Annotated in this window: 106 protein-coding genes and 1 tRNA gene (2 of these 107 only partly in view); 49 read left to right on the forward strand and 58 right to left on the reverse strand. The window is 67.2% G+C overall.

Translation table 11 applies throughout. The features are described from left to right. Together ACWGRX_RS02075 and ACWGRX_RS02080 are read left to right on the forward strand one after the other, a co-directional pair. Positions 1 to 139: the 3' portion of a hypothetical protein gene (locus ACWGRX_RS02075; RefSeq protein WP_452116224.1), read on the forward strand. 977 nt of this gene lie to the left of the window's left edge; 139 of the gene's 1116 nt are visible here — the last part of the coding sequence; the start codon falls outside the window, past its left edge; it ends in the stop codon at positions 137 to 139. 114 nt (positions 140 to 253) lie between these two features. Further along, the gene (locus ACWGRX_RS02080) at positions 254 to 466 is read left to right on the forward strand and encodes a hypothetical protein (RefSeq protein WP_291641000.1); all 213 of its coding nucleotides are present in this window, start codon (positions 254 to 256) and stop codon (positions 464 to 466) included. A 25-nt stretch (positions 467 to 491) separates the two neighbouring features. On the opposite strand, the gene rimO is transcribed toward ACWGRX_RS02080, so the two are convergent. From rimO to ACWGRX_RS02185, 21 genes are all read right to left on the reverse strand, one after another. Continuing rightward, the gene (gene rimO, locus ACWGRX_RS02085) at positions 492 to 1811 is read right to left on the reverse strand and encodes a 30S ribosomal protein S12 methylthiotransferase RimO (protein WP_452116225.1); all 1320 of its coding nucleotides are present in this window, start codon (positions 1809 to 1811) and stop codon (positions 492 to 494) included. Positions 1812 to 1999: 188 nt separating this feature from the next. Continuing rightward, positions 2000 to 2863: a sulfurtransferase gene (locus ACWGRX_RS02090; protein ID WP_452116226.1), complete on the reverse strand. Its 864-nt coding sequence runs from the start codon at positions 2861 to 2863 to the stop codon at positions 2000 to 2002. Further along, the gene (locus ACWGRX_RS02095; RefSeq protein WP_291645422.1) at positions 2860 to 3297 is read right to left on the reverse strand and encodes an OsmC family protein; all 438 of its coding nucleotides are present in this window, start codon (positions 3295 to 3297) and stop codon (positions 2860 to 2862) included. Before ACWGRX_RS02095 ends, ACWGRX_RS02090 begins: the two co-directional genes overlap by 4 nt. Positions 3298 to 3360: 63 nt before the next feature. Then, positions 3361 to 4407: a sulfate/molybdate ABC transporter ATP-binding protein gene (locus tag ACWGRX_RS02100; protein WP_452116227.1), complete on the reverse strand. Its 1047-nt coding sequence runs from the start codon at positions 4405 to 4407 to the stop codon at positions 3361 to 3363. An 11-nt stretch (positions 4408 to 4418) separates the two neighbouring features. Further along, positions 4419 to 5312: a sulfate ABC transporter permease subunit CysW gene (gene cysW / locus ACWGRX_RS02105; RefSeq protein ID WP_291645420.1), complete on the reverse strand. Its 894-nt coding sequence runs from the start codon at positions 5310 to 5312 to the stop codon at positions 4419 to 4421. After that, positions 5305 to 6150 (reverse strand): sulfate ABC transporter permease subunit CysT, encoded by an 846-nt coding sequence (gene cysT / locus ACWGRX_RS02110; RefSeq protein ID WP_291641011.1) that lies wholly within the window; start codon positions 6148 to 6150, stop codon positions 5305 to 5307. Before cysT ends, cysW begins: the two co-directional genes overlap by 8 nt. Positions 6151 to 6153: 3 nt before the next feature. Beyond that, positions 6154 to 7194 carry a sulfate ABC transporter substrate-binding protein gene (locus ACWGRX_RS02115; protein WP_452116228.1) on the reverse strand — a complete coding sequence of 347 codons (1041 nt, stop codon included), beginning with the start codon at positions 7192 to 7194 and terminating at the stop codon, positions 6154 to 6156. A 161-nt stretch (positions 7195 to 7355) separates the two neighbouring features. After that, positions 7356 to 8810: a siroheme synthase CysG gene (gene cysG, locus ACWGRX_RS02120; protein ID WP_452116229.1), complete on the reverse strand. Its 1455-nt coding sequence runs from the start codon at positions 8808 to 8810 to the stop codon at positions 7356 to 7358. Beyond that, complete coding sequence (locus ACWGRX_RS02125) at positions 8807 to 9046, reverse strand: hypothetical protein (protein ID WP_452116230.1); 240 nt, start codon at positions 9044 to 9046, stop codon at positions 8807 to 8809. Before ACWGRX_RS02125 ends, cysG begins: the two co-directional genes overlap by 4 nt. Positions 9047 to 9051: 5 nt before the next feature. Then, on the reverse strand, positions 9052 to 9564 hold the full coding sequence (locus ACWGRX_RS02130; RefSeq protein WP_452116231.1) for a DUF934 domain-containing protein: 513 nt from the start codon (positions 9562 to 9564) through the stop codon (positions 9052 to 9054). Then, the gene (locus ACWGRX_RS02135; RefSeq protein ID WP_452116232.1) at positions 9554 to 11221 is read right to left on the reverse strand and encodes a nitrite/sulfite reductase; all 1668 of its coding nucleotides are present in this window, start codon (positions 11219 to 11221) and stop codon (positions 9554 to 9556) included. Before ACWGRX_RS02135 ends, ACWGRX_RS02130 begins: the two co-directional genes overlap by 11 nt. Positions 11222 to 11224: 3 nt before the next feature. Next, entirely contained in the window at positions 11225 to 11581 is a 357-nt protein-coding gene (locus ACWGRX_RS02140; protein WP_452116233.1) for a DUF2849 domain-containing protein, read from the reverse strand. A gap of 222 nt (positions 11582 to 11803) precedes the next feature. After that, a complete protein-coding gene (locus ACWGRX_RS02145; RefSeq protein WP_291645412.1) occupies positions 11804 to 12499 on the reverse strand; it encodes a winged helix-turn-helix domain-containing protein in 696 nt (231 codons plus the stop codon). Further along, positions 12496 to 15222, reverse strand: coding sequence for a DUF4118 domain-containing protein (locus ACWGRX_RS02150; protein ID WP_452116234.1), 2727 nt, complete (start codon positions 15220 to 15222; stop codon positions 12496 to 12498). Before ACWGRX_RS02150 ends, ACWGRX_RS02145 begins: the two co-directional genes overlap by 4 nt. A gap of 86 nt (positions 15223 to 15308) precedes the next feature. After that, a complete protein-coding gene (kdpC, locus tag ACWGRX_RS02155) occupies positions 15309 to 15890 on the reverse strand; it encodes a potassium-transporting ATPase subunit KdpC (protein ID WP_291645410.1) in 582 nt (193 codons plus the stop codon). Between the two features lie 21 nt (positions 15891 to 15911). After that, positions 15912 to 17948, reverse strand: a complete 2037-nt coding sequence (kdpB, locus tag ACWGRX_RS02160; RefSeq protein ID WP_452116235.1) for a potassium-transporting ATPase subunit KdpB — start codon at positions 17946 to 17948, stop codon at positions 15912 to 15914. A 20-nt stretch (positions 17949 to 17968) separates the two neighbouring features. Continuing rightward, entirely contained in the window at positions 17969 to 19678 is a 1710-nt protein-coding gene (gene kdpA, locus ACWGRX_RS02165; protein WP_452116236.1) for a potassium-transporting ATPase subunit KdpA, read from the reverse strand. Between the two features lie 25 nt (positions 19679 to 19703). Beyond that, the gene (gene kdpF / locus ACWGRX_RS02170) at positions 19704 to 19790 is read right to left on the reverse strand and encodes a K(+)-transporting ATPase subunit F (RefSeq protein ID WP_365879107.1); all 87 of its coding nucleotides are present in this window, start codon (positions 19788 to 19790) and stop codon (positions 19704 to 19706) included. Between the two features lie 304 nt (positions 19791 to 20094). After that, positions 20095 to 20256, reverse strand: coding sequence for a hypothetical protein (locus tag ACWGRX_RS02175; protein ID WP_291641876.1), 162 nt, complete (start codon positions 20254 to 20256; stop codon positions 20095 to 20097). Positions 20257 to 20397: 141 nt separating this feature from the next. Next, complete coding sequence (locus ACWGRX_RS02180) at positions 20398 to 20832, reverse strand: acyl-CoA thioesterase (RefSeq protein ID WP_452116237.1); 435 nt, start codon at positions 20830 to 20832, stop codon at positions 20398 to 20400. Between the two features lie 39 nt (positions 20833 to 20871). Beyond that, a tRNA-Ser gene (locus ACWGRX_RS02185) sits at positions 20872 to 20961 on the reverse strand. 408 nt (positions 20962 to 21369) lie between these two features. On the opposite strand from ACWGRX_RS02185, the gene ACWGRX_RS02190 reads away from it, so the two are divergent. The 7 genes from ACWGRX_RS02190 (at position 21370) to ACWGRX_RS02220 (ending at position 28744) form a co-directional block, all read left to right on the forward strand. Continuing rightward, complete coding sequence (locus tag ACWGRX_RS02190) at positions 21370 to 22524, forward strand: septal ring lytic transglycosylase RlpA family protein (RefSeq protein ID WP_452116238.1); 1155 nt, start codon at positions 21370 to 21372, stop codon at positions 22522 to 22524. 66 nt (positions 22525 to 22590) lie between these two features. Beyond that, complete coding sequence (locus ACWGRX_RS02195) at positions 22591 to 23784, forward strand: D-alanyl-D-alanine carboxypeptidase family protein (protein WP_452116239.1); 1194 nt, start codon at positions 22591 to 22593, stop codon at positions 23782 to 23784. A gap of 8 nt (positions 23785 to 23792) precedes the next feature. Beyond that, positions 23793 to 24479, forward strand: coding sequence for a dTMP kinase (gene tmk / locus ACWGRX_RS02200; protein ID WP_452116240.1), 687 nt, complete (start codon positions 23793 to 23795; stop codon positions 24477 to 24479). Then, the gene (locus ACWGRX_RS02205; protein WP_452116241.1) at positions 24476 to 25546 is read left to right on the forward strand and encodes a DNA polymerase III subunit delta'; all 1071 of its coding nucleotides are present in this window, start codon (positions 24476 to 24478) and stop codon (positions 25544 to 25546) included. Before tmk ends, ACWGRX_RS02205 begins: the two co-directional genes overlap by 4 nt. Before the next feature lie 23 nt (positions 25547 to 25569). After that, positions 25570 to 27129, forward strand: a complete 1560-nt coding sequence (metG, locus tag ACWGRX_RS02210) for a methionine--tRNA ligase (protein ID WP_452116242.1) — start codon at positions 25570 to 25572, stop codon at positions 27127 to 27129. After that, positions 27129 to 27929 (forward strand): TatD family hydrolase, encoded by an 801-nt coding sequence (locus ACWGRX_RS02215; protein ID WP_452116243.1) that lies wholly within the window; start codon positions 27129 to 27131, stop codon positions 27927 to 27929. The genes metG and ACWGRX_RS02215 overlap by 1 nt, the downstream gene beginning before the upstream one ends. A 17-nt stretch (positions 27930 to 27946) precedes the next feature. Continuing rightward, complete coding sequence (locus tag ACWGRX_RS02220; RefSeq protein ID WP_452116244.1) at positions 27947 to 28744, forward strand: MBL fold metallo-hydrolase; 798 nt, start codon at positions 27947 to 27949, stop codon at positions 28742 to 28744. Positions 28745 to 28957: 213 nt separating this feature from the next. Here ACWGRX_RS02220 and ACWGRX_RS02225 read toward each other — a convergent pair whose 3' ends face one another. Then, positions 28958 to 29269: a hypothetical protein gene (locus tag ACWGRX_RS02225; protein ID WP_452116245.1), complete on the reverse strand. Its 312-nt coding sequence runs from the start codon at positions 29267 to 29269 to the stop codon at positions 28958 to 28960. A 387-nt stretch (positions 29270 to 29656) separates the two neighbouring features. Here ACWGRX_RS02225 and ACWGRX_RS02230 point away from each other — a divergent pair, with 387 nt between their 5' ends. The 5 genes from ACWGRX_RS02230 (at position 29657) to ACWGRX_RS02250 (ending at position 34196) form a co-directional block, all read left to right on the forward strand. Further along, a complete protein-coding gene (locus ACWGRX_RS02230; RefSeq protein ID WP_452116246.1) occupies positions 29657 to 30661 on the forward strand; it encodes an ABC transporter substrate-binding protein in 1005 nt (334 codons plus the stop codon). A gap of 4 nt (positions 30662 to 30665) precedes the next feature. Beyond that, positions 30666 to 31490 carry an ABC transporter ATP-binding protein gene (locus ACWGRX_RS02235; protein ID WP_452116247.1) on the forward strand — a complete coding sequence of 275 codons (825 nt, stop codon included), beginning with the start codon at positions 30666 to 30668 and terminating at the stop codon, positions 31488 to 31490. A gap of 8 nt (positions 31491 to 31498) precedes the next feature. After that, positions 31499 to 32404 carry an ABC transporter permease gene (locus tag ACWGRX_RS02240; protein ID WP_291645399.1) on the forward strand — a complete coding sequence of 302 codons (906 nt, stop codon included), beginning with the start codon at positions 31499 to 31501 and terminating at the stop codon, positions 32402 to 32404. 56 nt (positions 32405 to 32460) lie between these two features. Further along, the gene (locus ACWGRX_RS02245) at positions 32461 to 33435 is read left to right on the forward strand and encodes a Bug family tripartite tricarboxylate transporter substrate binding protein (RefSeq protein ID WP_452116248.1); all 975 of its coding nucleotides are present in this window, start codon (positions 32461 to 32463) and stop codon (positions 33433 to 33435) included. Between the two features lie 77 nt (positions 33436 to 33512). Then, a complete protein-coding gene (locus tag ACWGRX_RS02250; protein WP_452116249.1) occupies positions 33513 to 34196 on the forward strand; it encodes an RraA family protein in 684 nt (227 codons plus the stop codon). A gap of 10 nt (positions 34197 to 34206) precedes the next feature. On the opposite strand, the gene ACWGRX_RS02255 is transcribed toward ACWGRX_RS02250, so the two are convergent. After that, on the reverse strand, positions 34207 to 35133 hold the full coding sequence (locus tag ACWGRX_RS02255) for a LysR family transcriptional regulator (protein WP_291642602.1): 927 nt from the start codon (positions 35131 to 35133) through the stop codon (positions 34207 to 34209). Positions 35134 to 35399: 266 nt separating this feature from the next. Between ACWGRX_RS02255 and ACWGRX_RS02260 the strand changes: the two genes are divergently transcribed. The 10 genes from ACWGRX_RS02260 to ACWGRX_RS02305 all read left to right on the forward strand — a co-directional run bounded on the left by ACWGRX_RS02260 (position 35400) and on the right by ACWGRX_RS02305 (position 46118). Beyond that, positions 35400 to 36179, forward strand: coding sequence for an RraA family protein (locus ACWGRX_RS02260; RefSeq protein WP_452116250.1), 780 nt, complete (start codon positions 35400 to 35402; stop codon positions 36177 to 36179). Further along, entirely contained in the window at positions 36176 to 37099 is a 924-nt protein-coding gene (locus ACWGRX_RS02265) for an NAD(P)-dependent oxidoreductase (protein WP_452116251.1), read from the forward strand. Before ACWGRX_RS02260 ends, ACWGRX_RS02265 begins: the two co-directional genes overlap by 4 nt. Positions 37100 to 37119: 20 nt before the next feature. Next, a complete protein-coding gene (locus ACWGRX_RS02270) occupies positions 37120 to 37791 on the forward strand; it encodes a 4-carboxy-4-hydroxy-2-oxoadipate aldolase/oxaloacetate decarboxylase (RefSeq protein WP_291645395.1) in 672 nt (223 codons plus the stop codon). 76 nt (positions 37792 to 37867) lie between these two features. Next, a complete protein-coding gene (locus tag ACWGRX_RS02275) occupies positions 37868 to 38842 on the forward strand; it encodes a quinone oxidoreductase family protein (RefSeq protein ID WP_452116252.1) in 975 nt (324 codons plus the stop codon). Between the two features lie 20 nt (positions 38843 to 38862). Continuing rightward, the gene (locus tag ACWGRX_RS02280) at positions 38863 to 40053 is read left to right on the forward strand and encodes a mandelate racemase/muconate lactonizing enzyme family protein (protein ID WP_291642613.1); all 1191 of its coding nucleotides are present in this window, start codon (positions 38863 to 38865) and stop codon (positions 40051 to 40053) included. 23 nt (positions 40054 to 40076) lie between these two features. After that, the gene (locus ACWGRX_RS02285; protein ID WP_452116253.1) at positions 40077 to 40724 is read left to right on the forward strand and encodes a 4-carboxy-4-hydroxy-2-oxoadipate aldolase/oxaloacetate decarboxylase; all 648 of its coding nucleotides are present in this window, start codon (positions 40077 to 40079) and stop codon (positions 40722 to 40724) included. 54 nt (positions 40725 to 40778) lie between these two features. Continuing rightward, positions 40779 to 41171, forward strand: a complete 393-nt coding sequence (locus ACWGRX_RS02290) for a carboxymuconolactone decarboxylase family protein (RefSeq protein WP_291642617.1) — start codon at positions 40779 to 40781, stop codon at positions 41169 to 41171. Between the two features lie 76 nt (positions 41172 to 41247). Then, positions 41248 to 42636 (forward strand): FAD-binding oxidoreductase, encoded by a 1389-nt coding sequence (locus tag ACWGRX_RS02295; protein ID WP_452116254.1) that lies wholly within the window; start codon positions 41248 to 41250, stop codon positions 42634 to 42636. A gap of 19 nt (positions 42637 to 42655) precedes the next feature. Continuing rightward, positions 42656 to 44968 (forward strand): molybdopterin guanine dinucleotide-containing S/N-oxide reductase, encoded by a 2313-nt coding sequence (locus ACWGRX_RS02300; RefSeq protein WP_452116255.1) that lies wholly within the window; start codon positions 42656 to 42658, stop codon positions 44966 to 44968. 169 nt (positions 44969 to 45137) lie between these two features. Beyond that, positions 45138 to 46118 (forward strand): Bug family tripartite tricarboxylate transporter substrate binding protein, encoded by a 981-nt coding sequence (locus tag ACWGRX_RS02305; protein WP_452116256.1) that lies wholly within the window; start codon positions 45138 to 45140, stop codon positions 46116 to 46118. A gap of 27 nt (positions 46119 to 46145) precedes the next feature. Here ACWGRX_RS02305 and ACWGRX_RS02310 read toward each other — a convergent pair whose 3' ends face one another. Further along, positions 46146 to 46607: a regulatory protein RecX gene (locus ACWGRX_RS02310; protein WP_452116257.1), complete on the reverse strand. Its 462-nt coding sequence runs from the start codon at positions 46605 to 46607 to the stop codon at positions 46146 to 46148. 88 nt (positions 46608 to 46695) lie between these two features. Continuing rightward, positions 46696 to 47115: an alternative ribosome rescue aminoacyl-tRNA hydrolase ArfB gene (arfB, locus tag ACWGRX_RS02315; RefSeq protein WP_452116258.1), complete on the reverse strand. Its 420-nt coding sequence runs from the start codon at positions 47113 to 47115 to the stop codon at positions 46696 to 46698. Positions 47116 to 47152: 37 nt separating this feature from the next. Here arfB and mazG point away from each other — a divergent pair, with 37 nt between their 5' ends. Further along, the gene (mazG, locus tag ACWGRX_RS02320; protein ID WP_452116259.1) at positions 47153 to 47992 is read left to right on the forward strand and encodes a nucleoside triphosphate pyrophosphohydrolase; all 840 of its coding nucleotides are present in this window, start codon (positions 47153 to 47155) and stop codon (positions 47990 to 47992) included. A 79-nt stretch (positions 47993 to 48071) separates the two neighbouring features. Here the strand turns inward: mazG and ACWGRX_RS02325 are convergent, their stop codons facing one another. Then, on the reverse strand, positions 48072 to 48893 hold the full coding sequence (locus tag ACWGRX_RS02325) for an invasion associated locus B family protein (protein ID WP_291641737.1): 822 nt from the start codon (positions 48891 to 48893) through the stop codon (positions 48072 to 48074). Positions 48894 to 49166: 273 nt separating this feature from the next. Here ACWGRX_RS02325 and ACWGRX_RS02330 point away from each other — a divergent pair, with 273 nt between their 5' ends. Together ACWGRX_RS02330 and ACWGRX_RS02335 are read left to right on the forward strand one after the other, a co-directional pair. Then, positions 49167 to 51020, forward strand: coding sequence for an extracellular solute-binding protein (locus tag ACWGRX_RS02330; protein ID WP_452116260.1), 1854 nt, complete (start codon positions 49167 to 49169; stop codon positions 51018 to 51020). 9 nt (positions 51021 to 51029) lie between these two features. After that, complete coding sequence (locus ACWGRX_RS02335; protein WP_452116261.1) at positions 51030 to 52061, forward strand: AMP-binding protein; 1032 nt, start codon at positions 51030 to 51032, stop codon at positions 52059 to 52061. A gap of 102 nt (positions 52062 to 52163) precedes the next feature. On the opposite strand, the gene mfd is transcribed toward ACWGRX_RS02335, so the two are convergent. Next, positions 52164 to 55712 (reverse strand): transcription-repair coupling factor, encoded by a 3549-nt coding sequence (gene mfd / locus ACWGRX_RS02340; protein ID WP_452116262.1) that lies wholly within the window; start codon positions 55710 to 55712, stop codon positions 52164 to 52166. Positions 55713 to 55892: 180 nt separating this feature from the next. Continuing rightward, positions 55893 to 56189, reverse strand: coding sequence for an FAD assembly factor SdhE (locus ACWGRX_RS02345; protein WP_452116263.1), 297 nt, complete (start codon positions 56187 to 56189; stop codon positions 55893 to 55895). 143 nt (positions 56190 to 56332) lie between these two features. Here ACWGRX_RS02345 and recG point away from each other — a divergent pair, with 143 nt between their 5' ends. Then, a complete protein-coding gene (gene recG / locus ACWGRX_RS02350) occupies positions 56333 to 58435 on the forward strand; it encodes an ATP-dependent DNA helicase RecG (RefSeq protein ID WP_452116264.1) in 2103 nt (700 codons plus the stop codon). A 14-nt stretch (positions 58436 to 58449) separates the two neighbouring features. On the opposite strand, the gene ACWGRX_RS02355 is transcribed toward recG, so the two are convergent. Together ACWGRX_RS02355 and ACWGRX_RS02360 are read right to left on the reverse strand one after the other, a co-directional pair. Beyond that, positions 58450 to 58869, reverse strand: coding sequence for a RidA family protein (locus ACWGRX_RS02355; protein ID WP_452116265.1), 420 nt, complete (start codon positions 58867 to 58869; stop codon positions 58450 to 58452). Positions 58870 to 58937: 68 nt separating this feature from the next. After that, the gene (locus ACWGRX_RS02360; RefSeq protein ID WP_452116266.1) at positions 58938 to 59786 is read right to left on the reverse strand and encodes an SDR family oxidoreductase; all 849 of its coding nucleotides are present in this window, start codon (positions 59784 to 59786) and stop codon (positions 58938 to 58940) included. A gap of 99 nt (positions 59787 to 59885) precedes the next feature. Between ACWGRX_RS02360 and ACWGRX_RS02365 the strand changes: the two genes are divergently transcribed. Both ACWGRX_RS02365 and ACWGRX_RS02370 read left to right on the forward strand, forming a co-directional pair. Continuing rightward, on the forward strand, positions 59886 to 60779 hold the full coding sequence (locus ACWGRX_RS02365) for a LysR family transcriptional regulator (protein ID WP_452116267.1): 894 nt from the start codon (positions 59886 to 59888) through the stop codon (positions 60777 to 60779). Positions 60780 to 60848: 69 nt separating this feature from the next. Continuing rightward, positions 60849 to 61682 (forward strand): AraC family transcriptional regulator, encoded by an 834-nt coding sequence (locus tag ACWGRX_RS02370; RefSeq protein WP_452116268.1) that lies wholly within the window; start codon positions 60849 to 60851, stop codon positions 61680 to 61682. On the opposite strand, the gene ACWGRX_RS02375 is transcribed toward ACWGRX_RS02370, so the two are convergent. Next, on the reverse strand, positions 61672 to 62394 hold the full coding sequence (locus ACWGRX_RS02375; protein ID WP_291641727.1) for a DUF502 domain-containing protein: 723 nt from the start codon (positions 62392 to 62394) through the stop codon (positions 61672 to 61674). The two genes, ACWGRX_RS02370 and ACWGRX_RS02375, sit on opposite strands and share 11 nt — an antisense overlap. Before the next feature lie 125 nt (positions 62395 to 62519). Between ACWGRX_RS02375 and ACWGRX_RS02380 the strand changes: the two genes are divergently transcribed. Continuing rightward, the gene (locus ACWGRX_RS02380; RefSeq protein WP_291641726.1) at positions 62520 to 62915 is read left to right on the forward strand and encodes a YbaN family protein; all 396 of its coding nucleotides are present in this window, start codon (positions 62520 to 62522) and stop codon (positions 62913 to 62915) included. Positions 62916 to 62933: 18 nt separating this feature from the next. Here ACWGRX_RS02380 and glmS read toward each other — a convergent pair whose 3' ends face one another. Together glmS and glmU are read right to left on the reverse strand one after the other, a co-directional pair. Further along, complete coding sequence (glmS, locus tag ACWGRX_RS02385) at positions 62934 to 64760, reverse strand: glutamine--fructose-6-phosphate transaminase (isomerizing) (RefSeq protein ID WP_452116269.1); 1827 nt, start codon at positions 64758 to 64760, stop codon at positions 62934 to 62936. A 107-nt stretch (positions 64761 to 64867) separates the two neighbouring features. Next, positions 64868 to 66223 carry a bifunctional UDP-N-acetylglucosamine diphosphorylase/glucosamine-1-phosphate N-acetyltransferase GlmU gene (gene glmU / locus ACWGRX_RS02390; protein WP_452116504.1) on the reverse strand — a complete coding sequence of 452 codons (1356 nt, stop codon included), beginning with the start codon at positions 66221 to 66223 and terminating at the stop codon, positions 64868 to 64870. 358 nt (positions 66224 to 66581) lie between these two features. On the opposite strand from glmU, the gene ACWGRX_RS02395 reads away from it, so the two are divergent. After that, positions 66582 to 68111 (forward strand): OpgD/OpgG family glucan biosynthesis protein, encoded by a 1530-nt coding sequence (locus tag ACWGRX_RS02395; RefSeq protein ID WP_452116270.1) that lies wholly within the window; start codon positions 66582 to 66584, stop codon positions 68109 to 68111. Continuing rightward, entirely contained in the window at positions 68099 to 70318 is a 2220-nt protein-coding gene (gene mdoH / locus ACWGRX_RS02400) for a glucans biosynthesis glucosyltransferase MdoH (RefSeq protein WP_452116271.1), read from the forward strand. The genes ACWGRX_RS02395 and mdoH overlap by 13 nt, the downstream gene beginning before the upstream one ends. A 13-nt stretch (positions 70319 to 70331) precedes the next feature. On the opposite strand, the gene ACWGRX_RS02405 is transcribed toward mdoH, so the two are convergent. The 7 genes from ACWGRX_RS02405 to tpiA form a co-directional block, all read right to left on the reverse strand. After that, the gene (locus ACWGRX_RS02405; RefSeq protein ID WP_452116272.1) at positions 70332 to 71210 is read right to left on the reverse strand and encodes a VOC family protein; all 879 of its coding nucleotides are present in this window, start codon (positions 71208 to 71210) and stop codon (positions 70332 to 70334) included. Between the two features lie 199 nt (positions 71211 to 71409). Further along, positions 71410 to 72576, reverse strand: coding sequence for a glutathionylspermidine synthase family protein (locus ACWGRX_RS02410; protein ID WP_452116273.1), 1167 nt, complete (start codon positions 72574 to 72576; stop codon positions 71410 to 71412). 2 nt (positions 72577 to 72578) lie between these two features. Next, positions 72579 to 73205, reverse strand: a complete 627-nt coding sequence (locus tag ACWGRX_RS02415; protein WP_452116274.1) for a DUF1190 domain-containing protein — start codon at positions 73203 to 73205, stop codon at positions 72579 to 72581. Positions 73206 to 73215: 10 nt separating this feature from the next. After that, on the reverse strand, positions 73216 to 73617 hold the full coding sequence (locus ACWGRX_RS02420) for a DUF350 domain-containing protein (RefSeq protein WP_291640482.1): 402 nt from the start codon (positions 73615 to 73617) through the stop codon (positions 73216 to 73218). Positions 73618 to 73798: 181 nt separating this feature from the next. Continuing rightward, positions 73799 to 75427, reverse strand: coding sequence for a CTP synthase (locus ACWGRX_RS02425; RefSeq protein WP_291640484.1), 1629 nt, complete (start codon positions 75425 to 75427; stop codon positions 73799 to 73801). A gap of 157 nt (positions 75428 to 75584) precedes the next feature. After that, positions 75585 to 75986 (reverse strand): preprotein translocase subunit SecG, encoded by a 402-nt coding sequence (gene secG, locus ACWGRX_RS02430; RefSeq protein ID WP_452116275.1) that lies wholly within the window; start codon positions 75984 to 75986, stop codon positions 75585 to 75587. A 126-nt stretch (positions 75987 to 76112) separates the two neighbouring features. Further along, on the reverse strand, positions 76113 to 76874 hold the full coding sequence (gene tpiA / locus ACWGRX_RS02435) for a triose-phosphate isomerase (protein WP_452116276.1): 762 nt from the start codon (positions 76872 to 76874) through the stop codon (positions 76113 to 76115). 149 nt (positions 76875 to 77023) lie between these two features. Here tpiA and ACWGRX_RS02440 point away from each other — a divergent pair, with 149 nt between their 5' ends. The 5 genes from ACWGRX_RS02440 to ACWGRX_RS02460 all read left to right on the forward strand — a co-directional run bounded on the left by ACWGRX_RS02440 (position 77024) and on the right by ACWGRX_RS02460 (position 83452). Then, entirely contained in the window at positions 77024 to 78937 is a 1914-nt protein-coding gene (locus tag ACWGRX_RS02440) for a peptidylprolyl isomerase (protein WP_452116277.1), read from the forward strand. Positions 78938 to 78948: 11 nt separating this feature from the next. Continuing rightward, entirely contained in the window at positions 78949 to 80463 is a 1515-nt protein-coding gene (trpE, locus tag ACWGRX_RS02445) for an anthranilate synthase component I (protein WP_452116278.1), read from the forward strand. A gap of 218 nt (positions 80464 to 80681) precedes the next feature. Then, complete coding sequence (locus tag ACWGRX_RS02450; RefSeq protein ID WP_452116279.1) at positions 80682 to 81659, forward strand: ABC transporter substrate-binding protein; 978 nt, start codon at positions 80682 to 80684, stop codon at positions 81657 to 81659. A gap of 78 nt (positions 81660 to 81737) precedes the next feature. Beyond that, entirely contained in the window at positions 81738 to 82661 is a 924-nt protein-coding gene (locus ACWGRX_RS02455) for an ABC transporter permease (protein ID WP_452116280.1), read from the forward strand. After that, positions 82658 to 83452: an ABC transporter ATP-binding protein gene (locus tag ACWGRX_RS02460; RefSeq protein ID WP_452116281.1), complete on the forward strand. Its 795-nt coding sequence runs from the start codon at positions 82658 to 82660 to the stop codon at positions 83450 to 83452. Before ACWGRX_RS02455 ends, ACWGRX_RS02460 begins: the two co-directional genes overlap by 4 nt. Positions 83453 to 83513: 61 nt before the next feature. Here ACWGRX_RS02460 and ACWGRX_RS02465 read toward each other — a convergent pair whose 3' ends face one another. Then, positions 83514 to 84038 carry a MarR family winged helix-turn-helix transcriptional regulator gene (locus ACWGRX_RS02465; protein WP_452116282.1) on the reverse strand — a complete coding sequence of 175 codons (525 nt, stop codon included), beginning with the start codon at positions 84036 to 84038 and terminating at the stop codon, positions 83514 to 83516. Between the two features lie 105 nt (positions 84039 to 84143). Here ACWGRX_RS02465 and ACWGRX_RS02470 point away from each other — a divergent pair, with 105 nt between their 5' ends. The 9 genes from ACWGRX_RS02470 (at position 84144) to ACWGRX_RS02510 (ending at position 90592) form a co-directional block, all read left to right on the forward strand. Then, positions 84144 to 84560 carry a VOC family protein gene (locus ACWGRX_RS02470; protein WP_452116283.1) on the forward strand — a complete coding sequence of 139 codons (417 nt, stop codon included), beginning with the start codon at positions 84144 to 84146 and terminating at the stop codon, positions 84558 to 84560. A 140-nt stretch (positions 84561 to 84700) separates the two neighbouring features. Then, positions 84701 to 85126, forward strand: a complete 426-nt coding sequence (locus tag ACWGRX_RS02475; RefSeq protein ID WP_452116284.1) for a VOC family protein — start codon at positions 84701 to 84703, stop codon at positions 85124 to 85126. A 110-nt stretch (positions 85127 to 85236) separates the two neighbouring features. Next, a complete protein-coding gene (locus ACWGRX_RS02480) occupies positions 85237 to 85656 on the forward strand; it encodes a DoxX family protein (RefSeq protein WP_452116285.1) in 420 nt (139 codons plus the stop codon). Between the two features lie 103 nt (positions 85657 to 85759). After that, positions 85760 to 86290 (forward strand): DUF1579 domain-containing protein, encoded by a 531-nt coding sequence (locus ACWGRX_RS02485; RefSeq protein WP_452116286.1) that lies wholly within the window; start codon positions 85760 to 85762, stop codon positions 86288 to 86290. A 143-nt stretch (positions 86291 to 86433) separates the two neighbouring features. Then, positions 86434 to 87051: an anthranilate synthase component II gene (locus ACWGRX_RS02490; RefSeq protein ID WP_291645365.1), complete on the forward strand. Its 618-nt coding sequence runs from the start codon at positions 86434 to 86436 to the stop codon at positions 87049 to 87051. 14 nt (positions 87052 to 87065) lie between these two features. Continuing rightward, positions 87066 to 88079, forward strand: coding sequence for an anthranilate phosphoribosyltransferase (gene trpD, locus ACWGRX_RS02495; protein WP_452116287.1), 1014 nt, complete (start codon positions 87066 to 87068; stop codon positions 88077 to 88079). Positions 88080 to 88086: 7 nt separating this feature from the next. After that, the gene (gene trpC / locus ACWGRX_RS02500) at positions 88087 to 88899 is read left to right on the forward strand and encodes an indole-3-glycerol phosphate synthase TrpC (protein ID WP_452116288.1); all 813 of its coding nucleotides are present in this window, start codon (positions 88087 to 88089) and stop codon (positions 88897 to 88899) included. Continuing rightward, complete coding sequence (gene moaC, locus ACWGRX_RS02505; protein WP_291645362.1) at positions 88896 to 89384, forward strand: cyclic pyranopterin monophosphate synthase MoaC; 489 nt, start codon at positions 88896 to 88898, stop codon at positions 89382 to 89384. Before trpC ends, moaC begins: the two co-directional genes overlap by 4 nt. Continuing rightward, positions 89381 to 90592, forward strand: coding sequence for a molybdopterin molybdotransferase MoeA (locus tag ACWGRX_RS02510; protein WP_452116289.1), 1212 nt, complete (start codon positions 89381 to 89383; stop codon positions 90590 to 90592). The genes moaC and ACWGRX_RS02510 overlap by 4 nt, the downstream gene beginning before the upstream one ends. Before the next feature lie 504 nt (positions 90593 to 91096). On the opposite strand, the gene gltA is transcribed toward ACWGRX_RS02510, so the two are convergent. Together gltA and gltX are read right to left on the reverse strand one after the other, a co-directional pair. Next, positions 91097 to 92386, reverse strand: coding sequence for a citrate synthase (gene gltA / locus ACWGRX_RS02515; RefSeq protein ID WP_291640521.1), 1290 nt, complete (start codon positions 92384 to 92386; stop codon positions 91097 to 91099). A 310-nt stretch (positions 92387 to 92696) separates the two neighbouring features. Then, positions 92697 to 94115, reverse strand: a complete 1419-nt coding sequence (gltX, locus tag ACWGRX_RS02520; protein WP_452116290.1) for a glutamate--tRNA ligase — start codon at positions 94113 to 94115, stop codon at positions 92697 to 92699. A 249-nt stretch (positions 94116 to 94364) separates the two neighbouring features. Here gltX and ACWGRX_RS02525 point away from each other — a divergent pair, with 249 nt between their 5' ends. Next, positions 94365 to 96551, forward strand: coding sequence for a ComEC/Rec2 family competence protein (locus tag ACWGRX_RS02525; RefSeq protein WP_452116291.1), 2187 nt, complete (start codon positions 94365 to 94367; stop codon positions 96549 to 96551). Here ACWGRX_RS02525 and lexA read toward each other — a convergent pair. The 12 genes from lexA to frr form a co-directional block, all read right to left on the reverse strand. After that, positions 96545 to 97276: a transcriptional repressor LexA gene (gene lexA / locus ACWGRX_RS02530; RefSeq protein ID WP_452116292.1), complete on the reverse strand. Its 732-nt coding sequence runs from the start codon at positions 97274 to 97276 to the stop codon at positions 96545 to 96547. The genes ACWGRX_RS02525 and lexA overlap by 7 nt on opposite strands. A gap of 276 nt (positions 97277 to 97552) precedes the next feature. Continuing rightward, positions 97553 to 98731, reverse strand: a complete 1179-nt coding sequence (lpxB, locus tag ACWGRX_RS02535) for a lipid-A-disaccharide synthase (RefSeq protein WP_452116293.1) — start codon at positions 98729 to 98731, stop codon at positions 97553 to 97555. Further along, positions 98728 to 99597 (reverse strand): LpxI family protein, encoded by an 870-nt coding sequence (locus tag ACWGRX_RS02540; protein WP_452116294.1) that lies wholly within the window; start codon positions 99595 to 99597, stop codon positions 98728 to 98730. The genes lpxB and ACWGRX_RS02540 overlap by 4 nt, the downstream gene beginning before the upstream one ends. Beyond that, positions 99594 to 100403 carry an acyl-ACP--UDP-N-acetylglucosamine O-acyltransferase gene (lpxA, locus tag ACWGRX_RS02545; protein WP_291640533.1) on the reverse strand — a complete coding sequence of 270 codons (810 nt, stop codon included), beginning with the start codon at positions 100401 to 100403 and terminating at the stop codon, positions 99594 to 99596. Before lpxA ends, ACWGRX_RS02540 begins: the two co-directional genes overlap by 4 nt. A gap of 64 nt (positions 100404 to 100467) precedes the next feature. After that, positions 100468 to 100926: a 3-hydroxyacyl-ACP dehydratase FabZ gene (gene fabZ, locus ACWGRX_RS02550; RefSeq protein WP_291640535.1), complete on the reverse strand. Its 459-nt coding sequence runs from the start codon at positions 100924 to 100926 to the stop codon at positions 100468 to 100470. An 89-nt stretch (positions 100927 to 101015) separates the two neighbouring features. Then, positions 101016 to 102080 (reverse strand): UDP-3-O-(3-hydroxymyristoyl)glucosamine N-acyltransferase, encoded by a 1065-nt coding sequence (gene lpxD / locus ACWGRX_RS02555; RefSeq protein ID WP_291645355.1) that lies wholly within the window; start codon positions 102078 to 102080, stop codon positions 101016 to 101018. Between the two features lie 46 nt (positions 102081 to 102126). Beyond that, complete coding sequence (gene bamA, locus ACWGRX_RS02560; RefSeq protein ID WP_452116505.1) at positions 102127 to 104622, reverse strand: outer membrane protein assembly factor BamA; 2496 nt, start codon at positions 104620 to 104622, stop codon at positions 102127 to 102129. Positions 104623 to 104956: 334 nt separating this feature from the next. After that, entirely contained in the window at positions 104957 to 106105 is a 1149-nt protein-coding gene (rseP, locus tag ACWGRX_RS02565) for an RIP metalloprotease RseP (RefSeq protein ID WP_452116295.1), read from the reverse strand. 23 nt (positions 106106 to 106128) lie between these two features. Beyond that, on the reverse strand, positions 106129 to 107310 hold the full coding sequence (gene dxr, locus ACWGRX_RS02570) for a 1-deoxy-D-xylulose-5-phosphate reductoisomerase (RefSeq protein WP_452116296.1): 1182 nt from the start codon (positions 107308 to 107310) through the stop codon (positions 106129 to 106131). Between the two features lie 5 nt (positions 107311 to 107315). Further along, positions 107316 to 108143, reverse strand: a complete 828-nt coding sequence (locus tag ACWGRX_RS02575; protein WP_452116297.1) for a phosphatidate cytidylyltransferase — start codon at positions 108141 to 108143, stop codon at positions 107316 to 107318. Further along, positions 108140 to 108907 carry an isoprenyl transferase gene (locus ACWGRX_RS02580; RefSeq protein WP_452116298.1) on the reverse strand — a complete coding sequence of 256 codons (768 nt, stop codon included), beginning with the start codon at positions 108905 to 108907 and terminating at the stop codon, positions 108140 to 108142. The genes ACWGRX_RS02575 and ACWGRX_RS02580 overlap by 4 nt, the downstream gene beginning before the upstream one ends. A 57-nt stretch (positions 108908 to 108964) precedes the next feature. Then, positions 108965 to 109528 (reverse strand): ribosome recycling factor, encoded by a 564-nt coding sequence (gene frr, locus ACWGRX_RS02585; RefSeq protein ID WP_291642002.1) that lies wholly within the window; start codon positions 109526 to 109528, stop codon positions 108965 to 108967. A 266-nt stretch (positions 109529 to 109794) separates the two neighbouring features. Here frr and ACWGRX_RS02590 point away from each other — a divergent pair, with 266 nt between their 5' ends. Beyond that, a complete protein-coding gene (locus ACWGRX_RS02590) occupies positions 109795 to 110208 on the forward strand; it encodes a VOC family protein (RefSeq protein WP_452116299.1) in 414 nt (137 codons plus the stop codon). 24 nt (positions 110209 to 110232) lie between these two features. Here ACWGRX_RS02590 and pyrH read toward each other — a convergent pair whose 3' ends face one another. The 3 genes from pyrH to ACWGRX_RS02605 all read right to left on the reverse strand — a co-directional run. Beyond that, a complete protein-coding gene (gene pyrH / locus ACWGRX_RS02595; RefSeq protein ID WP_291641997.1) occupies positions 110233 to 110940 on the reverse strand; it encodes a UMP kinase in 708 nt (235 codons plus the stop codon). A gap of 107 nt (positions 110941 to 111047) precedes the next feature. Beyond that, on the reverse strand, positions 111048 to 111971 hold the full coding sequence (gene tsf, locus ACWGRX_RS02600; RefSeq protein WP_452116300.1) for a translation elongation factor Ts: 924 nt from the start codon (positions 111969 to 111971) through the stop codon (positions 111048 to 111050). 169 nt (positions 111972 to 112140) lie between these two features. Then, positions 112141 to 112699: the 3' portion of a 30S ribosomal protein S2 gene (locus ACWGRX_RS02605; RefSeq protein ID WP_452116301.1), read on the reverse strand. Its footprint extends 446 nt past the window's final position; only the last 559 of its 1005 coding nucleotides appear in the window; its start codon lies off the right edge, out of view; it ends in the stop codon at positions 112141 to 112143.

A 112699-nucleotide genomic window follows, 5' to 3' on the forward strand; every position in this document is an offset into this window, starting at 1 on the left:
TGCGCTGGCGCTCGCAATGGCGGCACAGCGCTTCGGCTGGTGGCTCGGCCGCCTCGGCCGTCGCCGCAGGCGGGAGCGAGGGAGACGGCAAGGGGCCTCGGTCCTTCGCTGGCAGCCGGCCCTGCCTGCCGCAGCATGAGCCGGCGCGAAGCCGCCCTAAGAGAAAAAAGCGAAAGCAGGCGAAAGCGAGAATCGAAAGCGCTTCTGCCGACGGCAATGACCGGGAAGCAAATCACTTCCCGGACCTTACGTCATGTACCGCTTCCTGCGCCTTGCAGGCTTCAGCCTCTCCTTCCTGATCGTCGCGACCGTTCTCTTCGGCCAGCTGACCAGCCGGCCGACCATCAACGTCGCGCTGCAGCTCGAAGAGGGCCAGGCCCGGCTCGAGAAGCCCTCGCGGATGCGTGTCGGGCGTGTCGCCGAGATCCGCCGCATGCCGCGCATCGTCAGCGCGAGCTTCGCCTGATCAGAGGAAGCGAGGAGAGGTTCCCTCAGACCGCAACCCCGTGAAGGTCATAGGCGTCGGCGCGCTCGACCTTGACCGTGACGATGTCGCCCGGCCGCAGCGGCCGCCGGCTCGCGACATAGACATTGCCGTCGATCTCCGGCGCATCCCATTTCGAGCGGCCCTTGGCGACCGTCGGGCCGGCCTCGTCGATGATCACCGGAATGCGCTTGCCGACCCTGGTCTTGGCAAGGCGGGCGCTGACCAGCGCCTGTGTCTTCATGAAGCGGTGCCAGCGCGCTTCCTTCTCCTCCTCGGCGATGGCGGGCAGGCCGAGATCATTGGCCTTGGCGCCCTTCACCGGCTCGTATTTGAAGCAGCCGACGCGCTCGAGCTTCGCTTCCTTCAGCCAGTCGAGCAGGAAATCCACATCCTCCTCGGTCTCGCCGGGGAAGCCGACGATGAAGGTCGAGCGAATGGCGAGATCGGGGCAGATTTCCCGCCATTTGCCGATGCGCTCCAGCGTCTTCTCGTGATGGGCCGGCCGACGCATCGCCTTCAGCACGCTCGGCGAAGCGTGCTGGAAGGGGATGTCGAGATAGGGCAGAACGTGCCCTTCCGCCATCAGCGGGATGACCTCGTCGACATGCGGATAGGGGTAGACATAGTGCAGGCGCACCCAGATGCCCATCTGGCCGAGCTCGCGCGCCAGCTCGAAGAAACGGGTGCGGATCTCGCGGTCCTTCCACATCGAGGGTGCGTATTTGATGTCGAGCCCATAGGCGCTGGTGTCCTGCGAGATCACCAGCAGTTCCTTGACCCCGGCCTTGACCAGCTTCTCGGCCTCGCGGAGCACCTCGCCGATCGGCCGCGAGACGAGGTCGCCGCGCAGATTCGGGATGATGCAGAAGCTGCAGCGGTTATTGCAACCTTCTGAAATCTTTAAATACGCGTAGTGGCGCGGCGTCAGTTTGATGCCCTGTTCGGGGACCAGGTCGACGAAGGGGTCGTGCTTCGGCGGCACCGCCTGATGGACGGCCGAGACGACGCTCTCATAGGCTTGCGGGCCGGTGATCGCGAGCACGTTCGGGAAGGCGCCGCGGATCTGCTCGGGCTCGGCGCCCATGCAGCCGGTGACGATCACCTTGCCGTTCTCGGCCATGGCCGAGCCGATCGCCTCGAGCGATTCCTGCTTGGCGCTGTCGAGGAACCCGCAGGTGTTGACGATGACGAGGTCGGCGCCCGCATGGCTCTTGCTGAGCTCGTAGCCCTCGGAGCGCAGCGAGGTGATGATGCGCTCGGAGTCGACAAGGGCCTTCGGGCAGCCCAGCGAGACGAAGGAGATTTTCGGCGCGACGGCATTCATCGGCGGCTGGACTCGATGTCAGGAAAAGGGAAAGGCGCGGCAGGGCCGGCGCATTGGCGCTTCCTTTGATCCTTTTTCGACGAATTTGCAAATGCCGGATGAGCGCAGGCGGGTTTCGAAATGGCCTTCGGGATGATCATCATCATGCCGAAAGCCACGTGAATGATGTCGGCCTCGCCCCAAACGCCTTAGCCGGCCGCGGTTGCGACCGGCCGCTCGGGATCCTGGGTCCAGTCGGTCATCGAGCCGTCATAGAGCGAGACCTCGTCGCGACCGAGCACCTCGGAGAGCACAAACCAGTTCAGAGCCGCCGTGTGGCCGGTGTTGCAATAGGAGATCGCCGGACCGCCGGGCACGGATCCATAGAGCGCGCCGAGATCGTCCCGCGGCCTGAGCTTGCCGGTGACCGTATCGAAGGCCGCCGCATAGTCGCGCGAGACGGCGCCCGGGATATGGCCGGCGCGCGTCGCCTCGGCCGCCTTTTCGCGACCGTCGAAATAACTGGCGGCACGCGCATCGACCAAAGTCGCGAGCTTGCCGCGCGCGGCGACGAAGGTAGCATCCGCCGTGCTGCGCAGTTCCTGCTTCACGACCACGGGATAAGGCGCGGCCGGCCTGGGCTGCGACGGACCGGTCGCGGCGGGGCGCCCCGGGTCGGCCTGCCAGCCCTTGAAGCCGCCATCGAGAATCGCCTGCTGGCCATGGCCGATCAGCTTCAGCGTCCAGTAGACGCGTGCCGCCGCAGCGAGATCGGTGGCCGCGAGGCCGGCCGGCACGATCACAACCCGGCTTTCCGGCCGGATGCCGAGGCTGCCGGCGAGGGCGGCGAGATGGTCGAGCGGCGGCAGCATGCCGGGCGCATTGCCGATCCTGGCGCGCCAGCCATCGGCGGCATAGTCGCTGTGCACCGCTCCGGGGATGTGGCCGGCCTCGAACGCTGCCCGGCCGCCTTCGGCCGTGCTGCGGATGTCGAGGATGACGAGGTCGCTCCGGCCGAGAGAGGCGTGCAGGATCTCGGGCGAAACCAGTCCGGATACGGGGAAATCGCTCATTCGGCTGCCACCTGCTTCAACTCGTCGATAACCTCGAGCGAGGCGCTCATTTCCGCGGTCGCGCCGAGCATGATCGAAGCCGAGCAGTATTTTTCCTTCGACAATGCGACGGCACGCTCGGCCTTGGCCGGGGAGAGGCCGCGCCCGCTGATCCGATAGGAGATATGGATCCTGGTGAAGACCTTGGGATCTTCCGCCGCGCGCTGCGCCTCGACCTCGACCTCGCAGCCGGTGACGTTCTCGCGGCCCTTCTTGAGGATCTGCACCACGTCGAAACCGGTGCAGCCGGCGAGCCCGATCAGCAGCATCTCCATCGGCCGGATGCCGATATTGCGGCCGCCATATTCGGGGGCGCCGTCCATGACCACGGCGTGACCGCTGCCGGCCTCGCCCATGAAGGCCATGCCCTCGACCCATTTCGCGCGCGCTTTCATCGCCATCTCCTTCGGCCTGTTTCGCTATCGGAATAGCCCGGCGCGGCGCGCGAAGCGAGAGGGTCAGGCCGCAGCGAACAGGCTGCCATGCGAGATGCGCAGCCGCACGCGCTCGCCGATCGCCGGGGCGACCTGGCTGGCGAGATCGACGTCGAGGCGTTTCGGCAGGCCCTCGACGGCGACCTCGGCGCGGCGCAGCGGTCCGTTGCGGCGCAGATGCTCGACGATGCCGGGCAAGGCGAGCGGCGCATCGTCGACGATGCGCAGATGCTGCGGACGGACATAGAGCGAGGCCGGGCCGCTCTTGTTCTGGGAAAGACCGCCGAGCACCGGCCGATCGCGGAAGAAGGCCTGGCTGCCGACGACCTTGACCGGCAGATGGTTGGCGTCGCCGAGGAATTCGCAGACGAAAGGTGTCGCCGGATGGTCGTAGACATCGTCGGGCGAGCCGACCTGTTCGAGCCGGCCATTGCTCAGGATCGCGACACGGTCGGCGAGTTCGAGCGCCTCTTCCTGGTCGTGGGTGACGAAGACGGTGGTGTGGCCGGTGCGCTGATGCAATTGGCGCAGCCAGGCGCGCAATTCCTTGCGGACCTTGGCGTCGAGCGCGCCGAAAGGCTCGTCGAGCAGCAGCACGCGTGGTTCGATGGCGAGGGCGCGGGCAAGGGCGACGCGCTGACGCTGGCCACCCGAAAGCTGGCTCGGATAGCGTTTCTCCAGCCCGGGAAGCTGGATCAGTTCGAGCAGCTCGGAGACGCGGCGGCGGATCTCGGCCGGCTCGGGCCGTTCGCCGCGCGGGCGCGATTTCAATCCGAAGGCAACGTTCTCAGCCACGGTCATGGTCTTGAACAGCGCGTAGTGCTGGAAGACGAAGCCGATGCGCCGGTCGCGCAGGGAGAGATCGCGCGTGTCGGTGCCGCCGAAGAGCACACGCCCGCGCTCGGCCTGCTCCAGCCCGGCGATGACGCGCAGCAGCGTGGTCTTGCCCGAGCCGGAAGGGCCGAGCAGGGCGACGAGCTCGCCGGGCTGAATGTCGAGCGAGACGCCGCGCAGGGCAGGGAAGTTCTGGAAGCGCTTCTCGACGGTTTCGATGGTGACGGCGACGGACATGGGACGAGCTCTCAATGACGTCGGCTGGCGGCGATTGCGTCGGCGAAATGCCATTCCAGCAGGGTTTTCAGGGCGAGCGTGACGAGGGCCAGGCCCGCCAGCAGCGAAGCGACGGCGAAGGCGGCGGCGCCCATATATTCATTATAGAGGATCTCGACATGCAGCGGCATGGTGTTGGTCAGGCCGCGGATCTTGCCGGAAACCACGGCGACGGCGCCGAATTCGCCCATCGCACGGGCGTTGCAGAGCAGGACGCCGTAGAACAGGCTCCATTTCACATTTGGCAGCGTCACGGTCAGGAAGGTGCGCCAGGGCGACGCGCCGAGCGTCAGCGCCGTCTCCTCCTCGGCCGAGCCGAGCGACTGCATGTGCGGGATGAGCTCGCGGGCGACGAAGGGGAAGGTGACAAAGATCGTCGCCAGCACGATGCCGGGCAAGGCGAAGACGATCTGGATGTCGTTCGCCTTCAGCCAGGGGCCGAAATAGCCCTGGGCACCGAAGAGCAGCACGAAGACCAGCCCCGAGATTACCGGCGAGACCGAGAAGGGCAGATCGATGAAGCTGGTCAGCAGGCTCTTGCCGCGGAACTCGAACTTGGCGATCGCCCAGGCGGCGGCGATGCCGATGACGATGTTGAAGGGCACCGCGATGGCGGCGACGAGCAGCGTCAGGCGGATAGCCGCGAGCGCGTCGGGCTCGAGGATGGCTTCGCGATAAGCTTGCCAGCCCCGTGCACCGGCTTCGACGAAGACCGTGATCAGCGGCAGGAAGAGGAACAGGCAGAGGAAGGCCAGGGAAATCGCGACCAGCAGCCATTGCACCAGCCGGGACTCGCCGGAGATGCGCCTCGCAGCGCGGACGGGCTCGAGGTCTTCCGCCTGAAGGGGGAGGCTCGCATCAGACATTGCCGAACCTCCTTCGGGCGCGGGCCTGGACGAGATTGACCAGCAGGATCAGGGCGAAGGACAGCAGCAGCATCAGGGTGGCGACCACGGCCGCGCCGGCATAATCGAATTGCTCGAGCCGGATCACGATCAGCAGCGGCGCGATCTCCGAGACCATCGGCACATTGCCGGCGATGAAGATCACCGAACCGTATTCTCCGACCGCCCGGGCGAAGGCGAGCACGAAGCCGGTCATCAGCGCCGGCAGGACCGGCGGCAGCAGCACCTGGAAGACGGTGCGCCAGCGGCTGGCGCCGAGCAGAGCCGCGGCCTCCTCGATATCCGCCGGCAGCTCCTCCAGAACGGGCTGGACGGTGCGCACGACGAAGGGCAGGCCGATGAAGATCAGCGCCACCATCACGCCGAGCGGCGTGTAGGCGACCTTGATGTCGTAGGGCGCGAGCAGGCCGCCGACCCAGCCATTGGGCGCGTAGATCGCCGCCAGCGCGATGCCGGCGACGGCGGTCGGCAGAGCGAAGGGCAGGTCGACCGCGGCGTCGATCAGGCGCCGGCCCGGAAACTCGTAGCGCACCAGCACCCAGGCCAGGATCAGCCCGAACACGGCGTTGACCGTGGCGGCAAAGAGCGCGCCGAAGAAGGAGAGGCGCAGTGCCGCGAGCGTCCGCGGCGAGGTTGCGACGGCCCAGATGTCGGCCGGGCCGGCGCTCGCCGCCTTCAGGAACAGCGCGGCGAGCGGGATCAGGACGATCAGCGACAGCGCCGTCAGCGTGATGCCGAGCGCCAGGCCGAAGCCGGGCAGGACACTGGGCTCACGCCAGCGGGAGACCGTCGCGCTCATGGTTCAGCGCGTCGGCTTGTAGAGCTGGTCGAAGGTGCCGCCATCGCCGAAATGGGCGGGCTGCGCCTTGGACCAGCCACCGAACGCGGCGTCGATGGTGATCAGCTCGACCTTCGGGAAGCGCGCGATATCCTTGGCGTCGGCTGCTTCCGGATTGCGCGGCCGGTAATAATGCTTGGCGATGATCGCCTGCCCCTTCGGGGTGTAGAGGAAGTCGAGATAGGCCTGCGCTTCGGCCCGCGTGCCCTTGGCGTCGACATTGCCGTCGACCACCGTCACCGGCGGCTCGGCGAGGATCGAGAGCGAGGGTACGACGATGTCGAACTTGTCCGCGCCGAACTCCTTCAGCGCCAGGAAGGCCTCGTTCTCCCAGGACAGGAAGACGTCGCCGATACCGCGCTGGGTGAAGGTCGTGGTCGCGCCGCGCGCGCCGGTGTCGAGCACCGGAACGTTCGCCAGGAGCTTGGCGATGTAGTCGCGGATCTTGGCCTCGTCCTTGTTGAAGGCCTTCTCGGCATAGGCCCAGGCGGCGAGATAGTTCCAGCGTGCGCCGCCCGAGGTCTTCGGGTTCGGCGTGATGATCTGGACGCCCGGCTTCACCAGATCGCCCCAGTCCTTGATCGCCTTCGGATTGCCCTTGCGGACCAGGAAGACGATGGTCGAGGTATAAGGCGAGGAATTGTGCGGCAGGCGCGCCTGCCAGTTCTCCGGCAATTTCTTGGAGCGCTGCGCCACGGCGTCGATGTCGCCGGCGAGCGCCAGCGTCAGCACGTCGGCATTGAGGCCGTCGATGACCGTGCGGGCCTGCGCGCCGGAGCCGCCATGCGATTGCCGGATCGTCCGGATCGTCTTCTGCGGATTCCTGGCGTTCCAATCGGCGATGAACGCCGCGTTGATCTCGCGATAGAGTTCGCGGGTCGGGTCATAGGAGACATTGAGCAGCTCGGTCTGGGCGCGGACACCGGTCACGAGCCCGAAGCAGAGCGAGAAGGCGCCGAGCGTCAATCCGGCGTGAAGCAGATGGCGAAGTCTCTGTCGCGTCATATCAGTGCTCCGTATTGAACGGCCCCGGGGGAAAAGGCCGTTCGAAATAACAAACGAAACGTACTGAATTAGCGGCATACACTCAACGGCGTGCGGCAGTAGAGCCTTTCCAAACATCGATCGCCAGAGAGAAAACGCCTCTCCGGCTGATCGGTTCAATCTCAGGCGCGAGCCTGCCGGCGAATGGCGGCCGAGACGGCCGCGCCCATGGCGTGGCCGATGATCACGAGGACCGGCCCCTTGCTCGGCAGCTCGCCGAGGCGCTCGGGCAGATCGGCGACCGTGCCGGAGACTCGCGCCTCGTCTGGGCGCGTCGCCCCGAAGATCGCGATGGCCGGCGTCGCAGGATCGATTCCGGCGGCGAGCGCGCCGTCGCGGAAGGCGGCGAGCGTGGCCCGCGCCATGTAGACCACTGTCGTGGCGACCGGGTCGGCCATCGCGGCCCAGTCGATATCCCTGGGCAGTTGCCCGTCGCGGGCATGGCCGGTGACGAATTGTAGCCGTCTTGCGTGGTCGCGATGGGTCAGCGACAGGCCGAGCGACGCGGCCGCGCCCTGAGCGGCCGAGATGCCGGGCACGATCGCGACCGGAATGCCGGCCTGGGCACAGGCTTCGATCTCCTCGCCGGCACGACCGAAGATGCCGGGGTCGCCGCCCTTCAACCGGACGACATGCTTGCCCTGGCCGGCGAGCGCCACCAGCATGGCGTTGATGTCGTCCTGCTTCACGGACGGGCCGTAGCCCTGCTTGCCGACCAGCAGCCGCTTGGCCTCGCGCCGGGCGAGTTCCAGCACATCGGTGGAAACAAGGTCGTCGTAGAGAATGATGTCGGCGCTCTGCAAAGCGCGGATCGCCTTCAGCGTCAGCAATTCGGGATCGCCGGGGCCTGCACCGACCAGGGTTACGCGGCCGCCTGCCGAACCCGACGCTTCGATCTGGTCGAGCGTGCTGCGCAGGCTGGCATGATCACCGGCATCCGGCCGGCGCTGCGGCTCGCCGAAGGCAAGACTGGTGAAGCTCTCCCAGAAGGAGCGGCGCGCGGGAAAGTCGAGCTCGCGCGCCTGCACGGCCGGGCGCCAGTCCTTGGCGGCCTGGGCCCAGTGCTTCAGCCCGGCCGGCAGCAACGCCTCGATCTTGGCGCGAATCGCCTGGCCGAAGACGGGAGCGGCGCCGTCGGTCGAGATCGCCACGACCAGAGGCGAACGGTTGACCAGCGAGCCGAAGGCGAAATCGCAGAATTCCGGCTTGTCGACGAGATTGACGGGAACGCCGAGCTGGCGTGCGGCGGCGGCGAAGGCCTTCGCCTCTTCGACCGCGTCGATATCGGCGATGGCGAGCGTCGCCCCGTCGAGATCGGCAGCTTGCCAGTTGCGCGCGAGGACTTCGACCGTGCCGGATGGCGGATCGGCAGCGAGTTCTGCGAACATCTCGGCGCTGCCGCCTGCGAGGATCAGAAGGTTGCAGCCGGCGGAAGCCAGCAGCTCCGCCTTCCAGAGCGCACCCTCGCTTGAACCGGCCAGCACGACCTTGCGCCCGTCCAGCTTGTGGAACAGCGGCAGCGTCGCGAGCCGCTCGATGCGGCGCGGGGCGGTCGGGCGCGGGGCTCTGTCGGTCATCTTGGCGTCACTGCTGCTTTCACGTCCGGCGGCCCTTGCGTCTCGCTGCTCGGCGGCATGAACAGCCAAAGCCCGGCGAGCGCAAGGATGATAAGGCGGAAGCAAAGATCGAACCAGCGTTCGCGGGGGCTGGTTTCCATCTGGTCGAGGGCGCTCGTCAGCATGGCTTCCTCCCAATGATCGTCGCTATGGCGATCGGCCGGCCGCAGTTCACGCTGCTGCGCCGCGCTGCTCATCGCCGTCAGCCCGCCGCCTGCGCCAGGCGCTTCGCCCGGCGCTGGTCGAGGATGCTGCCGCCGTCGCCATAGCCGCGCTGATAGCGCGCGCCGACATGGCCTAGCGCCCGCTGCCATTGCTCCGCCGGCTGGCGCCCGGCGCTGGAGGCCGGCAGCGCGATCTCGTCGAAGCCGCAGAACAGCGCATAGGCGAACTGGTCGACGATCAGCGGACCGCTGGCGCGCAGCCTGCCGGTGAAGCCGGCACGCCGGAGCTGCCTCGCAAGGCTGAAGCCGCGGCCGTCGGAATAGGCGGGAAAGCCGATCGCGATCAACGCAAGCTCCGGCAGCAGCGCCTCGATCTCGGCGATGGCGAGGCTGTTGGGAATCACCACGCCGATCTGCTGGCCCGGCGCCCTGTTGGCGAGAGCTTCCGGCAGCGCCTCCGAAGGGACGAGGGCGAGCGGGATATTGCCGATGGCGGCGCCATCGCTCTGCGTCCAGGGATCGGATGCGGGTCCGTTGCGATCAAGCAGCACGGTCGAGCTCCAGGAAAGCGGCCTTGAAGGGAGCAAGGCCGAGGCGGCGGACATTCTCGATGAAGCTTTCGCCGGCTTGGCGCTGCTCCAGATAGACCGCGACGATGCGCTCGATCGCATCCGGCACCTCCTCGGCCGCGAGGCCGGGACCGAGAATCTCGCCGATCGCCGCATCCTGGGTGGCGTCGCCGCCGAGCGTGATCTGGTAGGATTCGATGCCTCGCTTCTCTAGGCCGAGAATGCCGATATGGCCGACATGGTGGTGGCCGCAGGCGTTGATGCAGCCGGAGATCTTGATGTTGAGCGCGCCGATCTCTTTCTGCCTTGCATCTTCGGCGAAGCGGCGAGCGATCGCCTGGGCGATCGGGATCGAGCGCGCCGTCGCGAGCGCGCAATAGTCGAGCCCGGGGCAGGCGATGATATCGGTGATCAGGCCGATATTGGCGCTCGCGAGCCCGGCTTCGCCGAGGCGCCGCCAGATCGAAAAGAGATCCGACAGCTTCACATGCGGCAGAACGAGGTTCTGCGCATGGGTGACGCGGATCTCCGAGAGCGAGAACTCGTCGGCGAGATCGGCGACCAGCCGCATCTGCGCGCTAGTCGCATCTCCCGGCGCCTCGCCGACCGTCTTGAGCGAGATCGTCACGGCGGTATAACCCGGCTGCTTGTGGGCGGTGGTGTTGACCTCGACCCAGCGATCGAAATCGGGATTGCCGGCCCGGTCTGTCTCCAGCGCCGAGCTCGTCTCCGGCAGCGGCCGGAAGGTCGGCGGCGCGAAATAGGCGGCGATGCGCGCGACCTCTTCGGGATCGGCATTGATCGAGGGGCCGTCGAGCTCGGCGAATTCCGCCTCGACGCGGCGGGTGAACTCCGCAAGGCCGGTCTCGTGGACGAGGATCTTGACCCTGGCCTTGTACTTGTTGTCGCGTCGGCCCTCGAGATTGTAGACCCGCATGATCGCCTCGAGATAGGCGAGCAGATCGGCCTTCGGCAGATAGTCGCGCACCACCTTGCCGATCATTGGCGTGCGCCCGAGGCCGCCGCCGACGCTGACCTCGTAGCAGGTCTCTTGCGTATCCGGATGGCGGCGGATGCGCAGGCCGATGTCATGGGCCTTGATCACCGCCCGGTCCTGCTCTGCGCCGGTCACCGCGATCTTGAACTTGCGCGGCAGGTAGCTGAATTCGGGATGCTGCGACGACCATTGCCGGATCAGCTCGGCGGTCGGGCGCGGATCCTCTATCTCGTCGCGGGCGATGCCGGCAAAATGGTCGGCCGTGACGTTGCGGATGCAGTTGCCGGAGGTCTGGATGCAATGCATCTCGACATCGGCAAGCAGCCGGAGGATCTCGGGCACGTCGCGCAGTTTCGGCCAGTTGAACTGCAGGTTGGTGCGCGTGGTGAAATGGCCGTAGCCGCGGTCGAAGCGCTCGCCGATCAGCGCGAGCTGGCGGAGCTGGCGCGAGGACAGCGTGCCATAGGGAATGGCGATCCGCAGCATGTAGGCATGGAGCTGGAGATAGACGCCGTTCTTCAACCGCAGGGGCTTGAATTCGTCCTCGGTCAGCGAACCGTCGAGGCGGCGGGCGACCTGATCGCTGAACTGCGCCACACGCTCGCGCACGAAGCGCTCGTCGAATTCGTCGTAGCGATACATCTGTCAGGCCCTCTGACCGGGAGGCGCTATGCCTTCACCGGCCTGCTTGCCGAGATCCCGGCGATTGCTCGGTCCGAGCGTCTTCATCCGCTCGCGATAGTGGCGCGGTATCGGACGGCCGGTCTCCGTCTCGACGTCGACGAGGTAGGCGTCGACGACGCGCTGAGCTCCGAACTCAGCCACGGCGAAGGCTTCCAGGCGCTCGGCGCCGAGATCATCATTGGCGACCAGCGCCAACGCCGGGTCGCGCGTCCAGGCCAGTGCTGCGCCCGCCGCGGAGGCGAAGACGACATCGCCGTCGCGCAGGTCGTTGGCGAGCAGGATCGCGGGCAAAGCGGGGCGCTTCGCTAAGGCCGCCATCACACGCTCCTGCTGCCCTGGTGGCGCGCGATGCTCTCGTTCTCGATCGATTTCGGACTGGACACTGGCGCTCGCTACGTTCGCTTTTACGAACGCTGAAAATAAACCGCCGAACGCCCCGCATCAATTCACGTTGGATAGCGTGATTTTTCTTATTTCCGTTCAAATGTGGGAAATCTGTCTTTCGAGCCCTGTGCCGAACGACAGATGGCTTGCCCTTTGTCAGGCGAGACCGCCGAGTCGGTAGCCAACGCCGGGTTCGGTCTCGATCAGCCGGGGGGTCGACGGGTCGTCCTCGAGCTTCTGGCGCAACTGGCCGACGAAAACGCGCAGATATTGCACGTCGTGCTCATGGGCCGGGCCCCAGACGGCGGTCAGGATCTGCTTGTGCGTGAGCACGCGGCCATGGCCGCCGGCAAGGCAGGCGAGCAGGTCGTATTCCTTGGGAGAGAGCTTGACCGGGGCGCCGGCGCGGCTGATCCGGCGGTTGACCAGATCGATCTCGACGCTGCCCGCGACCAGCACCGGCTCGGCGCCCTGACGCTCGATGCGGTGGCGCAGCGCGACGCGCAGGCGCGCCAGCAATTCGCCGACGCCGAACGGTTTCTCGACATAATCGTCGGCACCGGCGTCGAGCGCGTCGATCTTCTCGGTCTCGCGGTCGCGGGCCGAGAGGATGATCACCGGGCCATCATAGAAGGCGCGTGCCTTGGCCAGCGCCTCCTTGCCGTCCATGTCGGGCAGGCCGAGATCGAGCACGACGGCGTCGGGCGGCTTGCGGGCGATCTCGCGCAGGCCGGCCGTGGCATCGTCGGCGCGGATCGGCTCGTAGCCGGCGGCATCGAGGGCAGGGCCGAGAAAGCGATGGATCTGCGGCTCGTCGTCGATAACGAGGATGCGGGGGCGAAAAGCGGTCATGCTTCGGGTTCTCCGCCCGCGATGTCCTTGCGCAGGCTGATCAGGATACGGGTGCCGCCCTTCGAGCCGTCCGGCCGCTCGCGGATCGGGCTGGCGGCGGCGATGCGCCCGCCCATGGCCTCGACGAAACCCTTCGCGATGGCAAGACCGAGGCCAGCGCCCTTGCCGCGCTCGCCACCGCGATCGATCGCCTCCTCGAGCCGGCGGAACTTCTCAAAGACGCGCTCCAGCTCGGCGGTCGGAATGCCGCGGCCTTCGTCTTCAATCGAGATCACGACATTGCCCCGGTCTTCAAAGGCCGCCGTCTCGATCAGCGCGCCATCCTCGCTATAGGTGATGGCGTTTTCGAGGATGTTGACCAGCACCTGTTCGAGCAGGACGGGGTCGGCCCTGACCATGGAGAGCTCGGCCGGGAAATCGCGCAGCGCCCGGCGCTGGCCGAGCCGACGGGAGACGCGGGCCAGCGCTGCCGCAATGACGTCGCGGACATCGATCCAGTCCCGCCGAGCCACCAGAGCGCCGCCTTCCAGCTTCGTCATGTCGAGGAGGTCGCCGACATAGCGGTTGAGCCGTTCTGCCTCCTCGCGGATCGAAAGCAGGAGATCGTCGCGCACGGCCGGCTTCATGCTGCTGCCATAGTCGATCAGGGTGGTCGCCGAGCCGAGCACGGTGGCGAGTGGCGTGCGCAGATCATGGCTGACCGAATTGAGCAAAGCCGCGCGCAGGCGGTCGCTGCGGCGCAGCGCCTCGGCATCGACCGCCGCTGCGGCGAGCTCGGCGCGCTCGATCGCGATCGCGCCCTGGTCGAGCAGGGCGAGCGCGAAGCGTTCGTTCTCTGCGGTCGCCAGCGCGCTCGGCTCGAAGCCGACGACCCCGGAACGCAGGCGCACGCCCTGCAGCGCCCGGAAGGTCCAGCCGGCATTGGGCAGGGTGCCGGTGCCGGCGCCAGCCGGCTCGCCACGATTCCAGGTCCAGCGCGCCGCGGTCATGTCGGCGGTCGAGAGCGGCTCGATCTCTGGCGCTCCGGCAATGGCGGCGATCTCGCCGCCATCGGTCGGCAGCAGAACGACGACCTTGCCGGAGGTCGCGGCCGAGACCTGCTCGGCGAGGATCGCCGCGGCGTCCTCCTTGCGGGCGGCGCCGGAAAGGCGGCGGCTCGCGGCGAGCAAAGCGGTGATGGCCGAGGCGCGCCTTGCGGTCGCTGTCGCCTGGTCGCGGACACGGCCGGTCAGGCTGCCCGTCGTCATGGCGACGGCGAAGAAGACGAGGAAGGTCAGGAGATCGGCCGGGTGACCGATCCAGAAGGAGAGCCGCGGCTGCAGGAAGAAAAAGTTGTAGGCGAAGGCGGCGAGCCCCGCGGCGGTCACGGCCGGCCAGAGCCCGAAGGCGAGGCCTGCGCCGAGCGCTGAGACCATGAACAGCATGGCGAGGTTGGCGTTCTCGACATGCTGGTCGAGCAGGGCGGCGAGGCCGATCGCGGCACCGACCATGGTGACGGCGCCGACATGGCCGCGCCATTGGAACCGCGGCTTCGGGCCCGTGAAAGCGGGCGCCGCGGACGGACCCGAGCCCATCTCGGTGATGATGTGCAGTGCGGCGCCGTTCTGCGCCTTGAGCAGTTCCGGAGCGAGCGAGCGGTGGAACAGCGAACGCCAGCCGCGCCGATGCGACTTGCCGACGACGATCTGGGTGACGTTGTTGCGCCTGGCATAGTCGAGCACGGCGCCGACGAGATCGTCGCCATTGAGCACGACGCTCGCCCCGCCGAGCTGTTCGGCGAGCTTTAGGGCCTCGATGAGCGGTGCGCCGCGCCCGGGATCGTTATCGGCTCGGTTCGGCCGCTCGACATGGGCAACCGTCCAGGGCGCATCCATCATCATGTCGGAGAGCCGTCTGCCGGCGCGAACCAGCGGGCCCGCCATGGCGTCGGGACCGATCAGGACGAGGATGCGCTCGCCAGCCGCCCAGGGCCCCTCGACGCCTGCGCGCTTCATCGCCTGGCTGAGCTGGTCGTCGACGGTCTGCGCCGCCCTGCGCAAGGCGAGCTCGCGCAGGGCGGTGAGGTTCTCGGGCTTGAAGAAGTTGCTGGCGGCGAGCCGCGCCGTCTCCGGCAGGTAGACCTTGCCTTCGTCCATGCGCTGGCGCAGCTCGGTCGGCGTGATGTCGATCAGCTCGATCTCGTCGGCGCGGCTGAGCGCGCTGTCGGGGACCGTCTCGCGCTGGCGCACGCCGGTGATCTTCCAGATCACTTCGACCAGGCTTTCGAGATGCTGGACGTTCAGCGTCGTCCAGACATCGATGCCGGCCTGGAGCAGCTCCTCGACATCCTGCCAGCGCTTGGGATGGCGGCTGCCGGGCGCATTGGAATGGGCGTATTCGTCGACCAGCAGCAGGCGCGGCTTGCAGGCGAGCGCGGCGTCGAGATCGAACTCCATCAGGATGCGGCCGCGATGCTCGATCGGCCGGCGGGCCATCACTTCGAGCCCTTCGAGCAGGCTTTCCGTCTCGCGGCGGCCATGGGTCTCGACGACGCCGACCAGCACCTCGCCATGCTCGGCCTGGGCCCGCCGCCCCTGCGTCAGCATCTCGTAGGTTTTGCCGACCCCCGGCGCCATACCGAGGAATATCTTCAGCCGGCCGCGCTTGCCGCGACCGGCCGATGACAGCAGGGCGTCAGGGTCGGGCCGGCCCGCCTCACGGAACTGGGATTCGTCGCTGGACATTATCCGGACGTTCTCAACCATCTTTCAGGGTCGCCCCGGGCCGGCGCTCCGCCCGGGACGGCCCAACCTATAGTCTGTTTCTGCTGCTAACGCTGCGGCTGAGGCCAGCGCGCATCGAGCGCCAGATTGACGGCGAGCACGTTGACGCGCGGCTCGCCGAGCACCCCGAAGGTCGAGCCCTCGGTGTTGGCCGCGATCACCGCCAGAACCTCGGCCGGCTGGGCCTTGCGGGCCGCGGCGATGCGCGCCACCTGCCGGGCCGCATAGGCCGGCGAGATATGCGGATCGAGCCCCGAGGCGGAGGTGGTGACCGCGTCGACCGGGATCGGCCCCGCCGCCTCGGCCCGCAGCGCCTCGGCCTCGGCCTTGATGCGCGCCGCGAGATCCTCGTTCAGCGGGCCGAGATTCGAGCCCGAGGAAGAGGAGGCGTCGTAGCCCTCCTTGCCGGCGGCGGAGGGGCGGGGACGTAAGTAGGCCTCGCCCTTGAAGTTCTGGCCGATCCATTGCGAGCCGATGACCACGCCGTTGGCGTTGCGGATCAGCGAGCCGCCGGCCTGGGCCGGAAACAGCGTCTGGGCGAGGCCGGTCACGCCAAGCGGATAGGCGAGGCCGAGCAGGAGGGTGAAGAAGACCATCGCGACGATGGCGGGGCGCAGATGCGAGATCATGACTCTTGTCCTTTCCGCGGCTCAGGCCAGACCGAGGGCTGAAACGAGCATGTCGATCAGCTTGATGCCGACGAAGGGCGCGATCAGACCGCCGATGCCGTAGAGGGTGAGGTTGCGCGAGAGCAGCTTGGCCGCACCGATCGCGCGGTAGCGCACGCCGCGCAGGGCCAGCGGGATCAGCGCGACGATGACGAGCGCGTTGAAGATCACCGCCGAGAGGATGGCGCTCTGCGGACTCGACAGGCCCATGACATTGAGCGCCCCCAGAGCCGGCAGCGAGACCACGAACAGCGCCGGGATGATGGCGAAATACTTCGCGACGTCATTGGCGATCGAGAAGGTGGTGAGCGCGCCGCGCGTGATCAGCAACTGCTTGCCGACCTCGACGGTTTCCAGGACCTTGGTGGGGTCGCTGTCGAGATCGACCATGTTGCCGGCCTCGCGCGCTGCCTGGGCACCGGTCTGCATGGCGACGCCGACATCGGCCTGGGCGAGCGCCGGGGCGTCGTTGGCGCCGTCGCCGCACATGGCGACGAGGCGGCCCTTGGCCTGCTCGGCCCGGATAATGCGCAGCTTGTCCTCGGGTGTGGCCTCGGCGAGGAAGTCGTCGACGCCGGCCTCGGACGCGATCGCCGCGGCGGTGACCGGGTTGTCGCCGGTGATCATCACGGTGCGCACGCCCATGCGACGCAGATCGGCGAAGCGCTCCTTGACGCCCGGCTTCACAACGTCCTTGAGATGGATAACTCCGGCGAGCGCGCCGTTTTCGCTGACCGCGAGCGGCGTGCCGCCCGAGCGGGCGATGGCGTCGACCGCCTGGCGCAGCTCGGCCGGCACCTGCGCCTCGCTGAGATCGAGCGTCCGGATCACCGCGTCCACCGCGCCCTTGCGCCAGGATTTGCCATCGGAATCGAGGCCGGACTGACGCGTCGTCGCGCTGAACGGGATGGCGTTGGCACCGTGCGGAATCTCGGCGGTCACGCCGAGACTCCGGGCGAGGTCGACGATCGAGCGGCCTTCCGGCGTCTCGTCGGCTAGCGAGGCCATCAGGGCGGCGTGCAGGGCCGCTTCCGGACGCATGCCGGGAGCGGGAATGACTTCCACCGCCATGCGGTTGCCGAAGGTGATGGTGCCGGTCTTGTCGAGCAGCAGCGTATCGACATCGCCGGCGGCCTCGACGGCGCGGCCGGAGGTGGCGAGCACGTTGACCTTGAGCAGCCGGTCCATGCCGGCGATGCCGACGGCGCTGAGCAAGCCGCCTATGGTGGTCGGGATCAGGGTGACGAAGAGGGCACCGAGCACCATCGGGTCGAGCGAGACGCCGGAGAAGGCGCCGAGCCCGGTCAGCGTCACCACTGCGATCAGGAAGACCAGGGTCAGGCCGGCGAGCAGCACGGCGAGCGCCAGCTCGTTCGGAGTCTTGCGCCGGTCGGCGCCCTCGACCATCGCGATCATCCGGTCGAGGAAGGACGAGCCCGGCCGCGAGGTAACCCGGACCTTGATCCAGTCCGAAACCACGGTGGTGCCGCCGGTGACGGCCGAGCGGTCGCCGCCGCTCTCGCGGATTACCGGGGCGGATTCGCCGGTGATGGCGGCCTCGTTGACCGAGGCGACGCCCTCGACAATCTCGCCATCGGCCGGGATGACGTCGCCGGCCTCGACCAGGACGATATCATCCGGCGCGAGCTCATGCGCCGGCGTCGGGATGATCGCGTTGCGCGAGGCGTCGATGATCAGCTTGGCCTTGGTGGTGACGCGGGTGGCGCGCAGCGCATCAGCCGCCGCCTTGCCGCGCCCCTCGGCGATCGCTTCGGCGAAATTGGCGAAGACCACGGTCAGCCAGAGCCAGGCGGCGATCTGGACGGCGAAGCCAGCGGGCTGACCACCGGCGATGGCGACCACGGCCGAGACCGTGGCCAGCACGGCCACGACCTCGGTGGCGAGGATCACCGGATTGCCGGCGAGCGCGCGCGGGTCGAGCTTGGTGAAGGCGCTCTTCAGGGCTGCGAGGATCACGGCCTGGTCGAAGGCGCCGGATCTGACGAGAGAGAAAGACATGAGTGCGTTCTTTCGTTGGCTCAGCGAGCGGCCGCAAGCACCTGGAAGTGCTCGACGATCGGCCCGAGCGCGAGCGCGGGAAAAAATTGCAGGCCGCCCAGGATCAGGATGATTCCGATGAGCAGACCGACGAAGAGCGGGCTGTCGCTCGGCAGCGTCCCGGCTGTCGGCTTGAGCTTCGGCTTGGCGGCTATGGCGCCCGCCAGGGCGATCACCGGGACCATGTAGGCGAAGCGGCCGAGCAGCATGGCGATGCCGAGGGTGGTGTTCCACCAGGGCGCATTGGCGGTCAGCCCCGCATAGGCCGAGCCGTTGTTCCCGGTCGCCGAGGAATAGGCGTAGAGGATCTCCGTGAGCCCGCGCGGCCCCTTGTTCAGCAGCCCTTCCAGCGCGACCGGCAGTACGGCCGAGATCGCCGAGAAGCCGAGAATGGAGAGCGGCAGGATCAGCACCGCCAGCATGGCGAACTTGATCTCGCGCGCCTCGACCTTCTTGCCGAGATATTCCGGGGTGCGCCCGACCATGAGCCCGGCGACGAAGACCGAGAGCAGAGCCATCACCACCATGCCGTAGAGGCCCGAGCCGGCTCCGCCGGGCACGATTTCGCCGAGCTGCATCAGGAACATCGCGACGCCGCCGCCGAGCGGCATGTAGGAGGCGTGCATCGAATTCACCGAACCGTTCGCGGTGCCCGTGGTCTGGGCGGCCCACACGGCCGAGGCGGCGGCGCCGAAGCGCACTTCCTTGCCTTCCATATTGGCGGGCGCGTCGGAGATGCCCGCTGCGACCATGGCTGGCTGCGGCGTCAGCGTCTCCGCGGCATAGATCGCGGCAGCGCCGAGGCTGAGAAGGATCACCATCGCCGCGATCAGCGCGCGCGCCTCCTTGCGGGCGCCGGCGACACGCCCGAAGGCGACGACGGTGGCGAAGGCGATCGCATTCAGCGAGACGACCTCGATCAGATTGGTCAGCGGCGTCGGATTCTCGAACGGATGCGCCGAGTTGACGTTGAACAGACCGCCGCCATTGGTGCCCCATTGCTTGATCGCCTCCTGGCTGGCGACCGGGAAGAGCGCGATGATCTGGTCGGCGCCCTCCAGCGTCTTGGCCGTGACATTGGCGAGCAGGCTCTGCGGCACGCCCGCGGCAACGAGTGCGAGCGCGGTGACGATCGAGACCGGCAACAGCACGTAGAGCGTGCTGCGGGTCAGATCGACCCAGAAATTGCCGAGCGTTTCGCCGCGGTCGGCGGCAAAGGCGCGTGCCATGGCCGCCGCCACCGAGAGACCGACCGCGCCCGAGACGAAGTTCTGCACGGTGAGGCCCAGCATCTGGCTGAGGCTGCTGACCGTCGTCTCGCCGCCATAGGATTGCCAGTTCGTATTGGTGACGAAGCTGACGGCGGTGTTGAAGGCGAGATGCGGCGACAGCCCGTCGAAGCCCTGTGGGTTCAACGGCAGTTGCCCCTGCAAGCGCAGGAGAGCGTAGAGCAGCGCGAAACCTGCGGCGCTGAAGGCGAGCACCGCGCCGGCATAGCCGAGCCAACCATGCCCCTTGTTCCGGTCGACGCCGAGCGCCGCGTAGAACCCGGCCTCGACCGGCTTCAGCACCGGATCGAGAACGGTGCGCTCGCCTGTCCAGACGCGCGCCATATAGATACCGAGTGGCCAGCCCACGGCTACCGTCAACGCGATCGTAAAGACGATCTCGGCCCAGCCCCGCCAATCCATGCGAGGTCTCCTTTATTATTCGAGTTCAGAAGCGGTCGGGGCGCAGCAGCGCGGCGACCATGTAGACCGCGAGCCCGAGGGCCGCCGCGGCGTAGAGAAGGGTGAGCGCCATGGTCCTCAGACCTTGCGCAGCAGCGCCGCATAGAGGCCGAAGAGCGCGAAGGCCCCGGTCCCGAGCGCGAAGAAAAAGATGTCGGCCATATCGGTCTCCAGCCTTGGTTTCAGACCGGAGATGTGGGGGCGGGCAGGGTAAGCGTTCGAGCGGGAAGGCCGGGGAGGGGCATAAGGGCCGCGTAAAGACCTGCCGCGCGTAGAGTCTGCCGAGAGCCAAAGGAGCCCGGCTGCGCGGCGTGCAGGAGTCACGCCGAACAGGCAGGCGGTCAGATTCGGTCAAGAGGAGCGCTTTTGGAGGCGGCTCAGCTCGACGCTTCGAGACCGGCCGTGGTGATGAAGGCCGAAATCGCGAGGCCGGCCCAGAAGAGCTCGTTGAGAATACCCTGCAGGGGCACGGCCCCCATGGTCACGGTTGAAAGGCCGCCGGCCAGGAACAGCGCCGAGACCGCAACAAGGCTGCTCATGATGTCCTCCCGCATTTTGGCTTCGAACGCGGCGAGGGCGATTCGGTTCCTTCCACTCGATAAGGTGTCGAGCAATTTGTATTGATCAAGCTCCCGCCTGACAGCAGGATCTGTGATGTCTCGGACTGCGCGTGACTGATGTCAGGGCGCTGGGGCATTTGGCATCAGCCCGAGCAGCCGCTCGCGCACAGCGTCGGAGAAGGGGCGCGACTTTCGTGTCGTTTCGTCCACCAGGACGATCACCGTGACCGCGCTCGCCGCGCAGCGCCCGGCCTGAAAGATCGCCTGCTCGAGCCGAACCGAGCTGCGGCCGACCGAAGCGACACGCAGCCCACTCTCGACCTCGCCGGGCCAGAGCAGTTCCGCCCGGAAATCGACTTCCAGCCGGGCGATGACGAAGGCCGTTCCGGGCTCGGCCAAAGGATGTTCCGGATCGTAGATCAGCTCGACGCGGCCCGTTTCGAACAGGGTCGAGAATACCGCGTTGTTGACGTGCCCCTGCCGGTCCGTATCGCCGTAGCGAAGCTTGTCACGGGTTCGGAGCGGATACTCGGCGAGGGGGATTTCGACAGACAAGGCGGCCTCCGGTCGCGGCCGGAAGCTTGCCGCCGGCGCTGGCGGAAGGGGTGGGATTCGAACCCACGGTGGGCTTCCACCCACGGCGGTTTTCAAGACCGCTGCCTTAAACCACTCGGCCACCCTTCCGGTGTGACCGTCATTGCCGCCGGTTGCGACGTTTTGCAAGCGCCCTGCGGCCCTGCGCCGCTGAAAGGGCGCGCTCCGGAACGGCAGCCGGCTCGAAAAACCATGCCTGTCAGTAGCTTGCGCAATCTCACGACGCCGCGCGCTCGTTTGGGGGCCGCGTCGAGAGCGTCGTTGCATCGAGGCCACGCCGGCCCGAAAAATGGCGGAGAGATGGAGGCGGCTTGACAGCTGCCGCATTTCCGACACCTTTGTGCCCGCCCAAAGGGGGCAGCTGGGCTTTTGTTAACGGTGTCGCCTGCGCGCTTCGCCGCCTTAACGATCCCTTAATTGAATCGGCCGAAAGCTGGGGTATCGCTGCGATTTCGCGGCGAGCGCAGTGCTGTTTTGGCGAACCGCAGGAATTTGGGCATGATGGGACGCGCGAGCTCTTCGGCACCGGTGGCAGCCAGCGCCAATGAAGCCTGCGACGACTCCCGTTCCCGCACCCCCTTGATCAAGACAGCTGCCCGCCTCGGCTGCGTCATGGTGGCCGGCGTCTTCCTTGCCAATTGCGCCAATGACGGCGTCGCCCGCCGCGGCAAGTCGAAGGAGATCGGCGCCTTCCCGTCCTCGAAATACGGCCCCGCCAGCGCCCGCGTCGTCCAGGAAGGACAGCCGGTCCCGAAGGGCGGTGGGCGCCAGCTGATCGGCCGCAGCTATACCGTCGCCGGCAAGCGCTACACGCCTTACAACAAGCCGGTCGGCCATACGCTGGTCGGCACCGCCTCCTGGTATGGCGAGGCCTTCCACGGCCGCCGCACCGCCAATGGCGAAATCTATGACCGCCACGCCATCAGCGCCGCGCATCCGACCATGCCGCTGCCGGCCTATGCCCGCGTGACCAACGTGGCCAATAATCGCTCGATCATCGTACGCGTCAACGACCGCGGTCCGTTCCATGGCGGCCGCCTCATGGACGTGTCGCAACGCACGGCCGACGCGCTCGCCTTCCGCCATCTCGGCACGGCGCGCGTCAAGGTCGAGTATCTCGGCCAAGCCTCGCTCGGCGGCTCCGACGACAAGCTGCTGCTCGCATCGCTTCGTACCGATGGCCAGCCGGCCTCGATCCCCGGCCAGAGCTCGCGCAGCCTCATCGCCGGCAATATGCAGGTCGACCCCGGCTCCGATTCGGAAGATCAACGCCCGCAGCCGGCTCCGGTTCCCGTCCGGGCGGCGCCAGTCTCGCAGCCTGTGGTTCAGGCCTATGCCGAGCAACCGCAGCGCGCGCCGCTCCAGAGCCCGATCCAGGTCTCGACCGTCAGCACCGCCGGCGACGGCGTTCCGATGCGCGGTGTCAGGCTGCCGCCCGAGCGCCCGTTCGATCTCGACACCATCGCCAACGCCAGCAAGCCCGTCCCGGTTCTACGGCCGGCCGTCATGACCTCCGCCTCGGCGACACCGCGGACCAGCGTCGCCAGCCTCTTCGCCGCCCCGGAAAAGGCGCCGTCGGCGCGCTTCGCCGCCGGCCACCCGCTGGCCTCGGGTGTCAAGCCGCAGATTCTCCAGCCGCTTGCGCGGAATTGATCCACGCCGGGCTTGACCGCCCGTACGGCGCCATCATCTGATCGAGAGATGGCGCGAGGTCGTTCTATGCTGGTGTTCGGCCGTTTCCTGGCGCGTGGCGGGCGCTCGCTCGGTGCTTTGGTGTTTCTGCTCGCGGCCATTCCCGGCGCCGGCGCCCAGAGTTTCCAATCTGCCGCGCCCCATGCCGTGCTGCTCGATTCCGGCAGCGGCGCCATTCTCTACGAAAAAGCTGCCGACGAACTGATGGTGCCGGCGAGCCTCGCGAAGATCGCGACGGCGCTGGTCGCCTTCCAGGAGATCGAGCAGGGCAGGATGACCCTCGATACCGAGATCTCGATCTCGGAGAACGCCTGGCGCAAGGGCGGGGGCGTCTCGGGCGGCTCGACCATGTTCGCGCTCGTCAACAGCCGGGTGAAGCTCGGCGATATCCTGCAAGGCCTGATCGTCCAATCCGGCAACGACGCCGCCATCGCCCTGGCCGAAGCGGTTGCCGGCACCGAGGCGAACTTCGCGCGGTTGATGACGGAGCGGGTCCGGGCGCTCGGCTTGGGCAAGTCCGTGTTCCGCAATGCAACCGGCATGGCCGACCCCGAGCAGAAGGTCACGGCCCGCGAGCTGGCACGCCTCTCCGATCATCTGATCAAGACCTATCCCGATCTCTACAAGATCTTCGGCCAGCGCGAGTTCACCTGGAACAAGATCAAGCAGCAGAACCGCAATCCCTTGCTTGCGATGGATATCGGCGCGGATGGCCTCAAGACCGGCAATGTCGACGATTCCGGCTATGGGCTGGTCGGCTCGGCGGTACAGAAGGACCAGCGCCTGATCGTCGTGGTCGCCGGGCTGAAGAACGCCCGCGACCGGGCGAGCGAGGGGCGCAAGCTGCTCGAATGGGGCTTCCGCTCCTTCGAGCAGCGCCAGGTCTTCGCTGCGAACGAAACAGTCGGCGAAGCCAGCGTCTATGGCGGCGACAAGGGACGCGTCGCCCTCAAGGCCAGAGGGCCGATCAACCTTTTGGTGCCGCGGGGCAGCAATGAACGCCTCAACGCCCGTATCGTCTATCGCGGCCCCTTGCAGGCACCGGTGGAGGAGGGCGCCCAGGTGGCGCGGCTCCTGGTGACGCGCGGCGAGGTCAAGACGCTCGACATCCCGCTCTACACGGCCGAGGCCGTAAAGGTCGGCAGCCTGCAGCAGCGCGCGCTCGATGCCCTGTTCGAGGTCTCGACCGGCTGGATCCGCAAGGCGCTCGGGCGGAGCTGAGCGCGGCGATGACCAAGCAGAACACCAGCGCGGCGGCGCCGGAAGCCGGCCACTTCATCACGCTGGAGGGCGGGGAGGGTGCCGGAAAGTCAACGCTGGCGAAGGCGCTGGCCGCCCGGCTCGGCGCGCTCGGCCTCACCGTCGAGCTGACGCGCGAACCCGGCGGCTCGCCGAAAGCCGAGCGGATCCGGAACGCGCTGCTCGCCGGACAGATCAAGCCCTATGGCGCCTTCGCCGAGGCGCTGATGTTCTCCGCCGCCCGCATCGACCATGTCGACCGGCGCATCAAGCCGGCGCTGGCGCGCGGAGCCTGGGTGATATGCGACCGCTTCATCGACTCGACGCGGGTCTATCAGGGTGCATTGGGCGCGATCGGCCCCGAGAAGATCGCGGCACTGGAGACGGTCGCCATTGCCGGGTTGAAGCCGGAGCTGACCCTCATCCTCGACCTCGCGCCCGAGATCGGGCTGGCCCGTGCCGCGAGCCGCCGGCTGCCGGGCGAGGCGGTCGATCGCTTCGAGGGCGAGACGCTCGTCTTCCATCGCCGGCTGCGCCAGGCCTTCCTCGACATCGCAGCGGCCGAGCCCGGCCGCTGCGTCGTGCTCGACGCCAGCCGGTCTCCAGAGCAATTGGCTGAGCAGGCCTGGCAGGCGCTGGCCAGCCGGCTGCGACTACCGCAGATTGCGCCGGCATGATCGAATCGAGCAATGAACCCGACCGCCTGCCCAATGCGCCGCATCCGCGCGAAACGCTGGCGCTGATCGGCCATGAACGCCAGGAGCAGGCCTTTCACGCGGCCTTGCGCTCCGGCAGGCTGCACCATGCCTGGCTGCTGGGTGGGCCGGAGGGCATCGGCAAGGCGAGCTTCGCCTATCGCGTCGCGCGCTTTCTGCTGGCGGAGGGGGATCCGATGCGCCGCGCCAGCGCCGCAGGCGATCTTTCCATGCCCGCCGATGATGGTGCGACGCGCAAGATCATGGCGCTATCGCATCCAGACCTGCATCTGCTGCGCCGGATCCCGAAGCCCGACGGCAAGAGCTTCACCAGCAACATCCCGGTCGATCTGGTCCGCCGCGTGCTCGAGCGCTTCGGCTCCAGCGCCGGGGAGGGCGGCTGGCGCGTCTGCATCGTCGATTCCAGCGAGGAGCTCGACCGCTCGGCCGGCAATGCCCTGCTCAAGCTGCTCGAGGAGCCGCCGGCCCGCACACTCTTCCTGATCGTCGCGCATGCGCCGGGCCGGATCCTGCCGACAATCCGCTCGCGCTGCCGGCTGCTCGGCTTCGAGCCTCTGTCCGAGGGCGATGTCGCCGAGGCCGGCCGGATCGCGCTCGAGCGGATGGGCCTGCCTTATGACGGCTCCGCGCTCCAAAGGGCGGCGGCACTCTCCGAAGGCTCGGTGAAGCGGGCGCTCAGCTATGTCGACCCGGCGACGCTGGCTCTGGTCGAAGCGGTGAGGGCGCGGCTCGACGCGCTGCCGGGCGTTGATCTTCCGGCCCTGCTGGCTCTTGGAGAGGATGTGGCGGGCAAGGCCGGAGAGGCCGAGTTCGCGGTGATGATCGAGACCATCCAGGGCTGGCTCAGCGCCCATCTCCATGCGCATGCCGCGGCCGGGCCGGCACGGCTTGCACCCCTGGCGGAGGTGTGGGAGAGACTTGCGCGCTCGGCCCGGGAGGTGGAAACCTATAATCTCGACCGACGCCCCCTCGTCATGTCGCTGTTTCACGATCTGTCCGAGGCGGTAGCGCGATCGCGCGCGGCGTGAAACGAGACAGCAGCGGACAGACCATGGCCTCGGCCCCGAAGTTCTACCTGACGACCGCGATCCACTACACCAACGGCCCGCCGCATATCGGCCACGCCTATGAGATGGTGGCTGCGGATGCGATCGCCCGCTTCAAGCGCCTCGACGGCTACGACGTCTTCGCCATGACCGGCACTGACGAGCACGGCCAGAAGGTGCAGCGTACCGCCGCGCAGAACGGCCTTTCGCCGCAGGACTTCGTCGACGGCTTCGCCGCGCGCTTCAAGGAGATGGAGCAGCAGCTGGGCTGCTCCTTCGACCGCTTCATCCGCACCACCGATGCCGACCACCTGCCTTCGACGCAGGAGCTCTGGCGCCGGATGGAGGCCAATGGCGACATCTATCTCGCCAAATATTCCGGCTGGTATTCGGTCCGGGACGAGGCCTTCTATGGCGAGGAGGAGACGACCCTCCAGCCCGATGGCACGCGCCTGGGCGGGCAGGGCACGCCGGTCGAATGGGTCGAGGAGGAGAGCTATTTCTTCCGCCTCAAAGCCTATCAGGACAAGCTGCTCGCGCTCTATCGGGATGTGCCGGACTTCGTCTCACCCGAGACGCGACGCAACGAAGTGGTCTCCTTCGTCCAGAGCGGACTCGAGGATCTCTCGATCAGCCGCACCACCTTCGACTGGGGCTTGGCCGTCCCGGGCGACCCGAAGCATGTGATGTATGTCTGGGTCGACGCGCTCAACAACTACCTCACGGGCTGCGGCTTTCCCGACGAGAGCAACCCGCGCTGGCACTACTGGCCGGCCGATGTCCACATCATCGGCAAGGACATCGTGCGCTTCCACACGGTGTATTGGCCGGCCTTCCTGATGTCGGCGGGGTTGCCGCTGCCGAAGCGCGTCTTCGGCCACGGCTTCCTGCTGAACAAGGGCACCAAGATGTCGAAGTCGCTAGGCAACGTCGTCGACCCGTTCGGGTTGGCGAATGCCTATGGCGTCGACCAGCTGCGCTATTTCTTCCTGCGCGAGGTCTCCTTCGGCCAGGACGGCAACTACAGCCACGAGGCGATCGTCGGGCGGATCAATGCCGACCTCGCCAACGATCTCGGCAATCTGGCGCAGCGCTCGCTGTCGATGATCGCCAAGAACTGTGAGGGCAGAGTGCCACCGGCCGGCGCGCTGACCGAGGCCGACCTCGCCATGCTGGCGCAGGCCGACGGGCTGCTGGCGAAGACGCGCGCCGCCATGGAGGATTTCGCCCTGCATGTCGTGCTGGCCGACATCTGGGCCGTGGTCGCCGAGGCCAATCGCTATTTCGCCAATAATGAGCCGTGGAAGCTCTCCAAGAGCGACCCGGCCCGGCGCGATACCGTGCTCTACGTCACGATCGAGACGATCCGCCAGGTCGCGCTCCTCACCCAGCCGGTCATGCCACAAGCCATGGCGAAACTGCTCGACCTGCTGGCGATCCCGGACGAAACGCGCAGCTTCGCCACGCTCGGCGAGGCTGGGCGCCTGACCTCGGGCACGGTGCTGCCGGCACCGAGCGCGGTCTTCCCGCGCTATGTCGAGCCTGAGGAGGCTCCGGCCTCCTGATGCTGATCGACACGCATTGCCACCTCGATTTCCCCGATTTCGCCGGGGATATCGAGGCCTATGTCGGCCGGGCGGAGGCTGCCGGCGTCAGCCGGATGGTGACGATCTCGACGCGGGTCGCGCGCTTTGCGGCCTATGCCGCGCTGGCCGAACGTTTCCCTTCGGTCTGGTGCACCATCGGCACGCATCCGCATGGCGCTCATGAGGAACTCGACGTCACGGCCGCGCAACTGGTCGAGCTGTCGCGGCATCCGCGCTGCGTCGCCATCGGCGAGGCCGGACTCGACTACCATTACGACAAGAGCCCGCGCGAGGCGCAGAAGCAGGGCCTGCTGACCCATATCGCCGCGGCCCGGGAGACGCAGCTGCCGCTCGTCATCCATTCGCGCGAGGCGGACGAGGACATGGCGGCGATCCTGCGCGAGGAGATGGGGAAGGGCGCCTTCCCCGCCATCCTGCACTGCTTCACCGCCGGCGAGATGCTGGCGCGGACCGGCGTTGAGCTCGGCCTCTACGTCTCCTTCTCCGGCATCCTGACCTTCAAGACCTCCGAGGCGCTGCGGGCCATCGCCCGCGAGATCCCGCTGGAACGCCTGCTGGTCGAGACCGATGCGCCCTACCTCGCCCCGACACCCTATCGCGGCAAGCGCAACGAGCCATCCTATGTCGTTGAGACTGCAAAGGTTTTGGCTGATGTGAAAGGCGTCTCCTTCGACGAGATCGCGCGCATCACCACGGAAAATGCGCGCCGCTGCTACTGGAAGATGGACCACGCCACGCGCCCGGCGCAGGTCGGCTGATCCGGGTTGGTGTCCGCATGAGCCTGAAGGTCACGATCCTCGGCTGCGGTTCCTCCGGCGGCGTGCCCAGGCCGGGCTCCGGCTGGGGTGCCTGTGACCCCGCCAATCCGAAGAATCGCCGCCGGCGCTGCTCGGTGCTGGTCGAGCGCCAAGGCGCCGGAGGCACGACGAGCGTGCTGGTCGACACCACGCCGGATCTGCGCGAGCAGCTGATCGACGCCGGCGTAACCCGGCTCGATACCGTGCTGTTCAGCCATGACCATGCCGACCACACGCATGGCATCGACGATCTCAGGGCACTCGTCCTGCACATGCGCAAGCGCATTCCGGTCCATGCCGACGCGGTGACCGGCGCGACGCTGCGCTCACGGTTCGCCTATCTGTTCGAGACGCCGCCGGGCAGCCTCTATCCGCCGATCCTCGATCTGGCTCCGCTCACGGCCGGCGAGATCCAGGTCGTCGACGGGCCAGGCGGCGCGATCGAGGCCTTGCCGTTCCGGCTCGAGCACGGCCCGGGCTACGACGCGCTCGGCTTCCGCTTCGGCGGCATCGGCTACGCGCCGGATGTCAGCGCGATCCCGCCTGAGGCCATGGCGGCAATGGCCGGGCTGGACCTGCTGATCCTCGACTGCCTGCGCGATGCGCCGCATCCGAGCCATTTCAATCTGGAGCAGGCGCTCGGTGCTATCGAGACGCTGGCACCGCGGCGGACGGTGTTGACCAACCTGCATGTCGACTTCGATTATGTACGCCTTTCCAAGCGTTTGCCGGCGAATGTCGAACCTGCCTATGACGGCATGACCCTGACGGTTTGACGAGGCGGCTTCATGGAAGCACCGGCCGTCTGCAGCTCCATGGGTCAGATTTAAGTTCCATAATATGTCTTATGCGAATCGTGGCTATTGAGGTGCAGGCTGACAAACTGGGGAATGTCCGGCTGCTCCATCCAGCCGCAGCGCGCATCAGCCGGCAGCTTCGATGCGATCGAGCACCTGCTGCTTGCTCTCCTTGACGAGCACCACGCCGCGCTAGGGCTTCATCTTCACGACAGCGCCGGCCTTGCCTTGCGTGACGGTGTCGATCATCGCGACATTGAACCAGGCGGGACCTTTGGCCGAAGCCAGCCCGCCTTCGGGTAAGGTCAATTGGATCAGCTTGGCATGGCTGCCGACGGCCGCGACGATTTCGTCCGGCTTGGCGAGCAAGCTGCGAATTGCCCCATCGTAGACCGTATTGCCCTTGGCCTTCGGTGGGCTGAGAAACTTCGAATAGAAGATCAGTACGATCCTGCCGGGATCGAATTCGCGCTCGTTCCCCTCGGGGTCCTTGAGCTTGATCATCTGCCGCCCTTTCATTCCTTCCCTTTGGTCAGCTTAACGCACGTATCGAAACTGTCCAGATACAGCTCGATTCCATCTTGGGTTGTCTTTCGCTGACGCGCTGCTCGGCTGCCACTCCCGGCACGCTTCGGTCCCGGCCAGAGCCGAACACCGGCGACTCGGCGTTTTCGAGCGGCCGGCGGCGGCCGACGCAATGATCGCCCAAACGGCGCGAGAGCAATGCTCTCCAGTTGTCCCGCTGCGTAGATGATAATTCCAAAAAGCGATTGTCGTAGCTGAACATTGTTCTCTTTACTTCATGCTCTCCAGTTTTAGGCTGGTCCCAGGGGCAAAGCCCCATCTAAGTAGTCGGCACAGATCGACCTTCTCAATGGGGATTGAAACGTCATGAATCTTAATCGCCGCAAGCTGTTAGCGGGAACGGCGGCCACGCTGGCCCTGCCCGCGCCGGCCGTCTGGGCGCAAACCAAGCCGATCACTTTTGCGATCCAATATGGCCTGCCCTATCTGAATTTTATCGTTGCCGAGCGGCAGGGCCTGTTCACCAAGGCGGCCGAGAAGGCGGGCGTGCGCGATCCCAAGATCAACTTCGTGCGCCTGAGCGGTCCGACAGCGATCACCGAGGGGCTGATCAGCGGCAACATCCAGGTCGGCGCGCTCGGTACGCTCGGCCTGCTGATCGCCCATGAGAAGACCCGGCGCGCCTACGATCTCGGCGGGCTCAGCGCCTATTGGAAGGGCGTCTACACGATCTTCGCCAACGACCCGGCGATCAAGTCGCTGAAGGACATCCGCCCGACCGACAAGATCGCGACGCCGGGCCCGACGAGCTCGCAGGCGCTGATCCTGCGCCGTGCCGCCGAGAAGATCTTCGGCCCAGGCGAGGCGCTGCGCTTCGACAAGCAGATCGTCTCCCTGCCCCATCCGGATGCGGTCGCGGCGCTGACCACCGGCAATACGGTCCAGGTCTATTTCGCGCTGTCGCCCTTCGCCGAGTTCCTGGCGCAGCAGCCGAACGTCCACGTCATCGGCCGGACGACGGAGTACAATCCGCCGAACATGACCAATGGCGTGGTCGGCGTGCTCAGGAAGTTCGTCGAGGAGAACAAGGAGCTGTCTTCCGCAGTGGTCGCGGCGCTCGACGAGGCTGGGCGCTTCATCCAGAGCGAGGTCGCCGAAACAGCCAAGATCTACACCGCCGCCGAGCCGAGCAAGCTTTCGGCCGAGGAGATGCTCAAGGTCATCGAGAACAACAAGAACGAATACACGACCGTGCCGAACGGCATCATCGACACGGCCAATTTCATGGTGAAGCTCGGGCAATTGAAAGCCGCGCCGGCCAAGTGGCAGGACGTGTTCTTCCCGCCCGTCAACCAGGGCTCCGGCAGCTAGTGCGATGGCTCTTGCTATGATGCGCGAGCCGATGGAAGCGCCGGCTCAGCAGGCGGCGACGCCCCTGCTGAGCGTCCGTGACGTGACGCTCCAGTACCAGACGCGCCGCCAGATCGTCACGGCGACCTACCGCGTCTCCTTCGACGTGCAGCGGCAGGACCGCTTCATCCTGCTCGGCCCGTCCGGCTGCGGGAAATCGACGCTGCTCAAGGGCATTGGCGGCTTCCTGTCGCCGGTCGAGGGCGAGATCAGCCTCGCCGGCAAGCGCATCACCGGCCCGGCGGCCGACCGGATGATGGTCTTCCAGGAGTTCGACCAGCTCCTGCCCTGGCAGACCGTGCTCGGCAATGTGATGTTCCCGATGCGCAAGACCGGGCGCTTTCCGCGCTCGGAATGGCGAGACCGGGCCATGCGCGCGGTCGAGAAGGTCGGGCTCGCCAAATTCGCCGACAGCCACCCCCACACCCTATCGGGCGGCATGAAGCAGCGCGTCGCCATCGCCCGGGCACTCGCCATGGAGCCCGAGATCCTGCTGATGGACGAGCCGTTCGCGGCGCTCGACGCGCTGACGCGCCGGCGCATGCAGGATGAGCTGCTCGAGCTCTGGAACGAGATCCGCTTCACCCTGGTCTTCGTCACGCACTCGATCCAGGAGGCGATCGTGATCGGCAGCCGGATCGTGGTGATGACCCCTCACCCCGGCCAGATCCGCGCCGAACTCGATGCCACGCCCTTCAAGCAGGAGGACGCCGGCAGCGAGGAGTTCATGGCCTTCAATCGCAAGATCAACGGCATGCTCTTCGGCGAGGAGAAGATCGCACATGGATAGGCAGGTCGATGGCTGAGGCGATTCACGCAATGCGCGGCCGGACGCGCTTCAAGGAACTGCCGGCACGCCCGAGCATCGAGCACCAGACGCTCGACGCCGCGGCTATCGGCGAGATCGTCCGCGATGTCGGGCTCTGGCAGCGTGCCATGGCGCATACGCCGCTGCGTCGGGGTATGGTGCTGATCGCGCTCGGCATCCTCTGGGAGGTCTATGCGCGCTTCGCCGACAACCCGCTGATGTTTCCCTCGCTGAGCGACACGCTGGTTGCCTGGACGACCGACATGTCGAGCGGTGTCCTGCTTTCGGCGGTCGGCAATTCGGTGCGCGTGCTGCTGATCGGCTATGGCACGGCCGTGCTGCTCGCCGCCGTGCTCACGACCATCGCGATCTCGACGCGGATCGGCACCGACCTGTTGGCGACGCTGACGGCGATGTTCAACCCGCTGCCGGCGATCGCGATCCTGCCGCTGGCGCTGCTCTGGTTCGGCCTCGGCCTGGAGAGCCTGATCTTCGTGATCGTGCATTCGGTCTTGTGGGCGGTCTCGCTCAACGCCTTCACCGGCTTCCTTTCGGTGAGTCAGACGCAGCGCATGGTCGGCCGCAATTACGGGCTGGGTGGCCTGCGCATGGTGCTCTCCATCCTGATCCCGGCGGCGTTTCCCTCGATCCTGGCCGGGCTCAAGATCGGCTGGGCCTTCGCCTGGCGCACGCTGATCGCGGCCGAACTGGTCTTCGGCGTCTCGGGCAGCTCGGCCGGTCTCGGCTGGTACATTTTCCAGAACCGCAACGCGCTCGAAACCGCGCATGTCTTCGCCGGACTCTTCACGGTGATCGTCATCGGACTGATCGTCGAGGGGGTGGTCTTCCGGAGCATCGAGGCGGCCACGATCCGGCGCTGGGGCATGCAGAACTGATCCGGCGGCGGCACCTGATGCCGCCCCCCGTCCAACGCTCGAAAAGGACCGATATCGTGGACCGCAGAACCTTCCTCGGCGGCATGGCCGCTGCCGCCTGCGCGGCACTGGGGCATTCGCCGGCACTGGCGCAGGACTACCCTGCCCGCCCCGTCACCATTCTCGTGCCCTTCGCCGCCGGTGGTGGCCAGGACATCTTCATGCGCCTGATCTCGCCGGGCGTTTCGGAGGCGATCAAGCAATCGCTGGTGATCGACAACCGCGTCGGCGGCGCCGGCAATATCGCGGCGAGCGCCGTCGCGCGTGCGACCCCGGATGGCTATACGCTGCTGCTCGGCACGGCTGCGACCCACGGCATGAACCAGGCGCTCTACAAGTCGCTGGGCTTCGACGCGCAGACGAGCTTCGAGCCCGTCGCGATGCTGGCCGAGGTGCCGCTCGTGCTGGTGGTGAACCGCGATGTGCCGGCGAAGACCGTGGCCGAGCTGGTCGCTTATCTCAAGGCCAATCCCGGCAAGATCAATTATGGCTCCTCCGGCGTCGGCGGACCGCTCCACCTCGCCGGCGAGCTGTTCAAGACGGCAGCCGGGGTCGAGGCCGCCCATGTGCCCTTCCGCGGCTCGGCGCCAGCGATCACCGAATTGCTTGGCGGCCGGCTGACCTTCATGTTCGACACCTTCGCCGCGACCGAGCCCTATATCGCCGATGGCAGCTTGCGCCGCCTGGCGATCGCCGCCGGGACACGCGCCGCGAACGCGCCGGACCTGCCGACCATGGCGGAGGCCGGCACCCCGGTCGAAGCCTATTCCTGGAGCGGCGTCTTCGCGCCGGCCGGAACCCCGAAGCCGATCGTCGAGAAACTCGGCAAGGCCTTCAGCGACGCCGTGGCGAGCCCTGCCCTGCGTGCGCGCCTCTATGAGATCGGCTTCCTGCCCGCGCCCGACACGCCGGAGGCGCTGCGCAAGCGCGTCGGCTCCGAGCTGATCAAATGGAAGGCGGCCGCCGAAACCGCCGGCCTCAAGCCGCAATAGTCCGGCCGAGACGGCCCCACCCCTTCACCGAATGCCCGCCCCGGAGCCGGCCGGGCTCCGATGCCCAGGAGACGATCATGTCCTCAGCCACCCCCGCCAACGATCCCGAGCTCTCCCAGTTCGAGCACCTGCAGGTCTCGACCCTGTCCGACGCGATGTTCGCGCTCGGGCTCAAGGATACGGCGCTCGGCCCGTCCGTGCGCCTGCTCGTCGGCAAGCGCATTCTCGGACGCGCCCGGACGATCGGGCGCGTCCCCCTGCCCTCCAATGGCGGCCAGCAAGAGATCAAGCCCGAATTCTCGCTGGCGATCCAGGAGGTGATCGACAGCTGTGGTCCCGGCTCGATCATGGTGATCGCGACGCAGGGCATCGCCACCCATGCCAACTGGGGTGGCAACATGGCGACGCGGGCGGCCGCGGTCGGGGCGCTCGGCCTGATCACCGACGGCGCGATCCGCGATCTCGAAGAGATGGGTCCGCTCGGCATGACGATCTTCGCGCAAGGCACCTCGCCGCGCGCCGGTCACTTCCGCTTTGCGACCGCGATCCGCAACGAGCCGGTGATCTGCGCCGGCGTGCTGATCCGCCCCGGCGACATCATCGTCGGCGATGCCGATGGCGTCATCGTCATCGACCCGGCCCAGGCCGGCGCGATCGCCGCCAAGGCACATGAGCTCGTCGAGGTCGAGGAGGAGATGCAGGGCTTCATGCGCACCGGCGCGACGCTCCAGGATGCGGTGCGCAAATACAAGGTGCGCTGAGCATGCCCGCTCAGGACGCCTCGCGGGCCGCGCTGGCCTCCTCCGGCCGGCGCCAGCGCGGGATCCCGAAATCGCAGGTCTCGCGCGCCAGCTGCGCGATCCTGCGGCTGACGGCGTCGTTGCGATGAACGGCGAGGTATTCGAGCGGCGGCAGGACGAGATTGGTCCGCACTGGCCTGAGATAGCCCTCCTGGCGATAGGCGGAAAAGTAGCCGGTCGGCAGATAGGTGATGCCGAGCCCGGCGCTCGCCATTTCCGCCAGCGCGATCATGCTGTTGCAGGTGATGGTGTTCTGCGGCTTGATGTCGATCGCCGCCAGCGCCTGCAGCAGGTTGAGATGCAGCAGCGAGCCCTCGGCATAGGTCAGCAGCGGCAGCTCCATCAGGCGCTCGATCGGCACGACGCCCTTCGCTCCCACCAGCGAGGGGCTGCACATCCACTCCGATTCCAGGAAGTCGAGCGGCACCGTCGGGAAGCTGTTGTCGGTCTTTGGCGCCGGGCAGATGATCATGTCGAGCCGATGCGTGACCATCTGCTGGCGCAGATTGACGGTCAGATCGATCTTCGGTTCGAGGATGATGTCCGGATAGAGCTGCTTGATGCCGGCGATCAGGGCCGGGAGCCAGGTCAGGGCGACCATCTCGGTCACGCCGAAGCGGAAGCGCCCGGCATAGGAGACGTCACTGCCGACGCGGCGCACGACGTTCTGCTGCAGATCGAGCATCTGGACGAAATCGTCGATCAGCTCGCGCCCCTTGATGGTGAGCTGCGTCGTCTTGTTGCTGCGGTCGAAGATCTCGATCGAGAGGTATTTCTCGAGCTCGGCGATGCGCTTGGAGACGGTCGACTGGGTCGTGTTGAGCCGTTTCGCCGCGGCATGGAAGCTGCCGAGCTTGCTGATCCAGTAGGCGGCTTCGATCTGCTTGAAGGTCAACATGGCTGGCCCCTTTCGCCGGTCCATCGACCGAATAGAAAAAGCAATCACTCAAGTCAAATTTGGTCGCTTTTTCGATCTGGATCGATCCAGCTGAGAATTGCCGATCCTGGCGAGACAAATACGAGAAACACCGACTCTTGCCACTCAGGAAGGCCGAGCATGAATGATGCGATTTTGCGATCGATGAAACTGAATTTAATTCGCTTTATGGCATGCGAAGCGCATGCCATTGAATCGAGCAATCGGTACGAGGCGCGTTCAGCGGCATGACAACCAGCATCGAAAAACAGCTCGCCGCCTATGAGGGCCGGCTCCTCGGAACGATCCCGGTCGAGCGGATCCGCGCCGTCGCATTCGAGCGTCCGTCGGCGGATCTGGTGGCGCGCTTCCGGCAACTGCCCGACCTGACCTCCGCCATCGCCGACATCCTCGACGAGTACGGCGTCGACTCGGCGATCCCGACGACGGCCCTGCCGCCGATCGCGCCGGGCCAGCGCATGGTCGGCCCCGCCGTCACGGTCAAGCACGGCGCCGCCCGGCTGACCAGCGGCTACAACATCGCCAACAAGACCTCCCCTCGCCTCGGTGCGCTCGACGCGGTGACGCTGTCGCAGCGCGGCGACGTGATGGTGATCGACGGCAGCGCCTGCCCGGCGGCTTCCAATATCGGCGGCATCATGGCGACAGCCGTCGCCGCGCACGGCTTTGCCGGCGTCGTCGTCGACGGCTGCGTGCGCGATACCGACGCAATGCGCCGCATGGGCCTGCCGGTCTGGGCGCGTGGGGCGACGCCGCGCACCGGCAAGCACCGTTTCGAACTGCTGGAGTTCAACGGCATCGTCGAGATCGCCGGCGTCCAGATCCGGCCGGGCGACCTGATGCTCGGCGATTCCGACGGCGTCATCGTCGTGCCGCTTTCCATCGCCGCCGAGGTGCTAGCGCGGGCCGAGGAGGTCGCCGCCAAGGAGAAGACGCTGATCGACGCGATCAGCACCGGCGCGTCGGCCGCCGAGACGGCCGCGATCGTGGCGCCCGAGAAATGGTGAGCGCCTCAGCACCCAGGTTTCGGCTCGCCTTCGTCGGCTTCGGCGAGGCGGCCTTCTCGATCGCCAGCGGACTGCGCGAGGCGGGTTTCGACGGCATGGCCGCCTTCGATGTCGCCGCCGACCGGGAGCCGTTCCGGACACGGATCCGCGAGCGGGCCGAGCAGGCCGGGGTCACGCTTCTCGATGGCCCCGAGGGACTTTCCGGCGCCGAGACCGTGTTCGTGCTGGTCCAGCCCTCGGCCTCGATGGCGGTCGCCCAGAGCTGCGCGAGCCATGTCAGTCCCGATGCGCTCTATGTCGACCTGACCTCGCTCGGGCCGACCGACAAGGCGGCGGTCGGCGCCTATGTCGCCGCCGCCGGGCGCCGCTTCGTCGATGCCGCGATCCTCGGCTCCGCCCCGACCTCGCGAAATCGCGTGCCGATCGTCGCGGCCGGGCCCGAGGTCAACCAGTTCGTCGAGCGCTTTGCGCCCTATGGCATGGACATCTCACCGGTCGGCGAGCGCTTCGGCGCGGCTGCCGGCATCAAGATCGTCCGCAGCGTCCTCGCCAAGGGGCTGGAGGCGCTCTATGTCGAGGCCCTGATCGCGGCGCGGCGCATGGGCGTCGAGGCGGAGGTGCTGCAGAGCTTCTGCGCCTTCCTCGATGCCCGCCCTGCCCTCGACACCGCCGCGATGCTGGTGCGCTCGCATGTTCCGCATGCCGGCCGCCGCGCCGACGAGATGCGCATGTCACGCGCCGCCGTCGCCGAGACCGGCCTCGATCCGCTGATGACCGACGCCATCGTCCAATTGATGGAGCGCAGCGCTGCCAGCGGCGTCGTCGCGGCCGGTGGCGGCAGTCAGCCGCCCTCGCTCGACGCCGCGCTCACCATTCTCGACGCGGCCCTCGCTGCCGCGCCTCGCCCCGCCAAGTCCTGACGTTTTTGACGAGAGCCGCCATGTCCACAGCCCCCCTGCCCCCGCGCATTTCGCCCGAGACCTGCCAGGCCCTGCTCGCCTATGGCTCCGCCACCGTCTTCGAGGCGCAGGGCCGCCGCGGCGCCTTCGCCTCCGGCATCAAGCCGGTCGACGAGGCGATGACGGTCGCCGGCACCGCCTTCACCTGCGAATGCCCGCCCAATGACAATCTCACGCTGCATGCCGCCCTCAAGATGGCGAAGCCGGGCGACGTCCTGGTCTGCGACGCGCATGGCTGCACCGAGCAGGGCATGTTCGGCGACGTGATGTCGAGCTGCGCCGTCGGCGCCAAGCTCGCGGGCCTCGTCACCGATGGCGGCGTGCGCGACTCCGCGACGATCTGCGAGGTCGGCTTTCCGGTCTTCGCAGGCGGCATCTGCATCAAGGGCACGATCAAGGAGACGCTGGGCTCGCTGAACGAGCCGATCGTCCTCGGCGGCGTGCTGGTGCGCCCCGGCGACGTGATCATCGGCGACGCCGACGGGCTGGTCGTGGTGCCGTTCGAGACCGTCGATGCCGTGCTCGCGGCCTGCAAGCTGCGGGCTGAGAAGGAGGCCGCCGCAAAGCAGCGCTTCGCTTCCGGCGAGACGCCCTGGGACGTCTACAAGCTCGGCGAATTGCTGACCCGCAAGGGGCAGGCCTCGCCCGTCTGACGACACGCGATCTCCCGGATGCCGGCAGCCGGCAGCCGGCAGCCCGATTCAAGATGAATAAAATGAAGGACAAGACATGAGCGGGGCAATCATCCTGCGCCAGCATGGCGGGCCGGACGTGCTCGAATGGGTCGATCTCGACCCCGGCAAGCCCGGCCAAGGCGAGGTTCTGCTGCGCCACACGGCGGTCGGGCTGAACTTCATCGACATCTATGTTCGCACCGGCCTCTACAAGATGGGCACGATGCCCTGCTCGCCCGGCATGGAAGCCGCCGGCGTGGTCGAGGCTCTCGGCCCCGGCGTCACCGGCCTCAGCGCCGGCGACCGGGTGGCCTATGTCACCGGCGCTCCCGGCGCCTATGTCGAGCGCCGCGTCATGAACGCTGCGGCCCTGGTCAAGTTGCCGGGCGACATCTCCGACGATCAGGCCGCCGCGCTGATGCTCAAGGGCATGACGGCCGAGATGCTGCTCTTCCGGATGACGCAGGCAAAGGCCGGCGACGCCGTGCTGATCCATGCCGTCGCCGGCGGTGTCGGCCTGCTGCTCGCCGCCTGGGCAAAATCGCTCGGCTGCCTGGTGATCGGCGCCGCCTCCAGCGACGAAAAGGCGGCCAAGGCCCGCGCCGCCGGCGCCGACCATGTCATCGTCACCAGCCGCGAGGATGTCGCGGCCCGGGTGCAGGAGTTGACCGGCGGCCGCGGCTGCCACTGCGTCTATGACGGCGTCGGCAAGGATACCTTCGAGGCCTCGCTCGCCGCGGTCGCCGAGTTCGGCCACATCGTCAGCTACGGCAATGCCTCGGGGCCGGTTCCGCCCTTCGCCATCGCCGGCCTCGCACCGAAATGCGCGACGCTGTCGCGCCCCTCGATCTTCCCCTTCATCAAGGACCGGGCCCGGCTCGAGGCGATGTCGAGCAACCTGTTCGAGGCGATGCGCCGCGGCGTGATCAAGGCGGAGATCGACCAGGTCTTCGCCCTGAAGGAGGCAGCGGCTGCCCAGACAGCCCTCGAAAGCCGGGCCACCACCGGCCAGACCATCCTGCGGCCCTGAGCCCAATTCCGGAGCTGGCGATGAAGATCGCGCGTATCGAAACCTTCTTCTTCCACCCCGGCAGCGGCAAGAACCTGCTGTTCTGCCGCATCGAGACCGATGACGGCCTCTATGGCTGGGGCGAATCCTATGTCGGCGTGAAGAAGGAGAAGGTCGTCGACGACTATATCCGCGCCATGGCGCCCTATGTGATCGGGCGCAGCCCGCACAATATCCGCCACACCGCACAGGTGATGTTCGACGACTTCGCCATCAGGCGCTCCTCGGTCGACTTCTTCTGCGCCTGGAGCGCGATCGAGCTGGCGATGTGGGACATCGTCGGCAAGAAGGCCGGACAGCCACTCTACAACCTGCTCGGCGGCGCCTCGCGCGAGAAGGTCCGCGTCTACGCCAATGGCTGGTGGTACGGCGTCACCGATATCGAGTCGACGGTGGAGCGGGCGCTCCAGGTCAAAGAGATGGGCTATACGGCGCTGAAATGGGACCCGTTCCCCGGGCCGTGGCGAACCTTCATCACGCGCGAGGAGGAGGATTACGCCGTCGCCAACGTCAAGGCGATGCGCGAGGCGCTAGGCCCCGACATGGACCTGCTGATCGACGCGCACCGCCGCGTCGCGCCGCATCATTCCATCCGCGTCGCCAAGCGGCTCGAGGAATACGGCATCTTCTGCTATGAGGAGCCCTGCCTCTCCGACAATCTCGACCTCGTCGCGGAAGTCCGCCGCGCGATCTCGACGCCCGTCGTGACCGGCGAAACCCTCTATACCAAGGAGGATTTCGCCCGGGTCTTCGAGAAGCGCGCGGCCGATATCCTCAACCCCGACATCTGCGCCGTTGGCGGCCTTCAGCAGATGCTCGACATCGCAGCGATGGCCCAGCCGCACGCGATCGCGATCAGCCCGCACAACTACAACAGCACCATCGTCGGGCTCGCCGCGACGGTACATTTCTCGGCGGTGATCCCGAACTTCCTGATCGCCGAGTGCTTCATCAACCTCAACGAGGCCTGCGACGAGATCGGCTCGCCCGGGCTGAAGGTCGAGGATGGCTGGATCGACCTGCCGACCGCGCCGGGCCTCGGCGTCGACATCGATGTCGAGCGCATGCGCAAGCGGCCATACAAGGATTTCCCGCACAAGGACATGCGCCAGTACTGGGAAGAATTCCCCCGGAAGAACTACGTCTGGGGCGTAGCCAACGTCACCCGCTGACCCTCCTTCATCGGATAAAGATCATGACCGAATTCAACTATCGCGAAGCCTATGCTTCGGTCGCCTCGGCCACGGCCCATGAAGCCATGGAACGCCGCGGCGCGCTCGATTCCAGCATCAAGCCCGTCCGGCGCGGCATGAAGGTGCTGGGGCCGGCCTTCACCTGCGTCTGCCCGCCCGGCGACAACCTCACCTTGCACGCGGCGCTGAAGATGGCGAAGGCAGGCGACGTCATCGTCTGCGCCTCGGCCGGCTTCACCGAGCAGGGCCTGTTCGGCGACGTGATGGCCAGCTGCGCCATGGGCAAGGGCATTGCCGGCCTCGTCGTCGACGGCGGCGTGCGCGACGGCGCGACCATCGCCGAGATCGGCTTCCCGGTCTTCGCGCGCGCCTTGTCGATCAAGGGCTCGGTGAAGGAAACGCTCGGCGCACTGAACAAGCCGATCGTTGCCGGCGGCATGCTGGTCGAGCCCGGTGACCTCGTGATCGGCGACGATGACGGCGTCTGCATCGTGCCGAAGGCGGAGATCGCCGCCATCGCCGCGGCGTCCAAGACCCGCGAGGAGAAGGAAGCCCGTTTCCGCCGCGAGCTGCTCCAGGGCAAGACGACCTGGGACATGCTCAATCTGAGCGAGCTGCTCCGCAAGAAGGGTATCGAGCTCAACATCTGACGGCGTTCGCAGCGATTTTGCCGAACCTCGAACGACCATACCGGAGACATCAAGATGAGCCGATTGAAGCCGATCGAATATGCCGACGCGCCGCCTGCGGTCCGCGCCGTCTACGACGACATCAAGACCTCCCGGAACCTCAAGGACGTCAACAACTTCTGGAAGTACCTCGCACATGATCCCGTTGGTCTGCGGCGTACCTGGGAGAGCGTGAAGGAGGTGATGGCGCCAGGCGCGCTCGACCCGCTGGTCAAGGAGATGATCTATCTCGCGGTCAGCACCAGCAATGGCTGCGGCTACTGCATCGCCAGCCACACCGCCGCCGCCCGCAAGGCCGGAATGACCGACGCGATGTTCGGCGAGGTGATGGCGGTGGTCGGCATGGCCAACGAGACGAACCGCCTGGTCAACGGCTACCGCGTGCCGATCGACGCCTCGCTCGAGTGAGCGACTTTCCGACTGAACCCGCCCCCGATGCCACGCGCATGCCGGGGGCGGACCTGCAGACAGATGGATTGCGATCATGAGCTATGGCGATACGGCGGCCGTCGTCGAAACCCTGCGCGCGCATTTCGGCGAGCGGATCTCGACCGCCGAGGCGGTCCGCCGACACCATGGCGAGGATCTTTCCTATCTGCCGACCATGCTGCCGGATGCGGTGGTTTTCGTGCAGTCGACCGCCGAAGTGCAGCGCGTCGTCGCGGCCTGCGCGGCGGCGCGCGTACCGATCGTGCCCTATGGCGTCGGCAGCTCGATGGAGGGCCAGATTCTCGCCGTCGCCGGGGGCGTCAGCCTCGACATGTCGCGGATGAACCGCGTCCTCGCCGTGCATGAGAGCGATTTCGACGTGGTGGTCGAGCCCGGCGTGACGCGCAAGGCCCTCAATGAGCATCTGCGCGCGACGGGGCTGACCTTCCCGGTCGATCCGGGCGCCGACGCCTCGATCGGCGGCATGGCCTCGACCCGCGCAAGCGGCACCAATGCGGTGCGCTACGGCACCATGCGCGAGAACGTGCTGGCGCTCGAAGTGGTGCTGCCGAACGGCGAATTGCTGCGCACCGGCAGCCGGGCGCGCAAATCCTCGATGGGCTACGACCTGACCAAGCTCTTCGTCGGCGCCGAGGGAACGCTGGGCGTGCTGACCAAGATCACGCTTCGGCTGCATCCGGTGCCGGCCGCGATCTCGGCGGCGGTCTGCCCCTTCGACAGTCTGAAGGGCGCTGTCGACACCTGTATCGCCACGATCCAGAGCGGCGTGCCGATCGCCCGCATCGAGTTCCTCGACGATATCGCGATCGCGGCCTCGAACCATTACTCCAAGATGAGCCTTGCGGTCGCGCCGACCCTGTTCCTCGAATTCCACGGCACCGAGGCCGGCATCCGCGAGCAGGCCGAAATCGTCGAGGCGCTCGCGGCCGAGAATGGCGGACGCGGCTTCCAGTGGGCCACGCAACGCGAGGATCGCGAACGCCTGTGGAAGGCCCGCCATGATTCCAATCCGGCGACGCGCGCCATGCGTCCGGGTGCGGCGATGTTCGTGACCGACGCCTGCGTGCCGATCTCGGCACTGGCGGACAACATGACCGCGGCCCGGGCCGATGGCGACGCCTCCTTCCTGAAGTTCAAGATCAACGGCCATGTCGGCGACGGGAACTTCCACGTCTCCTATCTCGTCTTGCCCGATGCCGAGGAGGAAGTGGCCGAGGCCAAGCGCCTGGCCGAGAACGTCGTGATGCGCGCCCTGGAATCCGGCGGGACCGCCAGCGGCGAGCATGGCGTCGGGCTCGGCAAGCTGAAATATCTGCGGCGCGAGCACGGCAATGGCATCGAGGTCATGGGGGCGCTTAAGCTGGCGCTCGACCCGCACGGGATCATGAACCCCGGCAAGCTCGGCATGAGCGCCACCCTCTGACGGAGAACAAGGCAATGCCATGCTGATCACGCCCGAGCAGCCGACCGTCACCACCCATTGGGGCGTCTACCGGGCGCGGATGCAGGATGGGGCAGCCGTCGCGCTCGAGCCCTATGAGCACGATCCCGATCCCTCCCCGCTCGGCGCCTCGATGATCGGTGCGCTGGACGATGGCTGCCGGATCAGGCGGCCCTCGGTGCGCGCTTCCTTCCTCGAAAAGGGCGCTACCGCCGGCGGCGCCGGACGCGGGGCTGAGCCCTTCGTCGAGATCGACTGGCCGCAGGCACTCGATCTCGTGGCGCGCGAGATCGGGCGGGTGCGCGAAAGCCATGGCAATGGCGCGATCTTCGGCGGCTCCTATGGCTGGTCGAGCGCCGGCCGCTTCCATCACGCCCAGAGCCAGGTGCATCGCTTCCTGAACGCGGTCGGCGGCTATGTCCGCTCGATCTCGAACTACAGCTTCGCCGCGGCCGACGCGATCCTGCCGCATGTGCTCGGCGACAAGCGCGGCCTCGACGCCGGGCACACGAGCTGGGGCCAGCTTGCCGGCCATGCCGAACTGATCGTGATGTTCGGCGGCACCCCGCACAAGAACGCGCAGGTCGGCTCAGGCGGCATCAGCCGTCATCTGCTGCGCGAGGGCCTGACCGCCTGTCGCGATCAGGGGGCCTCCTTCGTCTGCATCAGCCCGATCCGCGACGACGCCATGGCGGAGCTCGATGCCAGATGGATCGCGCCGCGGCCCAACACCGATGTCGCGCTGATGCTCGCGCTCGCTCACACGCTGATCGAAGAAGGCCTGCACGACCAGACATTCCTGGCGCGCTGCACGACCGGTTTCGAACGATTTGCCGGCTATGTTACCGGCGCCGACGATGGCGTGCCCAAGACCCCCGAATGGGCGCAGGCGATTTCCGGCGTTCCGGCCGAAACGATGCGGGCGCTGGCGCGCGAGATGGTCCGGCGCCGCACCATGATCATGATGTCCTGGTCGCTGCAGCGGGCCGAGCATGGCGAGCAGCCCTATTGGATGGCGATCGCACTCGCCGCGATGATCGGCCAGATCGGCTTGCCCGGCGGCGGCTTCGGCTTCGGCTACGCCTCGGCGAACGGCGTCGGCAATCCGGTCTATCCGTTCTCCTGGCCGACCCTGCCGCAAGGCAGCAACGCCATCGCCGACTCGATTCCGGTCGCGCGGATCGCCGATGCGCTGCTGCATCCGGGGGCGCCCTATGACTTCAACGGCGAGAAGCGGCGCTATCCCGATATCCGGCTGATCTACTGGGCCGGCGGCAATCCGTTCCATCATCACCAGGACATCAACCGGCTGATCGCGGCCTGGCGCCGGCCTGAGACGGTGATCGTCCACGAATCCTGGTGGAATGCGACGGCCCGCCATGCCGACATCGTGCTGCCGGCCAGCACCGCCATGGAGCGCAACGACATTGCGAGCTCGGCCCGCGACCGAATGATCGCCGCCTGCCACCCGATCAGCGCACCGATCGGCGAAGCGCGCAGCGATTACGAGATCTTCGCCGATCTCGCCGGCCTGCTCGGCGCGCGCGAGACCTTCACCGAAGGCCGCGACGAGGAGGGCTGGATCCGGCATTTCTATACCGTGGCGCGCCAGCGCGTCGCCGAATACGGCATGGAACTGCCGGATTTCGAGAGCTTCTGGCAGGCCGGCATCGTCACCCTCCCCGAGCCGCAGGATCAAAAGCCGCTGCTGGCCGAATTCGTCGCCGATCCGCAAGCCCAGCCGCTGAAGACACCTTCCGGCCGTATCGAGCTGTTCTCGGAGAGGATCGCAGGCTTCGGCTATGACGATTGTCCGGGCCATCCGAGCTGGCTCGTGCCGCGCGAGTGGCTCGGCGCAGCGCTCGCCGAGCGCTTCCCGCTGCATCTCATCTCGAACCAGCCGGCGAGCAAGCTGCACAGCCAGTACGATAATGGCGCACTGTCCCGTTCGACCAAGATCGCCGGTCGCGAGCCGCTGCGCATCCATCCCGAGGATGCGCGCTTGCGTGGTCTGTCGGACGGCGACATCGTGCGTGTCTTCAACGACCGCGGGGCCTGTCTCGCCGGCATCGTCGTCTGCGATGCGGTGATGCAAGGCGTCGTGCAGATGGCGACGGGCGCCTGGTACGACCCACTCGAACCAGGCCTCGTCGGCTCGCTCGACAAGCACGGCAATCCGAACGTGCTGACCCAGGATCGCGGCTCGTCCAGGCTCGGACAGGCGACGATCGCCCATTCCTGCCTGGTCGAGATCGAGCGCCATGAGAGCGAGCTTCCGCCGATCACCTGCTACGAGCCGCCCACCCTGATCTGAAGCCCCGATTTGGGACGAACTGGCGGTCGCGGAACCGCGGCGGCGCTCTCTTGCCATTCGTCAGCAGTGATGTCCTAATCCTCGCGAACGCCCGGCCGCCATTGCCGGGCTTGCAGGCGGGCACGAGGCCGGAAAGAGCCTCTCCCGCGTTCCATTGGGGAGGATCAGAATGCTCAAATCCGGTTGGCTCGGCGCGATCGCGCTCGCCGCCCTCGTCCAGCTCGTGCCCTCGGCGCCGGTACAGGCTCAGGCCTGGCCGCAGAAGCCGGTCAGCTTCATCGTACCTTTCCCGGCCGGCGGCGGCACGGACGCCTTCGCCCGGCCGCTGGCCGCGCAGCTCGAGCAGCAGCTCGGACAGCGCATCCTGATCGACAATCGCGGCGGCGCCGGCGGCACGGTCGGCGCCTCGGCCGCATCCAAGGCGGCGGGCGACGGCTACACCTTCTTCATCGGCGCGGCCCACCACGCCATCGCGCCGGCGCTTTATCCCAAGCTCGACTACAACATCCAGACCGACTTCATCCCGATCGGTATCATCGCGCAGCCGCCACAGGTCGTGGTCGTCCACCCCGGCAAGGTCGAGGCCAAGACGCTGGCGGAGCTGATCGAGTTCGGCCGGAAGAACCCGGACAAGCTCAATTACGGCTCGGCCGGCAACGGCACGACGCATCACCTCGCCGGTGAACTGTTCAAGCTGATGTCGAAGGCCAATTTCACCCATGTGCCTTATCGCGGTGCCGGCCCGCTGATGCAGGACTTGGTCGCGGGCCAGGTCGATCTTGCCTTCGACGGGCTCGGCTCCTCGGCAGCGCAGATCGCCGGCGGCAAGCTCCGGGCGCTGGCCGTCGCCGCGCCCAAGCGCACCGCCGCCTTCCCCGACGTGCCGACCGCGGCTGAGGCCGGCCTGCCCGGCTACGAGGTTTCGACCTGGTATGCGATGTGGGCGCCGAAGAACACGCCGCCGGAGGTCGTCGAGAAGATGACGGCGGAGGTGAAGAAGGCGCTCGCGGCACCGATGGTCAGCGAAGCCTGGAAGAAGAACGGCTCGGAAACCCCGAATCTCTACGGCGCGGCCTTTGGTAGCTTCGTGAAGTCCGAGGTCGAGCGCTGGGGCAAGGTCGTCGCCGACGCCAACGTCAAGCCGGACTGAGCGCTTCAAGACAAGGCCGATACGGGCCTAGATGTCGCCCGCGCCGTCGATCACGGCGCGGGCGGTTTTCATGCTGAAGCCGGCGCGCGCCAGTGCGGCAAGCTGCTTCTGGCGATCCGGTTCCGAGCCTGGGCGGCTCCAGGGGCCGAGCCGCTTACGCCTTGCGGCGATGCGCGCTGCGGCAAGCTCGTCCTCCTCGCTGTCGGGCAGGGCGGCCGCGACGATCTCGCGCGCGATACCCTTGGCCGCGAGCCCGGCCGTGACGGCCCGGGCCGAGCGCCCCTTGCGCCGAAGGGTCTGCGCCCTCACCTCGGCGAAGCGCTGGTCGTCGACCAGACCACTCCTGACGCAGGCCGCAACCGCCTCCGCGACCATCTCGGAAAATTCACGCGGTTCGCCGCCATGATGGCGGCAGCTGCGCTCGACCTTGCGTTCGAGAACGCGCTGCAACTGGCTCGACGAGGCGGCATAGCGATGGAGGTAGTGCATCGCCGCTCTTTGAAGATAGGTCGGAGTGATCGGCCGCGGCGCCCGGCCCTGCCCCGCGTTTCCTGCCCGTCTCGCGCCGGCCTCAAGCTCAGTCATCGCCAGGCTTGCCCGAGCGCAGGCTCTTGTCGCGGCTGCGCTTCGCCTTGGATGCGAGCCTGCGCTGCTGCGAGCCATAGGTCGCCCTGGTCGGCCGGCGGGTCTTCTGACGCTCGGCTGCCTCGCGCAGGATCGCGAGCAGGCGTTCGAGCGCGTCCTGCCGATTGCGCTGCTGGTCGCGAAAGCGCTGCGCCACGACGATGATGGTGCCGTCCTGGGTCATGCGCTTCCCCGCGACGCGCGGCAGCTTCTCGCGCAGATAGTCCGGAAGATCGGCCGCCGCCGCATTGAAGCGCAACTGGACCGCCGAGGAGACCTTGTTGACGTTCTGCCCACCCGGCCCCGAGGCGCGCACGAAGCTCTCCTCGATCAGGCTCTCGTCGATCGCAATGGACGGTGTCACTTGAATCATGGGAGGACGGTAGCGCAGCCCAAGGAGAATTGCAGCGTTGAAGCCCGATCGCGATATCGCCCGCCTGATCGAGATCATGGCCGCCCTGCGCACGCCGGGAACCGGCTGCCCCTGGGATCTCGATCAGGACTTCGCCTCGATCGCTCCGTATACGATCGAGGAGGCCCATGAAGTCGCCGACGCCATTGCCCGTGGCGATCTCGTCGATCTCAAGGACGAGCTCGGCGACCTCCTGCTCCAGGTGGCCTTTCATGCCCGCATGGCGGAGGAAGCCGGCGCCTTCGCCTTTCCCGATGTCGTCGAGGCAATCACCGGCAAGCTGATCCGGCGTCACCCGCATGTCTTCGGCGATGCGCGCGACCTCTCTCCGGCAGAGGTCAAGCAGCTCTGGGGCCAGATCAAGGCGCAGGAGCGGGCCGACAAGGCGGCGGCGCGGCAAGCGGCCGGGCTGCCCGCCCCGGCGGAGGAGCAAAGCGTCCTGACCGGGATTCCGACCACCCTGCCGGCTCTCACCCGCGCCTGGAAGCTGCAGGCGAGAGCCTCGACGGTCGGCTTCGACTGGAAGGATGCCCGGCTCGTGCTCGACAAGATCCGGGAGGAGACCGACGAGATCGCCGAAGCTCTGGAAGGCGACGACAAGGCCGCCATCGCCGAGGAGATCGGCGACCTGCTCTTCGTCGTCGCCAATCTCGCCCGCCATGTCGATGTCGATCCGGAGGCCTGCCTCGCCGCGGCCAGCACCAAGTTCGAACGGCGCTTCGCCGGAATCGAAGCGCGCCTGGCCGAGGATGGGCGCAAGCCCGCGGAGGCCTCGCTCGACGAGCTGGAGGCGCTCTGGCAGCAGGTCAAGCTGGCCGAGCGCGCCGGCCGGGACTGAGCCCGCGTCGTCCATCCCCGGAACGAAAAAAACGCCGGACCTTTCGGTCCGGCGTCGGAATTGAGCGCGTGATGCGCGATCAGGGCTTCGGGGCCGGGGTCGCGCCGGGCGCGGGCATGGTCCCGGCGCCCGGGGCCGCCGGCGCACCGGGGGTGCCCGGAGCCGCGCTGGCGCCGCTGCCACCGAGGCGCTTGCGCAGCTCGTCCTGGCGCTTGGCCAGCTCGTCCTGCAGCTGCTTCTGCTGCTCCTCGAGCACCTTGGGATCGATCGGCGCGCCGTCGAAGCCCTTGGCGAAATCCGTCAGCGGGATCGAGAACGAAACCTCGCGAGCGCCCTGGTTCTGGACGCTGATGTTGAGATTCGAGCCCTTCTTCATCTGGTTGAGGAAATCGTCCTTGACCTGCGCCTCGGCGAAGCAGCCATTCGGGAAGCAGATCGCGAAGCGGCCCGGGCTCGGCTGGGCGGTGTCGACGCCGAAGCGGATGCCGGGCTGGATCAGCAGGCCGAGCGGCATCAGGAAGCGCACGATCTTGTTCGGGTCGCCCTTGACGTCATACACGGCGACGGCGAGCACCGGCTGGCCCTGATCCGAGACGAAGTCACGGGTGGTGTAGCAGATTTCCTTGTTGGCGGCCGGGTCCTTGCCGCAGACCTTGGTCCAGGTCGTCTGCGAGGGCTCGGGCTTGACCTGCACGACGGTCGGGCCGTTCTGGGCGGCCTGGCCCTGGGCCGGCTGCTGTTGCTGCTGAGCCGCCGGCGGCTTGGCGGCAGGACGCTGCGCCTGGGCAAGGGCGGAGAAGGGGGCGAGAGCGACGGCCGCGCCCAGCACGAGCGCGAGGCCGCGGATCGTGCTCTTCGCGGTGGCGCCCTGGTGCAGGGGCAGGCAAGACGAAGCGGACATCTGAAGTTCCTCGAACGTGCAAACTGGGGAAGCGCCACCAACTGGCCGCGCGCAACACCGAAAGCTCAACCGGCATGGTGCCGGAGCCGGGAGGGGCATGAGCACATCAAGCGCGATTAAGGCGTTAGAATGACGCCTCAGCTTGCGTCTAGCGAGTTCTGCCACCGGTTTCCAGCCCGAACAGCCGCCGCAGCGTAAGTTTCTCCCGATGATTTGCACCTCATCTTCGGCTTGGCCCGCATGCTATGGTCCGGCAGGGAATCAGGGCCGCTCATGTTCCGGAATATCGTCGCATCCGCGCGCCAGCGCAGCGTTTTCGGACTCGTCCTCGCGGGCGTGGTCTCGATCGCGCTGTTCTCGATGGCGCCGCGCGCCGCCGCGGCGGCAAGCGACCATGCCATCGCCATGCATGGCGAGCCCGCTTTACCTAAGGGCTTTGCGCATCTGCCCTATGCCGACCCAGCGGCCCCCAAGGGCGGCCGAATCATCTTCGGCCAGCAGGGCACCTTCGACAGCCTGAATCCGCTGGTGGTGCTCGGCGTCGCGCCGGATGCCGTGCCGCGCTATGTCCAGCAGAGCCTGCTCTTCCGCTCGGCCGATGAGCCCTTCACCGCCTATGGCCTGCTTGCCAGCCGAGTCGAGCTCAACCCCGAGCGCACGCGCCTGCTCTTCGAGATCGATCCCCGGGCACGTTTCTCGGACGGGCAGCCGGTGACGGCAGCGGATGTCCTGTTCACCTATGAGATGCTGAAGACCAAGGGCAAGCCGTTCCACCGCTCCAGCCTCGCCAAAGTGACGAAGGCCGAAGCGCCCTCGCCCAGCACGATCGTCTTCGAGCTCGGCGACGGATCCAACCGGGAATTGCCGCTCATCATCGGCACCATGCCGATCTTCGCCAAGCATGCGACCGATCCGGAGAAATTCGGCGAAACCAGCTTCAAGCCGGCACTCGGCTCCGGTCCCTACCGGGTCGAGGAGGTCAAGCCCGGCGAGATGCTGGTGCTGAAGCGCCGCAAGGATTTCTGGGCCGAAAAGCATCCCCTCACCCGAGGGCTCTTCAACGCCGATGAGATCCGATACGATTTCTATCGTGATTCAAACGCCTTGTTCGAGGCCTTTAAGGCAGGACTTTATGACGTTCGCCTGGAAGGCGACCCGACGCGCTGGATGACCGGCTATGATGTGCCGGCGGTGCGCGATGGCCGGATCGTTCGCGATACGCTGCGCTTCGAAACGCCGAAGGGCATGACCGGGCTGGTCTTCAATACCCGCCGGCCGGCCTTCGCCGATATCCGGGTCCGCGAGGCACTGGCGATCCTGTTCGATTTCGAATGGGCCAATCGCAACCTGTTCTACGGGGTCTATCGGCGGGCCGGCAGCTTCTTCGCCGATTCCGAGCTCTCGGCGCTCGGCGTCCCCGCGGACGAACGGGAGAAGGCGCTGCTCGCCGCCTTCCCGGGCGCCGTGCGCCAGGACATCCTGGCCGGAACCTGGGTCCCCTCGGCGACCGACGGCTCGGGCCGGGATCGCGATCAGGCACGGCGCGCGCTCGACCTGCTCGAGGCCGCCGGCTACGAATTGCGCGACGGCGAATTGCGCAAACGCGGCGACAATACCCCCTTCGGCTTCGAGATCACGGTGACCAACCGGCCGCAGGAGCGCCTCGCACTGAACTATGCCTCGTCGCTCTCCCGGCTCGGCATCGCCGTATCCGTCCGGCTGATCGACGACGTTCAGTACTGGCGCCGCCTCTCCGCCTTCGATTTCGACATGATCCAGTGGACCTGGCCGGCTTCCGCCTCGCCCGGCAATGAGCAGGTCGGGCGCTGGCATTCGGCCAATGCCGGACGCAAGGGCGCGCTGAACTATGCCGGCGTGCGCTCGCCAGCCGTCGACGCGACCCTGCAGCGGCTTCTTGCCGCGACCTCGCGCGAGGACTTCGTCGCCTCGGTGCGCACGCTCGACCGGCTGCTGCTGTCGGGTTTCTATGCGGTACCGCTGTACTACCTCCCGGAAACCTGGCTGGCGCGCTCGCGCGATATTCTGCTGCCGCAGAGGCGGCCGCGCTATTTCTTCTCCAACGAGACGCTCGCCCGGGTCCCCGCGGCGCCGGCGCCGGCGAATTGAGGCCGGCGCATGCGGCCTGAACAGGATGAGATTTCCATCGCTGCTTTGGTCGAGGGCCTCGATTTCGACGAGCTGCTGAAGGCCCTCGCCGCCAAGCGAGGCTATGAGCCGGCCTTTCGCGACCCGCCGGGCCGGCGTGACTGGAGCGGCGTCGCTCCCGGTGCCTTCGGCTTTGCCGAGCTCGATGCCCGGGTCGAGCGGCTGGCAGGGCTTCTGACCCTGGCACGGCCGCAGCCGGCGGCGCGTGTCGCGATTCTCGCGCCGCTCGGACCGGAGGCGCTGATCTCGATCCTCGCCTGCCTGCGCGCCGGTTTGTCGCCGATGCCGCTGCCGCCCCATGCCGACGAGGCCGAGCTTCTCGGCATGATCGAGCGATCCGGCGCGGTGATGGCGCTCGGCGTCGGCCGGATCGGCACCTTGCGGCCGCTGCTCCTGCTGCGCGACGTGGCCGCGAGGGCCTTCGGGATGCGGTTCATCGGCGGTTTCGGCACCGATGTGCCCGACGGCGTCGCGGCGCTCGACCAGCTTCTCGGCCATGGCGCGGCCCAGCCGGCCGTCGCCGCCACAGCACGCGCGGCGATCAGCGTCGTCGACGACGGCGACTTCAGTGGCCCCTTTGCGGTTCAGGAGAAGGACGTCCTCGCCAAGGCGCTGGAAATCTCGCGCGTGCTGAAGCCCCTCGCCTCGTCGCGCATCATCACAACCCTGGTCGGCGCCGACCTTGCGGCGCTGGCGACCGGTCCGGGCATAGCGCTCCTGACCGGCGTCGAATTGCTGCCGCTCGGCCTGTTCATGCTTGAGGACCTGCATGCCTGCCTCGAGGGGGGCCGGATGGTCCATCTCGTCGTTCCGGCGGCGATGGAGCCGGCCTTGGCCCGCTCGCGCCTGGGTGGGCACAAGGCGCTCTCCAGCCTCGTCTTCGTGCGTCGCGGCAACGAGCCCCCGGCCGCGCTCGCAATCGAGCGGCCGGACATTGCGATCGTCGATGTCATCGCGCAGGCGCCCGGAACGGTCCGGGTCTTGCGCCGCAAGACAGCCTGACCAGCCGGCCGGGGAACCGACGGGCTGGTCGCCGCTCGCGAGCATCGGCCTCTTAGCGCGGCTTCTTCACGCGAACCGGTGCCTACTGCTCGAAAACGCTCTCTATGCCGCCTTCTTGCGTTCGGCGATGCGCGCGAGATCGGTGAGCAGCCGGCGCGTGCCCTTCAGCCGCTGCTCCGCCGTCGCGAAATCGTCGATGAAGACGACGCGCATGTCCGGGCGTACCTTGGCGAGCGAACCCTGCTTCGCGACATAGGAGACGAGCCCTTCCGGATTGGCGAACTCATTGTCGCGGAAGGCGATGATGATGCCCTTCGGCCCGGCCTCGACCTTCTCGACATTGGCGCGCTTGCACAGCGCCTTGATCGCCACGATCTCGAGCAGTTGCTGTACCTCTTCCGGCAGCGGGCCGAAGCGGTCGACCAACTCGGCACCGAAGGGTTGCAATTCGGCGTCGTCGTCCATTGTCGAGAGGCGCTTGTAGAGCGTCAGCCGCAGCGTCAGATCGCTGATATAGTGCTCGGGGATCATCACCGGTGCGCCGATCTGGATCGATGGCGACCAGTGCGCATCGCTTTCGATCTCGACGCCGGCCTTGAGCGCCGCCACCGCCTCTTCCAGCATCTGCTGGTAGAGCTCGTAGCCGACCTCCTTGATATGGCCGGACTGCTCGTCGCCGAGCAGGTTGCCGGCCCCCCGGATGTCGAGGTCGTGGCTGGCGAGCTGGAAGCCGGCGCCCAGCGTATCGAGCGACTGCAGCACCTTCAGACGCTTGTCGGCCTGGTCGGTGAGCTTGCGGTTGGCCGGCACGGTGAACAGCGCATAGGCCCGGATCTTCGAGCGGCCGACGCGGCCACGCAGCTGGTAGAGCTGGGCAAGGCCGAACATGTCGGCGCGGTGCACGATCAGGGTGTTGGCGGTCGGGATGTCGAGCCCGGATTCGACGATCGTGGTCGAGAGCAGGATGTCGTACTGGCCCTCGTAGAAGGCGGTCATCACGTCTTCCAGCGTGCCCGCCGCCATCTGGCCATGGGCGATGCCAACCTTGCACTCCGGCACCTGCTTGTCGAGGAAGTCCTTGACCTCGGCGATGTCCTCGATCCGGGGCACGACATAGAATGAGCGCCCGCCGCGATAGCGTTCGCGCAGCAGCGCCTCGCGTACGATCAGCGGGTCGAAGGGCGTGACGAAGGTGCGCACGGCCAGCCGGTCGACCGGCGGCGTCGCGATGATCGAGAGCTCGCGCACCCCGGTCATGGCGAGCTGGAGCGTGCGCGGGATCGGCGTCGCCGACAAGGTCAGCATGTGCACCTCGGCGCGCAGCTCCTTCAGCTTCTCCTTGTGGGCGACGCCGAAATGCTGCTCCTCGTCGACGATGACGAGGCCGAGATCCTTGAAGTCGACGCCCTTGCCGAGCAGTGCATGGGTACCGACCGTGATGTCCATGGTGCCGTCGGTGATACCCTGCTTCACCGCCTTGAGTTCGGCCGCCGGCACGAAGCGCGAGGCCTGGCCGACCTTGACCGGGAGCCCGGCGAAGCGCTCGGCGAAGTTGCGATAATGCTGGCGCGCCAGCAGCGTCGTCGGCACCACCACCGCGACCTGCTTGCCGGCGAGCGCGGCCGTGAAGGCGGCGCGCAGCGCGACCTCCGTCTTGCCGAAGCCGACATCGCCGCAGACCAGCCGGTCCATCGGCCGGCCGGCGGCGAGATCGTCGAGCACGGCGTCGATGGTATTCTGCTGGTCCTCGGTCTCCTCATAGGGGAAACGGGCGCAGAACTCGTCATAGAGCCCGTCCTGCGGCACGAGACGCGGCGCCTCCTTGAGGGCCCGGGCCGCGGCGATCTGGATCAGCTTGCCCGCCATCTCGCGGATGCGCTGCTTCAGCTTGGCCTTGCGCGCCTGCCAACCGCCACCGCCGAGCCGGTCGAGCACGACCTCGGTGTCCTCCGAGCCGTAGCGCGAAAGCAGCTCGATATTCTCCGCCGGCAGAAACAGCTTGGCGTCGCCGGCATAGTGGATTTCGAGGCAGTCATGCGGCGCCCCGGCCGCCGTGATCGTCTGCAAGCCGACGAAACGGCCGATGCCGTGGTCGACATGGACGACGATGTCGCCGGGCGTCAGCGAGGAGAGCTCGTTGATGAAGTCCTGCGGACGGCGCGTCTTGCGGCGCGGGCGCACCAGCCGGTCGCCGAGAATGTCCTGCTCGCCGATGACCGCGAGCCGTCCGGCCTCGAAGCCGGTCTCGAAGCCCCAGACCGCCAGCGCCGTAGTGCCGGGCTTGAGGTCGAAGGCGGCGCGCAGCGAGCCGGTCATCTGCACGGACTTCAGGCCGTGATCGGCGAGGACATGGGCGAGGCGCTCGCGCGAGCCTTCCGACCAGCCGGCGAGGACGACGCGCCGCCCATCGGCTTCCAGCGCCTTCACATGCGCGACGGCCGCGTCGAAGACGCTGCCGGAATTGTCGGCGCGCTCGGCGGCGAAGCTGCGGCCCTGCTTGCCGCCGAGATCGACGACGAGCTTGCCCTCGCTCTCGGGCAGCTGGAACGGGGTCAGCGAGGCGACACCGGCCTCGCCGACGATGCCGCGCCAATCGGCCGGCGAGAGATAGAGCGCCTCCGGCAGCAGCGGCTTGTAGGGGATAGAGCCCGGCGAAGGCTGGTCGAGCGCGCTCTTGCGGGCGTCGTAATAGTCCTTGATCAGGCTGATGCGCTCGCCGACCGCATCATCGACATGATGATCGAGAACGATCGGTACGTCCGGCAGATAGGTGAAGAGCGTGTCGAGCTTCTCGGCCAGCAGCGGCAGCCAGTGCTCGAGGCCGGCCGGGCGCCTGCCCTCGCTCACCGCCTCGTACAGCGTGTCGTCGCGCCCCGGCGTGCCGAAGGTCGCGATATAGGACTGGCGGAAGCGACGGATCGAGTCGCTCGTCATCTGCGCCTCGGACATCGGCACGAGGTCCAGGCCCCGCAATTGCCCGGTGGTGCGCTGCGTCTCCGGATCGAAGGTGCGGATCGATTCCAGCGTGTCGCCGAAGAAATCGAGCCGGATGGGTGCCGGCATGCCCGGCGGGTAGAGATCGACGATGCCGCCGCGCACGGCGAACTCGCCGGTCTCGCGCACGGTCGAGGTCCGAAGATATCCGTTGACGTCGAGCCAGCGTGCCAGCTCCTCGGTGTCGACCATGTTGCCCGGCGCCGCCGAGAAGCTCTCGGAAGCAACCTTTGAGAAGGCCGGCACGCGCTGGAGCGCGGCGTTGACGGTGGTCAACAAGAGGCGCGGCCGCTCGCCCGACTTGGTCTTGGCGAGCCGCGACAGCGTCGTCATCCGGTGCGCGACGATGGAGGGCGCCGGCGAGACCCGGTCATAGGGCTGACAATCCCAGGCCGGGAAGCTCATCACCTCGAGATCGGGCGCGACGAATTGCAGCGCGTTCTCGATCACCTGCAGGCGCTGGCCGTCGCGGGCGACGAAGACGAGCATCACCGCCCCTTCCGCCTTCTTGGCGCGGGCGCGCGTCAGGTCGGCGAGCACGACGGAATCGAAACCGTCCGGCACGCCGGAGAGCATCGGCTTGTCGCCGCGGCGCAGCGCATCGAGGATGCGCTCGAGCTGCGGCTTGGCGATCTGGGCGGGAGGCGGAATGCTCATCGGGACGCTTCAATTCTGACTATGGCTTGTCATTCCGGGGCGCGCCGCAGGTGCGAACCTGGAACCCACGACTGAGTGGAACATCTGGTGCGTGGTTCCTGGCCGCTCACCCAGTCGTGGGTTCCGGGTTCTTCGTTGCGCGAAGCCCCGGAATGACAATGAAGGGAGCAGGCCAAGCCCTCACACATGGATCGGCTTGGTGTGGTTGTGGAACGCCTTCAGCCGGCGGAACAGCACGCTGTCGTAGTTCTCCGGCACCTCCGCCTCGCCGGTGATCCAGCTCAGCAGGTCGCGGTCGAGCACCTCGATCAGCCGCTCGAACTCGTCGAGATCGGCCTCGCTCAGCCCGCCGATCTCCGCATCTGCGAAGCGGCCCATGATCAAATCGGTCTCGCGCATGCCGCGATGCCAGGCGCGGAACAGGATCTTGCGCCGGCGCGGGTCGAGATCGGCGCTGCTGCGGGTCGAGCCACTCATCGTTGTCCTCACGCTGGCGAATGCGGAATGGACCGGCCCGTCGCCGAGCCAGCCTTCGCGGGCTATATAGCGAGGGAATCCGACGAAGTCAGCGGTGCGTGCGCCGCGATCCTCGTACTCCTGACATGCTGTGAGCGGCTCCTTTGCGTCCCTCGATCCTCGATCCGCTGTTTGCCCCCGCCACCGCGCTTTCCGGCGTCGGCCCGAAACTCGGCAAGCTGCTCGACAAGTTCCTCGGCGACGAGAGCCATGATGCCCGCGTCATCGACCTGCTTTTCCATCTGCCGAGCGGCGCCGTCGACCGCCGCCCCAGCGAGAGCATCGCCGAGGCGCCGATCGGCGAGATCGCGACCTTTGCGGCGCGGGTGAGCGAGCACCGCCCGCCGCCACCGAGCAAGGCGAAGGCGCCCTATCGCATCCTCGTCGAGGACGAGAGCGGCGACGTGACCCTGGTCTTCTTCCACGCCGATGTCCGCCATCTGCTCCAGACGCTGCCGGTCGGCGCCTACAGGCTGATCTCGGGCAAGCTCGAACTCTGGGACGGCATGCGCCAAATGGTGCATCCCGACCGGGTGCTCGATCCCAAGCTCGCCGCAACCCTGCCCTCGATCGAGCCGGTCTACCGCCTGACCGAGGGCGTCGGCGGGCGGATCATGGCGAGGATCGTCGCCGGCGCGGCCGAGCGCTGTCCGGAACTGCCGGAATGGCAGGATGAGGGCTTCCTGGCCAAGGCCGGCTTTCCCGCCTTCCGGCCGGCCATTCAGGCGCTGCATCATCCGCCGGATCTGCGAGCCGTCGAGGGCGATACGATCGCGCGCCGGCGCGTCGGCTATGACGAATTGCTGGCGAGCCAGATCGCGCTCGCCCTCGTCCGGCGCCAGCAGAAGAAGATGGCCGGCCGCATCACGGCGGGCGACGGCGCCCTGCGCCGGGCAATCGAAACCGCCCTGCCCTTCAGGCTCACCGACGGCCAGCGCAAGGCCGTCGCCGATATCCATGACGACATGGAAAAGCCCGAGCGCATGCTGCGCCTGCTGCAGGGCGATGTCGGCTCCGGCAAAACCGTGGTCGCGCTGATGGCGATGGCCGCGGCAGCCGAGGCAAAACGGCAATCGGTGTTGATGGCGCCGACCGAAATCCTCGCCCGCCAGCATGCCGAGCGCCTGGCGCCGCTCGCCGAAAAGGCCGGGCTGAAGCTCGCTCTGCTGACCGGCCGCGAAAAGGGCGCGGGACGCCGCCAGGTCCTGGCCGGGCTTGCCAGCGGCGAAATCGACATCGTCGTCGGCACCCATGCGCTGTTTCAGGAGGGCGTCGACTTCCACGACCTCGCGCTTGCGGTCGTCGACGAACAGCATCGTTTCGGCGTGCACCAGCGCCTGCTGCTCGGCGCCAAGGGCGAGGCGGTCGACGTGCTGGTGATGACGGCGACGCCGATCCCGCGCACGCTCGCCTTGACCTGGTTCGGCGACATGGACGTCTCGATCCTCTCGGAGAAGCCGGCGGGCCGCAAACCGATCGCCACCAAGGCGATCTCCTCCGAGCGCTATGACGAGGTGGTCGGCGCGGTCGGGCGCGCCATCGACGCCGGCGCGCAGGTCTACTGGGTCTGCCCGCTGGTGCAGGAATCCGACACGCTTGACGTCGCGGCGGCGCAGCAGCGCTTCGAGGCGTTGCAGGAGGCGTTCGGCGACAAGGTCGGCCTGCTGCACGGCCAGATGCCGGGGCGCGACAAGGATGCGGCGATGGCGGCCTTCGTCGCCGGGCAAACGCGCTTGCTGGTCTCGACCACGGTCATCGAGGTCGGCGTCGACGTTCCCAATGCCTCGGTCATGGTGATCGAGCATGCCGAGCGCTTCGGCCTCGCCCAGCTCCATCAGCTCCGCGGCCGGATCGGCCGCGGCTCGGCCGCCTCGACCTGCCTCCTGCTCTATAAAGGCCCGCTCGGGCCGGTCGCCGAGGCGAGGCTGACGATCATGCGCGAGACCGAGGACGGTTTTCGCATCGCCGAGGAGGATCTTCGCCTGCGCGGCGAAGGCGAGGTGCTCGGCACCAAGCAGTCGGGCTCGCCCGACTGGCGCATCGCCCGGCCCGAGGTCGATGGCGATCTGCTCGCGGCAGCCCGCGACGATGCCCGGCTGCTGATCGAGCGCGATCCCAATCTGGAGACGCCGCGCGGCCAGGCGATCAGGACCCTGCTCTACCTGTTCGAGCGCGACGTCGCGATCCGCCTGCTCCGCGCGGGCTGAGACCACGCTTGGCCCTATGCCGCCGGCGAGCTTCCGGCAGCTTTGGGCGGCAGGCGGGCGATCACCTTGAGCTCGAAATCGAAGCCGGCGAGCCAGGTGACGCCGACAGCCGTCCAGGCCGGATAAGGCGGCTCGCCGATCTCCTCGGCCCGGACGGCCAGAACCGTGTCGAACTGCGTCTGCGGATCGGTGTGAAAGGAGGTGACGTCGATCACGTCGTCGAAACTCGCATCCGTCGCCGCGAGCACGGCGCGCAGATTGGCGAAGGCCCGGCGGACCTGGTCCTCGAAGACCGGTTCGGGCGAGCCGTCCTCTCGGCTCCCGACCTGTCCGGAGACGAAGAGCAGGTCGCCATGCCGGATGGCAGCGGAATATTGATGGACGTCATAGAGGGCGTGGCGGCCGGCGGGGAAAATCGCGTCGCGTTTGGGCATGTCATTGCCTCATGATCTTCGAATGAGAAATTGAGGTCCCGCTGGGTTTCGCTCTGCGGGCCGTGCGTTCAGAGCCGGGCGAGCTCTGCCTCGGTGAAATCGGCCGCGACCGAGATCTCCTTCTGGCTGTCGAGCTCGTCGATCCGGCCGCCGAGCGCCTTCCGGATGCGGGCATAGGCGTCGGCGCCGAGCACGAGCCGCCTGGGAAGCGGTCCCTTCCGGTCTGCGAGCCCGATCATCGCCTCGGTCACCCGCTCGGGATCGCCCTTGACCACCCAGGAGCCACGAACCGCTGCTCGGGTCTGGCCGACGGGCGTTTCCTCATAGGCATCGAGGGCTTCAGCGTGGGCGAGATTGCCGCCGAATTCCGTGCGCGTCGGACCGGGCTCGACCAGGGTGAGCTCGATGCCGAAGGGCGCGACCTCCAGCGCCACGGTTTCGACGAAGCCCTCGATCCCCCATTTCGTCGCGTGATAGAGGCCGAGACCGGGATAGACGATCTGCCCGCCCTCGCTCGAGAGCTGCTGAATCCGGCCGCCGCCCTGCTTGCGCAGATACGGCAAAGCCGCCTGGATCAGCGTGATCGAGCCCATGAGATTGGTCGCGACGATGTCACGAACCTGCTGGTCGCTGACCTCCTCGGCTGCTCCGACGAGGCCATAGCCGGCATTGCTGACGACGATCTCGATACGGCCGCGCTCTTCGAAGGCGCGGTCGACCGCAGCACGCACGGAACTCTGATCCTTGAGGTCGAGCGCGACGATGCCAAGTCGCTGCGGATAGCGCTCGCGCAGATCGGGCAGCGCATCCGCCCTGCGGCTGGTTCCAACGACATGATCGCCGCGCGCCAGCACCTTCTGCGCCAAGAGCCGGCCGAGCCCGGACGAAACGCCGGTTATGAGCCAGGTTTTCTGCATGTTCCACATCTCCCGGTTTGACACCGGCATGAGATACAGGCGAAGAATTGTGCGGATTAGACGCTAAAATTCGTATGGGTTGATGCCGGATAGCCAGCAATGAACCGCCCTTCGCTCAACGACCTCACGGCCTTCGTGGCCGTCGCCACCCGGCGCAGCTTCCGTCATGCGGCCGATGAGCTCGGCATGGCGCCGTCCACCTTGAGTCATGCGATGCGTGCCCTCGAGGAGCGCATGGGCGTGCGCCTGCTCAACCGCACGACGCGTAGCGTCTCACCGACCGAGGCGGGCTTCGAACTGCTCGGCCGGCTTCAGCCGGCCCTCACCACCCTGGACGATGCCCTCGACAGCATCGCGACCTTCCGCGGCAGCGTGGCCGGGAAGGTCCGGATCAACGTGCCGCGGCTGGTGGCGACGCTGCTGGTACGCCGAGTGCTGCCCGTGATGGCCGAGCGCTTTCCGGGCGTCATCGTCGACATCGTCGTCGAAGGGCGGCTGGTCGACATCGTATCGGCGGGATTCGATGCCGGCGTGCGCCTTGCCGGATCGATCCACAAGGACATGGTCGCCGTGCCGCTCGGCGCCGCGATCAGCTTCATCTGCGTTGCCTCACCGGCCTACCTGGAACGCTTCGGCGAGCCGGGCAGTCCGGAGGAACTGGAGAGCCATCGCTGCATCGGCCACCGGATGCCGAGCGGCAAGCTCTATCGCTGGGAGTTCGAACGGGCCGGGCAGGAGCTGACGATCGAAGTCGGCGGACCGGTCATCCTCGACGACGAGGAGTTGATGGTGGAGGCCGCGATCAATGATCTCGGCATCGCCTATGTCGCCAGCTCGGCCGCCGAGACGGCCTTGGTCGAGGGACGCCTGCGCCAGATCCTCACCGCCTGGGCGCCGGCTCCGGAAGGGGTGGCGGTCTATTATCCGGGGCATCGCGCCGTGCCGCCGGCGCTGCGGGCCTTCCTCGACGTCGTCAAGATGCTGCAAAAATAGCCGGCAGCAATCCCGATCAAGCGCCGGCGCCATGCCGGCGCCATCGTGGCCGCGCTTCGTGAGACCCCAATGGATCCGATCAAGAAAGCGCTCTGGTGCATCGAAAGCCGCTTTGCCGCGCCGCTCTCGCTCGACGAAATCGCCGAGGTCAGCGGCGTCTCCCGCTTCCATCTCGTACGCGCCTTCGGCGTGGCGACCGGCCGTTCGGTGATGCGCTATGTGCGCGAGCGACGGCTGACGGAGGCGGCACGCCAGCTCGCCAACGGCGCGCCCGACATCCTCTCGGTCGCGCTGGATTGGGGCTACGGCTCGCACGAGGCCTTCACCCGCGCCTTCCGCGAGCAGTTCGGCCTGACGCCGGAAGAGCTGCGGGCCCGGCGCGATCTGTCCTCGCTCACCCTCGTGGAGCCGCTACCCATGAACGCCATCTCCTCCAGCCCGCTCGGCGAGCCGCGTCTCGTCACCGGCAAGCCGTTGCTGATCGCCGGTTTCGGCGGCCATTTCTCGGTCGAGAACACCGCCGGAATCCCCCTGCTCTGGCAGAAGATCGCCCCGCATTTCGGCCATATCCCCGGACAGGTAGGGCATGTCGCCTATGGCGCGAGCCATAATTGCGACGATCAGGGCGCCTTCGACTACATCGCCGGCGCCGAGGTCTCGAGCTTTTCCGAGCTGCCCGCGGAGTTCGAGCGGCTGCGTGTTCCGGAGCAGCTCTATGCGGTGTTCGAGCATCGCGGCCACATCACTGCGATCAAGCAGAGCTTCGAGGCAATCTGGCGCGACTGGCTGCCCAAGTCCGGCCGCGAGCCCGCAATGGGGCCGACCCTGGAACGCATGGACGAACGCTTCGACGCCGCGACCGGCAATGGCGTCGTCGAGATCTGGCTCGCCCTCAAGGACTGATCCGCCCCCCATTGCCATTGGCGCCGTTGCGTCCCAGGGCGTCGCCGGGCTGGATCATGCCGGCGGACATGATCAGCTTCGCGCCCTCCTCGACGGAGATCGCGACCTCGACCACTTCTCGTCGTGGCAGATAGAAGAAAAAACCGGTGGTCGGGTTCGGCGTGCAGGGCAGGAAGACACCGATCTGCTCGTCGCTATCGGGCAGCTTGCCGGCGATTTCGGGCGCTGCTTCCTGGGCGATGAAGACGATCGACCACATTCCCGGCTGCGGGAACTGCACCATGCCGACCTTGCGAAAGGAGGTTCCGGACTGGGAGAAGATCGTCTCAAAGACCTGCTTCACGCCTTTGTAGAGCCCGCGCACCACGGGCATCCGGTTGAGGAGCGCCTCACTGGCGCCGATCAGCGTGCGCCCCACGAGATTGGCGGCGAAGAAGCCCAGCAGCGTCAACCCGACAAGGGCGATGACGACGCCGAAACCGGGCACCGGAAAGCGCAAATAGGTGTCCGGCCAGAACTGCGCCGGAACCAGCGGCTTGACCCAGCCATCGACCAGATTCACGAACCACCAGGTCACCGAGGCGGTGATGGCGAGCGGTGCCGCCAGCACCAGCCCGGTCAGGAAATAGCGGCGGAGCCTGGTACCGAAGCTCGGCCGCAGCATGTCGGGATGAACGACGAGATGCGGATCGGGCGGGCGGGCTGCGGCCATCGACTGTCCTGGGCTTCGGTCGGTTCCAAGGCTTGCGGGGCTTCGAGCTTGCACCGCAATATGCGACGATAGCCTAGCAGCCGCTTCTGGCTAGCCCCTGATTCTCCGATGGCGACAAGGCGCGCGTGTCCGAGCCTTCCAGAAAGCACGGCCCCTGGCGCCGCTCCCTCTATTTCGTCGCCGGCTGGGTGCTGACCGCCGTCGGCGTGATCGGGCTCGTACTGCCTCTGATGCCGGGCACGATCTTCCTGATCGCAGCGGCCTGGTTCTTCTCGCGCTCTTCGCCACGCTTCGAGGCTTGGCTGCTCGGCCATCCGAAACTTGGACCACAGGTCGTGGCATGGCGGCGGACCGGCTCGATCGCGCGCAAGACCAAGTACATCGCCTGCGGCTCGATGGCCTTGAGCTTCGCCCTGGTGGCGGCGAGCGATGCGCCGCCGGTCGCGTTGTGGGTGACCGGTGCCTGCCTGATTGCGGCAGGCACCTATGTCGCCAGCCGGCCGGAGCCGGCCGGCGATTGAATCAGGCCCGGCCCGCGTTCACTCGACGGTGACGGACTTCGCCAGATTGCGCGGCTGGTCGACGTCCTTGCCCATGAAGACGGCCGTCTGATAGGCGATCATCTGGATCGGAACGGCGTAGACGATCGGCGCGAAGAGCGGGTCCATCTCCGGCATGATGATCGTCGTCTCGGGCTCGATGCCGCATTCGGCGGCGCCCTTGGCGTCAGTGATCAGGATGATCCGTCCGCCACGCGCCGCGACTTCCTGCATGTTGGACGCCGTCTTCTCGAACAACGCGTCATGCGGGGCGATGACGATGACCGGCATCTCCTCGTCGATCAGCGCGATCGGGCCGTGCTTGAGCTCGCCAGCCGGATAACCTTCGGCGTGGATGTAGCTGATTTCCTTGAGCTTCAGCGCGCCCTCGAGCGCCAGCGGGAAGGCCGTTCCGCGTCCGAGATAGAGCACGTCGCGTGCCCGCGACAGCTTGCGCGCGAGCTTCTCGATCTCCGGCTCCAGGGTCAGGGCCTGCGCCATCAGTCCGGGCAGCGCGATCAGCTCCTGGACGTAGCGTGCCTCCTGCTCGGCCGAGAGCGTGCCGCGCTCACGGGCGGCCGCCAGTGCGAGGCCGGCGAGCGCCGTCAGCTGGCAGGTGAAGGCCTTGGTCGAGGCGACGCCGATTTCCGGCCCGGCCAGGGTCGGCGCCACGACATCGCTCTCGCGGGCGATCGTCGAGGTCGGGACGTTGACCACCGACAGGACGTGCTGCCCCTCCTGCCTTGCATAGCGCAGGCATGCGAGCGTGTCGGCAGTCTCGCCGGACTGCGAGACGAAGAGCGAGAGCCCATTCGCCGGCAGCGGCGCCTCGCGATAACGGAACTCGGAGGCGACATCGATCTCGACCGGCAGCCGCGCCAGCTTTTCGAACCAGTACTTGGCGGTCAGGCCAGCATAATAAGCCGTTCCACAGGCCGAAACCGAAAGCCGCGACAGGGCCTTCCAGTCGAAAGGCGCGTCGAAAGGCAGCCGGGCCCGGCCATTCGCCATGTCGACGAAATGCGTCAGCGTGTGGCCGACCACTTCCGGCTGCTCGTAGATCTCCTTGGCCATGAAGTGATGGTGGTTGCCCTTCTCGACCAGGAAGGCCCCGGCGGCGACGCGCTGGGCGCGGCGCTCCACCTGCGCCCCAGAGGCGTCGTAGAAGGTCGCGCCACCACGATTCAGCACAACCCAGTCGCCCTCGTCGAGATAGGCGATCAGATTGGTGAAGGGCGCCAGCGCGAGCGCATCGGAGCCGAGATACATCTCGCCGTCGCCGATGCCCACGGCCAGCGGCGAGCCCTTGCGCGCGCCGATCAGCAGATCCTCCTGCCCCTCGAAGAGGAAGGCGAGCGCGAAGGCGCCGCGCAGGCGTGGCAGGCAGGCGCCGACCGCCGCGACGGGGTCCTTGCCACGGTCGAGCTCGCGGGTGACGAGATGGGCGACGACCTCGGTATCGGTCTCGGTCTCGAAGACGTGCCCGTCAGCCTGGAGCTCCGCCTTGAGCTCGCGGAAGTTCTCGATGATGCCGTTATGGACGACCGCCAGCTTGGCGGTGGCATGCGGATGGGCGTTGGTCTCGTTCGGCCGACCATGCGTCGCCCAGCGGGTATGGCCAATGCCGATCAGCCCGTCGAGCGGCTCGCTCGACAGCCGGACCTCGAGGTTCTTGAGCTTACCCTCGGCGCGCCGACGGCTGAGCCTGCCATGCTCGAGCGTAGCGACCCCGGCCGAGTCATAGCCGCGGTATTCGAGCCGCCGCAGCGCCTCGACCACCTGCCCGGCGACAGCTTCCTTGCCGAGAATGCCTACGATTCCGCACATGCCTATGCCTCACGGGAAGTTTTCGTTGCCGTCCGCAATAATGCGCCCGGCGCCGAATGCCCAATCACGATGAATGTCGAACTGTGAACGCGACGGCGCGGAGCCGGCTAGCGCGCCGCCTTGCGGGCCTTCGCCGCGGCCCGAAAGTCCGCCGCCCAGCCTTCGCGCTCAACCTGGCGGCCGCGCGCGACGGCCAGCGCGTCCGGCGCCACGTCGCGGGTGATCACCGACCCCGAGCCGACATAGGCCCCGGCACCGATCGTCACCGGCGCGACCAGCGCCGAATTCGAGCCGACAAAGGCGCCCTCGCCGATGATCGTCTTCGACTTGAAGAAGCCGTCATAATTGCAGGTGATGGTTCCCGCGCCGATATTGGCAGCCGCGCCGATCTCCGCATCGCCGATGTAGGTGAGATGGTTGACCTTGGCTCCGGCGCCGATCGTCGCCGCCTTGATCTCGACGAAGTTGCCGACCTTGGCCCCCTCGGCGAGGTCAGCGCCCGGCCGCAGCCGGGCATAGGGGCCGATCGTCGCGCCTGCTCCGACGCTCGCACCTTCCAGATGCGAGAAGGCGTGGATCACCGCCCCGTCGGCAACGCTGACGCCCGGTCCGAAGACGACATTCGGCTCGATCACGACATCGCGGCCGATTCGGGTGTCATGGCTGAAGAACACGGTGTCCGGAGCGATGAGGGTCGCTCCCGACGCCATGGCCTCGAGGCGCCGGCGCTTCTGGAAATCGGCTTCGGCCCCGGCGAGCTGGGCGCGGTCGTTGACGCCCTGCACCTCGGCTTCCGGCGCGATCAGCGCGATGGTCGTCAGCCCCTGCCGGCGAGCAACTTCGACCGCATCGGTCAGGTAGTATTCGTTCTGGGCATTGGCGTTGCCGATGGCCTCGAGGATGGCGAGAGCGCGCTTCCCATCGAGAGCCATCAGCCCGGCATTGCAAAGCCGGATGGCCCGCGTCGCCGCATCGGCATCCTTATGCTCGACGATGGCTTCGAGCTGCCCGTCCCGGGTGACGAAGCGGCCATAGCCGCTCGGGTCGCGGGCCTCGAAACCGAGCGCCGCAACACCGGCGCCCTGGCGCAGCGCCTGCCGCAGGCCGGCATAGGTTTCGGGCCGCACCAGAGGCGTGTCGGCGAAGGCGACGAGGACGTCGTCATGATCTTCGGCCAGGCTGGCGCGCGCCGCGAGAACCGCATGGGCCGTGCCCTTGCGCTCGGCCTGGACCGCGATCCTGGCATGCGGAGCGAGCCTGCTCACCTCCGCGGCGACATCTGGTCTGTCCGGGCCGATGACGACGACGAGCGAATCCGCTCCAGCGGCGGAAACGGCCGCAAGCGCATGGCCGAGCAGCGAGCGCCCTGCCATCTCATGCAGCACCTTCGGTCGGGACGACTTCATCCGCGTGCCCTCGCCGGCCGCAAGGATGATGGCGAGGCAGGTTCGGGCGGGCTGCATTTCCGTCATGATCTTCGAGTCTCATGCTGTCGGGAGAATAGCGGTCGACGCGGATACGTCCGAAGCCGGCCATCGGTCCGGCGCAGGCGGGTGTTGCGCGGGGAGTGGATAGCCGATCCAGGGAGGATTTGGCAAAGTCGACGGCCGAAGCGAAAGCGGAATTTCCGCAAAGCCTTGGCTGGAAGGGGCGAGCGATCCGGGGCATGGCCTTGCGAAAGCCGCGAGGCTCTTTTTTTCACCTTACAAAGTGGCGCGCGCTTTCCAGCTCGCCGCAAAATGCTCTAGAAGCGCAAAGCGGCCGGCCCGCCGACGGCGCATGTTGGAACTGATGTCGAAATCCTTGAATCGTCGTCGATTTTTGAGCGCTGCCGCGACCGGTCTCGTCGCCCAGCGCCTGGTGGCCGGCACGCCGGCACATGCCCAGTCGAGCTGGGCGGGCCTGGTGCAATCGGTCATCGCCGAAGGCCAGCGCTTCGAAGCCTCTCTCGTCGTCGAAGCGGCGCGGATGCTGTCGCGCCGCCCGATGGTGCCGCTGACTGCCACCGACCTGCCCGAGGGCTACGCCACCCTGCCCTATGATCAGTATGTCGGCATAAGGGCCCAGCCCGGCGGACTGATCTGGGCCGGCGAAAATCGCGGCTTCACGATCGAGCCGATGCATCGCGGCTATGTCTTTTCGGCGCCGGTCAGCCTGTTCGCCGTCGAGGATGACGTGGTGCGCCGCGTGGCTTTCGACCGCGGCAAGTTCGACTATGGCCGGGTCACCCCGCCCCCGGCCGGGCTCGACCTGCAATTCTCGGGATTTCGGGTCGCGACGGGACTGGAGCGCCCGTTCGAGGTCGCGACCTTCCAGGGCGCGACCTTCTTCCGCTCGCTGGCGCGCGGCCAGAATTTCGGCGCCTTGGCCCGGGCGCTGATTCTGCGCCCGGGCGAAACGCGCGGCGAGGAAATCCCTTTCTTCCGCGCCTTCTGGATCGAGCGGCCAAGCCCGGCCTCCGGCGTGCTGATCATCCACGGGCTGCTCGATTCCGAAAGCGTCGCCGGCGCCGTGCGCATGACCTTGCGGCCCGGCGACATGACCTTCATCGACGTCGAGATGACGCTGTTCGCCCGCGCCAATCTCGATCATGTCGGCTTCGGCTGCGCGATGGGCACCTTCTTCGCCGGCCCGCAGAGCCGGCGCACCTTCGACGACGTGCGACCGGCCGTGCACGAACTCTCCGGTGTCCAGATGCAGTCCGGCAGCGGCGAGTGGATCTACCGGCCGCTCAGCAACCCCGCCAATCTGCAGGTCTCCTCCTTCCAGGATTCGAACCCGCGGGGCTTCGGGCTGGTGCAGCGCGAGCGCGACCCCAATGCCTTCCTCGACGACGACCAGCGGCTCGAGCTGCGCCCGAGCGTCTGGATGGAGCCGCTCGGGGATTGGGGCCAGGGCTCGGTCCAGCTGATCGAGATCCCGACCGATTCCGAGCTCAACGACAACATCATCGCCTATTGGCGGCCGCGACAGCCGATCGCCGCCGGCAGCGAGACGACGGTGGCCTATCGACAGGCCTGGTGCTGGCAACCGCCGGATCGGCCGCCGCTGGCGCTCGCCACCCGGACCAGGCAGGGCCGCGGCACGCAGGGCCGCCGCCGGCGCTTCATCGTCGATTTCACCGGCGAGCGGCTGGCCGATGCCGGGCTGGTCGCCGCGACGAGGGCGATCGTGACCGCCACCCCCGGCGCAGTGCATAATCTACGCCTCTGGCCTTTCCCCGAGCGGCGGACCATGCGCGTCGGCTTCGAAGTCGACCCCGGCAACGAGAATCTCTCGGAGCTTCGCCTGGTTCTCGACGCCGGCGGCCAGGCGGTATCCGAGACCTGGTTGAATCGATGGACATGGTGAGCACGCAGCACGCGACGGTGGACGAGATCGTCCGCAAGCCGGAAGGCGAGATCGCGACATGGCCGGCGCCTTTCGAGGCGACACCGCCGGAGAACAGGCTCGACATGCCGGTGCAGTCCTTCCGTCGCTGGAAGGGGGCGGAGCGGCGCGCTCCTGCTGCGCCGTCGGCCTGGCGCACGCCCTGGCTCGCGCGCCTCTTCGTCTTCGGCGGCGCCTGGGCGCTGACGGCCTATGGCGCCTGGGAGATGTACAATGTCGTGTCGGTCAGCCGCACGACCTTCCTGCAGTATGTACTGCTTCTGCTGTTCACCATAAACTTCTCCTGGATCGCGCTCGCATTCACCAGCGCGATCCTCGGCTTCGTCACCCTGCTGTTCGGCCTGCTGAAAAGCCCGCGCGCCGAGACGCTGAGCCAGAAGACCGTGGTGGTGATGCCGATCTACAACGAGTCGACGGCGCGCACCTTCGCGGCATTGGCCGCGATCCGCGAATCGGTCGAGGCGACGGGACTCGGCGAGCATTTCGACTATTTCATCGTCTCCGACACGACCAACCCGGACATCTGGGTCGCGGAGGAGCGTGCCTTCCTGGCGCTGCGCCAGCGACTGGGACCGGAGGCGCGGATCTATTACCGCCATCGGCCGAAGAACCATCACCGCAAGGCCGGCAACATCGCCGATTTCGTCACCCGCTGGGGCGGACACTACGCCCATATGGTCGTGCTCGACGCCGACAGCCTGATGACCGGCACCTGCATCGTGCGCCTGGCGGCGGCGATGGAGGCCGATCCCGATGCCGGCATCATCCAGTCGCTGCCGCTGATCATCAACCGCAACACCTTCTTCGCGCGCCTCCAGCAGTTCGCGGCGCGCGTTTACGGGCCGGTGATCGCGACCGGGCTCGCGGTCTGGTCCGGACGCGACGGCAATTACTGGGGCCATAACGCGATCATCCGGACGAAGGCCTTCGCCGATCATTGCGGCCTGCCCGACCTGAAGGGCAAGCCGCCCTTCGGCGGCCATGTGCTCAGCCATGATTTCGTCGAAGCGGCGCTGATCCGGCGTGCCGGCTGGTCGGTCTACATGCTGCCGGATCTGACCGGTTCCTATGAGGAAAGCCCGCCCTCGCTGATCGACATCGCGACGCGCGACCGGCGCTGGTGCCAGGGCAATCTGCAGCATTCGCGCGTCATCGGCGCCAAGGGGCTGACGCTGGCAACGCGGCAGCATTTCGCCACCGGCATGATGGCCTATCTCGCCTCGCCCTTCTGGCTGATGCAGCTGGTGGTCGGCATCCTGATCGTGCTGCAGGTCAACTACGCGCGGCCCGAATACTTCACTCATGAGTTCACGCTGTTCCCGATCTGGCCGCGCTTCGACCCCGAGCGCGCGCTGAACCTGTTCGCGCTGACCATGGCGATCCTGCTGGCGCCAAAACTGTTCGGGCTGCTGCTGACACTGTTCGATGGCAAGCTGCGGCGCGCCTGCGGCGGCGGCGTCCGCCTGACCCTTTCGGCCCTGCTCGAAGTGCTGTTCTCGGCGATCTTCGCGCCGATCATGATGGTGATCCAGTCCGGCTCCGTCTTCCAGATCCTGCTCGGCCGCGACACAGGCTGGAATCCGCAGCGCCGCGACGACGGCTCGATCCCGTTCAAGGACATCGTGCGGCGGCATCGCACGCATACCATGCTTGGCCTGATCGCCGGTCTCTCGGCCTTCATGATCGCGACCTCGCTCTTCGCCTGGATGTCGCCGACCATCGTCGGCCTCGTGCTGGCGATCCCGCTGTCCTGGGCTTCGGGCCAGCTGGCGCTCGGCCTCTGGCTGAAGCGGCACAACCTGCTCGTCACGCCCGAGGAAGGCGCGCCGCCGGCGATCGCGACGCGCGCCAACGCGCTGCAGGCCGAATTCATGAAGGCCGGCTATGACGATGCCGACGGACTCGTGGCGCTGCACGCCGACCAGGTGCTGCGCTCGGCGCATGAGAGCATGCTGCCGCAGGTCCAGCCGCGCCGGCGCGGCGAGATCGAGCCCGAGCGGGCGGTGGCGCAAGCGAAGCTGGTCGATGCCGAGACCGTCTCGGACGCGGCGATCTGGCTGAAGCCGAAGGAGCGCATGGTCGTGCTGCACGACCGGGCCCTGCTCGGCCTGCTCGCCAGTCTGCCGGAAGGGCCGGCCCATGCCGGCGCCGAAGCGCCGGCCCGGTAGGCCAGACCCGCGTTCAGCCCTGCTCGAAGACGATGGCGCAGCCGAGCCCGGCGCCCGACGGCACGACGAGGCTGCGCTCGCCGCGGCGATATCCGACACCCTGGCGCCCGAGGCTGGCTTCGACCCGCGCCAGATCGGGAACCGTCACGGCAAAGCCGGCGAAACGGGGCTCAGCCCGATTCGCCGCGTCATCAGCGAGCCGCGCGTCGGCAGCCTTGGGCGTTAGTACCTCGATGCGGCCCCGCGCCAGCTCGAGACGCAGGCCGCTATCGGCGGTCTCGATCGCCGCCGCACCGGAAAAGGCAGAGAGGAAATCGCGCTGCGCCAGCGGCTCGGCGGCGACCATGAAGGTCGCGGCAAGCCCGCTCGCGCCATTCTCGTGCTGCTGGAAGGCCGGGTTCCAGAAATTCTGCGGCTCGTGCTGCTGGCAGACGAAGAAGCCGCATTCGCGCGCTGCGGGATTGGCGGCGAAGGCCAGGCTGAAGGCGACGCGAACCTGCGAGCCATCAGGCCGCTTGGCCTGCCGCTCGAAGAAGAACGGCTCGAAATCGCCGATTCCCGCCTGCCTGAAGCCCGCCGCATCGGCGTGAGAATCCTGGCTTTCGAGGACGAGCATCGACATGCCCTGGCCGCGCGCCAATGCGTCGCGGACGAAGGCGCCGAAGGAGAAGAGATGCTGGCCATGCGGCGGAATCGCCGTGCCATCGCCGACGGTGATCAGTTCCAGGAAAGCGCGGGGAAACTGGACGATCCGGTTTTCCGTACCCCAGGGATGGCGGTTGCGCGCGCCGACCCGGAAGCCGAGACTGGCATAGAAGTCGCCTGCCACATCGAGATCGGCGACGCCGATGACGAGATGGTCGAGGCCGCGCGAAGGCGAAGGCTGGTTCATGGCTGGCTGGGCTCGCAGAAACAGGGCGGTCGATTCGCACCATGTTAGCCCATCCTGCGCCGGGTGCGCGGGCACCGCTGGTTCGCGCGGCTTTCTATAGCATCGGACCGAAAAGTGGAATCCACTTTTCGGAAAAAATTCCGATGCGATAATAATAGGATAGATCACCGTGACCGTGTCCGAACGGACGCGCGGTGATCTAGGCCTCGATGAAATGCGGCACGAAGCGCGAGCTGTTCTTGGTGATCGGCGTCGCATCCTCGCGGATGCCGAGGCCGCAGGGCTGCGAGGCGACGAGCCAGGAACCGAGGACCGGATAGTTCCCGTCGAAATTCGGCAGCATCGCCACCGCCTGCAGCACGAAGCCCTCGGCGCCATAGGGACCGTCGTCGCTGTCGCGCACCGTACCGCCTTCGACCAGCGTCACATTGGCGCCCTCGCGCGAATAGAGCGGCTTGCGGACATGGCTGGCGCCGAGCTCGGCGCAGCGTGGATCGCCCTCGAAATAGGCCGGCAGCAGATTGGGATGACCCGGCGCCATCTCCCAGAGATAGGGCAGCAGCCCCTTGCTGGAGACCAGCGCCTTCCAGGGCGGCTCGACGAAGCGGCAGCGCGAGGTCGCGAGCGCACCGGCATAGTGCTCGCGAAACAGCCATTCCCAGGGATAGAGCTTGAACAGCATCTCGATCGGCAGGCTGGCGCCATCGCAGAAGCGCCCATCGGCGAGCAGGCCGATCTCCTCGATGAAACTGAAGCGGGCGTCGGTCCCGGCCTGCGTGGCGCAGTCCATCAGGTAGTCGACCGTGCCCTTGTCCTCGGCACTGCCCTCGACGCAGGTGAAATGCATGCGCTCCGGCGCCGGCTCGCGAAGCTGGCCGAAGGCTGCGACCAGCCGCTCGTGCAGCGAATTGAACTGGTCGCAACCGCGCGAGAGCAGGCCCCGGGCCATCGCCTGTTCGAGCCAGTCCCATTGCACGACGGCCGCCTCGAACAGCGAGGTCGGCGTGTCGGCATTGTACTCGAGCAGCTTGGCCGGCCCCTTGCCGTCATAGGCGAGGTCGAGCCGGCCGTAGAGGTTCCGGTCGCCGCGCTGCCAGCTGTCGCGAATCAGTTGCCATTGCGCTTCCGGCACGGCGAGCCGGCGCATGATCTCCTCATCGGCGATGGCGCGCTCGACGAAGGCGAAGCAGAGCTGCTCGATCGCCCCGGTCGGTGCCTCGATGTCATCCTCGATCTGCCGCAGCGAGAAGCCATAGGCCGCGCTCTCGTCCCAATAGGTCTCGCCCTCAATCGTGTGGAAGGCGAAGCCCAGGCGCTCGACCTGAGCCTGCCAGTCCGGGCGTGGCGACAGGGAAAGCCGGCGCATGGTCAGGACGAGGAGGACGAGGAATAGGAGCGTGAACTCGAGCCGAAACCGCCGCGCGAGGCGACGCTCGGCGTGCTCGCCATGCCGGTCGAGGAGATGTTGCGGGCGACCATGGCCTGGCCCGAGGTTGTCGTGTAGGCGCGCGAGCGGCTGCTGCTGCCGCCATAGTAGCCGCTGCTGGATGATGACGCGCTGCGCGCCGGCTGCTCGCATTCCGGGCGCCCTGAACCCGGCTGGCGCGTGCCCGGCGGGCAAGCGGAGCTGGTCGGCGGCAGAAGCGGCTGGGCGGCGCCACCGCCCGCCATGAACTGGCGCGCCAGCATGATGCCGGCCAACGCGGGAATGGCGACCTGGGCCCCATTCCAGACCGCGCTCTGGCAGCCGCCGCTGCCATATTCCTGCTCGCAGGCCGCCGTGCTGCCGAATTTCCTGGCCTCGCGCAAATGGTTCGCGGCGGCCTCGTTGAAGCGCTGCTCGCATTGGCTGGCGCTGAGCTGGTTGCCGGCTCGGCATTCCGCGACATTGCTGTAGATCAGCGAATCGTCGGTCTCGCCGCCGGAGAGGGACCAGTAGCTCGCAACGAGCACCACACCCACCGCGGCAAGGCCGATCTGGGTCGAGCGCTTCATCGAGACCTCCTCACTCGGTCATGCTGGCGGCGGCCAGCGTGCCGCTGATGACGGCGATCACGGCCAGCATCGCGGCAGAGGGAAGCCGATCCTCCTCGATCTTGCGCGAGAGGTCCGGGATCACGATGCGGGCAAAGCCATAGGCACCGAACTGGATCAGCATGGCGATGACCGCCCAGATCACCAGATCGGGAATGCTGCTGGCCTGCTCGATCGCCTTTTCGAGCGGCACCGAAAAGCCGACGATGTTGCCGCCGAAGGCGATTGCCGCTGAGAGATTGCCGTTGCGGATCAGCGCTATCTCGTCATGGGCGGTCAAGCGCAGATAGGCAGCGGCGAACCCGGAGATCAGCGCGAAGCCGACACAGAAATAGAGGAGGAACGCCGGCAAGCCGGCCATCGAGATCGTCATGCCGCCCCCAGCGAATACCTGCGCCCGGAGAGCTCACTATACGGCAGCCGCGCAGATGCGCCAGACTGCCGCAGGATGAATGGCAACGGCATTGCGCGCCTCGCCTTCGGAAGGAAGATGCGAAGCGCGCCTTGTGATTGTCAGGGCAGCAATTGCGCGGCCGGGATCCCCGAACGACCCGTCAGACCAGACGGCTTTGCACCACCGCCGCCTCGATGAAGCTGGCGAAGAGCGGATGCGGCTCGAAAGGCCGCGACTTCAGCTCGGGATGGTACTGCACGCCGATGAACCAGGGATGGTCGGCATATTCCACCGTCTCCGGCAGCAATCCGTCGGGCGAGACGCCGCTGAAGCGCAGGCCGCGCGCCTCAAGCTGCTGGCGATAGCCCATATTGACCTCGTAGCGATGGCGGTGCCGCTCCGAAATCTCGGTCGAGCCGTAGATCTTCGCAATCTTGGTGTCGGCCGACAAACGGGAGGCGTAGGCGCCGAGCCGCATCGAACCGCCGAGATCGCCGCCGGCTGTGCGCTGCTCGATCTCGTTGCCGCGCATCCATTCGGTCATCAGGCCGACGACGGGCTCGTCGGTCGGTCCGAACTCGGTCGAGTTCGCGCCCTCGATGCCGGCCAGCGAGCGGGCCGCCTCGATCACCGCCATCTGCATGCCGAAGCAGATGCCGAAATAGGGCACCTTGCGCTGCCTCGCGAAGGTCGCCGCCTTGATCTTGCCCTCGGCACCGCGATGGCCGAAGCCTCCGGGCACGAGGATGCCGTGGACATGTTCGAGGAAGGGGGTCGGGTCCTCCTTCTCGAAGACCTCGGACTCGATCCAGTCGAGATTGACCTTGACCCGATTGGCGATGCCGCCATGGGTCAGGGCCTCGATCAGCGACTTATAGGCGTCCTTCATCCCCGTATATTTGCCGACGATGGCGATGGTGACCTCGCCTTCGGGGCTCTTCACCCGCTCGGAGATGCGCCGCCAATTGCTGAGGTCGGGCTCCGCCCCGGCATCGATGCCGAACGCCGCCAGGACCTCGTTGTCGAGCCCCTCGGCGTGATAGGAGAGCGGCACGTCGTAGATCGACGCCACGTCGCGGGCCTCGATCACCGCCGTCTCGCGGACATTGCAGAACAAGGCGAGCTTGCGACGCTCCTCGCGCGGGATCTCGCGATCGGTCCGGCAGAGCAGGATGTCGGGCTGGATGCCGATCGAGCGAAGCTCGGCGACCGAATGCTGGGTCGGCTTGGTCTTCAGCTCGCCGGCGGTCGGAATATAGGGCAGCAGCGTCAGGTGCAGGAAGATGCACTGGCCGCGCGGCAATTGCTGGTTGGTCTGGCGGATGGCCTCGAGGAAGGGCAGGCTCTCGATGTCACCGACCGTGCCGCCGATCTCGACCAGCACGAAGTCGAAGCCTTCATTGCCGGAGAGCACGAACTCCTTGATGGCGTTGGTGACGTGCGGGATGACCTGGATGGTCGCGCCGAGATAGTCGCCCCGGCGCTCGCGCGTCAGGATGTCCATGTAGATGCGGCCGGTGGTGATGTTGTCGCCCTTGTTGCAGGGCCGGCCGGTGAAGCGCTCGTAATGCCCGAGATCGAGATCGGTCTCGGCTCCGTCATCGGTGACGAAGACTTCGCCATGCTGATACGGGCTCATCGTGCCCGGATCGACATTGAGATAGGGGTCGAGCTTGCGCAGGCGGACCGTATAGCCACGTGCCTGCAGAAGGGCTGCGAGAGCCGCCGACGCCAGGCCTTTGCCGAGCGAGGACACCACGCCGCCGGTGATGAAAACATACCGCGTCATGGGAGGTCACCTTTAACGCCAAGATTGCGATTCGCTAAGCGCGCCGATGAGGGTCGGATGTGCGCTGCGTGCTTATCCACAATAGAGCAGAGCTGGCTTCCGGTCGCCCTGCCCTCAAAAGAGAAGGGCCGGTTTCCCGGCCCCTGCCCCGCCCCGATCATTGACCCGGCGCTGCCGGGGTCGGCGGCTGCGAGCCGCCGGGATTCTGCATCTGCCGCAACTGGTCGAGGACGCCGCCGGCATTGGGAGCCGAAGGTGCGCTCGGCGCGGCCGGAGCCGTGGCCCCCGGAGCGGGCGCACCGTCGATGATCGAACGCTGGGTCCGGCCATGGGTCGCGAGCACGGCCAGCGTGATCGAGGTAATGAAGAACAGGCCCGCCAGGATCGCCGTCGCGCGCGTCAGCGCATTGGCCTGGCCGCGGCCGGTCATGAAGCCGCCGACGCCGCCGCCACCGCCCGAGCCCATGCCGAGGCCGCCGCCCTCCGAGCGCTGAAGCAGGACGACGCCGACGAGCGCGATCACGATGAGCAGGTGGATGACGATGATAACGTTCTGCATGGCTCACGAAATGGGTATGGCGCGCGCGATCGCCAAGAGGAGCATATCGGCGCCGGATCCGTGTTTCGGCGCTGCCCTTAGCATGGGCAGGCGCGCCGCACCACAAGCGATTTCAAACGATCGGCCTCAGCCGCAGGCACGGGCGATCGCCAGGAAATCCTCGGCCTTGAGGCTGGCGCCGCCGACGAGCGCACCGTCGACATCGGCAACCCCCATCAGTTCGGCGGCATTCGACGGCTTGACCGAGCCGCCATAGAGCAGCCGGACGCCTGCGGCCGCGGCCTTGCCCAAAATGCGGCCGAGCTCGGCCCGGATCGCCGCATGCATTTCGGTGACATCCGCCACGGTCGGGGTCAAACCCGTACCGATCGCCCAGACCGGCTCATAGGCGACGACCAGCGTCGCGCCGGTCGAGCCTTCAGGCACCGAGCCGCGCAGCTGCTTCTTGACCACGGCGAGCGCCTTGCCGGCCTCGCGCTCTTCCTTCGTCTCGCCGACGCAGACGATCGGAACCAGCAATGCCGCCTGCGCTGCCTCCGCCTTGGCTTTCACCGTGGCGTCGCGCTCGTCATGCAGGGTACGGCGCTCGGAATGGCCGACGATGGCGAATTGCGCGCCGGCATCGGCCAGCATCGCAGCCGAGACCTCACCGGTGAAGGCGCCGCTTTCGCGCAGGCTGCAATCCTGACCGCCGGTGGCGATCCGCGAGCCGATCAGCGCGGCCGTCATCGGATAAAGCAGCGTCGTCGGCGGGCAGATGGCGAGATCGACCTGGCGCCGCAGGGCGCCGTCATGGCCGCGCGCGATCTCGGCGGCGATGCCGAGATCGGCATTCAGGCCGTTCATCTTCCAGTTGCCCGCCACCAGCGGCTTGATGCTTGCCGTCACGTCCACCTCCGAATTTTCCTGCAAGGGCACTAGCAACGCCGGGATCGGTTCGCAATCACGAGCAAGAGCCGGCGATTGCCGAGGCGAGCCTCTCTACCTATAAGCGGCGCGCAAATGCGATGCCGCCGACAGGACAGGAAGATAGCAAAATGATGATGCAGGGCATCCGCAAGGCGGGGCAAAGCCTGGTCGGCAAGCTCCTCGTCGCCTTGATGTTCGGGTTCCTGATCCTGTCCTTCGCGATCTGGGGTGTCGGCGACATCTTCCAGGGCTATGGCCGCAACGCCGTCGCCACCGTCGGGAAGAGAGAGATCAGCATCGAGCAGATGCGGACGGCCTATCAGAACGAGACCCAGATGCTGACGCGTCAGCAGCGGCGCTCGATCACGCCGGAAATCGCCCGCGCGCTCGGTGTCGACCAGCGTGTCCTGTCGCGCCTGATCACCGAGGCGACGCTCGATCAGGTCGCCACCAGGATGGGGCTCGCCGTCTCCGACGACACGGTGCGCGACGTGATCTTCAACGATCCGAATCTGAAGGACGCCTCCGGCGCCTTCGATCGCAACCGCTTCAACGAATTGCTGCGGGCCATCGGCCTGACCGAGCAGGCTTTCGTGCGCGAGCAGCGCGCTGCGACGATGCGCCAGGAGCTCGCCGAGATGGTGATCGGCGGCATCTCCGCCCCCGTCGCGCTGCAGGAGCTCGGGCACCGGCTGCGCAACGAGAAGCGCGACATCGCCTATGTGGTGATCCCCGAGACCGCGGCCGGCGAGATCGCAGCGCCCGCCGAGGACGTGCTCAAGCGCTTCTTCGAAGAGCGCAAGGCCGCGTTCCGCGCGCCGGAATTCCGCAACGCCAATGTGCTGGCTCTGACCCCGGCCAATCTCGCCGACGCCGCCAAGGTCTCCGATGCCGACGCCAGGGCGCATTACGAGTCGGTCAAGACGCAACGCTATGGCTCGCCCGAGCGCCGCACCGTGCAGCAGATCAGCTTCCCGAGCATCGAGGAGGCTCAGGCCGCCAAGGCGAAGATCGATGGCGGCGAGACCTTCGAAGCGATCGCCACGGCCCGCAACGTCTCGGAGCAAGATCTGACGCTCGGCACCTTCACCCGCGAGGGCCTGTTCGATCCGGCCGTCCGCGACGCGGCTTTCGCCCTCGCTCAGGGGGCCGTAAGTGCGCCCGTCCAGGGCGGCTTCGGCGCGGTGCTCCTGCGGGTCAGCGAGATCGAGCCGGAGCGTCTGAAGAGCTTCGAGGAAGTCGCCGACGAGGTCCGCAACGAGGTCGCGACCAGCAAGGCTGCCGCGCAGATTTCCGATCTGCACGACAAGATCGAGGACCAGCGCGCCTCGGCTCGCCCGCTCGGCGAGATCGCCAAGGAATTCGGCCTGACCCTTCGGCCGGTCGGGCCGGTCGATGCCGGCCTGCGCAAGCCCGACGGCGCGCAGGAAGCCCCGCTGCCGGGCGGCGATGCGACGCTGACGGCGATCTTCGGCTCGGATATCGGCGTCGACAACGAGGCGCTGCGCCTGCCCAATAATGGCGGCTATGTCTGGTACGAGGTCACCAAGATCGAGCCGCCGCGCGACCGCAGCTTCGACGAAGTCAAGGCCGAGGTCGAGCGACAGTGGCGCGCCGACGAAGTCGCCGCGAAGCTCTCGGCCAAGGCGCGCGAGCTGATCCAGCGTCTCGATGCCGGCGAGGACTTCGCTACGGTCGTCACCGCCGCCGGGCTGAATCCCGAGGAGGCGAGCGACCTCGGCCGCCAGGACCAGAGCGATGCCCTGCCCCGCAATGTCGTCTCGCTGATCTTCGGCACCCCCGTCGGCAAGAGTGCGTCCGCTGCGGCCGACGGTCAGGGACGCATCCTGTTCCAGGTGAAGGCGGCGACGGTGCCGCCCTATATGCGCACGACCGAGGAAGCCGAGAACTTCGTACGTCTGTTCACCTCGAGCCTCAGCGACGATGTGCTGATGCAATACGTCGGCAAGCTGCAGAAGGATTTCGGCGTCTCGGTCAACCAGGCCGCCTTCCGCAACGCGACCGGCGGCACGCAGAACTGAGAGTTCCAAGCATGGCGTCGGCCTTCGACCTCGAACGTTTCACCGCCGCCTACGACGCCGGCCAGCCCCAGCTCGTGACGCTGAGCCTGGTCGGCGACTGCGAAACGCCCGTCGCGGCCTTCATGAAGCTGCGCCATGCCGGCAAGGGCCCGGCCTTCCTGCTCGAATCGGTCGAAGGCGGCGCCGTGCGCGGGCGCTATTCGATGATCGGGCTCGAGCCCGACCTGATCTGGCGCTGCCATCACGGCCAGGCCGCGATGTGCCGGCCGGCTCTGGGCGATGCCTTCCTGCCGGACGCCCGGCCCGCCTTCGAGAGCCTGCGCTCGCTGCTGGCGGAAAGCGCGATCCCCGACCAGGACGGGCTGCCGCCGATGGCGGCAGGTGTATTCGGCTATCTCGGCTACGACATGGTGCGCCTGATGGAGCGCCTGGCCGAGCCGAAGGAGACCGGCGTCGGCGTGCCCGACGCGATCCTGATGCGGCCGACGCTGATGGTGGTGTTCGACGCCGTGCGCGACGAGATCACCGTGGTCTCACCGGTGCGGCATCAGCCGGGGGTGTCCGCCGCCATCGCGCATGAACGAGCCCAGGAACGGCTCGAAGCCGTCGTGCATGCGCTTGAATCACCGCTCCCGGCCGAAGCCGCGATAGACATCGCCGGCCTGTCCCATCCCGAGCCGGTCTCGAATACCAGCGAAGCCGAATACGAAGCGATGGTGCTGAGCGCGCAGGAATACATCCGCGCCGGCGACATCTTCCAGGTCGTTCTGTCGCAGCGCTTCGAAGCTCCCTTCGAACTGCCGCCCTTCGCGCTCTATCGGGCGCTGCGCCGGATCAATCCAGCGCCTTTCCTCTGCTATCTCGACTTCGAGGACTTCCAGATCGTCTGCTCGAGCCCCGAGATCCTGGTCCGGATGCGCGAGGGCAATGTCACCATCCGCCCGATTGCCGGCACCCGTCCGCGCGGCGCGACGACCGAGGCCGACAACGCGCTCGCCGAGGATCTGCTCGCCGACCCCAAGGAGCGTGCCGAGCATCTGATGCTGCTCGATCTCGGCCGCAACGATGTCGGCCGGGTCGCCGAGATCGGCAGCGTGCGCGTCACCGATTCCTTCTTCATCGAGCGTTACAGCCAGGTGATGCACATCGTCTCGAACGTCGAAGGCCGCCTCGCCGCGGAGCATGATGCGCTTTCGGCGCTGATCGCCGGCTTCCCGGCCGGCACCGTTTCCGGCGCGCCCAAGGTGCGGGCGATGGAGATCATCGACGAGCTCGAGAAGGATCGCCGCGGCGCCTATGGCGGCTGCATCGGCTATTTCGGCGCCAACGGCGAGATGGATACCTGCATCGTGCTGCGCACCGCCGTGGTCCAGGATGGGCGCATGCAGGTCCAGGCCGGCGCCGGCATCGTCTATGATTCCAACCCGGCTTCCGAGCAGACCGAATGCGTCAACAAGGCCAAGGCGCTGTTCAAGGCTGCGGAGGAAGCCGTCCGCTTCGCCGCACGCAGCCGACGCGGGCAGTGAACCGCGGCGATCCCCACATGCGCCCGCACCGGCTTGCCATGCGGCCGCCTCACTTGCACGCCGCGATTTTGGCCGCGCATAGTGGCCCAAGTCGAGGCCACGGCCCCTGATATTGGGTTTTTTCTGACTGGCCCGCACGGCAATCACAACCGGCCCTGCCCCGCTGCCAAGGAATGAAGTCAGCACGGTGGGGGCCGGCAACCGATGGAGAGAAGACCATGCGTCTCGGCGCAAGCTTGATTGGCAGCGGCATCGCCCTGGCACTCCTGGCCGGAACGGCCGCCTTCGCGCAACAGGCCCAACAGAAGGTGACCGTCGCTGTCACCGCGATCGTCGAGCACCCGGCGCTCGATGCCGCCCGCGACGGCGTCAAGAAGGCGCTCGAGGAGGCCGGATACAAGGACGGCGCCAATCTCAGCTTCCGCTACGAATCCGCGCAGGGTCAGCCGGCGACGGCAGCCCAGATCGCGCAGAAATTCGCCGGCGAGAACCCGAACGTGATCGTCGCGATCGCGACCCCCTCAGCCCAGGCGATGGTCACGGCGACGCAGACGATTCCGGTGGTCTTCACCGCCGTGACCGACCCGGTCGCGGCCCAGATCGTCAAGGACCGCAAGGCGCCGGGCGGAAACGTCACCGGCATTTCCGACTTCTCGCCGCTCGAAGCCCAGTTCGACCTGATCAAGGAACTGGTACCCGCAGCCAAGAAGATCGGCGTCGTCTTCAATCCCGGCGAAGCCAACAGCGTCGCGCTGCTCAACGCCGTGAAGGCGCTGGCGCCCGCCCGCAACCTCCAGATCGTCGAGGCTTCGGCGGGCCGAACCGCCGATGTCTCCGCCGCCGCGCAGAGTCTCGTCGGCAAGGTCGACGCGCTCTATCTGCCGACCGACAACACCATCGTCTCGGCGCTCGGCACGGTGCTCGCCGTCGGCACCGACAACAAGCTGCCGGTATTCACCGGCGACACCGAGTCGGTCCAGAAGGGCTCGGTCGCCTCGATCGGCTTCGACTATTTCCAGGTCGGGCTCGAGACCGGCGCGGTCGTCGTGCGGATTCTGAAGGGCGAGAAGCCCGGCGCCATTCCGGTCAGCAATGCCAGCGGCAGCAATCTCGTGATCAACGCCAAGGCCGCCGCCGCGATGGGCGTCACGGTTCCGCCGGCGGTGCTGGCGCGCGCCAAGCAGGTTATTAACTGAGGTGAAGCGGCGGCGCACAACGCCGCCGCCAACGGCCGCCTAACTCGCCGTTTTCGACCAGAACAAGCAGGGCGACCGATGAGCCTCATCGCCACTCTGGGCGCCATAGAGATCGGACTGGTGTTCGCTCTCGTGGCGCTCGGCGTCTACATCACCTTCCGCGTGCTCGACTTTCCCGACCTGACGGTCGACGGAACCCTGCCGCTCGGCGCCGCGGTCGCAGCGGCGATGATCGCCGGCGGCGTCAATCCCGTGATCGCGACGCTGGCGGCGATCATCGCCGGTTGCCTCGCCGGCACCGTGACCGCCTGGCTCAACATCCGCTTTGCGATCCTGCATCTGCTCGCCGGCATCCTGACGATGACGGCGCTGTTCTCGATCAATCTGCGGGTGATGGGGGTGCCGAACATCCCGCTGATGAACCGGCCGACGGTGATCGAGTTCTTCACCTGGCTGAATCCGCTGATCGCCGCCACCGGCCTGCCCGGCCGCCCGACCCTGCGCGTTCTGGCGTTGCTGATCATCGTCACCATGATCGCCGCTTTGCTCGCCCGCTTCCTGAAGACCGAGTTCGGCCTCGCCATGCGCGCCACCGGCGCCAATCCGCGCATGGCGCGGGCGCAGGGCATCCGCACCGATATGCATGTCTATGTCGGCGTCGCCCTCTCCAACGGCCTCGTCGCCTTGGCCGGCGCCCTGTTCGCGCAGACAGCCGGCTTCGCCGATGTCAGCATCGGCACCGGCACGATCATCGCCGGCCTCGCCGCAGTGATCCTCGGCGAGACGATATTCCGTAGCCGGTCCATCGTCGTGGCGATCTTCTCCTGCCTGATCGGTGCCATCGCCTATCGCCTCGCCATAGCGCTCGCGCTGAACGCCGGCTGGCTCGGCCTGCGGGCTTCCGACCTCAATCTCGTCACCGCGGTGCTGGTCGGCATCGCGCTGATGCTGCCTGGTGTCGCCAACCCGCTGCGCGGCCTGTTCAAGCGGAGCGCGCCATGATCAGCGTGCGGGATGTCCACGTCACCTTCGGACGCGGTACGCCGCTGGAGAACCGGGCGCTCCGCGGTCTCGACCTGAAGGTGGCTGATGGCGAATTCGTCACCGTCATCGGCTCGAACGGCGCCGGCAAGTCGACCTTGCTCAATGTCCTCAGCGGCGATGCCCGGGCCGAGCGCGGCACGGTCGAGGTCGATGGCATCGACGTGACGCGCTGGCCGACGCCGAAGCGCGCCGGCCTGATCGCGCGCGTCTTCCAGGACCCGATGGCCGGTACCTGCGAGCGCCTGACCATCGAGGAGAACATGGCGCTGGCGCTGGCGCGCGGCCGGGCACGCGGCCTCGGCGCCGCACTCGACACATCGCGCCGGGCGCTGTTCCGCGACAGGCTGGCGATGCTCGGCCTCGGGCTGGAGAACCGCCTCGGCGATTCGATGGGACTGCTCTCGGGCGGTCAGCGCCAGGCGGTCAGCCTGCTGATGTCGACGCTGGCGGGTACGAAGACCCTGCTGCTCGACGAGCATACCGCAGCGCTCGACCCGCGCACCGCCGCCTTCGTGCTCGACCTGACCCGCCGCGTCGTCGACGAGCAGAAATTGACCGCGCTGATGGTGACCCATTCGATGCGCGACGCGCTCGACCATGGCAGCCGCACGGTGATGCTGCACGAGGGCAAGATCGTCTTCGACATCGAAGGCGAGCGCCGCAAGGCGATGGACGTGCCGGACCTGCTGCGCCTGTTCAAGCAGGTCCGCGGCGAGGAACTATCGGACGACAGCCTGCTGTTGAGCTGAGCGCTTCCGCTGATCGCCCGCGCCTGCGCTTCAAACCGGCACCTGCCTTTCCCGACATCGCTCAGTCCTGGGCGGGACCGGCCTCCAGGCTGAGAGCGAGCTTGCGCAGCAGCGCGGCAAGTTGCTCCTTCTCGGCCACGCTCAGCCCGTCGAGCAGGCGTCGTTCGAGCGCCATGTCCTCGCGGAAGGCAGCTTCGGCCTTGGCGCGGCCGGCCTTTGTGAGCTCGACGAGCAGGCTGCGCCGATCCTCCGGCGCCTCGCAGCGCCTGATCAGCCCGGCAGCTTCGAGCCGGTTGAGTCTGGCGGTCAGGCCGCCCGAGGAGATCATCAGCGTGCGGTAGAGCTCGGTCGGCGTCAGCCGCCAGGGCTCCCCCGCGCGCAATAGGGTCGAGATCACGTCGAACTCGCCGGCATCGACGCCGTGGCGCGTGAACACGGCCTCGATGGCGGGACGCAGTCGCAAGGTGATCCGCCGCGCCCGGCCGATCACCCCCATGGGCTCGGTATCGAGATCGGGCAGTTCGCGCGCCCATTGCGCGCGCAACCGATCGACATGGTCCCCTTCCCCGCCAGCCGCAGCATCCATCCCGGTCTCCCACTCCTGCCCGATCCTGTCAGCAGAACGACGGATATATCTTGACGTCAAGACATGAGGGAATTTATCTTTACATCAAGATAAATGGAGGACGCGATGTCGGAGCAGATCCCGTTCAGCCTCGCCGGACTCGACCATGTCGTGTTCCGGACTGCCGATACGCCGCGCATGCTGGCCTTCTATCGGGAGGTGCTCGGCTGCCCGCTCGAGCGCCGCCAGGACGAGCTCGGCCTGGTGCAGCTGCGCGCCGGCCGCTCGCTGATCGACCTCGTCGACGTCGCCGGCCCGCTCGGCCGCACCGGCGGGGCCGCGCCGGGCCCTGAGGGCCGCAATGTCGACCATATCTGTCTGGGGATCAGGCCGTTCGACGAGGCGAGCCTGCGCGCCCATCTGGAGCGCCACGGTGTTGCCATCGTCGCGGCCGGCTCGCGCTACGGCGCCGAGGGCGAAGGCCAGGCGATCTATGTCCGGGACCCCGACGGCAACGCGATCGAGCTCAAGGGAGCCGAATGAGGCCCTGATCCGCCCAGCCACGCCTCTCCCTGCCGGTTCGCCATCGTTCTGGCCTCGGAACGCGGCAGGATCGGCCGGGGAATTCGAACTCAACTTGCAATCCAAGTGAAGCTTGCAATCCAAGTGAAGGGAGTTTCGCCATGTCGCAGCCAGCAGAAGCCAAGCAGCCCCAAGCCCAACCCGAGACCCGCGGCGGCGTCGTCCCCTATCTCAGCATCGACGGCGCGGTGAAGGCCTCGGAATTCTACCAGAAGGCCTTCGGAGCCGAGGAGGTCGCCCGCCAGCCGCTCGACGAGAAGGGGCGGACCATGCACATCCACCTCTACGTCAATGGCGGCTCGCTGATGCTGAGCGACCCCTATCCGGAATATGGCTATCCCTGGGAGGCGCCGAAGGGTTGCACCCTCACCCTGCGCGTCGACGATATCGACTTCTGGTGGAAGCGCGGCGTCGATGCCGGCATGGAGGTCGTCACCCCGGTCGAGGTGATGTTCTGGGGCGACCGCTACGGCCAGTACCGCGACCCGTTCGGCTTCCTCTGGGCGCTGGTCTCGGCGGTCAAGTAAGCGCCCCGCCGGAACCCAAAGCCAGCTTTACGTAGCATTCGCCGGCCGCCTTTCGCGCGCCGGGCCGGCGAAGCCATGCCCCATCGCGCCATGCCGTTCCGGAGAGAACCATGCAGTCGGAAGCCAAAAACGCAGCCAACCCGCCCGCAGCGCTCTGGATCGGCCGTGCCATGAGCGGGCTCGTCGTCGCCTTCCTGATCTTCGACGGCGGCATCAAGCTCGCACCGCTTTCGGTGGTGACCGAGACCATGCAGCAGCTCGGCTACTCCGGCTCGCCCGAGCTAGCGCGCGGGCTTGGCGTGATGACGCTGGCGATCGCCCTGCTCTACGCGCTACCGCGAACCAGCATCCTCGGCGCCATCCTGCTGACCGGCCTGCTCGGCGGCGCCATGGCGACGCATCTGCGTGCCGGCAGCCCGCTCTTCAGCCATCTCTTCTTCGGCCTCTATCTTGGCCTGATCGCCTGGGGCGGGCTGTACCTCCGGAATATCCGGCTCCGCCGCCTGATCCCGCTGCGCCAAGACAGCTGACGATCTGCGGATTGTGTTCCCTCCTGTCGCAGGCTGACGAACGGCCGGGGCAATCTCGCTGGCAGAGCTTTCGAAAGGGCACCAGCAAAGGAGGAATGCCGCCATGTCCAGCACAACCGACGCCGACAAGCCGCAGGATGCCGCAGGCTGCACACCGGCCGTGCCGCAGAAGGAGCATGAATGGCTGCACAAGCTCGTCGGCGACTGGACCTATGAGGCCGATTGCCTGATGGGCCCGGACCAGCCGCCGATGAAATCGAGCGGGACGCACAGGACGACCTCGTTCGGCGGCCTCTGGATCGTCGGCGACGGCGAGGGCAAGATGCCGGACGGCTCGCCGGCGCAGACCCGGCTCACCCTCGGCTACGACGCACTGAAGAACGTGTTCGTCGGCAGCTTCATCGGCTCGATGATGTCCAACCAATGGGTCTATTCCGGCAAGCTCGACGCTTCCGGCAAGATCCTCACCCTCGACACCGAAGGGCCTGATTTCAGCGATCCGACCAAGACGGCGAGGTATCAGGACATCCTCGAGATCAAGAGCGACGACCATCATACGCTCTCCTCGCGCGCTCTTGGCCCGGACGGGCAGTGGCACGGCTTCATGACCGCGCATTACCGCCGCAAGAGATAGCGCGAAGGGAGCGCACGCAGCCGCGGCCGACATCTGCCGAGGGCGAGATCCGATCGGCTTCGCGCCCTCATGCTTGACCCGCACGCGCGTTCGGGGCCATGTGCAATCGCAATGACAACGGGTGGGGACGGCCCCGGACGGCGATGCGCATCCTGCTGATCGACAATTACGACAGCTTCACCTGGAACCTGGTCCACCTGATCGGTGGGCTCGGGGCCGAGGTCGAGGTTCGCCGCAACGACTCGCTGACGGTCGCTGAAGCGCTCTCCGGCGGGCATGGCGCGATCGTGCTCTCGCCCGGTCCGTGCACGCCGAACGAGGCCGGCATCTGCCTCGATCTCGTGCGCGAAGGCGCCGGCAAGGTGCCGCTCTTCGGCGTCTGCCTCGGCCTGCAGACGATCGGACAGGTCTTCGGTGGCGAAGTCGTGCGTGCGCCGTTGCCGATGCACGGCAAGGTCTCGACCGTGACGCATCGCGCGCGCGGCCTGTTCCACGGCATCAACGGTCCGATCGAGGCGACGCGCTATCATTCGCTGGTGGTGAAGCGTGAAACCTGCCCCGAGATTCTCTCGATCGAGGCGGAATCCGGCGACGGCATGATCATGGCGCTCTCGCATCGCGAGCTGCCGGTGCATGGCGTTCAGTTCCATCCGGAGAGCATCGCTTCGGAGCATGGCGCGACGATCCTGCGCAATTTCCTCGATCTCGCCGAACGATGGTCGGCCGCGTCCGACACCGCCGCCCTTTCCGCGACAGCCTGATCGATCGAGTTCCCATGGAAGACTTCAAGCCCTTCATCGCCAAGGTCGCGACCGGTGCCTCGCTTTCCCGCGAGGAGGCCCGCGACGCCTTCGAGACCATGCTTTCGGGCGGTGTCACCAATGCTCAGGCCGCCGCCTTCCTGATGGCGCTGCGTGTGCGCGGCGAGAGCACCGAGGAGATCGCCGGCGCGGTCAGTGCCATGCGCGCCCGCATGCTCACGGTCTCCGCACCCGCGGATGCGATCGACATCGTCGGCACCGGCGGCGATGCGTCGGGGTCCTACAATGTCTCGACCCTGGCCTCGATCATCACCGCGGCCTGCGGCGTGCCGGTCGCCAAGCACGGCAACCGCGCGGCGTCCTCGCGCTCCGGCGCGGCGGATGTGCTGACGGCGCTCGGCGTCAAGGTCGGGCTCGAGCCGGCGGGGATCGAGCGCAGCATCCGCGATGCCGGCGTCGGCTTCATGTTCGCGCCGGCCCATCACGCCTCGATGCGGCATGTCGCGCCGGTGCGTACCGAGCTCGGCACCCGCACCATCTTCAACCTGGTCGGGCCGCTCTCCAACCCGGCCGGGGTCAAGAAGCAGCTGGTCGGGGCCTTTTCCGAGACCTGGCTCCAGCCGATGGTCGAGGTGCTCGCCTCGCTCGGCTCGCAATCGATCTGGGCCGTGCACGGCTCGGACGGGCTCGACGAGATCACCACCACCGGCCCGACCCGCGTCGTTGCGCTGAAGGACGGCAAGATCGAGAGCTTTTCGATTTCCCCAGAGGATGTCGGCATCGCCCGGGCCAAGCCCGAGGATCTGCGCGGCGGCGAGCCGGAGCAGAACGCCAAGGCCCTGCAGGACGTGCTCGACGGCCAGAAGAGCGCCTTCCGCGACATCGCCGCCTTCAATGCCGCAGCGGCGCTGGTCGTCGCCGGCAAGGCCGCGACGCTTGGTGACGGGCTGGCCCAAGCCTATCAGGCGCTCGACAGCGGCAAGGCCAAGGGCGTACTCGCCACGCTCGTCGCCAGCTCGAACGCCTGAGGCGGCCATGTCGGACATTCTGAAGCGGATCGAGGCCTATAAGCGCGAAGAGATCGCCACAGCGCGCAGCGCCGTGCCGCAGGCCGAGATCGAAGGCCGCGCCGCCGCCATGCCACCGGCACGCGACTTCCTCGGCGCGCTCGAAGCCAAGCGTAAGGCCGGGCTGCCGGCGCTGATCGCCGAGATCAAGAAGGCGAGCCCGTCCAAGGGCCTGATCCGGCCGGATTTCGACCCGCCGGCGCTGGCGAAGGCCTATGCCGAAGGCGGCGCCGCCTGCCTTTCGGTGCTGACCGACACCCCCTCCTTCCAGGGCCAGCCGGAGTATCTCGCGCAGGCGCGCGAGGCTTCGGGCCTACCGGGCCTGCGCAAGGACTTCATGTTCGAGCCCTATCAGGTCTTTGAGGCGCGTAGCTGGGGCGCCGACTGCATCCTGGTGATCATGGCCTCTGTCGACGATGCCGCGGCCCGCGAGCTGACTGAAACCGCCAAGGCACTCGGCATGGCCGTGCTGGCGGAGGTCCATGACGAAGCCGAGCTCGAGCGGGCGCTGAAGCTCGACACCCGCCTCGTCGGCATCAACAACCGCGACCTGCGCAGCTTCAAGGTCAGCCTCAGCGTGACCGAACGCCTGGCACCTTTGGTCCCGGCCGATCGGCATCTTGTCGGCGAGAGCGGCATCTTCAGCCATGCCGACATCACCCGGCTGCAGGGCTGCGGCGTCAACACCTTCCTGGTCGGCGAGAGCCTGATGCGCCAGCAGGATGTCGCCGGCGCGACCCGCCAGCTGCTGACCGGAAAGGGCGCGGAGGCGGCGGCGTGAGCCGGCTTTCGCATCTCGACAGCCAGGGCCAGGCCCATATGGTCGATGTCGGCGACAAGGCGGAGACTGCCCGAACCGCGATCGCCGAGGGCAGCGTCGTGATGCAGGCGGAAACGCTCGCGATCGTGCGTGCCGGCGACGCCAAGAAGGGCGACGTGCTCGGCACCGCGCGCCTCGCCGGCATCATGGCGGCGAAGCGCGCCCACGAGCTGATCCCGCTCTGCCACCCGTTGCTGCTGACCAAGATCGCGGTCGATCTCTCCATCGACGAGGCCCTGCCTGGCGTGCGCGTACGGGCGGAGGTGCGCCTCACCGGCAAGACCGGCGTCGAGATGGAAGCGCTGACCGCCGTCAGCGTCGCCTGCCTGACGGTCTACGACATGGTCAAGGCGGTCGATCGCGGCATGCGTATCGAAGCGATCCAGCTCGTCCACAAATCCGGCGGCAAGTCCGGCGTCTATGAAGTTGCGGAAGGGCAGAGATGAGCCTGACACCGGTTGCCGTCGCGCTGCGCGCGCTGCTCGACAGCGTTCCCGGAACCACCGGCACGGAAATACTGCCGCTGGCGCGTTGCGCAGGCCGGGTTCTGGCGGCCGATATCGCGGCGCTACGCACCCAGCCGCCCTTCGCCAATTCGGCGATGGACGGCTATGCCGCCCGCGCTGATGATCTCCAACCCGGCAAGGAGCTACGGGTGGTTGGCGAATCCGCCGCCGGCCGCGGCTTTGCCGGCTCCGTGGCTCCCGGCGAGGCGGTCCGCATCTTCACCGGCGCGCCGCTGCCGGAAGGCACCGACGCCATCCTGATCCAGGAGAACGCAGAGGGTGTCGATGGCCCGGTGATCCGGGTCACCAAGGCGGCGAGCAAGGGCCAGTTCGTGCGCGCCGCCGGGCTCGATTTCGGCAGCGGCGAGGTTCTGCTCGTGGCCGGCCGCCGGCTCGACAGCGCTGCGCTCGGCCTCTCCGCCGCGATGGGGCATCCGGAGCTTCCGGTGCGTCGTAAGCCCGTGGTCGCGATTCTCGCCACCGGCGACGAGCTCGTCCTGCCGGGCGAGCCGGTCGGCCCCGACCAGATCGTCGCCTCCAACAGCTATGCGCTGGCCGCCCTGGTCGAGCAGGCCGGCGGCACGGCGCTCGATCTCGGCATCGCCCGCGACAACCATCCCGACCTCGCGGCCCGCATCGAGGCGGCCAAGGCGGCGAATGCCGATGTGCTGGTCACGCTCGGCGGCGCTTCCGTCGGCGCACATGACCTCGTCCAGGCCGCGCTCAAGGCGCAAGGCATGGATCTCGGCTTCTGGAAGATCGCGATGCGGCCGGGCAAGCCGATGATGATGGGAAGGCTCGGCCCAATGGTCGCCCTCGGCCTGCCGGGCAATCCGGTCTCCTCGATCGTCTGCGGCCACCTCTTCGTCACCCCGCTGATCGAGGCCCTGCTCGGCATGGCCGAGCCGGAGCGCGACCGCGGCGAGCCTGCGATCCTCGCCGTCGACCTGCCGGCGAATGACGAGCGCCAAGACTATCTGCGCTCGGCCTTCGTCACGGAAGGCGGCGAGCGCCGGGTGAAACCCTTCCCCAAGCAGGATTCCTCGATGCTGGCGAACCTCGCCCGGGCCGAGGCGCTGGTCATCCGGCCGGTCTTCGCCGAGCCGGCCAAGGCCGGCGATCCCTGCCGGATCATCCGGCTGCGCTGACTGGCGGGTCAGCGGCAGCGCAGATAGCGCATGCCGCCATAGACGACTTCGTCGTTCGAGACGACCTTGAGGGTCCAGTTGGCGCGACGTTTCGGCCGTCGATGCTGAGGCAACCGGTTCGCGCTTGTGGAAACGCTCTCGACCTGGCCGAAATGCTGGATCGCCGCGCGTCCGTCCGCACGCGGTTAGGACGATCTGGCCTTTTTGTTATCGCATCGGAGTTTTCCGAAAAGTGGATTCCACTTTTCGGTCCGTGGCTATAGCCCCCTCGCCGGTGCGGTCGCCGCGGTCGAAGCCGACATCGGCGCTTTCGGTTCCTTCCCTCAGCCATTAGCGCCCATGTCACTCGACCGGACGCTTCTCGTCGCCAGACATCTTCCCGCCGCGGGTTCACATCGGCCCGGTAGACTCGGCCATGTCACTGTCCTGCGGTCAGGCCACGCCTGAACGGAAAAGGCCGCGACGGTTGCCCGTCGCGGCCCTGGCAATTGCGATGCGTGTCGATCAGCGCCGGCCGATCGGGGCGTAGTCGCGCTTCGGCGCGCCGGTGTAGAGCTGGCGCGGACGGCCGATGCGCTGGGACGGATCCTCGATCATCTCCTTCCACTGCGCGATCCAGCCGACGGCACGCGCCAGCGCGAACAGCGCGGTGAACATCGAGGTCGGGAAGCCCATCGCCTTGAGCGTGATGCCCGAATAGAAGTCGATGTTCGGATAGAGCTTCTTCTCGATGAAGTAGCTGTCGGAGAGAGCGATCCGCTCCAGCTCCATCGCGACGTCGAGCAGCGGATCGTCCTTGATTCCGAGCTCGTTCAGCACCTCATGCGTGGTCTTCTGCATGATCTTGGCGCGCGGATCGTAGTTCTTGTAGACGCGGTGCCCGAAGCCCATCAGGCGGAACGGATCGTTCTTGTCCTTGGCCTTGGCGATGTATTTCGGGATGTTCTCGACCGTGCCGATCTCCTCGAGCATCTTGAGAGCGGCCTCGTTGGCGCCGCCATGGGCGGGCCCCCAGAGGCAGGCGATGCCGGCGGCGATGCAGGCGAAGGGATTGGCGCCCGAGGAGCCGGCGAGGCGCACGGTCGAGGTCGAGGCGTTCTGCTCGTGGTCGGCGTGCAGAATGAAGATCCGGTCGAGCGCGCGCGACAGCACCGGATTGACCTTGTAGTCCTCCGCCGGCACGGCGAAGCACATGCGCAGGAAGTTCGAGCTGTAGTCGAGCGAGTTCAGCGGATACACGAAGGGCTGGCCGATCGTGTACTTGTAGGCCATCGCTGCCAGCGTCGGCATCTTGGCGATCATCCGCATCGACGCGATCATGCGCTGCTGCGGGTCCGAGATGTCGGTGGAGTCGTGATAGAAGGCCGACATCGCGCCGACCGAGGCGACCAGAACCGCCATCGGATGCGCATCGCGGCGGAAGCCCTGGAAGAAGCGGGCCATCTGCTCATGCACCATGGTGTGGCGCGTGACGCGATAGTCGAAATCGGCCTTCTGCGCCGCAGTCGGCAGATCGCCATAGAGCAGCAGATAGCAGGTCTCGAGGAAGTCGCCATGCTCGGCGAGCTGCTCGATCGGGTAGCCGCGATAGAGCAGAACGCCCTCGTCGCCGTCGATATAGGTGATCTGCGACTCGCAGCTCGCGGTCGAGGTGAAGCCGGGATCGTAGGTGAACATCCCGGTCTGGGCGTAGAGCTTGCTGATGTCGATGACCGAAGGCCCGATCGATCCAGATTTGACCGGCATGTCGACGGTCTTGCCGTCGACATTCAACTGACTCGTGGTTCCGCTCATGGATGCCGATCCTTTCAGGCTCGATCTCAAATCATCTCGGCGGCCGAATGTCGTTCCGACCGATCACTGGTCATCAGGCGCCGCCCGAAGCTCCACTATGCCGGCTCCAGGGCGGGATATGAGGATGCCGCTGCGGCGAAAAAGCGTTCATCAGACTGATTTTAAAGCGTTTTTGGCCGCGGCTACTTCCATTGGGGAGCAGCCGCCCCGCCGCGTTGCTAGACCATTTCCGAGAGGCGTTCAACAGCGAGAAACATGGCGGTGACCGTACGATCCCGCACTGCGGCACTGCTGCCTCCGCCATACCCGCTCAGGCGATGTCGGAGAGCCGCGCCAGGGCTTCCTCGCGCCCCAGCACCGCCATGACGTCGAAGAGGCCGGGAGAGGTGGTGCGCCCGGTCAGCGCGGCCCGCAGCGGCTGCGCGACCTGGCCGAGCTTGACGGCACTCGCCTCGGCGAACTCCCGCACGGCCGCTTCGAGCGCCGCGGGAGCCCAGTCCGGCAGCGCCGCGAGCTTCTCTGCCAGTTTCGGCATCCGCTCCCGCGCGGCCTCATCGAGCAGCGCCGCAGCCTTGGGCTCAAGGGCCAACGGGCGCTGGGCATAGAGATAGAAGGCGCTGTCCAGCAGTTCGACCAAAGTCTTGGCCCGCTCCTTGAGTCCGGGCATCGCCGCCAGGAAGCGGCGTTCGAGCGCCGGGTCGAGCTCGGCGGGCAGTCCACGGGCCGGACCGATCTCGGGCAGGATCGCCTTCAGCGCTTCAAGCAGCTCGCGATCCTCCGACTGGCGCATATAGAGCCCGTTCAGGCTCTCCAGCTTGGCATAGTCGAACCGCGCCGGGGAGCGGCCGATCGAGGACAGGTTGAACAGCGAGATCATCTCCTCGGGGGAGAAGATCTCCTGGTCGCCATGGCTCCAGCCGAGACGCAGCAGATAGTTGCGCAGTGCGATCGGCAGATAGCCCATGGCGCGATAGGCGTCGACGCCGAGCGCACCGTGGCGCTTCGACAGTTTTGCGCCGTCCGGCCCATGGATCAGCGGGATGTGCGACATGCTCGGCACCTTCCAGCCCATCGCCTGATAGATCTGCGTCTGCCGCGCCGCATTGGTCAGGTGGTCGTCGCCGCGGATGATATGGGTGACGCCCATGTCGTGATCGTCGACGACCACGGCGAGCATATAGGTCGGGTTGCCGTCCGAGCGCAGCAGGACGAGATCGTCGAGGTTCTCGTTCTGCCAGACGACGCGGCCCTGGACCTCGTCCTCGACCACGGTCTCGCCGGTCTGCTCGGCCTTCAGGCGAATGACCGGCTTGACGCCGGCCGGTGCGGTCGCCGGATCGCGGTCGCGCCAGCGCCCGTCATAGCGCATCGGCCGGCCCTCGGCCTTGGCCTTCTCGCGCATCTCGTCGAGTTCCTGCGGGGTCGCATAGCAATAATAGGCCTTGCCGGCTGCGAGCATCTGCTCGGCGACCTCGCGATGCCGGGCGGCACGCTGAAACTGGTAGACGGTCTGCCCGTCCCAATCGAGGCCGAGCCAGGACAGGCCATCGAGAATCGCGGCGATGGCGGCGTCGGTCGAGCGTTCGCGATCGGTATCCTCGATGCGCAGCAGCATCTTGCCGCCATGGCGGCGGGCATAGAGCCAGTTGAACAGGGCGGTGCGGGCGCCACCGATATGGAGGAATCCGGTAGGCGACGGCGCAAAGCGCGTGACGACCTCATCGCTCATGAAGAAGGACTCCGACGGAACGGGCGGATGAAGGGCGAGAGCCGGCTCATGGGCGGTCTCGGCCGGGGCTGACAACCGGCGCGGTCGCTGTAACATGGCTTTGCGGCCGCCGTTAAGCGTCTTCCTGTTCCGGTGGCGAAAGGGAGGCCGATGCTTTCCGCACCGCCCGGGCGTCGCCGAAAGGCCTCCGCGCGCGCCCTCGCCTGGCGGGGCGGGGCAAGGTGGGCGTATCGGCTGTCGCTGAGCCCGGTGTGGAGCCCGTCGAACTGGTACACCCCGCTCCGCGCCATGCTCGAAACCGAGATCGAGCGGCGGCGTCTCTTCAACTGGTTTCCCGTGCCGCTCGGGCTCGGCGTCATCCTGTATTTCCTCGCCGATCGCGAGCCGAGCCCGGCGGCGCCGCTGGCCGGCCTTGCCCTGTCCGCGCTCGCCGCGCTGCTATTGCGCCACAGGCGCCGCGTCATGCTCGTCTGCATCGCGCTAGGCGCACTCTTTGCCGGCTTCGGCGCCGGAGCCTGGCGGGCGGCGAGCATCGCGGCACCGGCGCTCTCCCGGTTCCATGTCGGCAAGCTCACCGGTTTCGTCGAGACGCTGGAGCAGCGCGAGAAGGGCGTCCGTCTGGTCGTCCTGGTCACCGCCCTGCCGGGCGTCGAACCGCAGCAGCGCCCAAGGCGCGTCCGCGTCAGCACCACCGCGACGACCTTGAAGCCCGGCGATCACATCATGGCGACCGCGCGGCTCCTGCCGCCGCCTGGACCGGCGCGTCCCGGCGGCTATGACTTCGCCCGCGACGCCTTCTTCCGCGGCATCGGGGCGGTCGGCAGCATTGCCGGAAAGGTCACGCTGGCACCGGCGCCTTCTCGGCCGTCGCGGCAGCTCGCCTGGAGCATCACCATCGACCAGGCGCGCAATGCGCTGACCGAGCGCATCGCCACGATCGGCGGCGGGCAGGCGGGCGCGATGGCGGCCGCCCTGGTCACCGGCAAGCGCGGCCTGATCACTGAGCCGACCAATGACGATCTGCGCGCCGCCGGCATCTACCACATCGTCTCGATCTCCGGCCTGCACATGGTTCTGGCGGCCGGCACGATCTTCTGGCTGGCGCGGGCGCTACTGGCGCTGTCGCCCGGCCTCACGCTCTTCTGGCCGATCAAGAAGCTTGCTGCGCTCGCCGCCATGTTCGGCGCCACCGCCTATTGCGTTTTCTCGGGCGCCGAGGTCGCGACGGTCCGCTCCTTGATCATGACCCTGGTGATGCTCGGCGCCATCCTGGTCGACCGGCCGGCCCTCAGCATGCGCAATCTCGCTCTCGCCGCGATCATCGTGCTGCTGCGAGAGCCCGAAGCGCTGCTCGGGCCGAGCTTCCAGATGTCCTTCGGCGCGGTCGCCGCGCTGATCGCCTTCGCCGAGCGCTGGCAGGAGCGCTCACCCGACCCGGCCGCTGCGAGCTGGTCCTGGCCCTTGCGGCCGCTCTGGCTCTCCGCGGTCGGCATCGTCGTCACCACCTTGCTGGCGACGGCGGCGACGGCACCCTTCGGAGTTTATCATTTCCAGACCTTCAACCCGTTCGGCCTGCTCGGCAACGCGCTCGCTTTGCCTTTCGTCTCGTTGATCGTCATGCCGGCCGCGGTCTTCGGCGTGCTGGCCTATCCCTTCGGGCTCGACTGGCCCGCCTGGGCCCTGATGGGCTGGGCCTCCGGCCTCGTCCTGCGGCTCGCCCACTGGGTTGCCGGGATCGAGCGCTCGACAGTGGTGCTGCCGGCCTTCGACGCCCTGGCGCTCGCCCTGTTCGCCCTGGCGCTGCTCTGGCTGACCTTGTGGACGACGGCCTTGCGCTACCTGGCGGCATTGCCGCTCTGCGCCGGTCTGGCGCTCGCCTCGGACCCGACGCGGCCGGACATCCTGATCGAGCGCGACGGTTCCGGCATTCTGGTACGCGGCCCCGAAGGGCGGCTCGTCCTCGCAGGCAAGCCGAGCCGTTTCGTCCTGGCGCAATGGCTCCATGCCGACGGGGATTCCCGCTCCCCGGACGATCCGGCCTTGCGAGAAGGCGCCGCCTGCGATGCGCGCGGCTGCGTGATCCGCCTCAGGGACGGCCGCAAAGTCGCCTACACTCGCGACCGCATCGCCATCGTCGAGGATTGCCTGCGCGCCGATCTCGTCGTGACGCCGCTCCATGCCAATGGCAGCTGCACCGCCCGACTGATCGATCGGGCTGCGCTCACGCGTGACGGAGCGACGGCGCTGGGCTCCTCGCCTGGCGGCAACTGGCGCGCCTACACCGCCGAGGACGCGACGCGCCTGCGGCCCTGGACCCGGGCCCGGCCTGCTCCCGTCGTCGCGCCTTCGTCACCGGAGCCGGGACGCGCCCCTGCCACCTCGCTGCCAGCCGCTGCAACGGCGGAGCAGGCAGAGGACACCAGCTTGCTTCAGTAGCGCCGCATCAGATTGACGAGCCGACCCTGGATCTTGACGCGATCCGGGCCGAGCACGCGGGTCTCGTAGGCCGGGTTGGCGGCCTCCAGGGCAATCGAGGAGCCGCGCTTGCGCAGGCGCTTCAGCGTCGCCTCCTCGTCATCGATCAGGGCGACGATGATGTCGCCGGTGTTGGCGGTGTCCTGCTTGCGAATGACGACGGTGTCACCGTCGAGAATGCCGGCCTCGATCATCGAATCGCCGCGGACCTCCAGCGCGTAGTGCTCGCCGCCGCCGAGCATGTCGGCCGGCATGGAGACGCTGTAGCTGCGATCCTGGATCGCCGAGATCGGCGTGCCAGCGGCGATTCGGCCCATCACCGGGATTGAAACGGTCGTGCGTCCGTTCTCCTCGGCGGTGGCAGGGCGCGGCTTGGCGAGGTTGGCGGCTGGGGCAGGCGGAGTCTGGCCGAGCCCGCCCTGCACGATGGACGGGCTGAAACGGGCGCGCTGCCCCGGCGCACCGCCGATTCCGTCCGGCATCTTGATGACTTCGAGCGCCCGGGCGCGGTTCGGTAGCCGGCGAATGAAGCCGCGCTCCTCCAGCGCCATGATCAACCGGTGAATGCCGGATTTGGAGCGCAGGTCGAGCGCATCCTTCATCTCGTCGAAGGAGGGCGGGACGCCGGATTCGCGCAGGCGTTCATGGATGAAGCGAAGCAGTTCGAACTGTTTGCGTGTCAGCATGATCTCGCCGCCCGGCCTTTCGCATCGGAATCGAAACAAAGCACGAACAACATACCTGTTCGCCATGTGTTCCGCAAGAGAGGTTCAGCACGGTCTTGCAAGGCGCGAAAGCTGTCCTTCTCCTTGCACGCGAAGCTTTGCGGAGAACAGGGCAGCAAGAAGAGACGGAGCGGCGATAGAGCTCAGGCCGGCGATTCCGGGCACGATGATGGCCGTCGCGGTAGTGGGCTTGACCGCCGCGGACTGCCGATCCGCGGCGAATTCGGCGATCCCGCGCTACGATGCCGGCTGCTGCCGCAGCAGCGCCAGCGCCGCATCGACGGCATTGGCGGCCGGACTCGGGCCGGCGCTGCGCATCCTGTGCTCGAGCGTGGCGAAACCGTCAAGCTGGCGGTCGCGCGCCGCACCGTCGCCGATCACCGCGGCGAGAGCCAGGGCCAGCGCGTCCGGCGTCACATCGTCCTGGATGAACTCGGGAACGACGTTCTCGCCGAGAATGAGGTTCGGCAGGATGACCGTCGGCAGCTTGATCAGGCGGCGGGCCAGCGCCGCCTCCCAGCCGGCACCACGATAGGCGGCGACGGTCGGCACCTGCGCCAGGGCGAGCTCGAGCGTCACCGTTCCGGAGGCGGCGAGTGCCGCGCGCGCCTGACGGAAGGCCGCGAGCTTGGCCGCCTCCCCCGTCACGATCTCGGGTTTCACGGGCCAGCTTGCGACGATCCCGGTAATGGCTTCGACCAGACGCGGCACGGCCGGCAAGACGAAGCGTGCCCGCGGCAGAGCCTGGGCGATACGCGCAATCGTCTCGCCGAAGGCGGGCATGAGGTGGCGGATCTCGGAGCCACGGCTACCCGGCAGCACGAGGATAAGCGGCTCCTGCGCGTCGGCCCGAACCCTGGCTTCATCCGGCCCGGGACGCAGCTCCGTTAGCCGCTCGATCAGCGGATGCCCGACATAGACCGTGTCGGGTCCGCCGAGACGCGCAAGCGCCTCCGGCTCGAAGGGCAGCAGCGCCAGGATCCTGTCGACATGCGGGCGCATGCGCCGCGCCCGGCCCTGGCGCCAGGCCCAGACGCTCGGGCAGACCCAGTGCGCGATCGGCACAGCAGGATTGAGCCGGCGCAGCTTCTTGTCGACGCGCAGGCTGAAGTCAGGCGCGTCGATCGTCAGCATCAGATCGGGCGCGAAGGCGGCAGCAGCCTGCGCCGCGTCAGAGATGCGACGCAGCAGCAATGGCAGGCGGGCGACGACCGGGCCGAAGCCCATCACCGCGATGTCCTCCTGGGGGAAGATGCTCGCCAAGCCTTCCGCCGCCAGAACCTCGCCTCCGACGCCGCGCAGATCGAGCGGGCGCCCTGCAAGCCGGTGGCGAAGCTGCTGCACGAAACGCGCACCGAGCGCGTCGCCAGAGGCCTCGCCAGCGACGACGAAAAGCCGGAAGGGCGGCGTGCTCAAGGCACGCCCTCGATGAAGATGCCCACGGCATCGGCGCTCGCGGCCAGACGGGCACGATCGCCGACGAGCACACCTCCGGCCTTCACCGCAATTCCGGCCAGGCCGATTTCTGCGAGCCGCGCGACGGTCTCGGGCCCGATCGCGGGCATGTCGACGCGCAGGTCCTGGCCGAGCTTCGGCGCCTTGACGAGGACACCATCGCCCTTTGCCAGCTTGAGGCGCCCTGCCCTCACCAGTCCGGCGACACGCTCGAGCATGGCATCGGTTCCCTCGGCCGCCTCGACCGCGATCACGCGATGATCGGCGAGGACCGCGCCCTGGCCGATATCAAAGGGCGACAATGCCGCCAGCAGGTCGAAGCCGCGTAGCAAGGCACTGCGGGCAATTGGAGTCGGGACAATCCGCCCGAGAGCGCCGAGCGGCGCGACGATCTCCGGGGCCATCTCCGCCGGGCTCCCGACCCGGAACCCCTGCCCCTCGAAGAAGCTCACGACCCCCCGAAGCAGATGGTCATCGCCGCCCTGGAAGGCGCGCGCGAAATGCGGCAGGTATTTCAGGGTCGAGAGCTCTGGCGCCAGCGCACCGAAACTCGGTCGCGGCAACGCCCCGATCATCACGATATCAGTGACGTTGCGGCGCTTGAGCGCACCGAGCAGGCGGCCGAGCTGGCCGAGCCGGTATTCCTGCGCTTCGCAGCCGGGAAAATCGGCGATGTTCGCCGCGCCCGAAAGCGCCGCGACATAGACCTCCGCCCCGGCCGCGAGCGCGTTGCGGGCGACATGGGGCGGGTATTCGCCGCTACCGGCCAGGATGGCCAGGCGCAGCCCGGCCCGTCTACCCGCCGTTTCGGCCGAGCCCGGGGTCACCGGTCCGGTGCGTTGACGTCGTGCGGCACGCAGATCGCCCGCTCGCCGCCGCTGCGGATGAAATCGAGGATCTCGTGGATCAACGGATGCGAGGCGAACTCGCCGGCGACGTCCTCGACCCGCTCCGACAAGGTGCCCTCATCGGCAAACAGCAGGCGATAGGCGCGGCGCAGCTCATGGATCTGCTCGCGCGAGAAACCGCGACGCTTCAGGCCGACCAGGTTGAGACCGGCCAGATGGGCCGGGTTGTCGCGCACCATGCCGAAGGGGATGACGTCATGCATCACCCCGGCGCCGCCGCCGATGAAGGCATGGTCGCCGACCCGGATGAACTGATGCAGGCCGGTGCCGCCGCTGACGATGACGAAATCGCCGACCGTGACGTGCCCGGCGCACATCACATTGTTCGAGAAGATGACGTTGCTGCCGATGATCGAGTCATGGCCGACATGCGAATTGGCCAGGAAGAGGCCGCGATCGCCTATCACGGTCTTCATGCCACCGCCCTCGGTGCCGGGGTTCATCGTGACACCCTCGCGGATCACGCAATCGGCGCCTATAGTTAAGGTCGACGGCTCACCCTTGTACTTCAGATCCTGCGGCGGATGGCCGATCGAGGCGAAGGGATAGACCTTGGTGCGGGCGCCGATGCTGGTGACGCCCGCGACGGCGACATGGCTGATCAGCTCGACCCCGTCTTCGAGCGTGACCTGCGGGCCGACGGTGCAGAACGGGCCGACGATGACGCCCTCGCCCAGCCGTGCAGCGGGGTCGACGACCGACATCGGGTGGATCGTGGCACTCATGTAAAGGGACCTGTGAACTTGGGTTCGGTCGAAAGCGGCGGCGCGGATCAGACTGCGTCGCGTCTCACATCACCATGGCGGAGAGTTCGGCCTCGGCGACGAGCACACCGTCGACCTTGGCCTCACCGCGATAGAACCAGATATTGCGCTTCCGCGCGATCTTGGTGAGGTGGAAGCGCAGGCTGTCGCCGGGAACGACGGGCTTGCGGAACTTGACCTTGTCGATCGTGGTGAAAAGCACGGTCGAGACCGCAGCCTCGTCCTCGCCGCGCGAGCTGACCACCAACACACCAGCGGTCTGGGCCATGGCCTCGATCATCAGCACGCCGGGGAAGACGGGACGGCCGGGAAAATGGCCGGTGAACTGAGGCTCGTTGACGGTGACGTTCTTGATGCCGATGCCGGAAGCATCGCCATCCATCTCGATGACACGGTCGACCAGCAGAAAAGGATAGCGATGCGGAATGCAGGCCATGATCTTCTGGATATCGGCCACGCCGAGCGATTTCGCCGCTTCCGTCATCGTGATACTTCTCCCCAAGCGCCTACGGGCCGTGCCCCGGTCGCTCATTCTGTGCCATGAAAGCTGCACTGCCGGAAGCCGGCCGCAGATCAATCGCTTTCGCCGCTGCCCGTCGTCTTGCCACGTTTGGCTACGAGCTGCTTGAGCAGCGCCGATTCCCGCGCCCAGCTCAAAGCCGGCTGGGCCGGATAGCCGCCATAGCGCGCGCCGCGCGGAACATCGCCCGCGACGCCGCTCTGAGCCGCCACCTGCGCGCCCATGCCGACGGTCAGATGGCCGGCAAGGCCGACCTGCCCGCCCAGCACGACGAAATCCTCCAGCGTGCTCGAGCCGGCGATGCCGACCTGCGAGACGATGACGCAATGGCGGCCGATGACGCAGTTATGGCCGATCTGGACGAGGTTATCGATCTTGGTGCCTTCGCCGATCACGGTGTCGCGGCTGGCGCCACGGTCGATGCAGCTGTTGGCGCCGATTTCGACATCATCCTGGATGATGACCCGGCCGACCTGCGGCACCTTCATGTGCCCCTTCGGGCTCATGGCGAAGCCGAAACCGTCCTGGCCGATCCGTGCCCCGGGATGAATGATGACGCGGTTGCCGACGAGCGCGCATTGCAGGCTGCTACCGGCACCGATGCTGCAATCCCGGCCGATCCGGACCTGCGCCCCGATTACCGCATGGGGGCCGATGATACTGCCGGCACCGATCTCGGCACCAGGCCCGATCACGGCGCCGGGATCGACGGTGACATTGGCCTCCAACCGCGCCGTGGCATGCACGAATGCACCCGGCGCGACTCCGGCGGCGCCGAACATCGAGCCCGGCCGCAGCGCCTGCGGATGGAAGGTCGCGAGCAGCCTGGCGAAGGCGTGATAGGGCGCCGGCGTCACCAATGCGACGGTGCCGGCCGGCACGCGATCGGCGAAGCGCGGCGAGACGAAGCAGATCCCGGCCGAGGTGCTGGCGAGCGCCGCGACATATTTCGGGTTGTCCATATAGGCGGCATCGCTGGCGCCGGCGGTCTCGAGCGGGGCCGCCCCCTCGATACGTCGCGCCGGGTCGGCCCCTTCGGGCAGGTTGACGCCGCAAAGCGAAGCGACCTCGTTGAAGGACAACGAGGTCGCCACGGGAAAGAAACTGGGATCTGCCATGAGATGGTCCGTCGCAGGGCGCGCGAGGCGCCCTGCTGGGGGAATGTCAGAAGCGGGCGCCGCCGGAGAAGCGGAAGGCCTGCAGACGGTCGCCACCATATTTGCCGGAGATGCCGGTAATGGGGTTGGTGCCCCACTGGCCGTCATCCTTCGACAAGGCGTAGGCGTAGTCGAAGCGGATCGGGCCCAGCGGCGACTGCCAGAGCAAGCTGACGCCGACCGAGGAGCGGATCACGTTCTTGTCGCGCACGCAGGCCACGTTGTTCTGATAGGCCGAGTTGGTCACGACGTTGAACTGCCGCGCCTCGGATCCGTTCGGGCAACCGAGGAAGCCCGGGTTGGTGATCCCCTTCGAGCCGCCATCATAATCGAACAGCGTGCCCGCATCGGCGAAGACCGCGCCCTTCAGGCCAAGATCACGCGGCAGGCCGAAGATCGGGAACTGCACCTCGAGCGAGCCACCGAAATAGGTGGTGCCGCCGAGCGCGTTGGCCGTCGGGTCGTTGAGCACGTCGCGCGGACCGATGCCCGACGGCGCAAAGCCGCGCACCAGCGACGGACCGAGGAAGTAGTGGTCCATCATGCGCAGATTGTCGCCGGTCGCCTGGACGTGACCGCCCTGGACGCGCACGATACCGACGAAGTCCTCGAGGAACTCCTTGTAGTAGCGCGCATCGGCGCTGACGCGGAGGAACTTCGAGTCGCCGCCGACACCGGCAAATTCCGGCTTGATCTCGGCCACGAAGCCGTTGCGCGGGCTCTGATAGTTGTCGAGCGAGTTATAGTTGAAGTTGAGGCCGACCAGAGAGGTCAGGGTCGTGCCGGCGGCTTCCTTCACCGCGATCGACGCTTCGCCATTGGTCAAGCAGTTATAGATATTGTTGGCCGTCGGGCCGCTCGGCGTACCGGGCGTGATCCCGTCGATCGGATAGGTACAGTCGTTGTAGGGACGGCTGGCCGTGTTCGGAATCTTGATCTCGGTCGTATAGATCGAGTAGCGCGGCGTGATCGAGAACTCCTCCGTGATCGGGAAGGAGAAGCGCACCTGCCCGCCCGTCACACGGCTCTCGAAACGGCCGATATTGTAGTTGTCGTTGAACTTCGAGAACAGATCGAAGCCCGCCGCGATGCGGCGGCCGAGGAAATAGGGCTCGGTGAACGAGAAATCGATGCCCTGCGTCCGCTGGCCCATGGTGCCGGCGATACGGACATACTGGCCACGGCCGAGGAAGTTCGATTCCGACAGCGAGACCTCGCCGATCATGCCGTCCGAGGTCGAATAGCCGCCGGCAATCGAGAACGAGCCGGTCGCCTTGTCCTCGACGTCGATGTTGACGACCACGCGATCGGGCGCGCTGCCCGGCTCGTTGGTGATACGGACCTTGTTGAAGAAGCCGAGATTGTTGAGACGACGCTCGGCGCGGTCGATGAAGACCTTGTTGTAGGCGTCGCCTTCGCCGAGATCGAGCTCGCGGCGCACGACATAGTCGCGGGTCCGGGTGTTGCCGCGCACGTTGATCCGCTCGACATAGACGCGCGGACCTTCTTCGACGACATAGGTGATACCGATCAGCTGGCCGTTGGCATCCCGCTCACCACGCGGACGAACCTGGGCAAAGGCGTAACCGCGGCGCGAAACCTCGGTCGTCAGGTTGACCAGCGAACGCTCAACCGCCTCGGCATTGTAGGTGTCGCCGGACGAGGTGCTGACCAGCCGCTGCAGCGCAGCCGGATCGACGTCACGTAGATGGGAATCCACCGAGACGTTGCCGACGCGGTACTGCTGCCCCTCGTCGACGGTGATGTCGATCACCCAGCCGCCCTTAGCGTCGTCGAAGCGCGCATCGTTCGCCACGATCCTGAAATCGGCATAGCCGTTCTTCAGGTAGTAGCGGCGGATCAATTCGAGGTCGGCGGCGACCCGGTCCGGATCATAAACGTCCGAGGTCTTGATGAAGCTGAGGAAATTGGATTCCGTCGAGGTCATCAGATTGCGCAGGCGCGACGACGAATACACGCCGTTGCCGGAGAAATTGATCTCCTTGATGCCGGTCTTGCCGCTCTCGACGATGGTGAAAACGACGTCCGAACGGCCGTTCGGCAGCGGCTGGATGCGGCCGGAAATGGTCGCGGAGCCATAGCCGGCACGACGGTAGACTTCCTTGAGGCGCTCGACGTCGGCGTCGATCAGCGCCTGGCTCATCGGGCCATTGGCCTTGGACTGGACCTGGCCGAGCAGGACATCGCTCTTCAGGCGACGGTTACCCTCGAAGGCGACGCGGTTGATCGAGTCGTTCTCCTGGACGGAGACGACGGTCTGCGAGCCGCGGCGGCTGACCTGAACATTGGAGAAGAGTCCGGTGGAGAGGAGATTCTGACGAATCTCCGCCGGGTTCCCGGAACCCTGCGCGGTCACGTAGGAGCGGATCGTCTCCGCATCGACGCGCCTGTTTCCTTGGACAATCACGGCCTGCGCAAACACCACGCCACCGCTTACGGCCAGCATAAAGGCCGAAAGTCCGACTGATCGAGAGAGCCGCATTCTCAAGGACCGGCTCTGAAGCGTCGACGTCATCGGGTCGCCTATTCCATTCTTGGGTCACCCACCCCCGCAAGGGGACCCCCGCGAACAACGGGAGCGAGGCGACATTGAAGACCAAACGCTTCTACAAAGTTTCCCGCGGGACGCAAACCAGCATTGTCGTTAACAAAGTGTTTTTACGCCGTTCGTTGCCGTCAGGTCACGCGCAGCCCCCGGGAAAATCGGGCCCCGCGACCGGAAACGGCTAGAAAATGCCATAATCCGGCGCGGCAGCGTGGCAGGGATATCACAACCGGAAAGGTCGGATTCGGCGCGTTCCGTTAACGGCCGTCGCTCAGAGCAACGAGCGGACGTGGACGAGGTCGTTCCAGGTCACGAACAGCATCAGCATCAGCACCAAGCCGAGGCCGACCCGGAAGCCGATCTCCTGCGCCCTTTCGCTCAGAGGCCGGCCGCGCACGGCCTCGACCGCGTAGAACATCAGATGGCCGCCATCCAGCATCGGCACCGGGAACAGGTTCATCAATCCGATCGAGACCGAGAGAATCGCGGCCAGGTTGATCAGCGCGAGCAGGCCACCGCTCGATGCGACCATTCCGGAAACCTGGGCGATCCGGATCGGTCCGGAAAGCTGGTCGGTCGACTCCTTACCCTTGATGAGCTTGGCGATGTAGTCATAGGTCCGCTCGACCACGAACCAGGTTTCGCTCACCCCGAGCCTCAGCGATTCAAGCAGAGTGAAATGCTGCGTGGTCCAGTCGCTCGGCTTCGACGCAGCCTGCACGCCGATGATGCCGAGGCGCTGCTTGCCCAAGGCCGAGGCGGTCTCGACGAGATCAGGCGTCACGGTCAGGAGCATGGTCGCCCCGTCCCGCTCAAGGGTCAGCGGCAATGTCTCGCCCGGGCGGATGGAAATCAGACGCTGGAGGTCGCCGAAGCTTTTGACCTCGCGATCGTCCACCTTGCGGATGAGGTCACCGGCCTTGATTCCGGCACGCTCTGCCGCTCCGCCCGGCGTGACGACCTCAATGCGCGGCGCGAGCACGGGCTTGCCGAAGGCGTAGGCGGTGCCGGCGAAGATCGCGATCGCCAGCAGGAAATTCGCGATCGGCCCGGCGGCGACGATCGCCGTGCGCTCGCCGACCGACTGCGCCGGGAAGGAGCGCGCGCGCTCCTCGGGGCTCATGCTGGCCACCGCCTCGCCGTCCGGCGTGCTCGAGGCATCGGCATCGCCCGAGAACTTGACGTAGCCGCCCAGCGGGATCAGCGCGAAGCGCCAGCGCGTGCCATGGCGGTCATTGAAGCCGAAGAGCTCCCTCCCGAAGCCGATTGAGAAGGTCTTGACGTCGACGCCACACCAGCGACCGACCAGGAAATGGCCGAGCTCATGGACGAACACGACGATGGTCAGGACGAACAGGAAGGGCACGAGGTAGCCGAGCAGAAAGCCCCCCGCGTGCCAGACCGATCCCAGAATATCCATAAAACTCTCCCGACTTGCCGTCATTAGGTGACAGCGAAGCGGCCCTCCGACAAGAGCGCCCGCGCCCGGATTCTGGCTTCTTGGTCAATATCGAGCGCGGCGGCGACGCTCTCCGGAGCCGCGCCCCGCGCACCGCCGGCGTGCTCGCAGACGGCTTCGACCAGGGCCGGAATCGCCCAGAACGGAATCTGCCGCGCCAGAAACGCCGCCACCGCGACCTCGTTCGCAGCGTTCAGAACCGCCGGCGCGGCGCCGCCTTGCGCCAAGGCTGCCATGGCGAGAGCAAGCGCGGGAAAGCGGGCGAGATCAGGGCGTTCGAAGGCGAGCGGTGCACAGTTCGCGAGATCGAGAAAGCGATCTGCGGGCGCATCGAGCCGGTCGTCGACACCGAGACAATGGGCCGCGGCCACGCGCATGTCGGGAATAGCCATGCCGGCGCTCACCGAGCCATCGCGGAAATTCACCAGCCCGTGCACGATCTGCTGCGGGTGGACCAGGACATCGACCTGATCCGCGCCGAGCCCGAACAGGAAGCGGGCCTCGATCAGTTCGAGCCCCTTGTTCATCATGCTGGCGGAATCGATCGTGATCTTGGCGCCCATCGCATAATTCGGATGAGCGAGCGCCTGCTCAGGGGTCGCTGCGGCGATCCGCTCGGCCGACCAGGTCCGGAAAGGCCCGCCCGACGCGGTCAGGGTCATCGAGCGGACAGCCGATATCGGTTCATCGCCGAGCACCTGAAACAGGGCGTTGTGCTCGGAATCGAGCGGCAGGATCCGCGCTCCGAGCCTGGACGCCTGCGCCATCACCGCCGCACCTGCGCAGACCAGGCTCTCCTTGTTGGCCAGCGCCACCAGGCGTCCGGGCAGAAGCGAGGCGAAGGTCGCCTCGAGGCCGGCTGCTCCCGAGATCGCGCTGACGACGATATCGCTATCGAGCGCGACCGCATCGAGCACCGCCGAGCGCCCCGCGCCATGGCGGATGCCGCTGCCGGCGAGCGCATCGCGCAGTTCCCCGGCCCGGCCCTCATCGGCGATGGCGGCGAAGCTTGCGCCGCTTTCGCGCGCGACCCGGGCAAGACCGGCGACGTCGCGGCCGGAGACCACCCCGGCGACAGCAAGACGTTCCGGATTCTCGGCGATGACCTCGCGGGCCGAACGGCCGACGGAGCCGGTCGCTCCGAGAATGGTGACGTGACGGCGCATGGCGATCAGTGCCCCAGGCGGGCCAGATAAAGCAGCATGCCCGCGAAGACCAGCACCGCCCAATAGCCGTCGAGGCGATCGAGGAACCCGCCATGACCCGGGATCAGCCGGCTCGAATCCTTGGTACCGAAGCGCCGCTTGATCGCCGATTCGAACAGATCGCCGGCCTGGCTGACGACAGAAGCAGCCAGCGAACTCGCCAGAACGACGCCGAAGCCCAGACCGGCCGTCACGGGCATCAAAGCCCACACCGCCATGCCTCCGGCCGTGCCGGCCAGCGCGCCGCCTAGAGCGCCCGACCAGGTCTTCTTCGGGCTGACGCTGGGCATCAGTTTCGGGCCACCAAGGGCCCGGCCGGTGAAATAGGCGGCGATATCGGTGAACCAGACCACGGCGAAGGTCCAGCCGATCAGGAACAACCCGATTTCCGGCACCTGGCGCAGCGCCGGCGTCACCAGGGCAAAGCACAGCGCATAGGCGACGCCGCAGGCCTCCAGCGCACGCCGATCCTCGACACGCATGGTCGTGACCGCGCCGGCAAACGCCAGCACCGCCGAGACGCCCGCCAGGGCCGGATCGCTCAGCGGCGCGAAGCCGAGCGCGAAACCGGCGAGCACCACGCCGACGCCGCCGGCGATCGGATTGCGCGCACCGACGATGGCGAGCCATTCATAGGCGACCACGCCGGCGACCAGCACCCAGACGAGGCGAAAGACCGGCCCGCCCAGCAGCGTCACGGACAAGACGATGGCGGCCAGCACCAGCGCGGACAGTACGCGCAGGCGCAGCTCGGACGCGACGCCCTTCACGGTGTCGCCGGAGCGCTCACTCACGCGACCCCCACATTGCAGGCGGTCGGCTCGGTGACGCCACCGAAGCGACGTTCACGGCGATGGAACTCGGCCACGGCCTCATCGAGGGCCTTGCGGTCGAAATCCGGCCAGAGCACCGGGGTGAAGACGAACTCGGCATAGGCCGCCTGCCAGAGCAGAAAATTCGAGATGCGCGTCTCGCCGGACGTCCTGATCACCAGATCCGGCTCGGGCAAGCCGACGGTGTCGAGCCTGGCGGCCAGCATATCCTCGTCGATCGCCTGCGGATCCAGCCGGCCGGCGGCGGCATCGGCGGCGAGCGCGCGGGCGGCGCGGGCGAGCTCGTCGCGTGAGCCGTAATTGAAGGCGACCACCAGGGTCAGCCCCTGATTGCCGGCGGTCATGCTCTCGGCACGCTCGATCAGCAGGCGCAGATCCGGCGCGAGATCGGCCCGGCTGCCGATGATGCGGACACGTACGCCGGCCTCATGCAGCTCGGCGAGATCGTTCTCGACGAAGCGGCGCAGCAGGCCGAGCAGGAAGGACACCTCCGCCTTCGGCCTGCGCCAATTCTCGGTCGAGAACGAATAGAGGGTGAGGACCCGGATCCCGAGATCGCCGGCATTGCGGACGGTGCGCCGCAAGGCCTCGAGCCCGCGGCGGTGGCCTTCCTGCCGCGGCAGGCCACGCATCTGCGCCCAGCGCCCATTGCCGTCCATGATGATCGCGACATGGGCCGGGGCTGATTCGATGCCGGGCGATAGCGGGCGCGGGCCGTCTGACATTCCTATGCCTCTTCGGGCCGTGCCCGTCCGTCGATGATTGCCGCCCTGCGCCGAAACTCAGACCTGCAGGATTTCCTTTTCCTTCGACGCCAGCGCCTGATCGATCTCGCCGATATGCTTGTCGGTCGCCTTCTGCACCTGGTCGGACTGGCGCGTCACGTCGTCCTTGGGCAGGTGACCGTCCTTTTCGAGCTTCTTGAGCAGATCGATTCCGTCGCGGCGGACATGGCGGACGGCGATCTTGGCCTCTTCGGCATATTTATGCGCGACCTTGACCATCTCCTTGCGGCGCTGCTCGTTCAATTCGGGGATGCGGATGCGCAGCACCTGTCCTTCCGTCTGCGGGTTGAGCCCGAGATCGGATTCCCGGATCGCCTTCTCCACCGCCTGGACCATGCTGCGATCCCAGACCTGCACGGAAAGCAGGCGCGCCTCCGGCACGCTAACGGTGGCGAGCTGGCTCAGCGGCGTACGCGCGCCGTAAGCCTCGACCGTGATCGGATCGAGCACATTGGCCGAGGCGCGACCGGTGCGCAGCGAAGCGAGATCGCTCTTGAAGGACTGGACGGCGCCGTCCATGCGGCGGTTCAGATCGGCGAGATCGAAAGTGGTTTGGGCCATCGTCTTCAAAAACCTTGTCGAAACCCGGCAAAGGACCGAACCGGAAATGCGCGCGACCATGGCGAGCGGCTCGCACAGGGTCAAGGATTTCGTGCCTCGGCGGCATCTTGCCGGAGCAAACTGGACAGGAGCCTCGCCAAGGCCGGTACTACACCCGCCCGCGAAGCCTTGCGGCGGCAAGCAAGCCGCCCTTTGCTTCATAGCCGATCTGGACAGCAGCGCTAGTCCATCGGCCCTTTTGTCGCGAACCACCGAGGAGCGAGCCCGTGCCCCGCCTCAGCCGCATCATCGAAACCGCGCTCTATGTCGACGACCTCGGACGCGCCCGTGACTTCTATGAAGGCAAGCTCGGCCTGGCACCGATGCTCGAGACGGGCACCTTGTGCGCCTATGACGTCGGCGGCCAAAGCGTGCTGCTGCTGTTCCTGCGCGGCCAGTCGCTCAGAACGCAATCCTCCGCCGGGGGAAGCATCCCGCCGCATGACGGACACGGCCCCCTGCATATCTGCTTCGCTGTTGAGGCCGCCGAGCTCGCCCTTTGGGACGAGCGGCTGCAGCAGCAGGGGATCGCGATCGAAGGGCGGATGAGCTGGGAGCGCGGCGGCAAAAGCCTCTATTTCCGCGATCCCGACGGCCACATGCTCGAGCTGGCGACGCCCGGCCTGTGGCCGAACTACTGAAGCGTGCTCGCTATATCTGCGCGATCAGGGGGTGACGTAGGTCGCCCTGCCCTCACCGCGCAGCACCGCGGCCAGCATGCCGGGCTCAGCGATCGAGAAGACGACGATGGTCAGCCCGGCATCGCGGGCGAGCGCGAAGGCGGCGGTGTCCATCACCTTCAGATCGCGCGTGATCGCCTCGACATGGGTTAGCCGATCAAAGCGCACGGCATTCGGATCCGTCTTCGGATCGGCGGTGTAGACGCCGTCGACCTGCGTCGCCTTCAGCAGATGGCTGCAATCGAGCTCGGCCGCGCGCAGCGCCGCGCCGGTATCGGTGGTGAAATAGGGATTTCCGGTACCGCCGCCGAGAATCACGACCTTGCCATTGCTGAGATGGTCGAGCGCCCGCTTGCGCGCATAGCTCTCGCAAAGCGAGGGCATCGGCACCGCCGACATGGCGCGGGCCGGCGCGCCGGCCGTCTCGATCGCATGTTCGAGCGCGAGCGCGTTCATCACCGTACCGAGCATGCCGATCGAGTCGGCGCTAGTGCGGTCGAGGCCCTTGTTCAGCCCCTGGACGCCGCGGAAGAAATTGCCGCCGCCGACGACAATGCCGATCTCGACGCCTTCGCGCGCCGCAGCCGAGATATCCGCCGCCAGCGCGGTCAGCGTCGCGCCGTCGAGGCCATTTCCGGTCGCGCCGGCCAGGGCTTCGCCCGAGAGCTTCACAAGCACGCGTTTAGGTCTCATCGGGGCTCTCCGTTTCGTGCTGCCACTCTCGGATTCGGAGCGATCTCAGCTTCTTGCAAAAAAGGCCGCGCAAGGCGCGGCCTTTCTGTTCTCTATCAACCGGGTTTTCAGCCGGCGGTGCCGCCGGCGGCGGCGACCTCGGCCGCGAAATCCTGCTCTTCCTTCTCGATGCCCTCACCGAGCGCGAAACGCGCGAAGCCGGTGATCTTGATCGGGCCGCCGACCTTGCCCTCGGCCTCCTTGAGCGCCTGGGCGACCGACTTGGAGCCGTCATGGATATAGGCCTGCTCGAGCAGGCAGTATTCCTTGGCGTAGCTCTTCATGCCGCTCTCGACGATCTTGGCGAGGACGTGCTCGGGCTTGCCGGCGTTCTTCTCGGCCAGGATGCCCTTCTCGCGCTCCAGCACGGCGGGGTCGACCGAGGCGAGGTCGAGCGCGACCGGGTTGCTGGCGGCGATGTGCATGGCGACCTGGCGGCCGAGCGCGGCAAGATCGTCGCCCTGACCGGTCGTTTCCAGACCGACGATGACGCCGATCTTGCCGAGACCGTCGGTGACCGCGCCATGGACATAGGAACCGATGGTGCCGGCCGAAACCGAGACCTGAGCGACACGGCGCAGCGTCATGTTCTCGCCGATGGTGGCGATGGCGTTGGCGATCGCGTCGGCGACCGTGCCGCCGCCCGGATAGTGATGGCCGGCCAGTGCCTCGACATCGCCGCCGCGCTCGAGCGCGACATCGGCGATGGTGCGGGCCAGCGCCTGGAATTCGAGGTTGCGGGCGACGAAGTCGGTCTCCGAGTTGACCTCGACCACGACGCCGCTCGTGCCGCGCACGACGACGGCGACGAGACCCTCGGCGGCGACGCGGCCGGCCTTCTTGGCGGCCTTGGACAGGCCCTTGGCGCGCAGCCAGTCGATGGCGGCTTCCATGTTGCCGTCGGTGGCCGAGAGCGCGGCCTTGCAGTCCATCATGCCCGCGCCCGTCTTGTCGCGGAGTTCCTTCACCATGCCGGCGGTGATCGCAGCCATTTGCGTCGTCCTTGCTGTCTTGGCGGCGTCGCCCGATGGCGTGCCGCAATTCTGGTTCTGGTTCCGATCGGCAAACGCCGACGCTCCGTTTCCGGCCGCCGGCGCTGCTTCGGCTCTAGTCAGTGTGGAAGTGCGACGCGCCGATGACGTGCCGCCATCCCAAAAAAAATCAGGCGTCGGCGAGATCGCGCGCCTGGGCAACCCAGCCCTGGCTCTCGATGCGGCCGGCGAGCTTCAGATCGTGATCGACCTTGCTGACATCGGCCGGGCTCATGGCAGCGAGCTGCCAGAAGTGGAAGATGCCGCCATCATTGAGCTTCTGCACGATCTCCGGGCCCATGCCAGAGAGCTTCATGAAATCGTCCGGAGCGCCGCGCGGCGCGGTCAGCAGCTCGAAGGCCGGGGCGGCGTCGACGGCCGAATCGGTGAGAGCGGTCTCGACGATCGGGGCCTCGGCGGCGCCGAGGTCGATGCCGTGGTCGCCCGAGGCGCGCGAGATGCCGTCGATGGCCGAACGGGCGATCAGGTCGCAATAGAGCTGGATGGCGCGGCCGGCGTCGTCATTGGCCGGAACCGGGAAGGTGATGCCGTCCGGATCGGAGTTCGAGTCGACGATGGCGGCGACCGGGATGCCGAGGCGCTGAGCCTCCTTGATCGCCAGCTGCTCCTTGTTGGTGTCGATCACGAAGATCATGTCGGGCGTGCCGCCCATGTCCTTGATGCCGCCG

Source organism: Allobosea sp. NPDC055594 (assembly GCF_053618995.1).

Excerpts from the sequence above, each read along its gene's own strand:
- ACWGRX_RS02080 (WP_291641000.1), top strand. The coding sequence starts at position 254 with ATGTACCGCTTCCTGCGCCTTGCAGGCTTCAGCCTCTCCTTCCTGATC.
- rimO (WP_452116225.1), bottom strand. The coding sequence starts at position 1,811 with ATGAATGCCGTCGCGCCGAAAATCTCCTTCGTCTCGCTGGGCTGCCCG.
- ACWGRX_RS02090 (WP_452116226.1), bottom strand. The coding sequence starts at position 2,863 with ATGAGCGATTTCCCCGTATCCGGACTGGTTTCGCCCGAGATCCTGCAC.
- ACWGRX_RS02095 (WP_291645422.1), bottom strand. The coding sequence starts at position 3,297 with ATGAAAGCGCGCGCGAAATGGGTCGAGGGCATGGCCTTCATGGGCGAG.
- ACWGRX_RS02100 (WP_452116227.1), bottom strand. The coding sequence starts at position 4,407 with ATGTCCGTCGCCGTCACCATCGAAACCGTCGAGAAGCGCTTCCAGAAC.
- cysW (WP_291645420.1), bottom strand. The coding sequence starts at position 5,312 with ATGTCTGATGCGAGCCTCCCCCTTCAGGCGGAAGACCTCGAGCCCGTC.
- cysT (WP_291641011.1), bottom strand. The coding sequence starts at position 6,150 with ATGAGCGCGACGGTCTCCCGCTGGCGTGAGCCCAGTGTCCTGCCCGGC.
- ACWGRX_RS02115 (WP_452116228.1), bottom strand. The coding sequence starts at position 7,194 with ATGACGCGACAGAGACTTCGCCATCTGCTTCACGCCGGATTGACGCTC.
- cysG (WP_452116229.1), bottom strand. The coding sequence starts at position 8,810 with ATGACCGACAGAGCCCCGCGCCCGACCGCCCCGCGCCGCATCGAGCGG.
- ACWGRX_RS02125 (WP_452116230.1), bottom strand. The coding sequence starts at position 9,046 with ATGAGCAGCGCGGCGCAGCAGCGTGAACTGCGGCCGGCCGATCGCCAT.
- ACWGRX_RS02135 (WP_452116232.1), bottom strand. The coding sequence starts at position 11,221 with ATGTATCGCTACGACGAATTCGACGAGCGCTTCGTGCGCGAGCGTGTG.
- ACWGRX_RS02140 (WP_452116233.1), bottom strand. The coding sequence starts at position 11,581 with ATGGCGGCCTTAGCGAAGCGCCCCGCTTTGCCCGCGATCCTGCTCGCC.
- ACWGRX_RS02145 (WP_291645412.1), bottom strand. The coding sequence starts at position 12,499 with ATGACCGCTTTTCGCCCCCGCATCCTCGTTATCGACGACGAGCCGCAG.
- ACWGRX_RS02150 (WP_452116234.1), bottom strand. The coding sequence starts at position 15,222 with ATGTCCAGCGACGAATCCCAGTTCCGTGAGGCGGGCCGGCCCGACCCT.
- kdpC (WP_291645410.1), bottom strand. The coding sequence starts at position 15,890 with ATGATCTCGCATCTGCGCCCCGCCATCGTCGCGATGGTCTTCTTCACC.
- kdpB (WP_452116235.1), bottom strand. The coding sequence starts at position 17,948 with ATGTCTTTCTCTCTCGTCAGATCCGGCGCCTTCGACCAGGCCGTGATC.
- kdpA (WP_452116236.1), bottom strand. The coding sequence starts at position 19,678 with ATGGATTGGCGGGGCTGGGCCGAGATCGTCTTTACGATCGCGTTGACG.
- kdpF (WP_365879107.1), bottom strand. The coding sequence starts at position 19,790 with ATGGCGCTCACCCTTCTCTACGCCGCGGCGGCCCTCGGGCTCGCGGTC.
- ACWGRX_RS02175 (WP_291641876.1), bottom strand. The coding sequence starts at position 20,256 with ATGAGCAGCCTTGTTGCGGTCTCGGCGCTGTTCCTGGCCGGCGGCCTT.
- ACWGRX_RS02190 (WP_452116238.1), top strand. The coding sequence starts at position 21,370 with ATGATGGGACGCGCGAGCTCTTCGGCACCGGTGGCAGCCAGCGCCAAT.
- ACWGRX_RS02195 (WP_452116239.1), top strand. The coding sequence starts at position 22,591 with ATGCTGGTGTTCGGCCGTTTCCTGGCGCGTGGCGGGCGCTCGCTCGGT.
- tmk (WP_452116240.1), top strand. The coding sequence starts at position 23,793 with ATGACCAAGCAGAACACCAGCGCGGCGGCGCCGGAAGCCGGCCACTTC.
- ACWGRX_RS02205 (WP_452116241.1), top strand. The coding sequence starts at position 24,476 with ATGATCGAATCGAGCAATGAACCCGACCGCCTGCCCAATGCGCCGCAT.
- metG (WP_452116242.1), top strand. The coding sequence starts at position 25,570 with ATGGCCTCGGCCCCGAAGTTCTACCTGACGACCGCGATCCACTACACC.
- ACWGRX_RS02215 (WP_452116243.1), top strand. The coding sequence starts at position 27,129 with ATGCTGATCGACACGCATTGCCACCTCGATTTCCCCGATTTCGCCGGG.
- ACWGRX_RS02220 (WP_452116244.1), top strand. The coding sequence starts at position 27,947 with ATGAGCCTGAAGGTCACGATCCTCGGCTGCGGTTCCTCCGGCGGCGTG.
- ACWGRX_RS02225 (WP_452116245.1), bottom strand. The coding sequence starts at position 29,269 with ATGATCAAGCTCAAGGACCCCGAGGGGAACGAGCGCGAATTCGATCCC.
- ACWGRX_RS02230 (WP_452116246.1), top strand. The coding sequence starts at position 29,657 with ATGAATCTTAATCGCCGCAAGCTGTTAGCGGGAACGGCGGCCACGCTG.
- ACWGRX_RS02235 (WP_452116247.1), top strand. The coding sequence starts at position 30,666 with ATGGCTCTTGCTATGATGCGCGAGCCGATGGAAGCGCCGGCTCAGCAG.
- ACWGRX_RS02240 (WP_291645399.1), top strand. The coding sequence starts at position 31,499 with ATGGCTGAGGCGATTCACGCAATGCGCGGCCGGACGCGCTTCAAGGAA.
- ACWGRX_RS02250 (WP_452116249.1), top strand. The coding sequence starts at position 33,513 with ATGTCCTCAGCCACCCCCGCCAACGATCCCGAGCTCTCCCAGTTCGAG.
- ACWGRX_RS02255 (WP_291642602.1), bottom strand. The coding sequence starts at position 35,133 with ATGTTGACCTTCAAGCAGATCGAAGCCGCCTACTGGATCAGCAAGCTC.
- ACWGRX_RS02260 (WP_452116250.1), top strand. The coding sequence starts at position 35,400 with ATGACAACCAGCATCGAAAAACAGCTCGCCGCCTATGAGGGCCGGCTC.
- ACWGRX_RS02270 (WP_291645395.1), top strand. The coding sequence starts at position 37,120 with ATGTCCACAGCCCCCCTGCCCCCGCGCATTTCGCCCGAGACCTGCCAG.
- ACWGRX_RS02275 (WP_452116252.1), top strand. The coding sequence starts at position 37,868 with ATGAGCGGGGCAATCATCCTGCGCCAGCATGGCGGGCCGGACGTGCTC.
- ACWGRX_RS02280 (WP_291642613.1), top strand. The coding sequence starts at position 38,863 with ATGAAGATCGCGCGTATCGAAACCTTCTTCTTCCACCCCGGCAGCGGC.
- ACWGRX_RS02285 (WP_452116253.1), top strand. The coding sequence starts at position 40,077 with ATGACCGAATTCAACTATCGCGAAGCCTATGCTTCGGTCGCCTCGGCC.
- ACWGRX_RS02290 (WP_291642617.1), top strand. The coding sequence starts at position 40,779 with ATGAGCCGATTGAAGCCGATCGAATATGCCGACGCGCCGCCTGCGGTC.
- ACWGRX_RS02295 (WP_452116254.1), top strand. The coding sequence starts at position 41,248 with ATGAGCTATGGCGATACGGCGGCCGTCGTCGAAACCCTGCGCGCGCAT.
- ACWGRX_RS02300 (WP_452116255.1), top strand. The coding sequence starts at position 42,656 with ATGCTGATCACGCCCGAGCAGCCGACCGTCACCACCCATTGGGGCGTC.
- ACWGRX_RS02305 (WP_452116256.1), top strand. The coding sequence starts at position 45,138 with ATGCTCAAATCCGGTTGGCTCGGCGCGATCGCGCTCGCCGCCCTCGTC.
- ACWGRX_RS02310 (WP_452116257.1), bottom strand. The coding sequence starts at position 46,607 with ATGCACTACCTCCATCGCTATGCCGCCTCGTCGAGCCAGTTGCAGCGC.
- arfB (WP_452116258.1), bottom strand. The coding sequence starts at position 47,115 with ATGATTCAAGTGACACCGTCCATTGCGATCGACGAGAGCCTGATCGAG.
- ACWGRX_RS02325 (WP_291641737.1), bottom strand. The coding sequence starts at position 48,893 with ATGTCCGCTTCGTCTTGCCTGCCCCTGCACCAGGGCGCCACCGCGAAG.
- ACWGRX_RS02330 (WP_452116260.1), top strand. The coding sequence starts at position 49,167 with ATGTTCCGGAATATCGTCGCATCCGCGCGCCAGCGCAGCGTTTTCGGA.
- ACWGRX_RS02335 (WP_452116261.1), top strand. The coding sequence starts at position 51,030 with ATGCGGCCTGAACAGGATGAGATTTCCATCGCTGCTTTGGTCGAGGGC.
- mfd (WP_452116262.1), bottom strand. The coding sequence starts at position 55,712 with ATGAGCATTCCGCCTCCCGCCCAGATCGCCAAGCCGCAGCTCGAGCGC.
- ACWGRX_RS02345 (WP_452116263.1), bottom strand. The coding sequence starts at position 56,189 with ATGAGTGGCTCGACCCGCAGCAGCGCCGATCTCGACCCGCGCCGGCGC.
- ACWGRX_RS02355 (WP_452116265.1), bottom strand. The coding sequence starts at position 58,869 with ATGCCCAAACGCGACGCGATTTTCCCCGCCGGCCGCCACGCCCTCTAT.
- ACWGRX_RS02360 (WP_452116266.1), bottom strand. The coding sequence starts at position 59,786 with ATGCAGAAAACCTGGCTCATAACCGGCGTTTCGTCCGGGCTCGGCCGG.
- ACWGRX_RS02365 (WP_452116267.1), top strand. The coding sequence starts at position 59,886 with ATGAACCGCCCTTCGCTCAACGACCTCACGGCCTTCGTGGCCGTCGCC.
- ACWGRX_RS02370 (WP_452116268.1), top strand. The coding sequence starts at position 60,849 with ATGGATCCGATCAAGAAAGCGCTCTGGTGCATCGAAAGCCGCTTTGCC.
- ACWGRX_RS02375 (WP_291641727.1), bottom strand. The coding sequence starts at position 62,394 with ATGGCCGCAGCCCGCCCGCCCGATCCGCATCTCGTCGTTCATCCCGAC.
- glmS (WP_452116269.1), bottom strand. The coding sequence starts at position 64,760 with ATGTGCGGAATCGTAGGCATTCTCGGCAAGGAAGCTGTCGCCGGGCAG.
- glmU (WP_452116504.1), bottom strand. The coding sequence starts at position 66,223 with ATGCAGCCCGCCCGAACCTGCCTCGCCATCATCCTTGCGGCCGGCGAG.
- mdoH (WP_452116271.1), top strand. The coding sequence starts at position 68,099 with ATGGACATGGTGAGCACGCAGCACGCGACGGTGGACGAGATCGTCCGC.
- ACWGRX_RS02405 (WP_452116272.1), bottom strand. The coding sequence starts at position 71,210 with ATGAACCAGCCTTCGCCTTCGCGCGGCCTCGACCATCTCGTCATCGGC.
- ACWGRX_RS02410 (WP_452116273.1), bottom strand. The coding sequence starts at position 72,576 with ATGCGCCGGCTTTCCCTGTCGCCACGCCCGGACTGGCAGGCTCAGGTC.
- ACWGRX_RS02415 (WP_452116274.1), bottom strand. The coding sequence starts at position 73,205 with ATGAAGCGCTCGACCCAGATCGGCCTTGCCGCGGTGGGTGTGGTGCTC.
- ACWGRX_RS02420 (WP_291640482.1), bottom strand. The coding sequence starts at position 73,617 with ATGACGATCTCGATGGCCGGCTTGCCGGCGTTCCTCCTCTATTTCTGT.
- ACWGRX_RS02425 (WP_291640484.1), bottom strand. The coding sequence starts at position 75,427 with ATGACGCGGTATGTTTTCATCACCGGCGGCGTGGTGTCCTCGCTCGGC.
- secG (WP_452116275.1), bottom strand. The coding sequence starts at position 75,986 with ATGCAGAACGTTATCATCGTCATCCACCTGCTCATCGTGATCGCGCTC.
- ACWGRX_RS02440 (WP_452116277.1), top strand. The coding sequence starts at position 77,024 with ATGATGATGCAGGGCATCCGCAAGGCGGGGCAAAGCCTGGTCGGCAAG.
- trpE (WP_452116278.1), top strand. The coding sequence starts at position 78,949 with ATGGCGTCGGCCTTCGACCTCGAACGTTTCACCGCCGCCTACGACGCC.
- ACWGRX_RS02450 (WP_452116279.1), top strand. The coding sequence starts at position 80,682 with ATGCGTCTCGGCGCAAGCTTGATTGGCAGCGGCATCGCCCTGGCACTC.
- ACWGRX_RS02455 (WP_452116280.1), top strand. The coding sequence starts at position 81,738 with ATGAGCCTCATCGCCACTCTGGGCGCCATAGAGATCGGACTGGTGTTC.
- ACWGRX_RS02460 (WP_452116281.1), top strand. The coding sequence starts at position 82,658 with ATGATCAGCGTGCGGGATGTCCACGTCACCTTCGGACGCGGTACGCCG.
- ACWGRX_RS02465 (WP_452116282.1), bottom strand. The coding sequence starts at position 84,038 with ATGGATGCTGCGGCTGGCGGGGAAGGGGACCATGTCGATCGGTTGCGC.
- ACWGRX_RS02470 (WP_452116283.1), top strand. The coding sequence starts at position 84,144 with ATGTCGGAGCAGATCCCGTTCAGCCTCGCCGGACTCGACCATGTCGTG.
- ACWGRX_RS02475 (WP_452116284.1), top strand. The coding sequence starts at position 84,701 with ATGTCGCAGCCAGCAGAAGCCAAGCAGCCCCAAGCCCAACCCGAGACC.
- ACWGRX_RS02480 (WP_452116285.1), top strand. The coding sequence starts at position 85,237 with ATGCAGTCGGAAGCCAAAAACGCAGCCAACCCGCCCGCAGCGCTCTGG.
- ACWGRX_RS02485 (WP_452116286.1), top strand. The coding sequence starts at position 85,760 with ATGTCCAGCACAACCGACGCCGACAAGCCGCAGGATGCCGCAGGCTGC.
- ACWGRX_RS02490 (WP_291645365.1), top strand. The coding sequence starts at position 86,434 with ATGCGCATCCTGCTGATCGACAATTACGACAGCTTCACCTGGAACCTG.
- trpD (WP_452116287.1), top strand. The coding sequence starts at position 87,066 with ATGGAAGACTTCAAGCCCTTCATCGCCAAGGTCGCGACCGGTGCCTCG.
- trpC (WP_452116288.1), top strand. The coding sequence starts at position 88,087 with ATGTCGGACATTCTGAAGCGGATCGAGGCCTATAAGCGCGAAGAGATC.
- ACWGRX_RS02510 (WP_452116289.1), top strand. The coding sequence starts at position 89,381 with ATGAGCCTGACACCGGTTGCCGTCGCGCTGCGCGCGCTGCTCGACAGC.
- gltA (WP_291640521.1), bottom strand. The coding sequence starts at position 92,386 with ATGAGCGGAACCACGAGTCAGTTGAATGTCGACGGCAAGACCGTCGAC.
- gltX (WP_452116290.1), bottom strand. The coding sequence starts at position 94,115 with ATGAGCGATGAGGTCGTCACGCGCTTTGCGCCGTCGCCTACCGGATTC.
- lexA (WP_452116292.1), bottom strand. The coding sequence starts at position 97,276 with ATGCTGACACGCAAACAGTTCGAACTGCTTCGCTTCATCCATGAACGC.
- lpxA (WP_291640533.1), bottom strand. The coding sequence starts at position 100,403 with ATGAGTGCCACGATCCACCCGATGTCGGTCGTCGACCCCGCTGCACGG.
- fabZ (WP_291640535.1), bottom strand. The coding sequence starts at position 100,926 with ATGACGGAAGCGGCGAAATCGCTCGGCGTGGCCGATATCCAGAAGATC.
- lpxD (WP_291645355.1), bottom strand. The coding sequence starts at position 102,080 with ATGGCAGATCCCAGTTTCTTTCCCGTGGCGACCTCGTTGTCCTTCAAC.
- bamA (WP_452116505.1), bottom strand. The coding sequence starts at position 104,622 with ATGCGGCTCTCTCGATCAGTCGGACTTTCGGCCTTTATGCTGGCCGTA.
- rseP (WP_452116295.1), bottom strand. The coding sequence starts at position 106,105 with ATGGATATTCTGGGATCGGTCTGGCACGCGGGGGGCTTTCTGCTCGGC.
- dxr (WP_452116296.1), bottom strand. The coding sequence starts at position 107,310 with ATGCGCCGTCACGTCACCATTCTCGGAGCGACCGGCTCCGTCGGCCGT.
- ACWGRX_RS02580 (WP_452116298.1), bottom strand. The coding sequence starts at position 108,907 with ATGTCAGACGGCCCGCGCCCGCTATCGCCCGGCATCGAATCAGCCCCG.
- frr (WP_291642002.1), bottom strand. The coding sequence starts at position 109,528 with ATGGCCCAAACCACTTTCGATCTCGCCGATCTGAACCGCCGCATGGAC.
- pyrH (WP_291641997.1), bottom strand. The coding sequence starts at position 110,940 with ATGAGACCTAAACGCGTGCTTGTGAAGCTCTCGGGCGAAGCCCTGGCC.
- tsf (WP_452116300.1), bottom strand. The coding sequence starts at position 111,971 with ATGGCTGCGATCACCGCCGGCATGGTGAAGGAACTCCGCGACAAGACG.